Annotated in this window: 109 protein-coding genes (1 of these 109 cut by a window edge); 43 read left to right on the top strand and 66 right to left on the bottom strand. The window is 55.3% G+C overall.

Features of this window, described 5'->3' with window-relative positions; genetic code table 11:
- From pepA to ACFX4U_RS20430, 3 genes are all read left to right on the top strand, one after another.
- Window positions 1–754: the final stretch of a leucyl aminopeptidase gene (gene pepA, locus ACFX4U_RS20440; protein ID WP_017459072.1), read on the top strand. The gene continues 758 nt to the left of window position 1, outside the view; only the last 754 of its 1512 coding nucleotides appear in the window; its start codon lies beyond the left edge, outside the window; the stop codon is at window positions 752–754.
- 164 nt (window positions 755–918) lie between these two features.
- On the top strand, window positions 919–1362 hold the full coding sequence (gene holC, locus ACFX4U_RS20435; protein WP_313508020.1) for a DNA polymerase III subunit chi: 444 nt from the start codon (window positions 919–921) through the stop codon (window positions 1360–1362).
- Window positions 1362–4217 carry a valine--tRNA ligase gene (locus ACFX4U_RS20430; protein WP_305737247.1) on the top strand — a complete coding sequence of 952 codons (2856 nt, stop codon included), beginning with the start codon at window positions 1362–1364 and terminating at the stop codon, window positions 4215–4217. Before holC ends, ACFX4U_RS20430 begins: the two co-directional genes overlap by 1 nt.
- A gap of 221 nt (window positions 4218–4438) precedes the next feature.
- Here ACFX4U_RS20430 and ACFX4U_RS20425 read toward each other — a convergent pair whose 3' ends face one another.
- A complete protein-coding gene (locus ACFX4U_RS20425) occupies window positions 4439–5641 on the bottom strand; it encodes a YjgN family protein (protein WP_380218650.1) in 1203 nt (400 codons plus the stop codon).
- A gap of 198 nt (window positions 5642–5839) precedes the next feature.
- Here ACFX4U_RS20425 and ACFX4U_RS20420 point away from each other — a divergent pair, with 198 nt between their 5' ends.
- Entirely contained in the window at window positions 5840–6343 is a 504-nt protein-coding gene (locus ACFX4U_RS20420) for a GNAT family N-acetyltransferase (RefSeq protein WP_305737249.1), read from the top strand.
- 20 nt (window positions 6344–6363) lie between these two features.
- On the opposite strand, the gene miaE is transcribed toward ACFX4U_RS20420, so the two are convergent.
- Complete coding sequence (miaE, locus tag ACFX4U_RS20415) at window positions 6364–7122, bottom strand: tRNA isopentenyl-2-thiomethyl-A-37 hydroxylase MiaE (protein ID WP_200552176.1); 759 nt, start codon at window positions 7120–7122, stop codon at window positions 6364–6366.
- Between the two features lie 45 nt (window positions 7123–7167).
- On the bottom strand, window positions 7168–7590 hold the full coding sequence (gene rraB, locus ACFX4U_RS20410; protein ID WP_017459078.1) for a ribonuclease E inhibitor RraB: 423 nt from the start codon (window positions 7588–7590) through the stop codon (window positions 7168–7170).
- Between the two features lie 98 nt (window positions 7591–7688).
- Between rraB and ACFX4U_RS20405 the strand changes: the two genes are divergently transcribed.
- Both ACFX4U_RS20405 and argF (ACFX4U_RS20400) read left to right on the top strand, forming a co-directional pair.
- On the top strand, window positions 7689–7784 hold the full coding sequence (locus ACFX4U_RS20405; protein WP_380218651.1) for a hypothetical protein: 96 nt from the start codon (window positions 7689–7691) through the stop codon (window positions 7782–7784).
- The gene (gene argF / locus ACFX4U_RS20400; protein ID WP_313508021.1) at window positions 7754–8758 is read left to right on the top strand and encodes an ornithine carbamoyltransferase; all 1005 of its coding nucleotides are present in this window, start codon (window positions 7754–7756) and stop codon (window positions 8756–8758) included. Before ACFX4U_RS20405 ends, argF (ACFX4U_RS20400) begins: the two co-directional genes overlap by 31 nt.
- A gap of 40 nt (window positions 8759–8798) precedes the next feature.
- On the opposite strand, the gene ACFX4U_RS20395 is transcribed toward argF (ACFX4U_RS20400), so the two are convergent.
- Window positions 8799–9251, bottom strand: coding sequence for a YhcH/YjgK/YiaL family protein (locus tag ACFX4U_RS20395; protein ID WP_313508057.1), 453 nt, complete (start codon window positions 9249–9251; stop codon window positions 8799–8801).
- Between the two features lie 676 nt (window positions 9252–9927).
- Between ACFX4U_RS20395 and arcA the strand changes: the two genes are divergently transcribed.
- The 9 genes from arcA to ridA all read left to right on the top strand — a co-directional run bounded on the left by arcA (window position 9928) and on the right by ridA (window position 17237).
- Window positions 9928–11148 carry an arginine deiminase gene (gene arcA, locus ACFX4U_RS20390; protein WP_313508022.1) on the top strand — a complete coding sequence of 407 codons (1221 nt, stop codon included), beginning with the start codon at window positions 9928–9930 and terminating at the stop codon, window positions 11146–11148.
- 10 nt (window positions 11149–11158) lie between these two features.
- Complete coding sequence (gene arcC, locus ACFX4U_RS20385) at window positions 11159–12070, top strand: carbamate kinase (protein ID WP_305737250.1); 912 nt, start codon at window positions 11159–11161, stop codon at window positions 12068–12070.
- Between the two features lie 18 nt (window positions 12071–12088).
- Window positions 12089–13093 carry an ornithine carbamoyltransferase gene (gene argF / locus ACFX4U_RS20380; RefSeq protein ID WP_200552173.1) on the top strand — a complete coding sequence of 335 codons (1005 nt, stop codon included), beginning with the start codon at window positions 12089–12091 and terminating at the stop codon, window positions 13091–13093.
- A gap of 47 nt (window positions 13094–13140) precedes the next feature.
- Window positions 13141–14544, top strand: coding sequence for a YfcC family protein (locus ACFX4U_RS20375; protein WP_349350635.1), 1404 nt, complete (start codon window positions 13141–13143; stop codon window positions 14542–14544).
- A gap of 104 nt (window positions 14545–14648) precedes the next feature.
- Window positions 14649–15128, top strand: coding sequence for an arginine repressor (locus tag ACFX4U_RS20370; RefSeq protein ID WP_200552171.1), 480 nt, complete (start codon window positions 14649–14651; stop codon window positions 15126–15128).
- Between the two features lie 99 nt (window positions 15129–15227).
- Complete coding sequence (locus ACFX4U_RS20365; protein WP_305737252.1) at window positions 15228–15374, top strand: pyrBI operon leader peptide; 147 nt, start codon at window positions 15228–15230, stop codon at window positions 15372–15374.
- On the top strand, window positions 15367–16302 hold the full coding sequence (gene pyrB / locus ACFX4U_RS20360; protein WP_065369960.1) for an aspartate carbamoyltransferase: 936 nt from the start codon (window positions 15367–15369) through the stop codon (window positions 16300–16302). The genes ACFX4U_RS20365 and pyrB overlap by 8 nt, the downstream gene beginning before the upstream one ends.
- 12 nt (window positions 16303–16314) lie before the next feature.
- Window positions 16315–16776, top strand: coding sequence for an aspartate carbamoyltransferase regulatory subunit (pyrI, locus tag ACFX4U_RS20355; RefSeq protein ID WP_017459088.1), 462 nt, complete (start codon window positions 16315–16317; stop codon window positions 16774–16776).
- 74 nt (window positions 16777–16850) lie between these two features.
- Complete coding sequence (gene ridA, locus ACFX4U_RS20350; protein ID WP_017459089.1) at window positions 16851–17237, top strand: 2-iminobutanoate/2-iminopropanoate deaminase; 387 nt, start codon at window positions 16851–16853, stop codon at window positions 17235–17237.
- Window positions 17238–17424: 187 nt separating this feature from the next.
- On the opposite strand, the gene ACFX4U_RS20345 is transcribed toward ridA, so the two are convergent.
- The 3 genes from ACFX4U_RS20345 to mgtL form a co-directional block, all read right to left on the bottom strand.
- Entirely contained in the window at window positions 17425–19809 is a 2385-nt protein-coding gene (locus tag ACFX4U_RS20345) for a family 20 glycosylhydrolase (protein WP_313508024.1), read from the bottom strand.
- A gap of 157 nt (window positions 19810–19966) precedes the next feature.
- Window positions 19967–22675: a magnesium-translocating P-type ATPase gene (gene mgtA, locus ACFX4U_RS20340; RefSeq protein WP_313508025.1), complete on the bottom strand. Its 2709-nt coding sequence runs from the start codon at window positions 22673–22675 to the stop codon at window positions 19967–19969.
- A gap of 140 nt (window positions 22676–22815) precedes the next feature.
- Window positions 22816–22866 carry a mgtA regulatory leader peptide MgtL gene (gene mgtL, locus ACFX4U_RS20335; RefSeq protein WP_228007843.1) on the bottom strand — a complete coding sequence of 17 codons (51 nt, stop codon included), beginning with the start codon at window positions 22864–22866 and terminating at the stop codon, window positions 22816–22818.
- 195 nt (window positions 22867–23061) lie between these two features.
- Between mgtL and treR the strand changes: the two genes are divergently transcribed.
- From treR to nrdG, 5 genes are all read left to right on the top strand, one after another.
- Entirely contained in the window at window positions 23062–24009 is a 948-nt protein-coding gene (gene treR / locus ACFX4U_RS20330) for a trehalose operon repressor TreR (protein ID WP_305737256.1), read from the top strand.
- A gap of 127 nt (window positions 24010–24136) precedes the next feature.
- On the top strand, window positions 24137–25555 hold the full coding sequence (gene treB / locus ACFX4U_RS20325) for a PTS trehalose transporter subunit IIBC (protein ID WP_065369956.1): 1419 nt from the start codon (window positions 24137–24139) through the stop codon (window positions 25553–25555).
- 45 nt (window positions 25556–25600) lie between these two features.
- Window positions 25601–27256: an alpha,alpha-phosphotrehalase gene (treC, locus tag ACFX4U_RS20320; protein WP_313508026.1), complete on the top strand. Its 1656-nt coding sequence runs from the start codon at window positions 25601–25603 to the stop codon at window positions 27254–27256.
- Between the two features lie 384 nt (window positions 27257–27640).
- Window positions 27641–29776 (top strand): anaerobic ribonucleoside-triphosphate reductase, encoded by a 2136-nt coding sequence (nrdD, locus tag ACFX4U_RS20315; protein WP_313508027.1) that lies wholly within the window; start codon window positions 27641–27643, stop codon window positions 29774–29776.
- A gap of 251 nt (window positions 29777–30027) precedes the next feature.
- Window positions 30028–30492, top strand: coding sequence for an anaerobic ribonucleoside-triphosphate reductase-activating protein (gene nrdG / locus ACFX4U_RS20310; protein ID WP_313508028.1), 465 nt, complete (start codon window positions 30028–30030; stop codon window positions 30490–30492).
- Between the two features lie 5 nt (window positions 30493–30497).
- Here nrdG and ACFX4U_RS20305 read toward each other — a convergent pair whose 3' ends face one another.
- The 3 genes from ACFX4U_RS20305 to ACFX4U_RS20295 all read right to left on the bottom strand — a co-directional run bounded on the left by ACFX4U_RS20305 (window position 30498) and on the right by ACFX4U_RS20295 (window position 32027).
- Window positions 30498–30782, bottom strand: coding sequence for a type II toxin-antitoxin system RelE/ParE family toxin (locus tag ACFX4U_RS20305; RefSeq protein ID WP_313508029.1), 285 nt, complete (start codon window positions 30780–30782; stop codon window positions 30498–30500).
- Window positions 30772–31014 (bottom strand): type II toxin-antitoxin system RelB/DinJ family antitoxin, encoded by a 243-nt coding sequence (locus ACFX4U_RS20300; RefSeq protein ID WP_017459099.1) that lies wholly within the window; start codon window positions 31012–31014, stop codon window positions 30772–30774. Before ACFX4U_RS20300 ends, ACFX4U_RS20305 begins: the two co-directional genes overlap by 11 nt.
- A gap of 92 nt (window positions 31015–31106) precedes the next feature.
- A complete protein-coding gene (locus ACFX4U_RS20295; protein ID WP_313508030.1) occupies window positions 31107–32027 on the bottom strand; it encodes an AraC family transcriptional regulator in 921 nt (306 codons plus the stop codon).
- 104 nt (window positions 32028–32131) lie between these two features.
- Between ACFX4U_RS20295 and ACFX4U_RS20290 the strand changes: the two genes are divergently transcribed.
- On the top strand, window positions 32132–32965 hold the full coding sequence (locus ACFX4U_RS20290; protein WP_313508031.1) for an oxidoreductase: 834 nt from the start codon (window positions 32132–32134) through the stop codon (window positions 32963–32965).
- Window positions 32966–32999: 34 nt separating this feature from the next.
- Here ACFX4U_RS20290 and ACFX4U_RS20285 read toward each other — a convergent pair whose 3' ends face one another.
- The 11 genes from ACFX4U_RS20285 to ACFX4U_RS20235 all read right to left on the bottom strand — a co-directional run bounded on the left by ACFX4U_RS20285 (window position 33000) and on the right by ACFX4U_RS20235 (window position 42776).
- Window positions 33000–34910: a PRD domain-containing protein gene (locus ACFX4U_RS20285; protein ID WP_349350636.1), complete on the bottom strand. Its 1911-nt coding sequence runs from the start codon at window positions 34908–34910 to the stop codon at window positions 33000–33002.
- Between the two features lie 14 nt (window positions 34911–34924).
- Window positions 34925–36073, bottom strand: a complete 1149-nt coding sequence (locus ACFX4U_RS20280) for a lactonase family protein (protein WP_313508033.1) — start codon at window positions 36071–36073, stop codon at window positions 34925–34927.
- Between the two features lie 57 nt (window positions 36074–36130).
- Entirely contained in the window at window positions 36131–36871 is a 741-nt protein-coding gene (locus ACFX4U_RS20275) for a KDGP aldolase family protein (protein ID WP_313508034.1), read from the bottom strand.
- The gene (locus ACFX4U_RS20270; protein WP_313508035.1) at window positions 36868–37986 is read right to left on the bottom strand and encodes a DgaE family pyridoxal phosphate-dependent ammonia lyase; all 1119 of its coding nucleotides are present in this window, start codon (window positions 37984–37986) and stop codon (window positions 36868–36870) included. Before ACFX4U_RS20270 ends, ACFX4U_RS20275 begins: the two co-directional genes overlap by 4 nt.
- A complete protein-coding gene (locus ACFX4U_RS20265) occupies window positions 37970–39103 on the bottom strand; it encodes an amidohydrolase/deacetylase family metallohydrolase (protein ID WP_313508036.1) in 1134 nt (377 codons plus the stop codon). Before ACFX4U_RS20265 ends, ACFX4U_RS20270 begins: the two co-directional genes overlap by 17 nt.
- Before the next feature lie 42 nt (window positions 39104–39145).
- The gene (locus ACFX4U_RS20260; RefSeq protein WP_131407330.1) at window positions 39146–39787 is read right to left on the bottom strand and encodes a DUF4310 family protein; all 642 of its coding nucleotides are present in this window, start codon (window positions 39785–39787) and stop codon (window positions 39146–39148) included.
- 9 nt (window positions 39788–39796) lie between these two features.
- Window positions 39797–40573 (bottom strand): DUF4311 domain-containing protein, encoded by a 777-nt coding sequence (locus ACFX4U_RS20255; protein WP_017459108.1) that lies wholly within the window; start codon window positions 40571–40573, stop codon window positions 39797–39799.
- A gap of 51 nt (window positions 40574–40624) precedes the next feature.
- The gene (locus ACFX4U_RS20250) at window positions 40625–40921 is read right to left on the bottom strand and encodes a DUF4312 family protein (protein ID WP_020456289.1); all 297 of its coding nucleotides are present in this window, start codon (window positions 40919–40921) and stop codon (window positions 40625–40627) included.
- Window positions 40922–40923: 2 nt separating this feature from the next.
- The gene (locus tag ACFX4U_RS20245) at window positions 40924–41286 is read right to left on the bottom strand and encodes an SFCGS family glycine-rich protein (protein ID WP_020456288.1); all 363 of its coding nucleotides are present in this window, start codon (window positions 41284–41286) and stop codon (window positions 40924–40926) included.
- Between the two features lie 10 nt (window positions 41287–41296).
- The gene (locus ACFX4U_RS20240) at window positions 41297–41632 is read right to left on the bottom strand and encodes a glycine dehydrogenase (protein WP_313508037.1); all 336 of its coding nucleotides are present in this window, start codon (window positions 41630–41632) and stop codon (window positions 41297–41299) included.
- Between the two features lie 250 nt (window positions 41633–41882).
- Complete coding sequence (locus tag ACFX4U_RS20235; RefSeq protein WP_313508038.1) at window positions 41883–42776, bottom strand: LysR substrate-binding domain-containing protein; 894 nt, start codon at window positions 42774–42776, stop codon at window positions 41883–41885.
- Window positions 42777–42885: 109 nt separating this feature from the next.
- On the opposite strand from ACFX4U_RS20235, the gene ACFX4U_RS20230 reads away from it, so the two are divergent.
- Window positions 42886–43848 (top strand): quinone oxidoreductase, encoded by a 963-nt coding sequence (locus tag ACFX4U_RS20230; protein ID WP_313508039.1) that lies wholly within the window; start codon window positions 42886–42888, stop codon window positions 43846–43848.
- 129 nt (window positions 43849–43977) lie between these two features.
- Here the strand turns inward: ACFX4U_RS20230 and cybC are convergent, their stop codons facing one another.
- Both cybC and pmbA read right to left on the bottom strand, forming a co-directional pair.
- The gene (gene cybC, locus ACFX4U_RS20225) at window positions 43978–44364 is read right to left on the bottom strand and encodes a cytochrome b562 (RefSeq protein WP_097401747.1); all 387 of its coding nucleotides are present in this window, start codon (window positions 44362–44364) and stop codon (window positions 43978–43980) included.
- A 56-nt stretch (window positions 44365–44420) separates the two neighbouring features.
- The gene (pmbA, locus tag ACFX4U_RS20220; RefSeq protein WP_313508040.1) at window positions 44421–45773 is read right to left on the bottom strand and encodes a metalloprotease PmbA; all 1353 of its coding nucleotides are present in this window, start codon (window positions 45771–45773) and stop codon (window positions 44421–44423) included.
- A gap of 95 nt (window positions 45774–45868) precedes the next feature.
- Here pmbA and yjgA point away from each other — a divergent pair, with 95 nt between their 5' ends.
- Window positions 45869–46423 (top strand): ribosome biogenesis factor YjgA, encoded by a 555-nt coding sequence (gene yjgA / locus ACFX4U_RS20215; RefSeq protein ID WP_017459116.1) that lies wholly within the window; start codon window positions 45869–45871, stop codon window positions 46421–46423.
- Between the two features lie 303 nt (window positions 46424–46726).
- On the top strand, window positions 46727–47935 hold the full coding sequence (locus ACFX4U_RS20210; RefSeq protein ID WP_313508041.1) for an aldose 1-epimerase family protein: 1209 nt from the start codon (window positions 46727–46729) through the stop codon (window positions 47933–47935).
- Window positions 47936–47996: 61 nt separating this feature from the next.
- Here the strand turns inward: ACFX4U_RS20210 and mpl are convergent, their stop codons facing one another.
- Complete coding sequence (mpl, locus tag ACFX4U_RS20205; RefSeq protein WP_313508042.1) at window positions 47997–49379, bottom strand: UDP-N-acetylmuramate:L-alanyl-gamma-D-glutamyl-meso-diaminopimelate ligase; 1383 nt, start codon at window positions 49377–49379, stop codon at window positions 47997–47999.
- 280 nt (window positions 49380–49659) lie between these two features.
- Here mpl and fbp point away from each other — a divergent pair, with 280 nt between their 5' ends.
- Complete coding sequence (gene fbp, locus ACFX4U_RS20200) at window positions 49660–50658, top strand: class 1 fructose-bisphosphatase (protein ID WP_305737271.1); 999 nt, start codon at window positions 49660–49662, stop codon at window positions 50656–50658.
- A gap of 45 nt (window positions 50659–50703) precedes the next feature.
- Here fbp and ACFX4U_RS20195 read toward each other — a convergent pair whose 3' ends face one another.
- The 6 genes from ACFX4U_RS20195 to ytfQ all read right to left on the bottom strand — a co-directional run bounded on the left by ACFX4U_RS20195 (window position 50704) and on the right by ytfQ (window position 57426).
- Window positions 50704–51201 (bottom strand): DUF2569 domain-containing protein, encoded by a 498-nt coding sequence (locus ACFX4U_RS20195; protein WP_305737272.1) that lies wholly within the window; start codon window positions 51199–51201, stop codon window positions 50704–50706.
- A gap of 14 nt (window positions 51202–51215) precedes the next feature.
- Window positions 51216–52781, bottom strand: coding sequence for a methyl-accepting chemotaxis protein (locus ACFX4U_RS20190; RefSeq protein WP_313508043.1), 1566 nt, complete (start codon window positions 52779–52781; stop codon window positions 51216–51218).
- A 110-nt stretch (window positions 52782–52891) separates the two neighbouring features.
- The gene (yjfF, locus tag ACFX4U_RS20185) at window positions 52892–53890 is read right to left on the bottom strand and encodes a galactofuranose ABC transporter, permease protein YjfF (RefSeq protein WP_017459122.1); all 999 of its coding nucleotides are present in this window, start codon (window positions 53888–53890) and stop codon (window positions 52892–52894) included.
- A complete protein-coding gene (ytfT, locus tag ACFX4U_RS20180; RefSeq protein ID WP_175273860.1) occupies window positions 53877–54902 on the bottom strand; it encodes a galactofuranose ABC transporter, ATP-binding protein YtfT in 1026 nt (341 codons plus the stop codon). The genes yjfF and ytfT overlap by 14 nt, the downstream gene beginning before the upstream one ends.
- A 10-nt stretch (window positions 54903–54912) precedes the next feature.
- Window positions 54913–56415: a galactofuranose ABC transporter, ATP-binding protein YtfR gene (gene ytfR / locus ACFX4U_RS20175; RefSeq protein WP_313508044.1), complete on the bottom strand. Its 1503-nt coding sequence runs from the start codon at window positions 56413–56415 to the stop codon at window positions 54913–54915.
- Window positions 56416–56469: 54 nt separating this feature from the next.
- The gene (gene ytfQ / locus ACFX4U_RS20170) at window positions 56470–57426 is read right to left on the bottom strand and encodes a galactofuranose ABC transporter substrate-binding protein YtfQ (RefSeq protein ID WP_313508045.1); all 957 of its coding nucleotides are present in this window, start codon (window positions 57424–57426) and stop codon (window positions 56470–56472) included.
- Between the two features lie 399 nt (window positions 57427–57825).
- Here ytfQ and ppa point away from each other — a divergent pair, with 399 nt between their 5' ends.
- Window positions 57826–58356 carry an inorganic diphosphatase gene (gene ppa / locus ACFX4U_RS20165; protein ID WP_008460444.1) on the top strand — a complete coding sequence of 177 codons (531 nt, stop codon included), beginning with the start codon at window positions 57826–57828 and terminating at the stop codon, window positions 58354–58356.
- A gap of 187 nt (window positions 58357–58543) precedes the next feature.
- Here ppa and ACFX4U_RS20160 read toward each other — a convergent pair whose 3' ends face one another.
- The 3 genes from ACFX4U_RS20160 to tamA are packed head-to-tail and all read right to left on the bottom strand — an operon-like array spanning window position 58544 to window position 64403.
- A complete protein-coding gene (locus tag ACFX4U_RS20160; RefSeq protein ID WP_020456270.1) occupies window positions 58544–58894 on the bottom strand; it encodes a gamma-glutamylcyclotransferase in 351 nt (116 codons plus the stop codon).
- Window positions 58895–58896: 2 nt separating this feature from the next.
- Window positions 58897–62673 carry an autotransporter assembly complex protein TamB gene (gene tamB, locus ACFX4U_RS20155; protein ID WP_313508046.1) on the bottom strand — a complete coding sequence of 1259 codons (3777 nt, stop codon included), beginning with the start codon at window positions 62671–62673 and terminating at the stop codon, window positions 58897–58899.
- Window positions 62670–64403: an autotransporter assembly complex protein TamA gene (gene tamA, locus ACFX4U_RS20150; RefSeq protein WP_313508047.1), complete on the bottom strand. Its 1734-nt coding sequence runs from the start codon at window positions 64401–64403 to the stop codon at window positions 62670–62672. Before tamA ends, tamB begins: the two co-directional genes overlap by 4 nt.
- Window positions 64404–64648: 245 nt before the next feature.
- Here tamA and msrA point away from each other — a divergent pair, with 245 nt between their 5' ends.
- Window positions 64649–65293 carry a peptide-methionine (S)-S-oxide reductase MsrA gene (gene msrA / locus ACFX4U_RS20145; RefSeq protein ID WP_313508048.1) on the top strand — a complete coding sequence of 215 codons (645 nt, stop codon included), beginning with the start codon at window positions 64649–64651 and terminating at the stop codon, window positions 65291–65293.
- A gap of 181 nt (window positions 65294–65474) precedes the next feature.
- Window positions 65475–66809, top strand: a complete 1335-nt coding sequence (locus tag ACFX4U_RS20140; RefSeq protein WP_313508049.1) for a hemolysin family protein — start codon at window positions 65475–65477, stop codon at window positions 66807–66809.
- 74 nt (window positions 66810–66883) lie between these two features.
- Here the strand turns inward: ACFX4U_RS20140 and ACFX4U_RS20135 are convergent, their stop codons facing one another.
- Window positions 66884–67090 carry a DUF1107 domain-containing protein gene (locus tag ACFX4U_RS20135; protein WP_004857160.1) on the bottom strand — a complete coding sequence of 69 codons (207 nt, stop codon included), beginning with the start codon at window positions 67088–67090 and terminating at the stop codon, window positions 66884–66886.
- Window positions 67091–67425: 335 nt separating this feature from the next.
- Here ACFX4U_RS20135 and ACFX4U_RS20130 point away from each other — a divergent pair, with 335 nt between their 5' ends.
- Window positions 67426–67983 (top strand): YtfJ family protein, encoded by a 558-nt coding sequence (locus tag ACFX4U_RS20130; RefSeq protein ID WP_017459133.1) that lies wholly within the window; start codon window positions 67426–67428, stop codon window positions 67981–67983.
- Here the strand turns inward: ACFX4U_RS20130 and cysQ are convergent.
- On the bottom strand, window positions 67977–68717 hold the full coding sequence (gene cysQ / locus ACFX4U_RS20125; RefSeq protein WP_305737277.1) for a 3'(2'),5'-bisphosphate nucleotidase CysQ: 741 nt from the start codon (window positions 68715–68717) through the stop codon (window positions 67977–67979). The two genes, ACFX4U_RS20130 and cysQ, sit on opposite strands and share 7 nt — an antisense overlap.
- Before the next feature lie 189 nt (window positions 68718–68906).
- On the opposite strand from cysQ, the gene ACFX4U_RS20120 reads away from it, so the two are divergent.
- Complete coding sequence (locus ACFX4U_RS20120) at window positions 68907–70850, top strand: bifunctional 2',3'-cyclic-nucleotide 2'-phosphodiesterase/3'-nucleotidase (RefSeq protein ID WP_313508050.1); 1944 nt, start codon at window positions 68907–68909, stop codon at window positions 70848–70850.
- Here ACFX4U_RS20120 and ACFX4U_RS20115 read toward each other — a convergent pair whose 3' ends face one another.
- Window positions 70851–71261 (bottom strand): helix-turn-helix domain-containing protein, encoded by a 411-nt coding sequence (locus ACFX4U_RS20115; RefSeq protein WP_313508051.1) that lies wholly within the window; start codon window positions 71259–71261, stop codon window positions 70851–70853. It abuts the gene before it with no gap.
- Window positions 71262–71346: 85 nt separating this feature from the next.
- Between ACFX4U_RS20115 and ACFX4U_RS20110 the strand changes: the two genes are divergently transcribed.
- The 3 genes from ACFX4U_RS20110 to ACFX4U_RS20100 all read left to right on the top strand — a co-directional run bounded on the left by ACFX4U_RS20110 (window position 71347) and on the right by ACFX4U_RS20100 (window position 74142).
- Complete coding sequence (locus tag ACFX4U_RS20110) at window positions 71347–72195, top strand: SDR family oxidoreductase (protein WP_313508052.1); 849 nt, start codon at window positions 71347–71349, stop codon at window positions 72193–72195.
- Window positions 72196–72276: 81 nt separating this feature from the next.
- Window positions 72277–73101, top strand: coding sequence for an AraC family transcriptional regulator (locus ACFX4U_RS20105; protein ID WP_313508058.1), 825 nt, complete (start codon window positions 72277–72279; stop codon window positions 73099–73101).
- Window positions 73102–73176: 75 nt separating this feature from the next.
- Window positions 73177–74142 (top strand): DMT family transporter, encoded by a 966-nt coding sequence (locus ACFX4U_RS20100; RefSeq protein WP_305737280.1) that lies wholly within the window; start codon window positions 73177–73179, stop codon window positions 74140–74142.
- Between the two features lie 336 nt (window positions 74143–74478).
- Here the strand turns inward: ACFX4U_RS20100 and ACFX4U_RS20095 are convergent, their stop codons facing one another.
- Window positions 74479–76134 carry a methyl-accepting chemotaxis protein gene (locus ACFX4U_RS20095; RefSeq protein ID WP_313508054.1) on the bottom strand — a complete coding sequence of 552 codons (1656 nt, stop codon included), beginning with the start codon at window positions 76132–76134 and terminating at the stop codon, window positions 74479–74481.
- Here ACFX4U_RS20095 and ACFX4U_RS20090 point away from each other — a divergent pair.
- Window positions 76073–76318 carry a hypothetical protein gene (locus ACFX4U_RS20090; RefSeq protein WP_313508059.1) on the top strand — a complete coding sequence of 82 codons (246 nt, stop codon included), beginning with the start codon at window positions 76073–76075 and terminating at the stop codon, window positions 76316–76318. The two genes, ACFX4U_RS20095 and ACFX4U_RS20090, sit on opposite strands and share 62 nt — an antisense overlap.
- A gap of 89 nt (window positions 76319–76407) precedes the next feature.
- Entirely contained in the window at window positions 76408–77070 is a 663-nt protein-coding gene (gene ytfE / locus ACFX4U_RS20085) for an iron-sulfur cluster repair protein YtfE (protein ID WP_305737282.1), read from the top strand.
- A 61-nt stretch (window positions 77071–77131) separates the two neighbouring features.
- Here ytfE and cycA read toward each other — a convergent pair whose 3' ends face one another.
- Both cycA and fklB read right to left on the bottom strand, forming a co-directional pair.
- Complete coding sequence (gene cycA, locus ACFX4U_RS20080) at window positions 77132–78544, bottom strand: D-serine/D-alanine/glycine transporter (protein ID WP_305737283.1); 1413 nt, start codon at window positions 78542–78544, stop codon at window positions 77132–77134.
- Window positions 78545–78844: 300 nt separating this feature from the next.
- Window positions 78845–79465, bottom strand: a complete 621-nt coding sequence (gene fklB / locus ACFX4U_RS20075) for an FKBP-type peptidyl-prolyl cis-trans isomerase (protein WP_200552134.1) — start codon at window positions 79463–79465, stop codon at window positions 78845–78847.
- Between the two features lie 263 nt (window positions 79466–79728).
- On the opposite strand from fklB, the gene ACFX4U_RS20070 reads away from it, so the two are divergent.
- Window positions 79729–80379, top strand: a complete 651-nt coding sequence (locus ACFX4U_RS20070) for a LysM-like peptidoglycan-binding domain-containing protein (protein WP_313508055.1) — start codon at window positions 79729–79731, stop codon at window positions 80377–80379.
- Between the two features lie 20 nt (window positions 80380–80399).
- Here the strand turns inward: ACFX4U_RS20070 and ACFX4U_RS20065 are convergent, their stop codons facing one another.
- The 5 genes from ACFX4U_RS20065 to rpsF all read right to left on the bottom strand — a co-directional run bounded on the left by ACFX4U_RS20065 (window position 80400) and on the right by rpsF (window position 82921).
- On the bottom strand, window positions 80400–81329 hold the full coding sequence (locus ACFX4U_RS20065) for a DMT family transporter (RefSeq protein ID WP_313508056.1): 930 nt from the start codon (window positions 81327–81329) through the stop codon (window positions 80400–80402).
- A 154-nt stretch (window positions 81330–81483) separates the two neighbouring features.
- Complete coding sequence (gene rplI / locus ACFX4U_RS20060; protein WP_017459146.1) at window positions 81484–81933, bottom strand: 50S ribosomal protein L9; 450 nt, start codon at window positions 81931–81933, stop codon at window positions 81484–81486.
- 39 nt (window positions 81934–81972) lie between these two features.
- A complete protein-coding gene (rpsR, locus tag ACFX4U_RS20055) occupies window positions 81973–82200 on the bottom strand; it encodes a 30S ribosomal protein S18 (protein WP_002210155.1) in 228 nt (75 codons plus the stop codon).
- Window positions 82201–82204: 4 nt separating this feature from the next.
- Window positions 82205–82519 carry a primosomal replication protein N gene (priB, locus tag ACFX4U_RS20050; protein ID WP_017459147.1) on the bottom strand — a complete coding sequence of 105 codons (315 nt, stop codon included), beginning with the start codon at window positions 82517–82519 and terminating at the stop codon, window positions 82205–82207.
- Window positions 82520–82525: 6 nt separating this feature from the next.
- Window positions 82526–82921, bottom strand: a complete 396-nt coding sequence (gene rpsF / locus ACFX4U_RS20045; protein ID WP_006686337.1) for a 30S ribosomal protein S6 — start codon at window positions 82919–82921, stop codon at window positions 82526–82528.
- A 345-nt stretch (window positions 82922–83266) separates the two neighbouring features.
- Between rpsF and yjfY the strand changes: the two genes are divergently transcribed.
- Both yjfY and ACFX4U_RS20035 read left to right on the top strand, forming a co-directional pair.
- Complete coding sequence (gene yjfY, locus ACFX4U_RS20040; protein WP_045513716.1) at window positions 83267–83539, top strand: DUF1471 family protein YjfY; 273 nt, start codon at window positions 83267–83269, stop codon at window positions 83537–83539.
- A gap of 144 nt (window positions 83540–83683) precedes the next feature.
- The gene (locus ACFX4U_RS20035) at window positions 83684–84865 is read left to right on the top strand and encodes an MFS transporter (RefSeq protein WP_313510339.1); all 1182 of its coding nucleotides are present in this window, start codon (window positions 83684–83686) and stop codon (window positions 84863–84865) included.
- On the opposite strand, the gene yjfP is transcribed toward ACFX4U_RS20035, so the two are convergent.
- Entirely contained in the window at window positions 84862–85611 is a 750-nt protein-coding gene (yjfP, locus tag ACFX4U_RS20030; protein ID WP_313510342.1) for an esterase, read from the bottom strand. The two genes, ACFX4U_RS20035 and yjfP, sit on opposite strands and share 4 nt — an antisense overlap.
- Before the next feature lie 187 nt (window positions 85612–85798).
- Here yjfP and bsmA point away from each other — a divergent pair, with 187 nt between their 5' ends.
- The 3 genes from bsmA (at window position 85799) to ACFX4U_RS20015 (ending at window position 88643) form a co-directional block, all read left to right on the top strand.
- Window positions 85799–86128, top strand: coding sequence for a biofilm peroxide resistance protein BsmA (gene bsmA, locus ACFX4U_RS20025; RefSeq protein ID WP_200552129.1), 330 nt, complete (start codon window positions 85799–85801; stop codon window positions 86126–86128).
- A gap of 123 nt (window positions 86129–86251) precedes the next feature.
- Window positions 86252–86539 (top strand): DUF1471 family protease activator YjfN, encoded by a 288-nt coding sequence (gene yjfN, locus ACFX4U_RS20020; protein WP_017459153.1) that lies wholly within the window; start codon window positions 86252–86254, stop codon window positions 86537–86539.
- A 169-nt stretch (window positions 86540–86708) separates the two neighbouring features.
- Complete coding sequence (locus tag ACFX4U_RS20015) at window positions 86709–88643, top strand: Cache 3/Cache 2 fusion domain-containing protein (protein WP_313510348.1); 1935 nt, start codon at window positions 86709–86711, stop codon at window positions 88641–88643.
- On the opposite strand, the gene ACFX4U_RS20010 is transcribed toward ACFX4U_RS20015, so the two are convergent.
- Entirely contained in the window at window positions 88640–90259 is a 1620-nt protein-coding gene (locus ACFX4U_RS20010; RefSeq protein ID WP_313510351.1) for an isovaleryl-CoA dehydrogenase, read from the bottom strand. The two genes, ACFX4U_RS20015 and ACFX4U_RS20010, sit on opposite strands and share 4 nt — an antisense overlap.
- Window positions 90260–90452: 193 nt before the next feature.
- Here ACFX4U_RS20010 and ACFX4U_RS20005 point away from each other — a divergent pair, with 193 nt between their 5' ends.
- Window positions 90453–91742, top strand: a complete 1290-nt coding sequence (locus ACFX4U_RS20005) for an MFS transporter (protein WP_313510354.1) — start codon at window positions 90453–90455, stop codon at window positions 91740–91742.
- A gap of 40 nt (window positions 91743–91782) precedes the next feature.
- Here the strand turns inward: ACFX4U_RS20005 and ACFX4U_RS20000 are convergent, their stop codons facing one another.
- From ACFX4U_RS20000 to nnr, 20 genes are all read right to left on the bottom strand, one after another.
- Window positions 91783–92946: a glutathionylspermidine synthase family protein gene (locus ACFX4U_RS20000; RefSeq protein ID WP_313510356.1), complete on the bottom strand. Its 1164-nt coding sequence runs from the start codon at window positions 92944–92946 to the stop codon at window positions 91783–91785.
- A 2-nt stretch (window positions 92947–92948) separates the two neighbouring features.
- Window positions 92949–93575 carry a DUF1190 domain-containing protein gene (locus tag ACFX4U_RS19995; RefSeq protein ID WP_313510359.1) on the bottom strand — a complete coding sequence of 209 codons (627 nt, stop codon included), beginning with the start codon at window positions 93573–93575 and terminating at the stop codon, window positions 92949–92951.
- A gap of 9 nt (window positions 93576–93584) precedes the next feature.
- On the bottom strand, window positions 93585–93983 hold the full coding sequence (locus ACFX4U_RS19990) for a DUF350 domain-containing protein (protein ID WP_017459159.1): 399 nt from the start codon (window positions 93981–93983) through the stop codon (window positions 93585–93587).
- A gap of 14 nt (window positions 93984–93997) precedes the next feature.
- A complete protein-coding gene (locus tag ACFX4U_RS19985) occupies window positions 93998–94657 on the bottom strand; it encodes a DUF2491 family protein (RefSeq protein WP_313510363.1) in 660 nt (219 codons plus the stop codon).
- On the bottom strand, window positions 94657–95355 hold the full coding sequence (locus ACFX4U_RS19980; protein ID WP_313510364.1) for a PspA/IM30 family protein: 699 nt from the start codon (window positions 95353–95355) through the stop codon (window positions 94657–94659). Before ACFX4U_RS19980 ends, ACFX4U_RS19985 begins: the two co-directional genes overlap by 1 nt.
- A 20-nt stretch (window positions 95356–95375) precedes the next feature.
- Window positions 95376–95777: a DUF2170 family protein gene (locus ACFX4U_RS19975; RefSeq protein ID WP_313510378.1), complete on the bottom strand. Its 402-nt coding sequence runs from the start codon at window positions 95775–95777 to the stop codon at window positions 95376–95378.
- Between the two features lie 126 nt (window positions 95778–95903).
- Entirely contained in the window at window positions 95904–96638 is a 735-nt protein-coding gene (rlmB, locus tag ACFX4U_RS19970) for a 23S rRNA (guanosine(2251)-2'-O)-methyltransferase RlmB (RefSeq protein ID WP_313510367.1), read from the bottom strand.
- Between the two features lie 325 nt (window positions 96639–96963).
- Window positions 96964–99399 carry a ribonuclease R gene (rnr, locus tag ACFX4U_RS19965; RefSeq protein ID WP_313510369.1) on the bottom strand — a complete coding sequence of 812 codons (2436 nt, stop codon included), beginning with the start codon at window positions 99397–99399 and terminating at the stop codon, window positions 96964–96966.
- A gap of 38 nt (window positions 99400–99437) precedes the next feature.
- Window positions 99438–99863 carry a nitric oxide-sensing transcriptional repressor NsrR gene (gene nsrR, locus ACFX4U_RS19960; RefSeq protein WP_017459165.1) on the bottom strand — a complete coding sequence of 142 codons (426 nt, stop codon included), beginning with the start codon at window positions 99861–99863 and terminating at the stop codon, window positions 99438–99440.
- A gap of 151 nt (window positions 99864–100014) precedes the next feature.
- Window positions 100015–101313 (bottom strand): adenylosuccinate synthase, encoded by a 1299-nt coding sequence (gene purA / locus ACFX4U_RS19955; RefSeq protein WP_017459166.1) that lies wholly within the window; start codon window positions 101311–101313, stop codon window positions 100015–100017.
- A gap of 102 nt (window positions 101314–101415) precedes the next feature.
- Window positions 101416–101613: a DUF2065 family protein gene (locus ACFX4U_RS19950; RefSeq protein ID WP_017459167.1), complete on the bottom strand. Its 198-nt coding sequence runs from the start codon at window positions 101611–101613 to the stop codon at window positions 101416–101418.
- A 72-nt stretch (window positions 101614–101685) separates the two neighbouring features.
- Complete coding sequence (gene hflC, locus ACFX4U_RS19945) at window positions 101686–102690, bottom strand: protease modulator HflC (RefSeq protein ID WP_313510374.1); 1005 nt, start codon at window positions 102688–102690, stop codon at window positions 101686–101688.
- Window positions 102691–102692: 2 nt separating this feature from the next.
- The gene (gene hflK / locus ACFX4U_RS19940) at window positions 102693–103952 is read right to left on the bottom strand and encodes an FtsH protease activity modulator HflK (protein ID WP_249880555.1); all 1260 of its coding nucleotides are present in this window, start codon (window positions 103950–103952) and stop codon (window positions 102693–102695) included.
- Window positions 103953–104033: 81 nt separating this feature from the next.
- The gene (hflX, locus tag ACFX4U_RS19935; protein ID WP_249880554.1) at window positions 104034–105314 is read right to left on the bottom strand and encodes a ribosome rescue GTPase HflX; all 1281 of its coding nucleotides are present in this window, start codon (window positions 105312–105314) and stop codon (window positions 104034–104036) included.
- A 75-nt stretch (window positions 105315–105389) separates the two neighbouring features.
- Complete coding sequence (gene hfq, locus ACFX4U_RS19930; protein ID WP_017459171.1) at window positions 105390–105695, bottom strand: RNA chaperone Hfq; 306 nt, start codon at window positions 105693–105695, stop codon at window positions 105390–105392.
- Window positions 105696–105791: 96 nt separating this feature from the next.
- A complete protein-coding gene (miaA, locus tag ACFX4U_RS19925) occupies window positions 105792–106742 on the bottom strand; it encodes a tRNA (adenosine(37)-N6)-dimethylallyltransferase MiaA (protein ID WP_017459172.1) in 951 nt (316 codons plus the stop codon).
- Complete coding sequence (mutL, locus tag ACFX4U_RS19920; protein ID WP_349350637.1) at window positions 106735–108591, bottom strand: DNA mismatch repair endonuclease MutL; 1857 nt, start codon at window positions 108589–108591, stop codon at window positions 106735–106737. The genes miaA and mutL overlap by 8 nt, the downstream gene beginning before the upstream one ends.
- Before the next feature lie 11 nt (window positions 108592–108602).
- On the bottom strand, window positions 108603–109931 hold the full coding sequence (amiB, locus tag ACFX4U_RS19915) for an N-acetylmuramoyl-L-alanine amidase AmiB (RefSeq protein WP_313511226.1): 1329 nt from the start codon (window positions 109929–109931) through the stop codon (window positions 108603–108605).
- Between the two features lie 16 nt (window positions 109932–109947).
- The gene (gene tsaE / locus ACFX4U_RS19910; protein ID WP_200552111.1) at window positions 109948–110409 is read right to left on the bottom strand and encodes a tRNA (adenosine(37)-N6)-threonylcarbamoyltransferase complex ATPase subunit type 1 TsaE; all 462 of its coding nucleotides are present in this window, start codon (window positions 110407–110409) and stop codon (window positions 109948–109950) included.
- Complete coding sequence (nnr, locus tag ACFX4U_RS19905; RefSeq protein WP_313511227.1) at window positions 110402–111928, bottom strand: bifunctional ADP-dependent NAD(P)H-hydrate dehydratase/NAD(P)H-hydrate epimerase; 1527 nt, start codon at window positions 111926–111928, stop codon at window positions 110402–110404. The genes tsaE and nnr overlap by 8 nt, the downstream gene beginning before the upstream one ends.
- On the opposite strand from nnr, the gene queG reads away from it, so the two are divergent.
- Window positions 111927–113066, top strand: coding sequence for a tRNA epoxyqueuosine(34) reductase QueG (gene queG, locus ACFX4U_RS19900; RefSeq protein ID WP_313511228.1), 1140 nt, complete (start codon window positions 111927–111929; stop codon window positions 113064–113066). The genes nnr and queG overlap by 2 nt on opposite strands.
- The last annotated feature ends 344 nt before the right edge of the window (window positions 113067–113410 follow it).

Here is a 113410-nt window from a genome sequence, read left to right as displayed (position 1 = left end):
ATACAAAGGCAACCCGGCGGAAGACGCACGTCCAATCGTGCTGGTGGGCAAAGGACTGACCTTCGACTCCGGCGGTATCTCTATCAAGCCTGCCGAAGGCATGGATGAGATGAAGTACGACATGTGCGGCGCCGCAGCGGTGTATGGCGTGATGCGCATGGTCGCCGAGCTGCAACTGCCGATCAACGTCATTGGCGTGCTGGCGGGTTGTGAAAATATGCCAGGCGGGCGCGCTTATCGTCCGGGCGACGTGCTGACCACCATGTCCGGCCAGACGGTAGAAGTACTGAACACCGACGCCGAAGGCCGTCTGGTGCTGTGCGACGTGCTGACTTACGTTGAGCGTTTCGAGCCGGAAGCGGTAATCGATGTCGCGACGCTGACCGGTGCGTGTGTGATTGCACTCGGCCACCACATCACCGGGCTGCTGTCGAACCACAACCCGCTGGCGCACGAGCTGATTGGCGCCTCCGAGCAGGCGGGCGATCGCGCGTGGCGTTTGCCGATGGCTGATGAGTACCAGGAACAGCTGGAGTCCAACTTTGCGGATATGGCGAACATCGGTGGCCGTCCTGGCGGCGCAATCACCGCCGGCTGCTTCCTTTCTCGCTTTGCCCGTAAGTACAACTGGGCGCACCTGGATATCGCCGGTACTGCATGGCGTTCCGGTAAAGCCAAAGGCGCAACCGGTCGTCCGGTGGCGCTGCTGTCACAGTTCCTGCTGAACCGCGCCGGGTTTAACGGCGAAGAGTAAGTCGTCAAGGCCGGATAGCGCTGCACTTATCCGGCCTGCAACCTCGTGCAATATGAACGCTATCGCTGATGGATTGCGCGTTGCATCGCGGCGACAGCCCAACAAAGAGGCAGCGTGAAAGACGACGACTATAGCGTTTAAATCCTCAACCAAAAGCCCCATATATGAAAAATGCAACGTTCTACCTTCTGGACAATGACAACGCCGCTGACGGCTTAAACGCCGTCGAACAACTGGTGTGTGAAATTGCCGCAGAACGTTGGCGTAACGGTAAACGCGTGCTGATTGCCTGTGCCGATGAGCAACAAGCCATTCGACTGGATGAAGCGCTGTGGGCGCGCCCGGCGGAGAGCTTTGTGCCGCACAACCTGGCAGGTGAAGGACCACGCGGCGGTGCGCCGGTGGAGCTGGCCTGGCCCCAAAAACGCAACGGCAGCCCGCGCGATATTTTGATCAGCCTGCGCGCGGAATTTGCAGATTTTGCCACCGCTTTCACAGAAGTGATAGACTTCGTTCCTCACGAAGATTCTCTGAAACAACTGGCGCGCGAACGCTATAAAGCGTACCGCATGGCTGGTTTCAACCTGAACACGGCAACCTGGAAATAATGGAAAAGACATACAACCCCAAAGATATCGAACAGCCGCTGTACGAGCAGTGGGAAAAGCAGGGCTATTTCAAACCGAACGGTGATGAAAGCCAGGAAAGCTTCTGCATCATGATCCCGCCGCCGAACGTCACCGGCAGTTTGCATATGGGCCACGCCTTCCAGCAGACCATCATGGACACCATGATCCGCTACCAGCGCATGCAGGGGAAAAACACCCTGTGGCAGGCGGGGACTGACCACGCGGGTATCGCTACCCAAATGGTGGTTGAGCGTAAAATTGCCGCCGAAGAGGGTAAAACCCGCCACGACTATGGTCGCGACGCCTTTATCGACAAAATCTGGCAGTGGAAAGCGGAATCCGGCGGCACGATCACCCGCCAGATGCGCCGTCTCGGTAACTCCGTAGACTGGGATCGCGAACGCTTCACCATGGACGAAGGCCTTTCCAACGCCGTAAAAGAAGTGTTCGTCCGCCTGTATAAAGAAGACCTGATTTACCGTGGTAAACGCCTGGTGAACTGGGACCCGAAACTGCGCACGGCGATCTCCGATCTGGAAGTGGAAAACCGCGAGTCGAAAGGCTCAATGTGGCATATCCGCTACCCGCTGGCCGACGGCGCGAAAACCGCCGACGGTAAAGATTACCTGGTGGTTGCCACCACGCGCCCGGAAACCCTGCTCGGTGATACCGGCGTGGCGGTGAACCCGGAAGATCCGCGCTACAAAGATCTGATTGGCAAATTCGTGGTACTGCCGCTGGTCAACCGCCGCATTCCGATTGTCGGCGACGAACACGCCGACATGGAAAAAGGCACCGGCTGCGTGAAAATCACCCCGGCGCATGATTTTAATGACTATGAAGTGGGTCGTCGCCACAAACTGCCGATGATCAATATCCTGACCTTTGACGGCGATATCCGTGAAAGCGCACAGGTGTACGACACCAACGGCAACGAATCCGATGTTTACCCAGCGGATATCCCGGCAGAGTTCCAGAAGCTGGAACGTTTTGCCGCGCGTAAAGCAATTGTCGCGGCTGTGGACGCACTTGGCCTGCTGGAAGAGATCAAACCACACGACCTGACCGTTCCGTACGGCGATCGCGGCGGCGTGGTTATCGAACCGATGCTCACCGACCAGTGGTACGTTCGCGCCGATGTGCTGGCGAAACCGGCGGTGGAAGCGGTGGAAAACGGCGACATCCAGTTCGTGCCGAAACAGTACGAAAACATGTATTTCTCCTGGATGCGCGACATTCAGGACTGGTGTATCTCCCGCCAGCTGTGGTGGGGCCACCGCATTCCGGCGTGGTACGACAACGAAGGCAACGTTTATGTTGGCCGTAACGAAGACGAAGTGCGCCAGGAAAACAATCTGGCCGCCGATGTCGCCCTGCGCCAGGACGACGACGTGCTGGATACCTGGTTCTCCTCCGCGCTGTGGACCTTCTCAACCCTCGGCTGGCCGGAAAACACCGACGCGTTGCGCCAGTTCCACCCAACCAGCGTGATGGTTTCCGGCTTCGACATTATCTTCTTCTGGATTGCGCGCATGATCATGATGACCATGCACTTTATCAAAGATGAAGATGGCAAGCCGCAGGTGCCGTTTAAAACCGTCTACATGACCGGTCTTATCCGTGATGACGAAGGCCAGAAGATGTCCAAATCCAAGGGCAACGTGATTGACCCGCTGGATATGGTTGACGGTATTTCGCTGGCGGATCTGCTGGAAAAACGCACCGGCAACATGATGCAGCCGCAGCTGGCAGAGAAAATCCGCAAGCGCACCGAGAAACAGTTCCCGGACGGCATTGAACCGCACGGCACCGACGCCCTGCGCTTCACCCTCGCGGCGCTGGCTTCAACCGGTCGCGACATCAACTGGGATATGAAACGCCTGGAAGGTTACCGTAACTTCTGTAACAAGCTGTGGAACGCCAGCCGCTTTGTACTGATGAACACCGAAGATCAGGATTGCGGCTTCAACGGTGGCGAAATGGTGTTGTCGCTGGCAGACCGTTGGATCCTCGCGGAATTCAACCAGACCATCAAAGCCTACCGTGACGCGCTGGATAATTTCCGCTTCGATATCGCCGCAGGCATTCTGTACGAATTCACCTGGAACCAGTTCTGCGACTGGTATCTGGAACTGACCAAGCCGGTCATGAACGGTGGTTCTGAAGCGGAACTGCGCGGTACCCGCAACACGCTGGTGACCGTGCTGGAAGGTCTTCTGCGCCTTGCGCATCCGATCATTCCGTTTATCACCGAAACCATCTGGCAGCGCGTGAAAGTGCTGAAAGGCATTACCGCCGACACCATCATGTTGCAGCCGTTCCCGCAGTACGACGCGGCACAGGTGGATGAGAAAGCGCTGGCAGACACCGAGTGGCTGAAACAGGCGATCATCGCGGTACGTAACATCCGTGCCGAAATGAACATCGCACCGGGTAAACCGCTGGAGCTGCTGCTGCGTAGCGCGAGCGAGGAAGCGAAGCGTCGTGTGAACGATAACCTGAGCTTCCTGCAAACGCTGGCGCGTCTGGAAAGCATCACGATCCTGCCTGCCGACGATAAAGGCCCGGTTTCAGTAACCAAAATCGTTGATGGCGCAGAGCTGCTGATCCCGATGCTGGGTCTTATCGACAAAGATGCCGAGCTGGCGCGTCTGGCGAAAGAAGTGGCGAAAGTTGAGCAGGAAATTGGACGCATCGAAAGCAAACTGGGCAACGAAGGCTTTGTGGCGCGCGCGCCGGAAGCGGTAATTGCCAAAGAGCGCGAGAAGCTGGATGGCTACGCGGAAGCGAAAGCGAAGCTGATTGAGCAGCAGGCGGTTATCGCCGCGCTGTAATCACTGCGCAGAAGAAAAAGCCGGGCAGCAATGCCCGGCTTTTTTATTGCAAGTGGCCCAACCGTCGTTATGGTCATCAACGGGTTTAGCTCAGCCTTATTGCCTGTGGATTTTAGGCCGTTTTTAAAAGGTGTCTGTATACCCTTCCAGTGCGCAACCTGCCTTCCAGGAAGGCAGGTTGCCAGATAAGGCGTCACCGCCATCTGGCAAATTTTCCCGAATTACAGCACCGCCGGGTAGAACGACAAGCCGCGAGCCAGCAGGTTCGCCGGATCTTTCGCGGGCTGCACACCGTGATCTTCCAGCGTCAGTGCTTCCAGATCGCCATGAACATGGGTATTTTCCAGCAGATAACGGGTCATGCGCACTTTCGCCCACGGCCACGCCAGGAACAGCGTGACGCCACACACCAGCATATTGGTGACGGAAATCCAGAACATACGCCCCATCGCCACCGTTGAGGAGAAACGAATGTTCCCTTCCAGTGCCAGTTGCCCGTAAATGTAGGCGCGCAGTTTCACAAACGCGAAAAGGAAGCAGACAATCGCCCCGGCAATATAGATCAGGTAGCTCAGCGCTAATTTGCCGTAAAGCGGCCCCATCATCAGTGCTAATTGCTCCGGATCGCCGCCCGCAGCATAAGCATATTCTGACATCGTAATGAATGACGGAATAATCATCACCATCACCAGCACAATAAACGGCACAAACAGCAGCATCGACAGCACCACAATGGTGATGCATTTTTTCATTGAAATTTCAGCCGAGAATTTCAGTTTGCCGTACTGCAAATTATTAATCAGCATGCCAAACCATTGCGCAGCATATACGCCCTGCATAATGGCAATACCCAGCAGTAATACCAATGTACCGATACCAATCATCACGGAAATAGCGCCATATGAGCCGCTACTTAATGCCGAAGTCACAAAGAGGGAGAACACCACCACCGAGGCGATAATAATCAACAGCGGGCAGCCCATCATCACCCACCAGGCGCGCAAAGGGCTGGCATAGAAATTAAAACGCACACCGTTAATCTCTGTCATCAACATTTGATAACGCAGGCCCTGAGTAATCAACCACGGGAAGAAAATCAGGAACAGCCCCATCATACAGAGCTGTAAAATCACGTTCTGGTAGGCCACGTTAATAAAGAAAATCACATACAGCACCAGCAGGCAGAGCCAGCCGACAAAAATAGAACGCCCGGTCGCGTGATAAGAAAAACGCGCACCGCTAAGTTCAGTATTCTCATAAAAATAACGACGTGCACGCACTAACGCCCACGGCAAATATAACCCCAGCGTTATTAAGGTCAGTAAAATATTAACCAGCCAAACCACGAAATAGCCTTTCCCGCTGCCCTGAAAGAGAAAACGGCGCACGGGAACCGCCACGGAACCATGAGTTTCGGGAGTCATAACAATCCTTATCGTAAAAAAAAGAAGCCAGGAAAAAGGCAGTCAACCATAACAATATTGCGAAATGGTTATCTCCACTATTAAGTCTAAATAGCTGCCGGTCAAAAAAATAGCGCCCAATATTCCTGGTCTTGCCAGAACGCCCCTGTAGTGGTATTAAGCAGGATCAGCTTATAACCCCAAAAACAGAGTGCAGAGATGAATGTGACCGCGCCGGTAGAGGTAAAAATGCGCCGGATTGCTGCCGCCGACAACGCAGCAATCGCATCTGTGATCCGCCAGGTATCTGCGGAATATGGCCTCACCGCCGATAAAGGCTACACCGTTGCCGACCCCGAACTGGATGAGCTGTATCAGTTATATAGCCGACCGGGTTGCGCCTATTGGGTAGTTGAGCAAAATGGCGAAGTGGTGGGCGGCGGTGGCGTCGCGCCGCTGAAATGTAGCGAACCGGATATCTGCGAACTGCAAAAGATGTATTTCCTGCCCAGTGCGCGTGGGCAGGGGCTGGCAAAGAAACTGGCGCAGATGGCGCTGGAACACGCTCGCACGCAGGGCTTTAGCCGCTGTTATCTGGAAACCACCGCGTTCCTGACTGACGCCATTGGGCTTTATGAACGTCTTGGCTTTGAGCATATCGACGGGCCGCTCGGCTGCACCGGTCACGTAGACTGCGAAGTGCGGATGCTGAAAACACTGTAACCCGAAAGCGTACCGATGCTTTACACCGGTACGCCGCTGTGAAAACGGAACTCCGCATCCGGTGTTGAGATAAGCCCCGCTTCTACTTCGCCGAAATGGCGCACACGCGGGCTGATATCAGTGGTCGAAATCTGCTGCGCCAGCGCCAGGTAATCCTGATAATGGCGCGCTTCAGAACGCAGCAACGACAGGTAAAATTTCTGCAAATCGTCGTCCAGCCACGGCGCCAGTGCAGCAAAACGCTCGCAGGAGCGCGCTTCGATATAGGCGCCACAGATTAACTTATCAACTAATGTCAGCGGTTCATGCGTGCGAACCGCTTTGAGCATCCCTTTTGCATAACGGCTGGCGGTAATTTTCACGTAGGGAATGTTACGGGCGAGCATGGCTTCCCGCACCTGCCAGAAGTGGTGCAGCTCCTCTTTGATCAACAGCACCATGCTATCGATCAGCGCCTGGCCCCACGCGTCGTCAGTTTGCGGCATCACACTTTTGCCAATCTGCTTATGCAGCGCGACAAAATCCGGCTCCGGCCCTTCACGAAAGGTAAATTCTTCATACGGTTTCAGCCACGCCAGGAGCGCGTCCGACCCGCTTTTATCCGCCACATAGCGGCGCACCAGCAGCATAGCGGTTTGCGCCGCTTTCAGTTCGCACACCATATGATCGGTAAGCAGCAGCGGCAGCATTGATGGATCGCGTGCTTTGTCCAGCCAGGATTGCGGTGTCGGGCAGTGCAGGAAGTTTAAAACCGGGGAGAGTATTTGCGGGTAATCCATTGTGGTTCCTTGCATTGCGGCAGCGAGCGCTGCCGCAATATTTACTCAGTGACGAACACCGTCATCTTCTTCGTCGACGTAATCCTCGTCGTCATCGTCACCCTCTTCGCCGTTCGGGTCTTCGTAGTAGGTTCCCCAACCGTCATATTCCACGTCGAATTTCTCAGCCAGGTTAAGCAGTTGCTCAACTTGCGCGTCGATCAAATCGGCGTTCAATGCGCTTTCACTCAGCACGTCGCAACAGATAACCACTTCGCCTTCGTCCAGTTCCAGCTCTTCCGGCTCTGTCACTTCGTAGCCCAGTTTAAAGGCTTCAACAGCGGCTTTTTCCAGCGTTTCGAAATCATCTGCCGACAGGTGATGCTCAATGGTATACAGCGCATCAGGATCGCTGCCGTCTTCGAGCAATTCTTCAATAATCAAACGCGTCTCTTCGCGCTGTTCTTCCAGGTGTTCCGGGTTCGCCATGGCTCGTTCCTCATCAATGTGGCAGATACACTTATTGTCACACACCGCTGGCATTGCCTCCACTCCTCGCCGAAAAGATTTATAGCCCGGGGTTGCAAATGCATATTCATAAATATAAATTGAATTTTAATTCAATAAGTGGCCTTCGCCATGTGAGGGAAATATGTCCGCGTTTTATCAAAAGCATTTTTTGAAACTGCTCGATTTTACACCTGCTGAAATCAATACCCTGCTGCAACTCGCCGCTCAGCTGAAAGCAGATAAGAAAAAAGGTCAGGAAGTCCAGAAGCTTACCGGGAAAAATATCGCGCTCATCTTCGAAAAAGACTCAACCCGCACACGATGCTCTTTCGAAGTTGCCGCATATGATCAGGGTGCTCGCGTAACGTATCTCGCCCCAAGCGGCAGTCAAATCGGGCATAAAGAGTCAATTAAAGACACAGCGCGCGTACTGGGGCGGATGTACGACGGCATTCAGTACCGCGGTTATGGTCAGGAGATTGTCGAAACACTGGCGCAATACGCAGGTGTGCCGGTGTGGAACGGCTTAACCAATGAATTTCACCCGACCCAATTGCTGGCCGATCTGCTGACCATGCGCGAGCACTTGCCGGGCAAAGCCCTTAACCAGATGAAACTGGTTTATGCAGGTGACGCGCGGAACAACATGGGCAACTCGATGCTGGAAGCCGCCGCGCTGGTGGGTTTAGATCTACGCCTTGTCGCGCCAAAAGCGTGCTGGCCGGACGCGAGCCTGGTCGCCGAATGCAAAGCGCTGGCGGTGAAAAACGGCGGCAACATTCTGCTGACAGAAGATATCGCGAGCGGAGTGAAAGACGCCGATTTTATTTATACCGATGTGTGGGTATCAATGGGCGAAGCGAAAGAGAAGTGGGCGGAGCGCATCGCGCTGCTGCGGCCTTACCAGGTCAACAGCAAAATGTTGTCGCTCACCGGCAACCCGCAGGTGAAATTCCTGCACTGTCTGCCCGCGTTTCATGACGATAAAACTACGCTTGGCAAGAAAATGGCAGAAGAGTTTGGCCTGCACGGCGGCATGGAAGTGACTGACGAGGTGTTTGAATCACCGGCGAGTATTGTATTTGATCAGGCTGAAAACCGGATGCACACCATCAAAGCGGTGATGGTCGCCACCCTCAGTAAATAACGCAATAAGCCCGGTTGCGCAGCGCGGCCGGGCATTACGCTTACGCCATTAGCAGTTTCACGACCACTTTACGTACCTGGGCTGGCGCGTTTACCGCACACAGCGGTTTGTGAACTTCGCCCGGGTAGAACACCACAAAATCCCCTTCGCTCAGCACCACGGTTTTTTCCTGTGCGCCTTCCGGCAAAAACGCGATGTCTTTATCCGCCAGCCAGTCGGTGTCCGGCGCGCCCGCAGGCTGGGTGCTAAAAGTTATCCCTTCCTGGCCTTTCAGCACAATCTGGATGTCCAGATAACGGGCGTGATACTCGGCGCGGCGCTCTGCAAACGGCTGCGTCATATCTTCCGAGACGAGGAAAAACAGGCGGTTGCCGTCGATATCATGTTTGCCAACAGGCGTGGCATCGGTAACGTGCTGCTTAACGTGTTCAATGGCCTGGCGCAGCTCTTCCGGCAGCCAGGATTGTAAGTTGTGAATATTGCCAACGATCATGGTGTAGCCCTCAACATAAAACATCGTTTCATTTTCAGCTTTTATACGAAAATTCACACTGCCATACCACCACTTTCTGCCAGAGATTTGTCACAACGCATGTTTATCGGAAAATATGTTATATGCCTGTTAAGGCCAATTACGCTTTTATGCAGCATAGATGCATAAAGCTCACAGCCGCACTCTGACATAAAGTTGTTATCCACTGATTAAAAAGAGTTTATTTAAATAAACCTTTCCCGGTCACACTTCAGCAGCCTGTTTATTTGCGCATTCATTCACTGGTTATTTCCCTTTTTTGCGCCCAGCAGCACCGCTCTATTCATTTTTATGCATATCTATTCCATTCACTGTTGAAAAAACTTAGCAATCAACGGCTTACATATTCACAAAAATAGGTGGATAGCTACAAAACAATAACAACCATGAATAAGTTCAGCCGTTAATGCGTAAGCATTCATCCTGATAATTAGGCTAATTCTCTATTCTCTGATGCGAATCATGCAATTGAACGGCGGCTATTTAATTACCCATTCGACGTGAGCACAATCACACTATTAATTCTTACGGCTTCTACTATGAGCCATGAAATTAATCGTTATTAACGCGCGATGAAATTAATCACATTTCATTGCCGCCCCCTTTTTATTCTGAAAAAACAGTTAAAGGAATAATTATGGAAAAGCACTACGTCGGTTCTGAAATAGGTCAATTGCGTAGCGTTATGCTGCACCGCCCCAATTTAAGCCTGAAACGGTTAACACCGTCGAATTGTCAGGAGCTGTTATTCGATGACGTGTTATCGGTCGAGCGCGCCGGGGAAGAGCATGACGCCTTCGCAAACACACTGCGCGAGCAGGGTGTGGAAGTCCTGCTGTTGACCGACCTTCTGACACAAACGCTTGATATTGCAGAAGCAAAAGCCTGGCTGCTGGAAATGCAGATCTCCGATTATCGCCTTGGCCCCACCTTCGCCGCAGATGTGCGCAGCTGGCTGGCGGATATGCCGCACCGCGAACTGGCGCGGCGGCTTAGCGGTGGATTAACCTACGGCGAGATCCCGGCATTTATTAAAAATATGGTGGTTGATACCCACACAGCGAATGATTTTATTATGAAGCCGCTGCCCAACCATTTATTTACCCGTGACACGTCGTGCTGGATTTATAACGGCGTGTCGATTAATCCGATGGCCAAACCGGCCCGCCAGCGGGAAACGAATAATCTACGTGCTATATATCGCTGGCACCCCGCATTCGCCGATGGCAATTTTATTAAATACTTTGGCGACGAAAATATTAATTACGATCACGCCACGCTTGAGGGCGGCGATGTATTAGTCATCGGTCGCGGTGCGGTATTAATTGGCCTCTCTGAACGCACCACACCGCAGGGCGTGGAATTTCTGGCTAATAGCCTGTTCAAACACCGTCAGGCCGAACGCGTTATCGTCGTTGAACTGCCGAAACACCGCTCCTGTATGCACCTCGACACGGTAATGACCCATATCGATATCGACACCTTCTCCGTTTACCCCGAAGTGGTGCGCAAAGACGCCCAGTGCTGGACGCTCACCCCGGACGGTCGCGGCGGCCTGCAACGCACGCAGGAAAGCGACCTGCTGCACGCCATCGAAAAAGCGCTGGGTATTGACCAGGTACGGCTTATCACTACCGGCGGCGACGCCTTTGAAGCTGAACGCGAACAGTGGAATGACGCCAACAACGTCCTCACGCTGCGTCCCGGCGTGGTCGTTGGCTATGAGCGCAATATCTGGACCAACGAAAAATATGACAAAGCCGGGATCACCGTGCTGCCAATCCCCGGTGATGAGCTGGGACGCGGGCGCGGCGGTGCGCGCTGCATGAGCTGCCCACTGGAACGCGACGGCATTTAAAGGAGCCATCATGGAAAGAAAACCTACGCTGGTTGTCGCGCTGGGCGGCAACGCGCTGCTAAAACGCGGCGAACCGCTGGAAGCCAGTATCCAGCGCCAGAACATTGATCTTGCCGCGCGCACCATCGCCGGGCTGACCGCGCAGTGGCGCGTGGTGCTGGTCCACGGCAACGGGCCGCAGGTCGGTCTGCTGGCGCTGCAAAACAGCGCTTACGACAAAGTTACCCCCTACCCGCTCGATATTCTCGGCGCGGAAAGCCAGGGGATGATTGGCTACATGCTGCAACAGTCGCTGAAAAATAACCTGCCACAACGCGAAGTGAGCGTACTGCTCACCCAGGTGGAAGTGGACGCCAGCGACCCGGCGTTCAGCAACCCGAGCAAATACATCGGCCCGGTCTACAGCGAGGCGCAAGCCCAAACGCTGCAGCAGGAGAAAGGCTGGGTATTTAAGGCCGATGGCCGCTATTTCCGCCGCGTTGTGCCCTCCCCGCAACCCAAACGCATTGTTGAAAGCGACGCCATTAGCGCGCTGATCAACCGCGATCACCTGGTGATTTGCAACGGCGGCGGCGGTGTGCCGGTGGTGGAAAACGCCAACGGTTACCACGGTATCGAAGCGGTGATCGACAAAGATCTCTCAGCGGCGCTGCTGGCGCGGCAAATCGAAGCCGACGCCTTGCTGATCCTTACCGACGCCGACGCGGTGTATCTCGACTGGGGCAAACCTACGCAGCGCCCGCTGGCGCAAGTCACCCCGGACGTGCTGCAAGGCATGCAGTTCGACGCCGGCTCGATGGGGCCGAAGGTCGCTGCCTGCCGCCAGTTTGTCGAGCAGTGTCACGGCATCGCGGGTATCGGCGCGCTGGCGGATGGCCCGGCCATCCTCGCCGGGGACAAAGGCACATTGATTCGTTACTGATTTAAAAAAGGAAATCTCATGAGCATCAACCTGAAAAACCGCAACTTTCTCAAACTGCTCGACTACACGCCGGCGGAGATCCAGTACCTGATCGATCTGGCTATCCAGCTAAAAGCTGACAAAAAAGCAGGACGCGAGAAGAAAACGCTGGTCGGCAAAAACATCGCGCTGATTTTTGAAAAAACCTCCACCCGCACCCGCTGCGCATTTGAAGTCGGCGCGTTCGATCAGGGCGCGCAGGTGACATATCTCGGCCCAAGCGGTTCACAGATTGGCCACAAAGAGTCGATGAAAGATACCGCCCGCGTGCTGGGACGCATGTATGACGGCATCGAATATCGCGGTTACGGCCAGCAGATTGTGGAAGAACTGGGTCAATACGCAGGCGTGCCGGTGTGGAACGGGCTGACCAACGAATTTCACCCGACGCAGATCCTGGCCGATCTGATGACCATGCTGGAGCACGCGCCGGGCAAACGTCTGCCGGATCTGCGCTTTGCTTATCTTGGCGATGCGCGCAACAACATGGGCAACTCGCTGATGGTCGGTGCAGCAAAGATGGGCATGGATATCCGCCTGGTGGCACCAAAATCCTTCTGGCCGGAGGCCGCGTTGGTGGAACAGTGCCGCGCCATCGCGCGTGAAACCGGCGCGCGCATCATGCTCACCGAGGATGTGGAAGAAGGCGTGCAGGGCGTTGATTTCCTCTACACCGATGTGTGGGTGTCGATGGGCGAGCCAAAAGAAGCGTGGTCTGAGCGCGTTAGCCTGATGAAACCCTACCAGGTAAACGGTGCGGTGGTGAAAGCCACCGGTAATCCGCAGGTGAAATTTATGCACTGCCTGCCCGCGTTTCATAACGAACACACCAAAGTGGGCGGCGAGATAGAAATGGCGTATGGCCTGAAAGGGCTGGAAGTCACCGAAGAGGTTTTCGAATCGCCTAACTCTATCGTTTTTGATGAAGCAGAAAACCGGATGCACACCATCAAAGCGGTGATGGTGGCAACCCTCGGCGACTAACCACTCCCCCGGCGCGCCGCGGGTGCGCCGGGGTTAAGGAGCACATCATGGGCAAGTTCAAGTTCCCTTCCGCTTACACCATTCTCTTTTTGTTGATTGCCATTGTTGCCGCGCTCAGTTGGGTGATCCCCGCCGGGCAATACCAGATGGCAATGAACCCAGCCCTCGGTAAAGAAGTACCGATTGCCGGTACTTATGCGCATGTCGCCGCGCATCCTCAAGGGTTAATCGCCGTGATCATGGCGCCAATAAGCGGTCTTTACGATCCCGATACCGGCCAGGCAGGCGCAATTGATGTGGCACTGTTTATTCTGATCATCGGCGGATTTCTGGGCATCGTCACCAAAACGGGCGCGATTGACGCCGGGATCGAGCGCGTCACCACTCGCTTGCGTGGCCGTGAAGAGTGGATGATCCCGATCCTGATGGCGCTGTTCGCCGCAGGCGGCACCATCTACGGTATGGCAGAAGAGTCGCTGCCGTTTTATACGCTGCTGGTTCCCGTGATGCTCGCCGCCCGTTTTGATCCGGTTGTCGCCGCCTCCACCGTGCTGCTCGGCGCAGGGATCGGCACGCTCGGATCGACCATCAACCCGTTCGCCACGGTGATCGCCGCCAACGCCGCCGGGATCCCATTTACCCACGGCATTCTCCTGCGCGTTGCGCTGCTGGTGATTGGCTGGATCATCTGTGTTGCCTGGGTGATGCGCTACGCCCGCAACGTACGCGCCAACCCGGCGCTGTCGATCGTCGCCGACAAACAGGAAGAGGATCGCGCGTTTTTCCTCGGCAACAAATCGCCGGAGATGCTCGAATTCACCCCGGTGCGCAAACTGATCCTGCTTATTTTCGCGCTGGCCTTTGTGGTGATGATCTACGGCGTGGCGGTGCTCGGCTGGTGGATGGCGCAGATCTCGGCAGTGTTTCTGGCAAGCGCCATCATCGTGGGTTTGATCGCCCGCATGAGCGAAGAGGAGTTGACCTCAACATTTATCAACGGCGCGCGAGATCTGCTGGGCGTAGCGCTGATAATCGGCATTGCCCGCGGTATCGTAGTGATCATGGATAAAGGTATGATTACTCATACTATTTTGCACAGTGCCGAAGGCATGGTCAGCGGGTTATCCACCGTCGCGTTTATCAACGTTATGTACTGGCTGGAAGTGGTGCTGTCGTTCCTCGTGCCCTCGTCCTCCGGCCTTGCGGTGCTGACGATGCCGATTATGGCGCCGCTGGCCGATTTCGCTAACGTCAACCGCGATCTGGTCGTTACCGCGTACCAATCGGCGTCCGGCATCGTCAACCTGGTGACGCCTACGTCGGCGGTGGTGATGGGCGGGCTGGCTATCGCCCATGTTCCCTATGTGCGCTACCTGAAATGGGTCGCGCCATTGTTGGCGATACTGACGGTGGTGATCATGGCAGCACTCAGCCTTGGCGCTCTGCTGTAGCGCGCCGGGTGGCGCTTTGCTTACCCGGTCTGTGGATAATATACAGGCCCGGTAAGCATGGCGTTGCCGGGCATTTTGTTTCGGCAACCAATACGGGAAAAGAGATGATGGAATATGGAGATTATTCACCGAAAGAGCAGCTACAACTGGCGGTCTGCCAGCGCCTGATTAGTGAAAAAAGTTATCTTTCACAGGAGGAGATCCGCCGCGATTTGCAGCGCCACGGCTTCGACAGTATCAGTCAGTCCACCGTTTCTCGCCTTTTGACACTGCTCGGTGTAATCAAAATTCGCAACGCCAAAGGACAAAAAATTTATTCGCTGAATCCGCAGTTGCGCCCAGTGCCGGATGCCGCCCGCTCCATCTCCGAAATGGTGGTTAGCGTTGAGCATAATAGCGAATTTATCCTTATCCATACCGTGGCGGGATATGGTCGCGCAGTGGCACGTATTCTGGATTATCACCAGTTGCCGGAGATCCTCGGCGTAGTGGCAGGAAGCAGTATCGTCTGGGTCGCGCCAAGAATCGTGAAGCACACAGCGCTGGTGCATAAGCAAATTAATTATTTACTTAGAACGCATTAATATTCAAAGAGAACCGTTTGCATTGCGTAAAATGTGCATCAATCGCTTGATCCGCGAAAACAGCTGCGTATAATCCGGGACAATTTGCCGGGAGGAAGCATGAATCAGTGTGTACGACAAACTGTCTTACCGCGTCTGAAAAAAGGCGCTGGCCTGCCGTTTTCCTTCCCGATGATCACCGAATTCCACAGCCCCTCTATTGAGGGGCTTTTTTTTGCGCAGTCGTCAGGAGATAACCATGGCTAACCCGCTATATCAGAAACATATCATTTCCATAAACGATCTCAGCCGCGAAGAACTCGAACTGGTGCTACACACCGCCGCACGACTGAAGGCCAACCCGCAGCCGGAGTTGCTCAAGCATAAAGTGATCGCCAGTTGCTTCTTTGAAGCCTCCACCCGCACGCGTTTATCGTTTGAAACCTCTATGCACCGCCTTGGCGCGAGCGTGGTCGGTTTCTCCGACAGCAGCAACACGTCGCTGGGTAAAAAAGGCGAAACGCTGGCCGACACTATTTCGGTGATCAGCACCTATGTGGACGCCATTGTGATGCGCCATCCGCAAGAGGGCGCGGCGCGACTGGCAACCGAGTTTTCCGGCGGCATTCCGGTGCTCAACGCCGGTGACGGAGCTAACCAGCATCCGACGCAAACGCTGCTCGATCTGTTCACGATTCAGGAAACACAAGGCCGCCTTGAGAACCTCAACATCGCGATGGTCGGCGACCTGAAATATGGCCGCACCGTGCATTCGCTGGCGCAGGCGCTGGCGAAATTCAGCGGCAACCGCTTCTACTTTATCGCCCCGGACGCGCTGGCAATGCCGCAGTACATTCTCGATATGCTGGACGAAAAAGGCATGGCCTGGAGCGTACACGCCAGCATCGAAGAGGTGATGGCCGAGGTGGATATTCTCTATATGACGCGCGTGCAGAAAGAGCGTCTGGATCCGTCGGAATACGCCAACGTCAAAGCGCAATTTGTCCTGCGCGCCAGCGACTTAACCAACGCGCGCAGCAATATGAAGGTGCTGCACCCGCTGCCGCGCGTGGATGAAATTACTACCGACGTGGATAAAACGCCGCACGCCTGGTATTTCCAGCAGGCCGGTAACGGTATCTTCGCGCGCCAGGCTCTGCTGGCGCTGGTTCTCAATCGCGATTTGGCGCTGTAAGGAGAAACGACAATGACACACGATAACAAACTGCAGGTCGAAGCCATCAAACGCGGTACCGTGATTGACCACATCCCGGCGCGCGTCGGGTTTAAACTGCTGACGCTGTTTAAGCTGACGGAAACCGATCAGCGCATCACCATCGGCCTGAATCTGCCGTCCGGCGAGATGGGGCGCAAAGATTTGATCAAGATCGAGAACACGTTTCTTACCGACGAGCAGGTGAACCAACTGGCGCTGTACGCACCGCAGGCCACGGTCAACCGTATCGACGAGTATGAAGTGGTGGGCAAATCGCGCCCGAGCCTGCCGGAGCGCATTACTGGCGTGCTGGTGTGCCCGAACAGCAACTGCATCAGCCATGCTGAACCGGTTGCCTCCAGCTTTGCGGTGAAAAAACGCGAAAGCGACATCGCGCTGAAGTGCAAATATTGTGAGAAAGAGTTCTCGCACCATGTGGTGCTGGCCAACTAATTGCGGTTGGTATTGCGTTTTTCCCTCCCTATAATGGGGCGGAACCTCAATACCGCTGTCATTCAGGAGTTATTATGACCAAAGTTATCGCCACGGAAAACGCGCCAGCAGCGATTGGCCCTTATGTTCAAGCTGTTGATCTTGGCAACATGATCCTGACCTCGGGTCAGATCCCGGTTGATCCGAAAACCGGTAGCGTACCGGAAGATGTGGCGGCGCAAGCACGTCAGTCGCTGGACAACGTGAAAGCGATTGTTGAAGCGGCGGGTCTGAAAGTGGGCGACATCGTGAAAACCACCGTTTTCGTGAAAGATCTCAACGATTTCGCTACCGTTAACGCCACGTATGAAGCCTTTTTCAATGAACATAACGCCAGCTTCCCGGCGCGTTCCTGCGTGGAAGTCGCCCGTCTGCCAAAAGACGTGAAAATCGAGATTGAAGCCATCGCCGTTCGCCGTTAATGGCGGCTACGCGACAGATAAAAGGCAGCTTACGCTGCCTTTTTTATTGCCCACTTAAAACGCGACCGGTTTTGGCTCTGCCCGCTTACCTTTAAATTTAAATCTCACAGGCTGCCAGAGGTTTCTTTTGAAGAAGTGGGTACGCCCTTCCAGGGAATCAATTTATGTACGCTTATCACCCAGGCGTTTACCGATTGCGCGTAGCGCGCAGCAGTTTTTCCAGCGGATAGACCGCCGCTATCACCACTTCGTCCTGAATCTGCGCCGCGTTATCCAGCTCCTGTTGAATAGACGCTATTTCGCCATCATCCAGCGTCCCCTGACGCGCCACCAAATCCGTCAGGCGCAGCCCAATGGTAGCGAGCTTATCCACCTGCAAAATCACCGGGCGCATCGCTTTTAGCTGATAGTTGCTGTCGCTGAGCGCCAGCGCGTCGCTGGTGTTACCCTGCCAGCGGCTAAAGAGATGGCGCAGCGCCACGGCGCTGGTGCTGTCTTCCGCATCGCTCACCAGTCTGTCGACCCACTGGTTCATCTGGCGAACGGTGCTGCTCTCCGGTGCCAGCGCATCGGCAAAGCGGTTCAGCGGCTCGAACTGATGATAGTTACCGGCCTGGAATTTCAGATGCTGGCGCGTGTAGTAGTGCGCCGGTTCGACAGCCTGGGCGAGGATCTGCAGCGGCAAGGTATCGGCGCTGTTCGCAAGGCGCGTGAACTGCACCAGCTGCTGGTTGTGCTGTTGCAGGCCGACCGATACTGTCGACCAGCTGTCCATTGCCTGCAAACGGCTGTACATGTTGTCGGTGTCGTTCACATCCTGCGCCGACCATAAACGTTCCGCCACGGCAAACGCACGCGGCCACAGTTTGATATCCAGCACCGGCGCGACCACATTTTCCGCCCACAGCGCGGCTTCGCCCCCCAGTAAACTCGCCTGCTGGCTGGCGTCCGGTACAGCGGGCGCAATCCCTTTCGGCACCTCGTTTAGCCTTGCGCCGGTAACCGGATAACGTGCGTTACCCAACAGGAAGTAACCACCGAGTTTATCGTCGGTGAGAGTGATGACCGGGCGGGTTTCGCCCATCCACGTATCGACGACAAAACTCACCTGGCGATCGCTGCGCCAGTCGATATGCTGCACGGCACGGCGGGATTTGCCTTTGAAATCAATAAATCCGCGCCATCCACTTTCACCTTTCACCAGCGTAAACGTCCCTTCCACCGAGCTGCCTTTCAGGCGCGGCATCGAAAACGACCAGCTTTGCGCACTGTCGTTATCGGCAATCACATCCACACCATTTAAGCCCTGCGGCACAATCTCATTGCGGTAGTGATAGGCGGTGTACTGCGGCTGATCGAGGTAAAAACCGGTAGAAAGAATGCCTTTGTAACCCTGCTTTGCCACCTCGCCTAGCGCGTCCTGTCCCTGCCAGGACTGGATGACAATGCTTTTGGGCAGATCCGGGTGGAAGATCTCATCCCAGCCCACCATCTGGCGCTGATGTTTTTCGAGGATCGCCTCCAGTTTGCGGTTGAAATAAGCCTGCAACGCATGGCTGTCGGCCAGTTTGTTGTCGCGCATAAATTGCTGGATCGCCGGGTTGTTTTTCCACTGCGTATCGTCCACCTCATCGCCGCCAATGTGCAGATAGGCATCCGGGAAGATCGCCGCCAGTTCGCTGACCATCGCTTCCGCAAAGGTATAAGTCGCCGCTTTTGTTGGATCCAACACCGGTTTCAGTACGCCCCAGTGGCGCTCCATCTGATACGGCCCCGGCGCGCTCATCAGTTCCGGATAAGCGACAGCAATCGCCGACGCGTGTCCCGGCATGTCGATTTCCGGCACCACGCGGATGCCACGCGCCGTGGCGTAGCGCACCACATCGCGCATTTGCTCTTCGCTGTAAAAGAGACCATCGCTGGCAAGCTGCGTCAGTTTGGGGTAGCGCTTTGAGCTAAAACGCCAGCCCTGGTCATCGGTTAAATGCCAGTGCAGCACGTTCAGTTTCGCCGCCACCATGCCGTCGATCTGCCGTTTGATGTCATCGACCGGCACAAAATGACGGGCAGAATCAAGCAGCAAACCGCGCCACGGGAAGCGCGGCGAATCGTCAATGGTCACCCACGGCAAGGTGGTATTTTCCGTACCGTTTTGAATCAGCTGGAGCAACGTTTCCATGGCGCGCAGTGCGCCAAAGCGGGTATTTGCGGCGATCTGCACGCCATTCGCATCGATGGTCAGTGTGTAGTGCTCATCGCTATCCAGCTTCGGCAGCGGCGCCACTTTTTTGGCGATAGTTATCGAAATGGTGGGATGTTGCGGTTTTTCGGCCTGCGGTTGTAGCGTCCAGCCGGTTTGCCGGGCGATGCGCTGGCGCAATCGCGTAACGGCGTCGCCCAGATCGTCACCGCTGACACTGACAGAGAGCGTGTCCGTCAGGACCAGCGAGCCCTGCGTTGCCGGACGTTCAACCTTTGCCGGCCACGGCATCAGCGGCAAGTCGCCCGCGGGCGCAGCAAAAGCGGAAGAACCGAGCAGCAACCCGGCAGTTAACAGGCTGTAACGCAACATAAATGTTCCTTCAGACGACGTCAGGCGAGGGAAAACATTTTGTTAACATGCGCCCTCAGGAGCGTCAAGCGCGCCGGGCGACGGGGATCACAGCTTGCGGGAATTGGGAGAAATACCCGGCCTGCGCGCTCAGCACAAGCCGGGTTCAGGAGAATGTTTACTGCCAGCCGTAGCGGCGGCTGTAGAATCCTTTCATCCACTGCGTGAGCGTCATGTAACCGGCGAGGATCGCCACCAGCCAAGGGAAGTACGCCAGCGGCAGCGCCTGCAATTGCAGGTATTGCGCCAGCGGCGAGAACGGCAGCGCGATGCCGACACAAATCACCATCAGCGTCATCGCCACCAGCGGCCAAGCGGCGCGGCTCTGGATAAACGGTACGCGGCGGGTGCGGATCATATGCACAATCAGCGTTTGTGACAGCAAACCAACCACAAACCAGCCGGACTGGAACAGGGTTTGCGCTTCCGGCACGTTGGCTTTAAACACCCACCACATCACGCAAAACGTCACGATGTCGAAGATCGAACTGATCGGACCGAAGAAGATCATAAAACGGCCCAGATCCGCCGGGTTCCAGCGCTGCGGTTTGGCGATCTGCTCGTCGTCGACGTTATCAAACGGGATCGCCACCTGCGAGACGTCATAGACCAGGTTCTGAATCAGCAAGTGCAGCGGCAACATGGGCAAAAACGGCAGAAATGCGCTCGCCACCAGCACGCTGAAGACGTTACCGAAGTTAGAGCTGGCAGTGATTTTGATGTATTTCAGCATGTTGGCAAAAGTACGGCGCCCTTCGATCACCCCCTCTTCCAGCACCATCAGGCTCTTTTCCAGCAAAATAATATCGGCCGCTTCGCGGGCGATATCTACCGCGCCATCGACGGAAATACCGATGTCTGCCGCACGCAGCGCCGGAGCATCGTTAATGCCATCGCCCATAAAACCGACCACGTGCCCTTCGCGTTTCAGCAAACGGACAATGCGTTCTTTATGCATCGGCGTCAGGCGGGCGAACAGCGTGATGTGTTTCGCCATTTGCGCCAGTTCATCATCGCTCATGCGCTCAATTTCGCTGCCGGTCAGCGCATCGCCCACTTCCAGCCCCACTTCGTGGCACACTTTCGCCGCCACCAGCTCGCTGTCGCCAGTGAGAATTTTGACGGTGATACCGCTGGCTTTCAGCGCTTTCAACGCCGGTGCTGTTGTCTCTTTCGGTGGATCGAGGAAGGCGATGTAGCCTTCGAGGATCAGATCCGATTCATCAATACGCTGGTAGTCACCGCTACGCGCTGGCAGATATTTGGTGGCAACCGCAACCACGCGCAGCCCCTGGCGGTTCAGTGTGCTGGTCACGCGCTCAATGCGGCGCAGCATGGTGTCATCCAGCGGGAAAATTTCGCCGTTGAAACGCACCTGCGAGCAGACGCTGAGGATCTCCGTTAACGCGCCTTTGCAAATCAGTTGATGAACATCCGCCTGCTGCGCCACCACTACCGACATGCGACGGCGTTCGAAATCAAAGGGGATCTCATCCACTTTACGCCAGCTCGCCGCCAGCGTTTGCGCCGCTTCCGCGTCCACACCTTCCAGTACCGCGGTATCCAGCAAGTTTTTCAGCCCGGTCTGGTAGTGGCTGTTCAGCCAGGCGCTGTGCAGCACCAGTTCGCTGACTTTGCCGCTGATATCCGTGTGATTTTCCAGCACGATTTTGTCCTGCGTCAGGGTGCCGGTTTTATCGGTACAGAGGATATCCATCGCGCCAAAGTTCTGAATGGCGTCCAGATGTTTAACGATCACTTTCTGTTTCGACAGTTTCACCGCACCGCGCGCCAGCGTGGAGGTGACAATCATCGGCAGCATTTCCGGTGTCAACCCCACGGCAACCGACAGCGCAAACAGCGCCGCTTCCCACCAGTCGCCTTTGGTAAAGCCGTTGATCAGCAGCACAATCGGCGTCATCACCAGCATAAAGCGGATCAACAACATACTGACCCGGCTGATGCCTTTCTGAAACGCGTTCTGCTCGGTTTCTTGCTCACTGACACGCCCGGCCAGTTGGCCAAACCAGGTATTGCCGCCCGTAGCAATGACTATCGCCTGCGCCGTGCCGCTCACCACATTGGTGCCCATAAAGCACAGGGTATCGGCTTCCAGCGGGTTGCGCTGCGCGGCCTTGCGCGTGGTCGCCACTTTCTCTACCGGCAAGGATTCGCCGGTCAGCGAGGCCTGAGCGATAAACAGATCCCGCGCCTGCAACACGCGCAGATCCGCCGGGATCATATCGCCTGCGGCCAGTTTGACGATATCGCCCGGCACCAGTTGGTCGATAGGCAATTCGCACCAGCCATTCTCACCCTTCTCATTCACCACGCGCAGCACCGTCGCGGTGTTGCTGACCATTGCTTTCAGCGCATCGGCCGCTTTCGTTGAGCGCGCCTCTTGCAGGAAGTTGAGCAGTGTAGAAATCGCCACCATCAGCGCAATCACACAGGCGGCGAACAGATCTTCCGAGGCGTAAGAAATAATGCCTAAGCAGGTCAGCAGCAGGTTAAACGGGTTGCGATAGCACACCCACAGATGCACCCACCAGGGGGCGGGTTTCTGCGCCGGGATCAGGTTTTCGCCGTGGGTTTCCCGCGCCAGTTCCACTTCCTGCGGGTTCAGCCCTTCCGGGTGGCTGGCAAAGGTTTGCCAGAGCTTATCGTGTTCCATCGTAGCAATCTGCAGGCAGCGTTCGCCCATCGAGGCGGGGATAGTGCCCTGAGCGACATGTTGTACGCCGGGAAGCGGATCGCGCTGCACCAGACGACGCGGTAAATGGCGGTTGAGGCGAGCGAAAAGCTGCCGGGTAATGTTTTTCAGCATGATAGTGTCCTTGCCCCCGCGTCACGCGGGTGCGATTGACAACTGGCGTAACAAAGCCGCGCCAGCTGGCGTTTTTTAATCGGGCAGGGACGAAAACGACGTCGCTGCCTTACGCATCCGGTAAGGCAGCAACAGCAGGCTTACCGGAAAAAGTATCTCCGTCGCGGGAGAGGGGTGGGATCGGGATCCATCTGGCCTCCGGTAAGGTGTGAAGGGCGAATCATAACGTAGCGGTATCATAGCTCCGCTGAATTAAACCAAACGTATACACGCCATCAATTGATAGCACAAAGTGCATAAACCAGACTTTGCTCATTGCTGGCGCTTGGAAGGGATGCAAAACTCCTTTATCCTGCAACCCGCCCCTATCAGGAAAGGATTGAAGTATGCAAAACCGGCTGACAATCAAAGACATCGCACGCTTAAGCGGCGTGGGCAAATCCACTGTTTCCCGTGTGCTGAATAACGAAAGCGGCGTAAGCCAGCGCACACGCGAACGGGTGGAAGCGGTGGTCAATCAGCACGGTTTCTCCCCTTCCCGCTCCGCGCGCGCCATGCGTGGGCAGAGCGATAAAGTGGTGGCGATTATCGTTTCGCGTCTGGATTCTCTCTCGGAAAACCTTGCCGTACAGACCATGCTTCCGGCGTTTTACGAACAGGGTTATGACCCGATTATGATGGAAAGCCAATTTTCGCCGCAGTTAGTCGAAGAGCATTTGCAGATGCTGAGCCACCGTAATATTGATGGCGTGGTGCTGTTTGGCTTTACCGGGGTCACCGAAAGCCTGCTCACCGCCTGGCAGTCGTCGCTGGTGCTGCTGGCGCGCGACGCCAGTGGTTTCGCCTCGGTCTGTTACGACGATGACGGCGCAATTCAGCTGTTAATGGAAAATCTTTATGCCCGCGGGCATCGGCATATCAGTTTTATTGGCGTACCGCACAGCGATGCCACCACCGGCAAACGCCGCCACGACGCGTATATGGCGTTCTGTCAACAACACCAGCTCGAACCCACGTTCGCCTTACCGGGCCTTGCCATGAAGCAGGGTTATGAACATGTCGCCAACGTTTTAACCCCTGACACCACCGCGCTGCTCTGCGCGACCGATACGCTGGCGCTCGGTGCCAGTAAATATTTGCAGGAACAGCGCATTGATAATCTTCAACTGGCCAGCGTCGGCAACACGCCGCTGATGAAGTTTCTGCACCCGGAAATTGTCACCGTTGATCCGGGTTACGCCGAAGCGGGCCGCCAGGCTGCCGCGCAATTAATAGAACAGGTAAATGGCCGCGCCACGCCTCGCCAAATCGTGATCCCTGCCCGCCTCGTTTAAGCCGCTTTATCGTTTATTGTGATCCTCGCCAAGTTTCGGGAACGTTCCCATTTTTAATTTTTTTGCCTGCGGTTACGCTTTGCCTCGGTCAAGTTACGCATCATTTCTCCCCCCGAGAGGCACCAGGATGAGCAAAGTAAATCCATCAGATATTGAACAACTTATTGCCCTGGTTGGCGGGCGCGAAAACATCGCGACTGTCAGTCACTGTATTACCCGTTTGCGTTTTGTATTAAACAACCCGGCCGCCGCCGACCCAAAAGCGATTGATCAGCTACCGATGGTCAAAGGCTGTTTCACCAACGCCGGGCAGTTCCAGGTGGTGATTGGCACCAACGTCGGCGACTACTATCAGGCACTGCGCGCCGCCACTGGTCTGGCTCATGCGGATAAAGAGCAGGCCAAACAGGCAGCGCGACAAAATATGAAATGGCATGAGCGCTTAATCTCCCATTTCGCGGAAATCTTCTTCCCGCTACTGCCCGCGCTGATTAGCGGCGGTTTGATCCTCGGTTTTCGCAACATTGTTGGCGATGTCCCGATGAGCAACGGCCAGACGCTGGTGCAGATATTTCCGTCATTGAAAACCGTGTATGACTTTCTCTGGCTGATTGGTGAAGCGGTCTTCTTCTATTTGCCGGTCGGCGTTTGCTGGTCTGCGGTGCGCAAAATGGGCGGGACGCCGATCCTCGGCATCATCCTTGGCGTGACGTTGGTTTCGCCACAGTTAATGAATGCGTATTTACTGGGTTCGCAAGTGCCGGAAGTGTGGAACTTTGGTCTGTTCAGCATCGCGAAAGTGGGCTATCAGGCGCAGGTGATCCCGGCGCTGCTGGCGGGGCTGGCGCTCGGCATCATTGAAACGCGGCTCAAGAAGCTGGTACCGGACTCCCTCTATCTGGTGATTGTCCCGGTGTGCTCGCTGATCCTGGCGGTGTTCCTGGCGCATGCATTAATCGGCCCGTTCGGTCGCATGATTGGTGACGGCGTGGCGTGGGCGGTTCGCCATCTGATGACAGGCAGCTTTGCCCCGATTGGCGCGACGCTGTTTGGTTTCCTCTACGCGCCGCTGGTGATTACCGGTGTGCATCAGACCACGCTGGCTATCGACATGCAGATGATTCAGAACATGGGCGGGACGCCGGTGTGGCCGCTGATTGCGCTGTCAAACGTTGCGCAGGCCTCGGCGGTGGTGGGCATCATTATCTCCAGCCGTAAAGAGAATGAGCGTGAAATCTCGGTTCCGGCAGCTATCTCCGCGTTTCTCGGCGTCACCGAACCCGCCATGTACGGCATCAACCTGAAATACCGCTTCCCGATGCTGTGCGCGATGATCGGCTCCGGACTTGCCGGGTTGCTGTGCGGTCTTAACGGTGTGCTGGCGAACGGGATTGGCGTGGCGGGCCTGCCGGGTTTTCTCTCGATTCAACCCGCTTTCTGGCAGGTCTTCGCACTGGCTACAGCGGTGGCGGTTGTCATCCCGCTGGTGCTGACCTCCTTTGTTTATCAGCGTAAGTTCCGTCACGGCACATTGCAGATTGTGTAATTTTTGGGGCGCGTTTGCGCCCCTTCGTTTTCGCAGGAAATCATGATGAATACCCTTCCCCACTGGTGGCAAAACGGCGTTATCTACCAGATTTACCCAAAAAGTTTTCAGGACACGACCGGCACTGGCACCGGTGATTTACGCGGCGTGATTACGCGCCTCGACTACTTACAATCCCTCGGCGTTGACGCCATCTGGCTGACGCCATTTTATATCTCCCCGCAGGTGGATAACGGCTACGACGTGGCGAATTACACCGCCATCGATCCGCTTTACGGCACACTGGCAGACTTTGATGAACTGGTCGCCCAGGCGCACCAGCGCGGTATCCGCCTGGTGCTGGATATGGTGTTCAACCACACCTCGACCCAGCATGCCTGGTTTCAGGCGTCGCAGGATCCGGCAAGCCCATACCGTTCTTTCTATATCTGGCGCGGCAGCGAACCAGAAACGCCGCCGAATAACTGGCGATCGAAATTTGGCGGCAGCGCATGGCGCTGGCACAGCCAGAGCGGTCAGTACTATTTGCATCTGTTCGCGCCGGAGCAGGCCGATCTCAACTGGGAAAACCCGGCGGTACGCGACGAGCTGAAAAAAGTCTGCACCTTCTGGGCCGATCGCGGTGTCGACGGTTTGCGTCTCGATGTAGTGAATTTAATCTCGAAACAGCAGGATTTCCCCGACGATCACAGCGGCGACGGGCGACGCTTTTATACCGACGGCCCGCGCGCCCATGAGTTTTTGCAGGAGATGAGCCGTGAGGTTTTTCGCCCGCGCGAGCTGATGACGGTTGGTGAGATGTCATCCACCACGCTGGAACATTGCCAGCGATACGGCGCACTCGACGGTAGCGAGCTGTCGATGACGTTTAACTTCCACCATCTGAAAGTCGACTACCCTGACGGCGAAAAATGGTCGCTGGCGAAACCGGATTTTGTGGCATTGAAATCGCTGTTCCGCCACTGGCAGCATGGGATGCACGACGTGGCGTGGAACGCGCTGTTCTGGTGTAACCACGATCAACCCCGAATTGTGTCGCGCTTTGGCGATGAGGGTACGTTGCGCGTACCCGCCGCCAAAATGCTGGCGCTGGTGCTGCATGGCATGCAGGGCACGCCGTACATTTATCAGGGCGAAGAGATTGGCATGACTAACCCGCATTTTGCGCGCATTACCGATTACCGCGATGTGGAAAGCCAGAATATGTTTGCCGAACTGCGTGCCGCCGGGCGCGAGCCGGAAGCGCTGCTGGCGATCCTCGCCAGTAAATCGCGCGATAACAGCCGCACGCCGATGCAGTGGACCGCGCGCAAAAATGCCGGTTTCACCACCGCCGATCCGTGGATTGGGCTGTGCGATAACTATCGGGAAATCAATGTCGAAAACGCGGTCAACGATCGCGATTCGGTGTTCTATACCTATCAGTCGTTGATTCGCCTGCGGAAAAACTTGCCGATACTCACCTGGGGCGATTATCAGGATCTGCTCCCCGCTCACCCGCACTTATGGTGTTACCGCCGTCAGTGGCAGGGAGAAACGTTGTTGGTTATCGCTAACCTCAGCAATCAATTCCAGCCGTGGCGACCAGAAACCTTGCCGGGTAACTGGCAGGTTATCATCAGCAACTATGCGGAAGTTTCCCCTGTTCCAGGTGAAATGACCCTGCGACCGTTCGAAGCCGTTTGGTGGCATCAAAAATAAGCGTTTTTCACTTCCCTGGCGCAAAAAAACAGCAGGCATAAACCTGCTGTTTTTGTTGAATTTTTAGTCAAAATGAGAAAGCCTGAATTTACATTTCCTCTGAGTGCCCGTCCTCTGCGCTATCCGGTTTTTACTTTGTCCTGAGTCAATAAAAACGCAAACATGTTTGATGCAAATCACTATATATAGAATTTAGAATGCACCCCGGCCCTATATGTTGTATTAATCGACTACTATTCGAACAAGCTGACCACCGCGAAAGCGATACACGCTGTGGATAACACGGGCCAGTATGGGACGAACTTATTGGTTTTAGTAATGAATAACCAACCAGTCTGCGCGTCCTCCTATTGTGGATAACCTGTTTTCTAAAATGGAGTGATCATGACACCGCATGTGATGAAACGAGATGGCTGTAAAGTGCCTTTCAACTCAGAGCGCATACAAGAAGCAATTTTGCGTGCAGCTAAAGCAGCGGGAGTCGATGACGCAGACTATTGCGCCACCGTCGCAGAGGTAATTAGTCGTCAGATGCAGGGCCGATCGCAGGTCGATATTAGCGAAATCCAGACTGCCGTCGAAAACCAGTTAATGTCCGGGCCGCACAAACAACTGGCGCGCGCCTACATTGAGTATCGCCACGATCGCGATATCGCCCGAGAAAAACGTGGCCGTCTGAACCAGGATATTCGCGGTCTTGTTGAGCAAACCAACTCGGCGTTGCTCAATGAGAACGCCAACAAAGACAGTAAAGTGATCCCGACCCAGCGCGATCTGCTGGCGGGAATTGTCGCCAAACACTACGCTCGCCAGCACTTGCTGCCGCGCGATGTGGTACTGGCGCACGAACGCGGTGAGATCCACTACCACGATCTCGACTACTCCCCGTTCTTCCCGATGTTCAACTGTATGCTGATCGATCTGAAAGGCATGCTGACCCACGGCTTTAAAATGGGCAACGCGGAGATTGAACCGCCAAAATCGATCTCTACCGCCACGGCGGTTACCGCGCAGATCATCGCCCAGGTCGCCAGCCATATTTATGGCGGCACCACCATCAACCGAATCGATGAAGTGCTGGCACCGTTCGTCAGCGCCAGCTTCGAAAAACACCGCAAAGTCGCCACCGAGTGGAACATCCCGGATGCCGACGGCTATGCGCGCAGCCGCACCGAGAAAGAGTGTTACGACGCGTTCCAGTCGCTGGAATATGAAGTTAACACCCTGCACACCGCGAACGGCCAGACACCGTTTGTCACCTTCGGTTTCGGGCTGGGTACCAGCTGGGAATCCCGCTTGATCCAGCAGTCTATCCTGCGTAACCGCATTGCGGGTCTGGGTAAAAACCGTAAAACCGCCGTGTTCCCGAAACTGGTGTTCGCCATCCGCGACGGTCTGAATCACAAGTTCGACGATCCGAACTACGACATCAAACAGCTGGCGCTGGAGTGCGCAAGCAAGCGCATGTACCCGGATATCCTCAATTACGATCAGGTCGTGAAAGTGACCGGCTCGTTTAAAACGCCGATGGGCTGCCGCAGCTTCCTTGGCGTGTATGAAGAGAACGGCGAACAAATACACGACGGGCGCAACAACCTCGGCGTCATCAGCCTTAACCTGCCGCGCATCGCGCTGGAAGCGAAAGGCGATGAAGCGGCGTTCTGGAAACTGCTGGATAGCCGCCTGCAACTGGCGAGAAAAGCGCTGATGACCCGTATCGCACGCCTCGAAGGGGTAAAAGCCCGCGTTGCGCCAATCCTCTATATGGAAGGGGCTTGCGGGGTGCGCCTGAAAGCGGACGACGATATTGCGCCCATCTTTAAAAACGGTCGCGCCTCGATTTCGCTGGGTTATATCGGCATTCACGAAACGATCAACGCGCTGTCTGGCAATAAACATATCTACGACAGCGAAGCACTGCGCGCCAAAGGCGTGGCGATTGTTGAGCGCCTGCGCCAGGCGGTCGATCAGTGGAAAGAAGAGACCGGCTACGGTTTTAGCCTTTACAGCACGCCGAGCGAAAACTTATGCGATCGCTTCTGCCGTATCGATACCGCTGATTTCGGCGTCGTGGAAGGGGTAACCGATAAAGGTTACTACACCAACAGCTTCCACCTTGATGTCGAGAAAAAGGTGAATCCGTACGACAAAATCGATTTCGAAGCGCCGTACCCGCCGTTAGCCAGCGGTGGCTTTATCTGCTACGGCGAGTACCCGAACATTCAGCACAACCTGCGCGCACTGGAAGATGTCTGGGATTACAGCTACCAGCATGTGCCGTATTACGGTACCAACACGCCAATTGATGAGTGTTACGAGTGCGGTTTTACCGGCGAGTTCGAATGCACCAGTAAAGGCTTTACCTGCCCGAAATGCGGTAACCACGACGCCTCCCGTGTCTCTGTTACCCGCCGCGTGTGTGGCTATCTCGGCAGCCCTGACGCACGTCCGTTCAACGCTGGCAAGCAAGAAGAAGTGAAACGCCGCGTGAAACACCTCGGTAATGGGCAAATCGGTTAACACTTCTGTCGCCCGGTGAATGGCGTTTACTCGTGCCGGGCACACGGTCAGTGACCTGATTGCCCGATGGCGCTACGCTTATCGGGCCTACGTTTTCTGCCGCTACAATTTCTGTCTGATACGTTTCCTCTAAGCAGTTGACGTTGTAGCAAGGCGGCAAACGAGTAAATCCCGGGGAGCTTACATAAGTAAGTGACCCGGGTGCGCGAGAGTAGCCAACGCAGCTACAGCGCCAAATGCGACGAGGAAATATGAATTACCATCAATACTACCCAGTCGACATCGTCAACGGCCCCGGCACGCGCTGCACACTGTTCGTCTCCGGCTGCGTACATGAATGCCCTGGATGCTACAACAAAAGCACCTGGCGGCTGAATTCCGGCGCGCCGTTTACCGCAGAAATGGAAGATCGGATCATTGCCGATCTCAACGATACGCGCATCAAGCGCCAGGGGATTTCGCTCTCCGGCGGCGATCCGCTGCACCCGCAAAACATACCGGATATTTTAAAGCTGGTGACCCGCATTCGCTCGGAATGCCCCGGTAAAGACATCTGGGTGTGGACCGGTTACAAAATGGACGAACTGAACGCCGCGCAGCTGGAGGTGGTCGGGTTGATCAACGTGCTGATCGACGGCAAATTTGTTCAGGATCTAAAAGACCCGATGCTTATCTGGCGCGGCAGCAGTAACCAGGTTGTGCATCACTTGCGCTGACCATATTAAAGCCGCTTGCAGGCATCCTGATAAGCGGCTGCTTTTTCGCGTTTACCGATAGACACAACGAATACCGTCACCACATGGTCTCTGACCTGATAGACCAACCGGTAGCCTGATGATCGCAATTTGATCTTGTAGCAATCCGGAAATTGATGCAGTCGGGCTTTTTCAATTCTTGGCTGAACCAGCACATCCGCCAGTTTCTTTTTAAACTGTGTTTTTACCGTGGCACCGAGTTTTTTCCATTCTTTGTATGCGCGGGGATCAAACACCAGCTCATAATTCATCCAGATTGACCTTGATGCCTTTTTGCGGGTTCGCCAGCCGCTCCCGGACAATCTCCAGCAACGCCGATTCGTCCTCGCTCACCGTCACTGTTTTGATCGGCATACGCCCGTTTTCAGCGACATATTGAAACAGTAAGCGAACGGCTTCAGTTGGGGTGATATTGAGTTTTTCCAGCACGCGCCAGGCCTCTTCTTTGAGTTTGTCATCCAGTCGAACATTTAACGTCGCCATTATGCCTCCGGTAAAAAGAGAATGTGTAATGCAATATAGCATTACATTCGCATTACATGCATTTATGGAAAGCCGCTCTCATTCTCGTTCTTTCAGTGCGACGAGATATATTCCGACGCTGAATGCGCCGGAGGAACGGCAAAACTGTTTTGCATACGTCTGACCTCCTCCGCTGGCGGTAAACCGAAGAGCCGTTTGAATTCGCGGTTAAACTGTGACGGGCTTTCGTAACCAACGGCGTAACAGGCCGCTGCGGCAGTGAGTCGCTGGCGAACCATTAACATCCGCGCCTGGTGCAGCCGCACCGATTTCACATACTGCATCGGCGGCGTCCGGGTTATCGCTTTGAAATGACTGTGGAATGTCGGCACGCTCATCCCGGCTTGCTGAGCAAGTTGTGAAAGCGTTAAGGGTTCTGCATACGTCGCGTGAATGTAACGCAGCGTTTTACCGATTTTACCGAACTGCCCCTGCAAGGCTAACGCGGCACGCATCGCATTGCCTTGTGCGCCGGTTAAAACGCGAAAATAGAGTTCTCGTACCCGCGCCGGACCAAGGATCGCCGCCTCAAGCGGGTTACCGAGCGTTTCCAGTAAACGCAGCACCGCTGTTTTCAGCGTCTCGTCCATCGGGCTGGAGATCATGCTTTGCGGCGCAGCGGGCTGTTGCGAAAAGCCGTGCTGTTCAATTTGCAGCATCACATCTGCGGCAACCTGAAAATCCAGATGCATGTAAATCGCCAGCAGCGGGTGGTCTGCCGATGCATCCGTTTCCATCACAAAAGGCACAGGAACCGATACCGCCAGGTAGTGCTGCTCGTCATAAAGATAGATCTGCTGACCGAAATACCCCCGCTTGCTGCCCTGGCAGACAATCACAATCCCTGGATCGTACAGCACAGGCGTGCGGGCCAGCGGGCGATCGGAACGCAAAATGCGCACATTCGCCAGCGCGGTCAGGTTGTACCCCTCCTGCGGGGCAAGTTCTTTTAACCTCGCGATCATGTCAGCCATCGCGCACCTCATAAGATCAGGCAATAAAAAGAGAAAATATGGCCTAAAAAGCCAGCAGGTCAGAGAATACTATGCAGCTTCCATTTTTCATGGGAGTAGACGTCATGTCATCTGTAAAAACACTTTTTATCACCGGCGTCAGCAGCGGCTTTGGTCGCGCGCTGGCGCAGGAAGCACTGGCTGCGGGTCACAAGGTCATTGGTACGGTGCGCAACCGCGAAGCGCAGCAGGCATTTGAAGCCCTGCATCCTGACCGGGCATTTGCCCGCCTGCTTGACGTCACCGATTTCGCGCAAATCACTGACGTAGTCGCAGAGGTTGAATCACGCATCGGGGCCATCGACGTGCTGGTAAACAACGCCGGTTATGGCCATGAAGGGATCATGGAAGAGTCCTCGCTTGCAGAGATGCGCCGCCAATTCGACGTCAATGTGTTTGGTGCCGCGGCCATGATGAAAGCCGTGCTACCCGGCATGCGCCAGCGCCGCAGCGGGCACATTATCAATATCACCTCGATGGGAGGTTATATCTCCATGCCGGGGATCGCCTGGTACTGCGGGAGCAAATTCGCGCTGGAAGGGATCAGCGAAACGTTAGGCAAAGAGGTGAAGTCTTTTGGCATCCACGTGACGGCTGTTGCGCCGGGATCGTTTCGTACCGAGTGGGCCGGGCGCTCAATGATCCGCACCCCGCGCGCCATTGCCGATTACGATGCGCTTTTTGATCCGATTCGCCAGGCGCGCGAGGAAAAAAGCGGGAAACAGCCCGGCGATGCCGTCAAAGCAGCTCGCGCCATGCTGGCGATAATAGACAGCGACACACCGCCCGCGCACCTGCTGCTGGGCAGCGATGCGCTCAGTCTGGTGCGTGAGAAACTGGCAGCACTCACTGCGGAGATTGACGCATGGGAGGCGCTTACCCGCTCTACCGATGGTTAACGGGCACGGGGCGTGAAAGCGCCCCGGCATTGGCTCAAAAGCGGCTCAGCGACTCCATCGCCACGCGTTTAAACGACGCGAAATCCGCACAGGCACAGAGTCGCGCCGTCACGCGCTCGCGCAGGAAGGTGACGAAAATATCGTAGATCGCCATCGCTTCTTCATACTCGCTCTTGCTGATCGCCAGCAAGAAGATGACATGCGCAGTTTCATCGCCCCACGCGATCCCCTGCGGCGCCAGCACGGTGTAAACCACCGTTTTTTTCGCCAGTAGCCCGAGGGCGTGTGGCAACGCGATGCCCTCACCGAGCAGGGTACTGACAATCGCTTCACGCTCGACCACCGAATCGAGAAACTCCGCATCGACAAAGCCTTCATCCTGCAATTGATGGCATAAGGTGTTGAACAGCGTTTGTTGATCCATCGCGCCGTCGATGATGCGGAAATGCGCGGCATCAAAATACTTTTCCAGCATCCACGGGCGCGTTCTGTCTACCAGTACCAGCTTGCCGATCTGCTCCAGTTGATACTCGCTGGGAAACGGCGCGATGGTGACGACCGGCTTATCTTTTTCATTTACCCGCGCGGTGGAGATAACAAAATCCTCCGCGATACCGTCGCACTGCTCGTATTCACGCAGCGTCACGGTGCGCGTCACCACTATCTGCGGATATTTACGCGCCAGCACTGCTTCAATCATCCGCACCATCGCATTTCCGACATCGCACACCAGCAATACGCGCGGCTGGCGCTGATAACCCACGTTGTAATGGCGCTCAAGACCGACGCCGATATGCAGCACCAGAAAACCGATCTCGTTTTCGCTGATCACATACGGCGTGTATTTCCCCCAACTGGAGACCGCCGCCAGCGTCATATCCCACGCCATGGGGTAGTGCTGTTTAATGTTATCCAGCAACGGGTTAGGGATCATTATCTGGTAGCGCACGCGGGTGATCATGGTTTTGATATGGGTGAGCAGATCCGCACGTAGCTGGTCATCGTTTTGCAGGTTGTAGTTATAGTGCGTGTTGATGTAGCCAAGGATGTAGTTGACCAGCGCCTCGTCGTCATCGGCGCTGATGGCGCTGGGTGCGATCTCCTGCACGCGTCGCCCGGCGATATGCACCCGCAGCCAGTGCTCTTCCGCCGCCGCCAGCGGTTTTCCCGCCAGTTGTTGCAGCGCGGCGGAGATATCCCGCGCCGCCTCTTTGACATTTTCGTCCCCATCTTCGGCGCTGAATTCAGAGAGCGGATAGCCCTCGCTGATGCGGCGAACCGCCACCGCGCAGTAGAGGCGGATAAACAGATCGCCCTCATCCGTGAGGCGAATATGGTGGCGGTTAAAACAGTCATGCAGAATGGCAGCCAGCGCCTCTGGCACACCCGGATTGAGCGCTTCTTCGGTGATCAGCGGGTTATCCGCATTTTGCTGCGCCAGTTCCCACAGCAGATCCGTCAGACAGGCGCGCAGCGCCATTTCGCTGCCAAACAGTTTCATGCCGTGGCGCGGGCGCGTTTCCAGCGTCAGACGGTAGCGGGAAAACCACTCCCGCACCTCGGTCATATCATTTTGCAGCGTGGCGCGGCTGACAAACCACTCATCCGCCAGATCTTCCAGCTTGAGCGAGAACGCAGAGGTGAGAAAACGCACCACCAGATAATGCACGCGCTCCGGCCCGCTACGCGGAATGCGCAGCGCGCGCGGGCGCGCCGCCTGCAAGCTCTGGTAACGCGTGGCGTCATCAATTTTCAGTTGATAGCCGCTGCCGCGCGTCAAAATAAACTGCGCACCGTGGTGCAGCAGTAGCGCATTCAGTGCGGTGATATCGGCCCGAACGGTACGCGTCGAGACCGACAAGCGCTGTGCCAGCTCATCCTGCGGTAGCGTCTCGTTTTGCAACATCATAAACAGTTGCGCCAAACGTTGGTTCGGGAATCGCACGTCGCTCTCCGGGCTTAAGGGTGAGATGAAATAACCATCTGAGATGGGCTGCCTACCGGCGTGTAGCCCGGCTCAAACTGCAGTTTCCCGTCGCGTTCCACGCGAAAACGGGTGATGTTATCGCTGCGCTGGTTCATCACGTATAACCAGCGGCCATTGTCCGCCAGCGTTAACGTGCGCGGGTAATCGCCGCGTGTCCAGACATCATCCTGATGAGTTAGCGAACCATCGGCTTTCACCGTAAAGTGCGCGATGCTGTTATGCAACCGGTTGGCGACATACAGCTGTTTACCGTCACCACTTAATACCAGCCCGGCGGCAAAACTGGTGCCTTTATACTCTTTCGGCAGCGCCGAAAAGGTTTTCCCCGGCTGCAACGTGCCGGTGGTTTTGTTCAGTGCGTAGTGCGTGAGCGTCGAGGCTTCTTCATTGATCAGCCACAGGCCATCGCTCTGCGGCGTGAAAACAAAGTGGCGCGGACCGGCACCTTGCGAAGAGGCGCTAATAAAGGGTGGATCATTCGGCGTTAGCGCGCCCGTTTTGCCATCAAACTGATACTGATAAATGCGATCCAGCCCAAGATCGGTGGAAAAGACGAATTTCCCGCTCGGATCGGCGGCGATCATATGCGCATGCGGGCCATTATGATCGCTAATCGCAAAACTGCCTTCCACCGCCGCAGCCGGTTTCGCGGCTCCCGGTTCGCCCTGATCCTGACGCGTATCCACCGCCTCACCGAGGCTACCATCGGCTTTCACCGGCAGCACGGCAATCGATCCGCTGACATAGTTCGCCACCAGCAGAAAACGGCCATCCGGCGTTAGCGACAGATAGACCGGTCCGGCACCGCCGGATGCCACCTGATTTAGCACACTCAGCTCACCGTTATCGCCAATATGCAGCGCCTGCACCGCGCCCTTTTCCACCTCGCTGGCGAGATAAAGGGTTTTACCATCCCGCGCCACCGTTAGCTGCGCCGCATTCGGCAACGGGCTGACCAGCGTTTTATTACCCAGCGCACCGGATTGCGGATCAACGGTAAAGCGATAAAGCCCTTCGCCGTTTGGGTTGTAGGTTCCCACCCAGGCGTACTGCGTTTGTGCCATGGCGTTGGTCGCCAGCAGAGAAAGTGAAACGGTAAGCAGATGACGAGCGGTAAGCATGGTGGCTCCTTACGTGACGAGGGGGAGTTTCCCTCCCTTATCGGGAGGGAAGATCGTTTACTTCACCAGTGTTTTGGTCATGTCCAGCAACTGGCGAACATCCGCCGGGCGCGTGTCGCCACTCGCCTTATCAATAATCGAACTGTAAATATGCGGGATCATCTTACGAACGCCCGCATCCAGCGCGATTTGCAGGATTTCGCTGAAGTTGTCCAGATCGATACCGCCGGTCGGTTCCAGCCAGAAATCATGCTGCGCGCAGGCTTGCGCCACGGCGATAAACTCGTCGCGGCATTTCAGCCCGCCCATAGGGAAGTACTTAATGGAGCTGCCGCCCATATCTTTTAGCAGCGCAATGGCGGTTTCTACCGGCACAATGCCGTCTGGCGCCTGGCTGCTCAGCGGCCCAGTGGAAATTTTTACCCTTCCCGGCGTGCCAGTTGGCGAAACCAGACCGTTAACCACAGTGTCGTTCTGCCCGAGTAGCGCGCGGCTGGTCGCCACGCCGGTGAACACCTGATTAACATGCTGCGGTTGTACTTCACGGGAGATGGCGCTGACCATGGCCGACTGGTTCGGATCGCCCGCGCCAAGGCCAACGGAAAGCGCATTATCGATACGCGCCGCGTAGTCGCGCATATCCGCCACGGCAGTCGCTACATCCGGGTAGTTTTTCGACAGCACGCCGACCAGCACATGGCCTTCCGCGGCCTCGTAAATCGCGCTGGCGTTCTCTTTGCTTCCCGCCAGCACGTTCAGGCATACGCGGTCACGGTAAAAATTTGGCGTCAGTTTCATGCGTTTGATCCCTTGTTCAGTTCTTCGGCGATGCGGCGATACACAATCGCCAGTTGCTCAGCGGTGACGCTGCGCACATCGGCTTCGATAATCCCTTCGTTGGCTTTATAACCACGGAAGTAAATGGCGTATTCGCCCTGTTTGAGGGCGCTGACCAGCTCGCCGGTGGCGATACCGGTGACGGCTTCATCAAATTTGATTTCGCTGCGGGCAATATCGCGCCCGGCGCTATCCCACACCACGCGGGCGCTCACGCCTTTCAGCGTGTTTAGCTGGTCGATAAACGGTGTCATTTTGGCGACCATTTCCGCCCCGCTCTCTTTGCTGGCAGAAAGATAATGCTCAATGGCGCAGGTCAGGCCGAGAATGCCCTCTTTGCCCACTTTCATCGCGCGGCCAATGCCCGCCGTCTGGCGCTTTACCCACTCCACATACTGCGTTTTGCCGATCACCAGCCCGCTGGTTGGCCCTTCAATCGCTTTTGCGCCACTGTAGATAACCAAATCCGCACCGGCGCGGTAGTAGCACTGCAAATCCTCTTCCGCCGCCGCATCAACAATCAGCGGCAGGCTGTGCTTGCGCGCCACCACAGCGGCCTGCTCCACGCTGAGCATACTTTTTTGTACGCAGTGATGAGATTTGATAAAGAGGATTGCTGCCGTGCGCGGCGAGATCGCCGCCGCCAGTTGATCGGCGGAGCATTCATTGGCGTAACCGGCTTCCACCACTTTGCCACCGCCCAGCGCCACCATGGTGCCCACCGGCGCGCCAAAGTTAACGTTGTGCCCGCGCGGCAGCACGATTTCGTTGTTATCGATCGGCGTGCTGTGCAGGTTTTCCAGCAGCCAGTCGCTGTCGCGCACCAGCACGGCGGCGACGGACTGGGCAATGCCTGCCGACGCGCACGACACCACCGTCGCGCCTTCAACTTCCAGCAGTTTCGCAATGTACTCGCCAGTTTTATTCACCAGGTCTTTCATTTCGAAGTAGTGATTCATGCCGCTTAATACGGCGTCGACCACCTCCGGGCGCGGCGTGGAAACGCCGAGTGCCGTCATGCGCCCGGAGGCGTTAATTACCTGTTTTAAACTGTACTTATCATAAATCGAAGGCATGTTCTGCACTCCCTTGTTCGGTCATATAGCCCTTGCCCGCGCGAATGGCGGCAAGCGGCGTGAAGATCTGTTCGGCCTGTAACGTCTCGTTTTCCGCATCGGTGAACAGCACCGGCTGGCGTTTCAGATCGAAAATGGTCAGGTCAGCGTCGAAACCCACGGCAAGACGCCCTTTATGCTTCAGGCGCAGGCCATCGGCGGCGTGGTCGGTCACACAGGCGATCACCTGCGGCAGCGACATGCCAATGGCGAGGAATTTGGACATCACATTCGCCAGCGAGCGCACCGGACCATCAATACGGTTGCGGCAGTAAATATCGGAACTGATGGTCTGCGGCAAAATCCCAAGCGCAATAGCCTGCTGCGCCACCGCAAAGCTGAAGCTGGCGCTGCCGTGCCCGACATCAAGACGCACACCGCGCGCAATGGCGCGAGTCACCGAGGCGCGCAGTTCGCCAGTTGGCGTCAGAATGCGGTTCGGCTTGCCGTTATAGCAGTGGGTAATGATATCGCCGGAGGTCAGCAACTCAGCAATCTCATCGAGGTTTGGCGGGTTGTTGCCAATATGCACCATCAATGGCAAATCGCCGTTTTCTTGCTGGATAACTTTGGCGCGTTGCAGCGGCGTGATGCCGTTGTCGCCGACCACGCTGCTGCTCATGCGCGCTTTCAGGCCGACAATAAAATCCGGGTGGCGTTTTATGGCCTCACGGGCGGCGTCGGCGTCGATATTGTTCAGGTTCGCCAGCTCGTTTTGCGCAATCAGACCAACGCGCGAGATATTCAGCAGCGCATAAACGTCCGTCGACGCCTTACGGGTAATGGCATAGAAATCATCAATGTCATCCGCGCCGGTGCTACCGGCATCAATCACCGTAGTAACGCCGGTCTGAATGCCGACACTATCGGGCTCGTCGTGATAAATGGGTGAGTTCGGGTAACAGTGGACATGGGAGTCGATCCACCCGGCACTGACATAGTGCTCGCCGTGTAAATCCACGCTTTTCGCCGCCGGGCCGTCGATATCGCCAAGCGCCGCGATTTTGCCCGCCGCGATGGCGATATCCGTCACCGTGTCGTCAACCAGACGCGCCCGGCGCAGGAGTAAATCAAACATGCGTATCTCCAGGAGTAACGGGCGCCGCAGCGCCCGTGAGTGTCAGAGGGCTACCGGGAAGATGGAGCCCAGCAGCATCGCACCGAGGATCGCGCCCCCGGTGATCGGCTTCTGCCAGAGGTAAAACAGCAGTGCGCCCACCAGCGAACCAATGCCAATCGGAATGGAAGCGGTCATCGCGCTGAGGATAATCAACGGGCCGAGGAAGCGGCCAGACGCGTTACCCGCACCCATCATCACGTCTGCGCCGTAGGTGGAGTCGCTCTGATTAATAGTGAACTTACGCGCCAGGATAATCAGGTAGCCAATCGCCAGGCCGATGATCAGCCCGGTTGCCAGCGAGGCAACAAAGTTCGCCACCGGGAAGACAAAGCCCGCGCCGAGCAGCAACGCCGGCACGCCAAGGCCAACGCCGGTCTGAATCGCCCCGCCGATATCGAGAATACCGACCAGCGAACCTTCGATAATGCGGGCAAACAGGAAGCTCGCGCCAAACGCCGCCACCGCGCCGTAAACGCCGGTATCCATGCCGGAACGCAGCATCGAGACAAACGCCACTTCGTTAAACGCGCCAATGCCGTACAGGTAGTACATGTGTGTCCCGGCGAACACGCCGGAAGAGAGCAGGCCGACGAAAATCGGGAATGACCAGTCGGCGTACCAAAAGCCTTTATTCTGTTCCATCTCGGTTCCTTATTTGCCGCTGAGCGAGTTGTGGATAAGCGACAGCCAGTCCGGCGCGCTCAGGTGGAAGGACTCGATCATTTTCAGGTCAAAGCCGCGGAAGAATGCACTCAGCACAAACAGGGCGACAATCGCCGTCATCATCACTTTGGTGACGCGGTTCCAGCCGCTCTCTTCCACGCCTTTACCAATCAGAATACCCAGCACCAGGCCCGGTACGGCGTTGCCCATAATCAGCTGCGCCGCGCCGCCAAAGACGGTGGCCCAGAAACCGGATTTCTTGCCCGCATCAATAGCCGCCAGCCAGAAAATCACCGGCATCACGGTGTTGACCAGCAGGTTTGCGGCCGGAACCAACACTTTCACCGCCGTTACCTGCAACGCCGCCGGAACGGAGGAAGCAGTCAGGTTGAGGAAGGTGACGACCACCATGCCGATCAAGCCACAGGCGATAGCCATCTTTTTCGGGTCATGCAGGGTTTCGCCCACGTTGCGATTTTTCACCATCAACGCAGCAGCACCCCAGTTCGGAATAATGCGGTGGTCAACGTCCTGAGTGAACGAGCCCGCCGCAACGGATGACGCCCAGGCGTTAAAGAAGAAGCCCAGGCCAAAGGAGAAGTGCGAAGCCGGATCCCCTTCGCAGGAGTTCAGTTCGCCCAGTGTACGAAATGCGCCCATCCCTTGCGTGGTCGGCGCGTGGAACATGCGTGCAGCCCCTGCGCCCACACCAACGCCCACCAGGCCGCCGATAATGAGCGATTTTATTAGTATGATTAAGAACATCAGTCTGCCCTCTTCTACCCTGTGATACTGGCTCACGGGGTATGCGGTGAGTTATTGCGTGACGAAATCCACTTTATCGAGATTGATGGCGGTCACGTTGACGGTGACGTCCAGCTCCACGCTGTACGTGCGTCTTATACGGCGCAAAAAGAGGAACAAAAATGCCTCTTTGCGCGTCGTTTCCTGCGCCTGAACAACCTGCACGTCCTGTGGCTCAATGCGCAGTAAAATGTGCGGCGACGTTTTCATCACCGCGGCCTGAACATGGTTCAGCGCATCGGCGAAGGCGCGCGCTTTCGCATCGCCCTTGCCCTTTACCCTGACCGTGGTGGTGAACTGTTCTTTCATGGTTATGCGCCGTATTTTTTCTGCCACGCCTGCACCAGACGCTCGCCTAACTCTTCTTTGTCCATAAAGCCAAAGCCCAGCACGTTGCAGCCTTCGTTAATCGCCGTAACGCCCTCTTCCACAGAACGCATGCCATATTTCGCTTTGTAGCCATGCTTGTTCTGCGCGGTGATAGCACCTGCGCCGCCGCTGCCGCAAAACGAGATGCCAAAGGTGGCGTTTTCCGCTTTCATCACATCGCCAAGTTTCATATCCGCCGCCACGCCCGGCACGACCACCGCGCGGCCGCCCGCTTTTTCTACGCCCGCCGCCACTTTCTGGCCTTTACCCAGACGGTCGCCAATCACTACGGTAATCTGTTCCATTTTTCGCTCCTTAAAGGTTGTCTTTCGCCACTTCGAAGTGCACCGACAGCAGCCAGGCTTCTTCTTCCGGAAGGTTGCCAAAGGCCGCCACGACGTCGCGGGCAAGGTTCATGGAATCCGCCGAGATCTCATCAAACAGGCTGGCGTCCACTTCCGGTAGCGGTTCGCCGGTCACCGACCGGTGCGCCATCGCGCGGACATGAGAAGTCAGCATCTGTTGCTGCACCGCGTTCGGCGTAATGTTCTGAGAACTGAGTAAGGCATACACCTGCTTCAGCATGCGTTCAGCGAGGGTTGCCGTTAGCGCAGCCTGCTCCGCGTCGTTTATTACCGCTCCGTTATTCACTCGTCGTACCCCGTTAATGGCTTCGGAATAAAACTAACGTTGCAGGTTAAGAGTTTGTAGCGAGGAGTTTTCCACTTCGAAGTGGAAACGCGGAAGGCTTTAGTGATCTGCGCCGCAAAATGAGGCCGTTCAGGGATTTTTCACTGTATAGCGGTCACAATTTTGACCAAAAGAGGCGGAAAGACGACAGCCGAAAAGCACAAAAAAACGGCGGGCGGGAGGGGAAAAGTGTGAGGTGAATAAGGTTTGCTTATTCCTGCCCGTTGTTCAGCGCCCGCAACAGATAATCCGTGAATGACGACACCAGCGGCAGCAGTGGCCTGCCGGGTAAATGTAATAAGTGCATCGGGCGCGGCGGCGGTAAATAGCCCGGCAGTACAGCGCACAGACGGCCTGCATCAATATCCCGCTGCAACATGATGTCGGCGTGCTGCACAATTCCCAGCCCGGCCAGCGCCGCCTGGCGAATCGCCTCGCCGGAATCCACCATCAGCCGCGGGGTAATCGGCACGTCTTGTTTACCGTCCGGCCCTGCCAGTTGCCAGCTGTGATCGGATCGCCACTGGCTAAAACTGATGCAGTGGTGCTGTTTCAACTCATCCGGGGTTTCGGGCGTGCCGTGGCGTGCTAAATAGTCTGGCGATGCGGCGAGGATCATCTGGTACGGTGCCAGCGGAATGGCAATCATCCCTTCATCGTTGATAGCACCAACGCGCACAGCGAGCTGGAAACGCTCCTCAATCAGCGAGACTTTGCGATCGCTAAGCACCATTTCCGCATTCACGCCGGGATATTGCTGCAAAAAACGCGACAAGATGGGGGTTAAAACATGGTTGCCCCAGGCCACCGGTGCGCTGATACGCAGCAGGCCAGAGACATTTTCATAAAGATGATTGGCTAACGCGTCTGCTTCGCGAACGGTGGCGAGGATTTGCAGGCCATACTGGTAAAAACGCTGACCGGCTTCGGTTAGCCCCTGGCGGCGCGTGGTGCGGTGCAGCAGCTTGCAACCGGTGCGGCGTTCCAGTTCGCGCACATGTTTACCAACCATCGCCGGCGTGATGCCTAACGAGTCGGCGGCGGCGGTAAAACTGCCAAGCTTGATGGTGCTAACAAACGACTCAACGCATTTGAGATAATCCATTTTCCACCCGCATTCTAAACTCACAGTATCAAATGAAGATAACAACGCCCCATTTATCCGCAACAGGACGCGGGAAATAATAGCGCCATTATCGTTTATTGGGTTCTTAATGATGCAATCGCTGGTTTTCAATGAGTTTGGCGCTTCAGACGTGCTCTACCTGCACAATCACCCGACGCCGCAGCCCGGCGCGGGCGAGTTGCTGGTCGACGTGTCTGCCGCCGGGCTGAATTTTGCGGATATTTATCGCCGCCAGGGGCGTTACCCGCTGGCAGGAAACGCCCCCTGGGTTGCCGGGTATGAAGGTGCCGGCCAGGTGATTGCCGTGGGGAGCGGTGTGAGCGGCTGGCAGCCGGGCGATCGTGTGGGTTTTGCCGATGTGCCGCTGGCGCACGCCAGCCATATTGTGGTGCCGCAGGAACACGCCATCCGCCTTCCCGACTGGCTTTCTGAAGCGCAGGCCGCGTCGATTCTGTTGCAAGGCTTAACCGCAGATTATCTGGTACATGACGTGTTACCGGTGGTACCCGGCATGCGTGTCGCCGTGCTGGCCGCCGCTGGCGGCGTGGGCAGCCTGCTGACGCAAATGCTGGTACACCGGGGGGGGCAGGTGTTCGCCGTGGCCTCAAACCAGGCTAAGCAGCACCGCTGTCTGCGTAACGGCGCAGACGCCGCCGCCGATTACGACTCATGGCCTGAACAGGTTCGCGCCTGGCATACGCCGGGTTGCGATATCGTGTTTGATTCGGTTGGCAGCACGCTGCTACAAAGCCTGGACAGCCTGAAAGATGGCGGGCGCGTTGTGCTGTTCGGTATGTCCGGCGGCACGATCCCCACGCCGGATCCGGCGCAGTTTTTATTGCGATCCACCGGCGTTATCGGTGCCGATCTGTGGACTTACCTGACCTCGCAGCAAGAGCGGCAGCGCCGCGCCGATCGCCTGTTTGCACTGCTGAAAGCGGGGCATATTACATTGCCGGAGGTGACATCGTTTCCGCTCTACCGGGGTAAAGAGGCGCATGACTTGCTGGAAAACAGAGGGTTTAGCGGGAAGGTGATTTTGATCCCCTGACATAACGCGTTTTAAAAATGAAACAGCACCAGGGAAGCACATAATAAAAAGCGGACACCGGAAATTCCGGTCAAGAAGCTGAAGTAAAAAGCGGGGCAATTGCCCCGCTTCGTTTAACCTGATACCGAATTAACGATATTTCTTGTGATACGTGTTACGGGTATCGATGAACCCTTTAGCGGCGTCCTGCGCCTCTTTCACTTTGCCTTCGTTAGCCAGTTTCAGCGCGCCGTCGATCTGCCCAACCAGCACATCAAAGCCGTGGCGGAAATCTTTCATCTCCGCGCTGTCTGCCGCTTTACCTTCCAGTTTCGGCGGCGTTGCTTTTTGTGCATCCAGCGCAGCGGTACGCATTTTGGTTAATGCATCTTTCATCTCGCCAGCGTCGCTGGTTTTCTGCACCACTTTCAGATTGTCATTCAGGGTGCCCATATCATCTTCGAGATCGGCGGCGAACACCGACGATCCAACAAACAACGATGACACAGCAAGGATCGCTAACAGGTTTTTACGCATTGCTCACTTCCTTTTTTATTATTCACGCTAAAGGCGCAGCTCTGTGCGCCACGGAGTTATTGTCCGGCGATTTTCATCTCCGGGAGTAACACTGAACCACACTGAATATTGCTACGGTGTTCGATATCGTCACCAACGGTAACGATATTACGCCACATATCTTTCAAATTTCCGGCAATGGTAATTTCGCTCACCGGGTACTGGATTTCACCATTTTCTACCCAAAAACCGGACGCACCGCGCGAATAATCACCGGTAATGCCGCTCACGCCCTGGCCCATAAGCTCGGTGACCACAAGCCCGGTGCCCATCTCTTTTAGCATTTGCTCAAAGCTCAAACCGCGCCCGGCAATGCGCCAGTTATGAATGCCGCCCGCATGTCCGGTGCTTTTCAGCCCCAGCTTACGCGCGGAATAATTGGTCAGCAGCCACTGCATCAGCACGCCATCTTTAACGATATCGCGGCGTTCGGTGCGCACGCCTTCGCTGTCGAACGGTGAAGATGCCAGCCCTTTAAGCAGGTGCGGATGTTCTTCAATCGTCAGCCACTCCGGCAGGATCTGTTTGCCGAGATAGTCCAGCAGGAAGGTCGATTTTCGGTAGACAGAGCCACCGGCAATCGCGCCCACCAGGTGACCAAACAGGCCGGTTGCTACTTCGTGGCCGAAAATGACCGGCGCTTTCATGGTCGGCAGCTTACGCGGCGACAGGCGGGACAACGTGCGACGCGCACACTCTTCGCCCACCCATTCCGGTGTTTGCAGTTCGCTAATGTCGCGGCTGATGGTGTACGCGTAATCGCGCTCCATATCGCCATTCTCTTCGGCAATCACGCAGCTCGACAGAGAGTGGCGCGTAGAGCAGTAGCTTTGCAGCATGCCGTGGCTGTTGCCGAAGACTTTAATGCCGTAGTGGCTGTTGAAGCTGCCGCCTTCGGTATTATTAATGCGTTTATCCGCTTTCAGCGCCGCCTGTTCAGCGCGCGCGGCCCATTCAATGGCTTCATCCGGAGTCACTTCCGCCGGGTGGAACAGGGCGAGATCCGGTGCCTCAAACGCCAGCAGCTCTTTATCTGCCACGCCCGCGTAAGGATCCGGCGAGGTATAACGTGCAATATCCAGTGCCGCCTGTACGGTGCGGGCAATCGCGTCCGGGCTGAGATCGGTTGACGAGGCGCTGCCTTTACGGTTCTGGTGGTAAACGGTTATCCCAAGTGCGCCATCGCTGTTAAATTCAACATTCTCCACTTCGCCGTAGCGTGTGCTGACGCCGATCCCGGTGGTTTTGCTTACAGCCACTTCCGCACCGTCCGCTTTTCCGGCGGCTAATTCCAGCGCTGTGGTAACCGCCTCTTCCAGCGTTTTGCGTTGTTGTGCAACTTGTGTGATTACTTTCATTGCCAATGCCATAATTAAGGGAGAGATTCTTTGAAGTCTAACAGAGAACCGTTTTTCAGTGCGCGCCTTAACTGGTAACATTAGCCTCTTTTTTTAAGGAGCCTGAGATGACAAAGCAGCCCGACGACTGGCTCGACGACGTGCCCGGTGATGATATTGAAGACGAAGATGACGAGATCATCTGGGTCAGTAAGAGTGAAATTAAGCGCGATGCTGAAGAGTTAAAGCAGCTCGGCGCGGAAATGGTCGATCTTGGCAAAAACGCGCTGGATAAACTCCCGCTCGACCAGGATCTGCGCGACGCCATTGAACTGGCGCAGCGCATTAAGAAAGAGGGTCGCCGCCGTCAGTTGCAGTTGATCGGTAAAATGCTGCGTCAGCGCGATGTCGATCCGATTCGCCAGGCGCTGGATAAGCTGAAAAACCGCCACAATCAGCAAGTTGCCTTTTTCCACAAACTGGAGCAGATCCGTGATCGCCTGATTGAAGAGGGTGATGATGCGGTGCCAGAGGTGCTGAACCTGTGGCCGGACGCTGATCGCCAGCAACTGCGTTCGCTCATCCGTAATGCGAAGAAAGAGAAAGAAGGTAATAAACCGCCGAAATCCGCGCGTTTAATCTTCCAGTATCTGCGTGAACTGGCTGAAACCAGCGAGCAATAACCTTTCTGCATTATCCCTCTCCTGCGGGAGAGGGCTTTTCCCGCTACCCTTTTCCTGTTTCATTTATTTCCCCCATGGATGCTGCGCTGCTTTAGCTGAATCGTTAAAGCTAAAAGCATTACACATCACATATTTACCACACAAATAGCTTTCATTTCATAGATAAATGCGATCAATACCAGCTATTTGCCTTCTCATCCTCGCTCATTTTCAGCAAATGAAACGGATCACATTTTCTCCACTGCGCAAAACGTAGATTTCAGCCGTGGTGCAAATAATCGATTCAGCTAAAAGGACGAAATGATGAAAAAAACCGTAATGCTTTCCGCACTTGCTCTGCTTGTATCCGGTCCGGTGATGGCGAAAACCTGGGTGCTGACAAGTGCTGAAGGCGGTGTAGAGCAAGGAAACTGGCGGATCAGCAGCGATCAGCTGAACATCAAAGATCAGCAGTTCAGCATTGAACAGGTGGTGCTGCATGGTGGTAAACAAGAGGGCAGCAAAGTCATCAAACTGAGCAGTAAAAACGGCCTGACTATCGCGCTGAGCCCGACGCGCGGTATGAATTTGCTCTATGCCGACGGTTTTGGCGTGCATATGGGCTGGAGTTCACCGGTAAAAGAGGTCGTTAATCCGGCATTCATGAATCTGGAAAGCCGCAATGGCCTCGGCTGGCTGGAAGGTTTCAACGAAATGGTGGTGCGCTGCGGTTACGAATGGACCGGCCATCCGGTAACGGCAGACGGGCAGATTTACACCCTGCATGGCAAAGTCGGTAACACGCCCGCTTCGCAGGTTTCCGTCGATGTTAGCGAAACTGCGCCATATGAAATTCGCATTCGCGGATCGGTGAAAGAGAGCACTTTCAAAAAAGCGGATCTGCAAACGGAAATGGAACTGCGCTACATTCCTGGCAGCAACAGTTTCAGCCTGCATGACGTGCTGACCAACCATGCTGACTATCCGCACGATTACCAAATCATCTACCACAGCAATTTCAGTAAGCCGATCCTTGAACAGGGCGCGCGCTTTATTACACCGTATGAAAACGTCAGCCCGTTCAATGATTACGCCAAAAAAGGGTTGAAAGAGTGGCAAACCTACGCCGGGCCAACCAAGGGCTTCGACGAGATGGTGTTTAATATCAAGCCGCTGGCTGACGCCAGTAAACAGACCGTCGCGGCATTGCTCAACAAGGCCGGAGATAAAGGCGTGGCGATTAGCTACAACACCGAGCAGTTGCCGGTGCTGACGCTGTGGAAAAATACTGATACGGAAAAACAGGGCTACGTCACCGGTATCGAGCCGGGCACCAGCTATGCCTACCCGGTGACTATTGAACGCGAACAAAAACGCGTGAAACAACTGCAACCGGGCCAGAGCACCCGCTTCGATTTAACCTATACGCTGCTGCACAACAGCGGCCAGGTGGCTGAAGTAGAAAAACGCGTGCAGGAAATTCAGGGCAACAAAACCCCGCAGTCGATTGAAACGCCGATGGCGAAAGAGTAACGCGCAGACACAAAAAAACCGCGCCAGGTTTCGGGCGCGGTTTTTTATTTACTTAGTGCGATCAGGCGCTTTCAGCAGCGAGCTGCGCTTTTTTCGCCAGCCCGTCTAGCAGCTTCTGGTGGATACCACCAAACCCGCCGTTGCTCATCACCAGAATGTGATCGCCCGGCTGGGCGCTTTTGACAATCATCTCCGCCAGCGTATCGATATCCGCACTCCAGTACGCAGGCTGTACGCAGGCATCTGCCACTTCCGCCACCTGCCAGGGAATATGCGGCGGCTGCAGCAGGTACACTTCATCCGCACGTCCCAGCGACGGCGCCAGATCGTCTTTGCAGATGCCCATTTTCATGGTGTTCGAGCGTGGCTCCAGCACGGCGATAATTTTCGCGGTGCCGCCCACTTTCCCGCGCAGCGCCGCGAGGGTTGCCAGGATTGCCGTCGGGTGATGGGCAAAATCGTCATACACGGTCACGCCATTGGCTTCACCACGCAGCTCCAGACGGCGACGCGCGTTGATAAAAGAGTCCAGCGCCTTCGCCGCATCTGTCGGGGCAACACCCACATGACGCGCGGCAGCAATCGCCATCAGGCCGTTGTGCATGTTGTGCTCGCCCACTAAGCCCCAGTTCACCTGGCCGACGCATTCGTTATCCAGCCACACTTCCCAGTTAGAGGCGTCGGTGTTCAGTTTTTTCGCCTGCCAGTGGCCCTGCTCGCCCACCAGCTCCTGCTCGCTCCAGCAGCCCATCGCCATCGTCTGTTTCAGGTTGATGTCGTTTTCCGGCCAGATGATTTTCCCCTGCCCCGGCACGATGCGCACCAGATGGTGGAACTGTTTCTGAATCGCTTTCAGGTCGTCGAAAATATCCGCATGGTCAAACTCAAGGTTATTGAGTACCAGCGTGCGCGGGCAGTAATGGACAAATTTGGAACGTTTGTCGAAGAAGGCGCAGTCATATTCATCGGCTTCAATCACGAAGAACGGGCTCTCACCCAGACGCGCCGAGACATCAAAGTTGCCCGGTACGCCGCCAATGACAAACCCCGGTTTATAACCGCAGGCTTCGAGAATCCACGTCGCCATCCCGGCGGTGGTTGTTTTGCCGTGCGTACCGGCGATCGCGACAACCCAACGGTCGCGCAGCACAAAGTCATGCAGCCATTGCGGGCCCGACATAAACGGAATGTTCTTTTCCAGCACCGCTTCCACACAGGGATTACCGCGCTTCATCACGTTGCCGATGATGACCAAATCCGGCGCCGGATCGAGCTGGCTTGCGTCATAACCTTCAATCAGTTCAATCCCTTGATTCTCAAGCAGCGTGCTCATCGGCGGATAGACACTGTCGTCCGAGCCCGTTACCTGGTGTCCCAGCGAGCGCGCCAGCATTGCCAGCCCGCCCATGAAAGTGCCACAAATCCCCAATATATGAATGCGCATACGTCATTATCCTTTCTTAAACTGGCGCACATTTTACTCATATGTTTACGCACAGAGAAATGCATTTCAGGATAATCCGCATATAGCTGGCGCGATTCACCTGTGCGCGGACTTTTGAATGTTTGTTAGTATTGTTGCAGGACCTTCGCGTTTTCGTTTGCGAAAGCTCTGGCTGTTACGGCGTCAGCTGTTTACTATCCGGAACTTGCTGTGAGCAGCAACCTGAAAACCACAGGCTACAATCGCTTTACTCCATCATGAAAAATGCAGGGAAAGTGTTATGAAAACGTTAGGTGAATTTATTGTCGAAAAGCAGCATGAGTTCTCGCATGCAACGGGTGAACTGACTGCTTTGCTGTCGGCGATAAAACTGGGCGCCAAGATCATTCATCGCGATATCAACAAGGCCGGTCTGGTCGATATCCTGGGTGCAAGCGGTGCTGAAAACGTGCAGGGCGAGCAGCAACAAAAACTCGACCTGTTCGCGAACGAAAAACTGAAAGCCGCACTCCGCGCCCGCGATATCGTGGCTGGGATCGCCTCTGAAGAAGAAGATGAGATCGTCGTTTTCGAAGGCTGCGAACACGCGAAATATGTGGTGCTGATGGATCCTCTGGATGGTTCCTCCAACATCGACGTTAACGTCTCCGTCGGGACAATTTTCTCCATCTATCGCCGTGTCACGCCAGTCGGTACGCCGGTCACCATGGAAGACTTCCTGCAACCGGGCAACAAGCAAGTCGCCGCCGGTTATGTGGTTTACGGTTCGTCCACCATGCTGGTTTACACCACTGGCTGCGGCGTACATGCCTTCACTTACGATCCGTCACTTGGCGTGTTCTGCCTGAGCCAGGAGCGTATGCGTTTCCCGGAGCGTGGCAACACGTACTCCATTAACGAAGGCAACTACATCAAATTCCCGCAGGGCGTGAAGAAATACCTGAAATTCTGCCAGGAAGAAGATAAAGCGACCAACCGCCCTTACACCACGCGCTACATCGGTTCGCTGGTGGCGGATTTCCACCGTAACCTGCTGAAAGGCGGGATTTACCTCTACCCAAGCACCGCCAGCCACCCGGAAGGGAAACTGCGCCTGCTGTACGAATGCAACCCGATGGCTTTCCTCGCTGAACAAGCGGGCGGTAAAGCCAGCGACGGCAAAAACCGCATTCTGGATATCCAGCCGGGAAGTCTGCACCAGCGCCGTCCGTTCTTTGTCGGCAACGAGCACATGGTGGATGACGTAGAACGCTATCTGCGTGAGTTCCCGGACGCCTAATCGGCCGGTTCGAACGAGAAAGCGCCACGATTGTGGCGCTTTTTTTTAGCGCACGAAGGTGCGTTTGACGCGAATGGACACCAGAAAATAGGGGATCCAAATCGCTGCGCTTACCGCGTTACGCAGCAACGGCTTAACGTTATCGTAGACGTAAGGCAGATCCATAAGCTGATGTGCCAGCACTAAATCCATCCCGTAAAACGCAAGCCAAAGCAGCAGAAAACCAATGAAAAAGCGCGGAAGCTGACGCTTTTTGCGAAAGAACAGGCTCGAAACGAACAACGTGTAAGCAAACATCGCCACAAAGAAAACCAGCTCAAAAATAAGCAGCCCTTTCTGCCCTGCGACGAACGCGCCGTCGTGCTCCATCAGTTCCTGAACGGTCGTGTTGATTGACACCACAATCGTCAGCAGAGAAAGCACCAGCGAGATCGCCGGTACAAAAAGCCAGCCGCGAATTTTTTTAAACTCGCGCGCCTCGCACTCCGCGCAGAAATCACTCTCTTTCAGCGCGTCCTTATCGCATTGAATACAGGTTCCCATGTCGTTGCCTTTCGTTATCCCTGCGTCTGTAAACGGAATGAAGCCATTGCCTGCAACAACTCGCGGGACTGCTCTTCCAGCGAACGGGTCGCCGCAGAAGATTGCTGCACCAGCGCCGCGTTTTGCTGCGCGGTTTCATCCATCTGGCTGACGGCGATATTCACCTGCTCAATACCGCGACTCTGCTCCTGCGATGCATTGGCGATTTCGCGCATTAGTTTGGTCATTCGCAACACTTCTTCGGCGATTTCGTCCATCGTTTCACCGGCCTGCATCGCCAGATCGCTGCCTTCAGACACCTGCGCCTGCGAGCTGCTGATGAGCGCCCGGATCTCTTTCGCCGACTCGGCGCTGCGGCTGGCAAGGTTACGCACTTCACCGGCAACCACCGCGAAACCACGCCCCTGCTCACCCGCGCGCGCCGCTTCAACGGCGGCGTTCAGCGCCAGAATATTGGTCTGGAAAGCAATGGCGTCAATCACGCTAAGAATGTCGGCGATACGATCGGAGCTGGTGGAGATATCGCGCATTTTTTCAATAACATAGCAGACCATTTCGCTGCCGCGATCGGCGGTATCGGAAACGGTCTTCGCCAGTTTATGCGCCTGCTCGGCGTTGTCGGCGTTCAGTTTCACCGTGGCGGTGATCTGCTCCATGCTGGCTGCGGTTTGCTCCAGCGATGTGGCGGTAGATTCCGTACGCTGCGACAAATCGACATTGCCCGCCGCCAATTCACGGCTGCCGGTATCAATTTGCGAGCTGGCATCGCGCACGCGGGTGACCGACCCCACCAGCGACTGACGCATCTCCTCAATAGCCGCGTTCAGCCGGTTAAACTCTTTACTGCTGACGTCTGTTTTCAGGTAGGTCAAATCCCCTGCCGCCACCTGTTCCAGCTGCTGAATAGAGGTATCCAGCGGCTTGAGCAGCAAATGGCGCAGCGCCAGCCAGGCCAGCACGATGATCCCGGCCACCAGCAACGCCACCACCAGAATCAGCAGCATAACGCCGTTTTTACTGCTCTGAACGGCGCTCACTTCCGCTTTGCCGCGCACTTCGCCCCATTTCTGGAATGCCTGCATGTCGTTGTCGAACTGGCGGGAGATAGGGATCAGTTTGTTTTCCAGCAGGTCGTAATAGGCATCGGCGCTCTGGTGGTTGAGCGCATCCTGCATCGGTTTAATGCCCTGATTGACATAGTCGCCGTAGCTTTTCGCTAACGCCGCCAGCAGTGCAGAACCTTGTTCGTCATCGACGCCCGCCTTAATCACACCCGTAAGCGATTGCTCACCGTGTTCAATTTCGCCATTGATCATTTTCACCGATTTGGCGGCATCATCCAGCAAACCGACTTCCATCATGCGCACGGCCTGGCCCGCTTCATTACGCGCACGCAGGATCAGCGTGTAACCTTCGCTCAGGCGCGCCATCTTTTCGCCCTGAAGCTGGCTAATTCGCTCCAGCGATGAGGAACTTTTATTGAGTGCATAAACTCCGATGCCGCTAACCAGCAACAGGAGAAACGTCATAACAGCCAGCAAAGAAAGTAAACCAGTACGGATCGAAAGCGTTTTAAGCATGATGTGAATCCCGGTAGCAGCGATACTTTTTGGCGTAAATTAAGCCGATTCGTCAGTTATCGACCGCCACCGGAATTACTTTAGGGAAAAATAGTCATTTCAACATGTTATTACTTTGTTGCTGTTGTGCTAACGCGTGTAACAGGTGAGCTTTGGCGGTTCTCCCACAGCACCGTTAAGCCACGTTGCAACGCGATAAAAATAAACAACAGAATGCCGATGGCAATCTTGGTCCACCAGGAACTAAGCGTGCCGTCGAAGTTAATATAGGTCTGGATAAGCCCCTGAATACCCACGCCAAACAGTGTGCCGAGCACCGTGCCGACACCACCGCTCAGCAGCGTACCGCCAATCACCACCGAGGCAATCGCATCCAGCTCAACCCCCACGCCCGCCAGCGCGTAACCGGCCTGGGTGTAAATGGAAAAGACAATCCCCGCCAGCGTCGCAAGCCCGGTCGAGAGCATATAGATACGAATGGTGGTACTGCGTGTTGAGATACCCATCAGGTTCGCGGAAGTCGCATTACCGCCAATCGCGTAGACTTCGTTGCCAAAACGAGTGCGGTGTGCGAGGAAAATACCGATTACCACCACGAACAGCATCAGCAGCCCCATTGCGCTCAAACGTCCGCCGCCGGGGATCATCCACGCCATGCTGGAGAGCGAATCATAAATCGGGTGATTAATTGGAATTGACTCTTCCGAGAGCAGGTAGCTGACGCCGCGCAGGAAAAACATCCCCGCCAGGGTGATGATAAACGCCGGGATTTTTAACGCGTCGATCAGAAGCCCCATAAACGCGCCAAACGCGGTGCCCATCAGTAAAATTAACGGGAATGCCAGCAGAGGCGAGATGCCCCAGTCACCAATGGCTTTCGCCAGAAAAACGCCGGTGAAAGCGATCACCGAGCCGACGGATAAATCAATGCCGCCAGAGAGGATCACGAAGGTCATACCAACGGCGATAATCCCCAGGAAAGCGTTATCTGTGAGGATGTTGCAAATCACGCGCGTCGACGCGAAACCGGGAAACTGCGTCAGGCAGTAGAGGTAGCCGAGCACAAACACGCCGAGCGTTATCATCAGCGGTAAATTACGTTTTATCATGACCGCGAGCTCCTTTAATCAGCGCGATAAAGCGCGGCGACTGAACAATCAGTACGCACATCACCACCACCGCTTTCACCACCTGGTTGAGTTCCGGCTGGAAACCGGAGAGCAAAATGCCGGTATTCATGCCCTGAATAATCAGCGCACCCACCACCGACAGCACAAGATTAAAGCGCCCGCCCATCAGCGAACCGCCGCCGATAACCACCGCCAGAATCGCGTCTAATTCCAGCCACAGCCCGGCGTTGTTGGCATCCGCCCCGCGAATGTCCGCCGCGACAATCACCCCGGCTATCGCCGCGCACACGCCGCTCAGCACGTAAGTCAGCATCACCACAACACGGGTATTCACACCGGCGTTTTTCGCCGCGCGAATATTGATGCCCACCGCTTCAATGAACATGCCGAGCGCGGTTTTGCGAGTGAACACCCAGAACAGCACCAGCGTGACCAGCGCGATAATCACCGGGGTTGGGAATAGCAGCAGCGAACCGCTACCCAACCAGGCCAGTGACGGAGCGTTAAAGGTGACTATCTGCCCGGAGGTGATCAACTGTGCGACGCCGCGCCCGGCAACCATCAAAATCAGCGTGGCGACGAACGGCTGGATCTTCAAAATCGCCACCAGAATGCCGTTCCACAATCCAGCCAGCACACCAGTGCCAATCGCCGCCAGCAGCACCACCGTCAGGCTGTATCCGGCGACCGTTAACGACGCTGCCGTTGCTCCGGCGATCGCCATCACCGCCCCGACCGACAGATCAATACCGCCGGTGGCAATCACCAGCGTCATACCAATGGCCAGCAGCGCCACCGGCGCAGCGCGGTTAAGAATGTCTATCGGGCTACCGAACAGACGACCATCCTGTAACACCACCTGATAAAAATGCGGCGCGACCAGGCTATCCACCACCAACACCAGCAGCAGCGCTATCAACTGCGGCGTTCCGGTCGGCCAGTTAAAACGACGTTTTGGCGGCGTCGTTTGGCCAAGTGATTGAGGCATCACACTTTACTCCTTACGCCGCAATGGCATTCATGATCGCCGGAACGGACAACTCAGCGAGCGGGATCTCCGCTACCTGTTTACGATCGCGCATGATAATCACCCGATCCGCATAACCGACCAGCTCTTCCAGTTCGGACGAAATAACCAGCAGCGCGAGACCATCGGCACAGAGGGTTTCGATCAGGCGAATGATCTCCGCATGCGCCCCCACATCGATACCGCGCGTCGGCTCATCGAGGATCAGGAATTGCGGGCGCGTCAGTAGCCAGCGCGAAAGCAGCACTTTCTGCTGGTTGCCGCCGGAAAGAAACTCAATCGGCTGCTCGGCGCTCGGTGTGCGAATGCCAAGCTGGCGAATGAAACGCTCGGCAATCGCGTTCTGCTCTTTGCGTGGGATTGGCCGCAGCCAGCCGCGCTGCGCCTGCAACGCCAGTACGATATTTTCCCGCACCGACGCGGCGGCGATAATGCCGTCGGTTTTACGGTCTTCCGGGCAAAAACCGATGCCCAGACACGAAGCCTGGTGTGGCGAACGTAAAGATTGGGACTTGCCTTTGATGGTCGCGCTGCCGCTGTCGGCGGGTTTGATGCCAAAAATCACTTCAGCGGTTTCGGTGCGACCCGAGCCTAACAACCCGGCCAGACCGACAATCTCACCGGGGCGCACTTCCAGATCGAACGGGGCGATCACCCCTTTTTTGCCATAACCATTGAACGCCGCCACCGGTTTTTCACTCAGCAGCGTGCGCCCGGCGCGTTGCAGGGCGTTGCTTTCCAGTTCACGACCCAGCATCATTTTGACCAGCTCTATTTGCGGCAACTCGCTGGTAGGTTTGCAACCGACAAAACCGCCGTTGCGCAGCACGGTGATGCGGTCGCTGACTTCATAGACTTGATCGAGAAAGTGGGTAACGAAGATCAGGCTGACGCCCTGATCGCGCAACTGGCGCATCAGGGTAAACAACATTTCCACTTCCAGGGTATCGAGGCTGGCGGTGGGTTCATCAAGGATCAGCACTTTAGCGGAGAGATCGATGGCGCGGCAAATGGCCACAATCTGCTGCATCGCCACCGAATAACGGTTAAGCGGCTCGCGCACATCCAACGAGAAACCGTAAGACTCCATCAATTCAGTCGCGCGTTTTTCCATCTCTTTACGACGCAATAAACCAAAACGCCGGGGTTCGCGACCAATAAATAAGTTATCCGCCACCGACATGTTTGGCAGCAGGTTGACTTCCTGGTACACCGTCCCGATGCCGAGCTGCTGGGCGTGGGCGGTATTTTTCGGATTGATTTGCTGGCCTTCCAGCCATATAGCGCCTTTATCGGCGTGGTAAACGCCGGTTAACGCTTTAATCAGCGTCGATTTTCCCGCGCCGTTTTCCCCGAGCAGGGCCATGATTTCGCCGCGGCGCAGGCTGAAATCCACGTTATCGAGCGCTTTTACGCCGGGAAAGAATTTACTTAAGCCTTCGGTACGCAGGATTTCCTGGTGTGCTTCCGCGTTCATTGTTGACCCCTTACACATTTACCCTCTCCCCGCCGGGGAGAGGGTTTTTGCGACTCAGTAACCCATGTTTTTCTTTTTCTCTAACTCCTCTTTCGCCGTATCCGGCAGATAGAGCGTCGATTTGGTAATGGTCAACTTCGGTGGCATGGTGCCGTCTTTTTTGAATTTTTCCAGCGCGTCGAACGCCGGGCCAGCCATGTTTGGCGTCAGTTCGACGCTGGCATTGGCTTCGCCGTCGATCATCGCTTTGTAGATATCCGGCACGCCATCAATAGAACCGGTGAGAATGTCTTTACCCGGTTTCAGACCCGCTTCTTTGATGGCCTGGATAGCGCCGATCGCCATGTCATCGTTGTGGGCGTAAACCATGCAGATGTTTTTGCCGTTGTTTTCCGCCTTGATAAAGCTCTCCATCACCTCTTTACCTTTACTGCGGGTAAAGTCACCAGACTGAGAACGGATGATTTTGATGTTAGAAGCTTTCGAAATGGCTTCGGCAAACCCTTTCTTACGATCGATCGCCACGCTCGCACCCACGGTGCCTTGCAGCTCAACAACGTTACACGGTTTGCCATCGACCGTTTTCACCAGCCAGTCACCAATCAGCTTGCCTTCAAGAATGTTGTCGGCGGTCACCGTAGTCATGTAGAGCGATTTGTCTTTGACATCGATGGAGCGGTCGAGCAAGAACACCGGTATTTTGGCGTCTTTAGCTTCTTTCAACACCGGTTCCCAGCCGGTGGCCACCACCGGCGCGATAAAGATGGCGTCAACGCCCTGGGCGATGAACGAACGTACCGCTTTGATTTGGTTTTCCTGCTTCTGCTGGGCGTCAGCAATCTTCAGCGTAATGCCGCGCTTGCTGGCTTCGCTTTTGGCGACGTTGGTTTCAGCGGCTCGCCAGCCGGATTCAGATCCGACCTGCGAAAATCCTACGGTTAACGGGGCGGCCATTGCCATAGACGACATGGCTGCCGAAACTGCTGTGACAAGAAGTAAGCGCTTCCACATAAGAGCATCCTCGAGGGTTATTGTTGGCTACAACTTCACCTGCGGGAAAACTATAGACAATCGAGGATGTAACAGAATGCGTTACATCACAAATCGGAAAAGTGAATGAATTGTTGATGACCAGTTGCGATCTGGCGCGCGAAAAGCGCGGTTTTAATTCACCTCATTTATCCATTGAAATTGCAGAAATTTACTGCGTACGGATTAGAACGAAATTTCGCTGTAATCGGTTACACAAATTTATTGATGATGCTGCTATGGTTATGGATAAAACGGTCAAAAATGGGTGTCAGAAAGCGTCTGAAAAAGTGTGAGGAAGTTAAAACAGCCCAAGACATTCACCGCCAGTTGGCTATAATACCCGGCACTTGTTTGCCACACATTTTAAAGGAAACAAACATGAGCTTACTGAACGTCCCGGCGGGTAAAGATCTGCCAGAAGATATCTACGTTGTTATCGAAATTCCGGCTAACGCTGACCCGATCAAATACGAAGTCGACAAAGAGAGCGGCGCGCTGTTCGTAGACCGTTTCATGTCCACCGCGATGTTCTATCCGTGCAACTACGGTTATATCAACCACACCCTTTCGCTGGATGGTGACCCGGTAGACGTGCTGGTGCCGACGCCGTACCCGCTGGAGCCAGGCTCTGTGATCCGCTGCCGTCCGGTTGGCGTGCTGAAAATGACCGACGAGTCTGGTGAAGATGCCAAACTGGTTGCCGTTCCGCATACCAAACTGAGCAAAGAGTACGATCACATTAAAGATGTGAACGACCTGCCGGAACTGCTGAAAGCACAGATCACCCACTTCTTCGAGCACTACAAAGATCTCGAAAAAGGCAAATGGGTGAAAGTGGACGGCTGGGACAATGCTGAAGCTGCTAAAGCAGAAATCATTGCCTCTTTCGAGCGCGCAGCGAAGAAGTAATCCGCTTTATCTGAAAAAAGCCCTGGTGCGCATGATGCCACCGGGGCTTTTTTTCGCCCTGGTTTTGTGAGCTGTCGGGTTAATGCCGGATGCGGCTTTACCTTAGCCAGGCACGAAAACGGGATAGTGCAGATAAGCGGATCGCGCAAAGAAAAACCGCGCCAGCGGCGCGGTTCTCTAAGCGTGATTACTTCTGGTACTGCTCGCGGTCGAGCCAGTTACCGCTCTCGATCAAGGTTTTTCCCTCAACCGAACGCTGGTAAACATACATCCAGGCGCTGCCATAAGGCGTCTGGATCAACTGACGTTTGTACTCGCCGCCCGCGGTGCGCAGAGCGTCCAGCTCACCGAGCGTTGCTGCGTCGATGCGATAAACTTCGCCCTTGACGCTTCCTTCACCGGCTACTGCGCCGGGATAGTGCCCCAGACTATACAGCTGATGATTTTCGACACAAAAGTCCCCCAGCCACTGAGCATTGGTCATCCAGTGGCTGTTGCCCTGCTTGCGTCGTAAACTGCCGTAGACAAATATTCGCATTGCTAAAACTCAAACTGATAGAGCAAATCTAGTGCCTGATCTACGCCAGACACCGCTTCAAGATACAGCTTAGGCATCAGGCGATAACGTAACGTGAGAGTCGCCAGTGAGTCAAAAATTCCTACACCATATTTTACTTGTAGACCCGGTAGCACATAGCCGCTAACCACCACCTGCGAGGAGTCGCCGACGCCCTGGGTGTCCAGCGCCAGATTGCTGACGCCAAAAGTCTCGCCGATTTTACCCACAACCTGACCACTTTGTGCAACCCCTAAGCCAATCAGCATCGATGTCATCGCCGCACTGTCGCTCTGTTCGCTCTCCAGCCCCTGGCCACGAAGCAGGTACGAGAGCGCTTCTTGTTGCGACATCGCCGGATCGGAGAAGATCTCCGCTTTCGGCTCATCGGCGGTGCCGGTGACGCGAACCCCGGCAATCACATCGTTTTCTGTCGATTCCGGGTTACGAATCGCTTCGATATTCAGCATCGGTTGATCCGGCGGCCCGGAGAACAGCAGTTCGCCTTTGCGCACCAGCAAATCCTGGCCGTAAGCATGGAAACGCCCTTCCGGGATGTTGATCTGCCCGTTCAGGCCCAGCCCCTGCTTATCCTGCGCTACTTTCAGATCGCCCGTCAGCCGCGCTTTCAGGCCGAATGCATCGAGCCGCACGTTGTTGCCGACATGCACCGTCAGGTTGCTGTTGATCGGAATCGACGCGCTTTTGGGTTGCTCAGGCTGCAAGTCGTTATTCAGCATCACTTCATCACTGGAGACGCCGACTGCGCTTTGCGGTAAGTCATGCACCACAATGCGCGCCCACGGCACATCCACGTTGCCATCCAGCGTAAACAGGCTTGGCGTCGCTTCGAATACCACATCCGGCGAGACATCCAGGCGCACCATCGGCGGCACGGTAATGCGTACTTTGCTGCCTTTCGCCGCCACGCGCGCGCGCCAGTTATCAATCTGGCTCCAGTCGGCATCGCCGCTCAGGTTGATCTGCCCCTGCCCGGTACGCACCACGCCCTGCAAGGTCGAACTCATGCCGTTGAAATTCATCGCCAGCTGGCTGGGTTGCATATCAAACGGCATAAAGTTGCCGTCTATGTCCAGCCCGTTCAGCCCCAGTTGCCCGAAGAGCTGCGGGCTTTGCACGTTGCCGCCAAGGCGTAAACTGGCATTCAACGTACCTGCCGCTTTCTCGCCCCGGCTGAAAATAGCATTCGCCATCGCCAGCGAGAAGTTGCGAATATTGACGTTGCCGCCCAGATTGCGCCGCCCTTGCGGATCGGTGACCTGCACCTGACCATCGAACTGGCCGTTATTGGTCAGGCGGATCAGCCAGCCGAGATCGGCCCGGTTATCGCGCAGTTTTGCGTTGAGATTGAGGGTATCAAACGCGAGCGGCAGCGGCGCGTCATTCACTACCTGTGTCACTTTCACGCCGCGCCCGGAGAGCGTCACTTCACCCTGCGGTAGCCCCTCTTTGGTGGTGTCCCAGCTGACATCCGCTTTACCGCTGAACACACCGCTTGCTTGCGTGGTTTCCGGCATAAAGGGTTTCAGCATCGCCAGGTCGAAGCGGTTCAGGTTCACCACCGCGCGACCTTCTGCGCCTGCGTCGATGGTTTGCGGAATGCAAAGTTCAGCGTTCGGGTTCAGCCAGCAGTGCGGGCCGATAGCGATTTTCTGCTCCTGATTGCGGTAATCCAGCGTGACCGGGCGGTTAATCGACCACGGGCCAACCGGCGTGGCAAAGCGCGTATCGCTCAGTGTCCCTTTCCAGCGCTGCTGCTCGCGGTCAAAGCTGCCTGCCAGGTTAAGCTGGCCGGAAACCGGCTCGCCCTGCACGCGCAACTGCAGTTTATGCTGTTGCTCATTGCCGTCCGCCGCCAGCGTCACCAGGCTGAGGTTCACGCCAGGCTGGGCAATGCGCTCTACCCGTACGTTCAGTTTGCCGCCAATCTGGTCACTGGATTTCACATCGCCTTCCACGCGCACGCGAGCCACGGAAAGATCCTGCCAGCGCAGGTTATTGGCGGTGATATCCGCCAGCGCCTGCGGCGCATCCACCGTACCGCGAATTTTCACCAGCCCCTTCGCCGTGCCGCCAAGGCCTGGTAGCGCGTTATTCAGCCCCGGCGCATCAATCGTGGCATCAAGGTTGAGATCTTTAACGCCGAGCTCGCCTTTGATATCGGCGCTGTTTTTCCCCAGTTCCAGGTGCAAGCCGGGAATTGTCCACTGCAAATAGCTGTTACCTTTAAGCTGCCCGTCAACGTTGACCTTGTTCTGCTTCACGTTGCCGCTCAGTTTCAGCTCCGGCACCTCCATTTGCCAGCTACCGCCATACAGGCTGCCGCGCGTTTTAATCAGGCCGTTCAGTTTTGACGGCCATTCCGGGAAGGCTTTTGCGGTATCGATATCTTTCAGCGTTAATTCACCGCGCCAGCTAATCGCCTGCTGCCAGTCGAGCAGCGCTTTCAACTCGGTTTTACCTTCCAGCGCAGCGATAACCAGTTTATCGAGGTTAAGTTGCTGCTCGTTGCCCTTGCCATCAAGCGTAATGGTCGCAGGCGGCACATCCTGGCCTTTCACCGCCGTGCGAAACGCCAGCGTATAGTCGGTCATTTTGCCGGTGAGTTTCAGATTCAGGTCATCGGCCTGGTACTGTTTTTCCCCGGTAAACGGCCAGTAAAGCTGCTTACTGGTTATCTCCAGATCCAGTGGCAAACCGGCTTCGGCCAGTTGCGTTTGCGCGCGCAAATCCATGTCTACCGGACCGGAAAGGTTCACGCCAACGTCGAGTTGCTTACGCATTTCGCCGCCGACTTTCAGTTTCACTTTCTCGCCTTTCAGCGGATCGATATTCAGCGTGGTATTGAGCGTAATATCCACCGGCCAGGAATCACGCAACTGGGCGCTACCGGTAGCGCGCACCTGCCCCTGGTTGGAATCCATATCCAGCGCGTCGAGCTTCATCTGTCCGTCGATACTGCTTACTTTCAGCAACAGGCTGCGCACCAGGATGTCGGTATCGCCGGTAAGACGCAGTTGTTCGCCGCGAAACGCTTCAATATTAAGATTGAGCGGCAGGTGAACATCGGTCATTTCCGGCAGCAGCGGCTTTTCAAACAGCGCTTTCATGGTTTCGCCGAGCGGTTTTTCCTGCGGCTGCGGGTTCTGGATTTTCGGTTCAACGACCTCTTTTTGCGCCACATCGGCCACTTTCGGCAGGGCAATTAGCAACCCTTGCAGCGAGGTCGGTTTCAGCGTCAGGTTTTTCTCCTGCCAGTTCAAACCGGTGGTGAAATCCATTACCGAGACGGTGGTGTCGTCGATTTTGATGTTTACATTGTTGAGCGCCACCCGGCTAAGCGTTATCGGGTATGGCGTGGAGAGGTTCAGCGGCCCGCTCTCTTCCTCTTTTACCGGTGCGGCGGGCGGCATTTTTTTGCTGTCGATAACGACATTGATATCTTTCAACGACAGATCGTTCACGCACAGGCTGCTGTCGCGCAGGCAGCCGAGCTTCACCGCCAGATGCACTTCGCCCGCGTTAACCGCCACGCCCGGCTGGGTAAAACGGATATTTTTTAATGTCAGATCGCGCCAGCCACCGGTCACCTGGCTGATTTCCAGCCCAGGCACCCAGCGGTTGGCCGCTTTAAATAACAGATGCAGCCCGCTGGTAGTGCCCACCAGAAAGACCACGGTGCCCAGCACCAGCAGGATAAACACCAGGACGCCGAGGCTGATTTTCTTCCATAAACTCATAATTCCGGCCCCAACCCGATGTAAAACTGTAATCCGTGTTCTTCTTTATCGCCGACCGGTACGGCGAAATCGAGCTTGATAGGCCCGACCGGTGACTCCCAGCGCATGCCAACACCCGCGCCGGTTTTCACATTACTGCGCCGGATGTCGCTCACCGCTTCGCCGCTATCGACAAACGCCGCGCCCCACCATTTGCCGGTGACGTTGTATTGATACTCCAGTGAACCGGTCGCCAGTTTGGAGGCACCAATCAGCTTGCCGCTGTCATTTTTAGGGGCGATAGATTTGTATTTGTAGCCGCGAATACTGCGATCGCCCCCGGCGAAGAAGCGCAGATCCGGCGGCACGCGATCAAAATCACCGGTTTCGATCCAACCCAGATTGCCGCGCGCCACAAAACGGTGGCGATCGTAAAGAGTACGGATCCAGACGTTTTGCGCCTGCAAAACTAAGAAATCGACATCCGATCCCCAGGCGGTGTTGGAGTAATCCACCGAGTAGCGCTGCGAATCCCCCCAGGTGGGCATCAGACCGCCGCGCGAGCGGGTACGGCTGATCATCACGCCAGGGTAAAGCAGCATGGTGGTGTTGGTCACGTTCGCCTGGGTAAAGTGATCGAGGCTCCAGCGCAGGTTAATGGCGCGCTGCCAGCCGCTGGAGAGATCCCAGTATCGCGACAGCGCGAGCGTGGTGGAATCCGCTTCGGTGTCGTTCAAATCGGTACGCTTAAAGCCGCCCTGCACCAGGTAATATTGTTCAAGCGGGTTTTTCAGCAGCGGCATCTTGTAGCTGAAATCGAGCTGCTGTTCCGGCGCGGAGATACTGGTGCTGGTGGTCAGGCTGTGGCCGTAGGAGTTCATCCACGGCTTTTTCCATGTTGCTTTGACGCGCGGCCCGACATCGGTTGAGTAGCCCACCCCGGTTTCAATGGTGTTTTCCGTGCGAGGTGACACCACGCCTTTAAGCGGCAACACTTTGGTTTTACGTGCTTTATCAAACTCTGGCGCGACAACTACCGAATTAAACCAGCCGGTGGCGGACAGGCGACGGTTTAGCTCTGCCAGATCCTGAGTCTGGTAATAATCCCCTTCGTGGAAGGGCACCAGGTTTTGCAGGTATTCGTCGCGGATTTGCGAGCCTTCAAACGTAACCGTACCAAAGCGGTAACGCTGGCCGCTGTCGTAATCGATATCCCAGAACGCCTGGCGGCGCTCAAGGGCAATGCCAAGCTGGCTTTTAAGGAACTGACTGTCGAAGTAGCCTTTACGCAGCGCCACGCTGGTGAGCGATTTTTTGAAATTGTCGTAATCGTTATGGTGCAGCACCGTGCCGATAGCGGGGCGTTTTTTGAGTAAGTCGAGATAATCACTGTCCGTACGCGCGCCGCCGCGCAGGATCACGCTATTGCCGCCAATACGCACCGGTTCACCAGCCTGCACACGCGCAATCAGCACCTGGCGCCCTTTCGCCGGTGGCGGCCGCAGTTCGAAATCGATGGTGGGTTCGTAATAGCCTAAGGCTTTTAACCCTTCGCGGATGGCGTCATCCACGCGCGCCTGAAAACGGCGGTCCGGGGTCACTTCATCACTTTCAATGGTGGACAACTGGGCGCGCACGTTTTTTTGCAGCTCCCCGGTTAGCCCCTCCAGTTGCAATCGCACGTTGGCGGCGAAAGCCGTTTCGCCCACCAGCAGTAAAGCGGCAAAACATAACAGACGGATCTTTGGCACGTTCTCTCCTGAATATCCTTGTTCCCACCCCTGGAAGGAAACGTAAGCGCAGCTCCGCGCTGAGCCAGGTTTTGCCTTATGACAGAACACAAGCCGATAAAAACCCGTTAACACAGGTTGAAAAACGGACGACTACCCCAAAATTTCTTATGTTTAAATCTAGTCTGATTTATGGCGTTTATTGTGTTAAAACACAGGCCGCAACACAACCCTAACCGCAATTAGCCCCTCCGGGAGGTATCACCGTGAGTCTGTTCGATAAAAAAGAGCTTGTTTCCCAATCAGATACATTGCCCGGACGCAATACACCGATGCCCGTTGCCAGTTTACATGCTGTTAACGAGCATTCAATGAGTCATGTTCCGGAAGGGATGGAGATCGCCCTGTTCGCAATGGGCTGTTTTTGGGGCGTGGAACGCCTGTTCTGGCAGTTAGACGGGGTTTACAGCACGGCAGCTGGCTATACCGGCGGCTACACGCCGAATCCGACCTACCGCGAAGTCTGTTCCGGCCTGACCGGCCATGCGGAAGCGGTGCGTGTGGTATACGACCCGAACGTGGTGAGTTACGAAAAACTGCTGCAGGTTTTCTGGGAAAACCACGATCCGGCGCAGGGCATGCGTCAGGGCAATGATTCGGGCACCCAGTACCGTTCCGGGATTTACCCGCTGACGCCAGAGCAAAGCGACGCCGCACAAGCCAGCCTTGCGCGCTTCCAGCAAGCGATGCGCAGCGCAGGCGACGCGCGCCAGGTGACGACCGAAATCAAAGCCGCGACGCCGTTCTATTACGCGGAAGATGAGCATCAACAATATCTGTATAAAAACCCGCACGGCTACTGCGGTATCGGTGGCATTGGCGTTTGTTTGCCACCGCAGCTTAACCCTTAAAAAGCTGCGGGTTTTATCGCCGAAAAACGGCGCAAATTAAGCCTCTGGCAGCCTGCAACAGGCTTACGCTATACTACCCCTCGAAATTGCCGGTCCACCGCTTCGGGCCGGCTTTCATTAGTGTTTACCACATGGATATTCAAAACCCCTTCCGAGGATCCGGTTAATAGCTGGATAAATTATGTTAAACAGTATCTTAGTCATACTCTGTCTGATCGCGGTAAGTGCGTTTTTCTCGTTGTCCGAGATCTCACTCGCCGCATCGCGAAAAATTAAGCTCAAACTGCTGGCCGATGAAGGCAATATCAACGCGCAACGCATTTTAAAAATGCAGGAAACGCCTGGTATGTTCTTTACGGTGGTGCAAATCGGCCTTAACGCCGTTGCCATTCTTGGCGGTATCGTCGGCGACGCGGCATTTTCCCCCGTTTTTCACGGCCTGCTGATCAATGTCGTTTCACCGGAGCTTGCCGAACAACTTAGCTTTATTATCTCTTTCTCGCTGGTGACCGGGTTATTCATTCTTTTCGCCGACCTGACACCGAAACGCATCGGTATGATTGCGCCTGAAGCCGTGGCTTTGCGTATCATCAACCCGATGCGCTTCTGCTTATTTGTTTTCCGCCCGCTGGTCTGGTTTTTCAACGGCCTGGCCAACGTGATTTTCCGCATCTTCAAACTGCCGATGGCGCGTAAAGATGACATCACTTCTGACGATATTTATGCGGTAGTGGAAGCCGGTGCGTTAGCCGGGGTGCTGCGTAAGCAGGAACACGAACTGATTGAGAACGTGTTTGAACTGGAATCGCGTACCGTGCCGTCGTCAATGACCTCACGCGAAAACGTCATTTGGTTTGATCTGCATGAAGATGAACAGAGCCTGAAAAAGAAAGTGTCGGAACATCCGCACTCGAAGTTTCTGGTCTGTAACGATGATATCGACCACATTGTCGGCTATGTCGACTCCAAAGATCTGCTGAACCGCGTACTGGCAAACCAGAGCATGGCGCTGAATAGCGGCGTGCAGATCCGCAATACATTGATTGTCCCGGATACATTAACGCTCTCTGAAGCGCTGGAAAGTTTCAAAACTGCGGGCGAAGACTTCGCGGTGATCATGAACGAATACGCGCTGGTAGTGGGCGTCATCACGCTTAACGATGTAATGACGACATTGATGGGCGATCTGGTCGGCCAGGTGGAAGAGATGATCGTCGCGCGTGATGAAAACTCGTGGCTGATTGACGGCGGTACACCGATTGATGACGTGATGCGCGTACTGGATATCGATGAATTCCCGCAGTCTGGTAACTACGAAACCATCGGCGGCTTTATGATGTTTATGCTGCGTAAAATCCCGAAACGCACCGATGCGGTGAAGTTTTCCGGCTACAAATTCGAAGTGGTGGACATTGATAACTACCGCATCGATCAGCTGCTGGTAACACGCATTGATACCCGCGCGACGGTGTTAACGCCGAAGCTGCCGGACGCCGAAGGTAAAGGCGCGGCGTAATCTACCGCAGAAATGTCAACGGCCCCTTTGGGGCCGTTTTTTTATAGTACTTAAACTACTGCATAGCACAGCTGTTAAGCCATCTCGGTCTGCAAACGCAGCACCTGACGGTTCACTTCAGACATGACAGACAGATGCTGTTTGTCTTTCACTTTCGGGATAAGGATTTTGCCCTTATCGAACTCGAAAGCGCCAACGTCCTTGATATACAACCGTCCACGAAACAGGATTTTTACGTACTTAGCCACCTGAAGTGGGTTGTAACGTTGGAAAATTTTCATTCTTGTATCTCCTGTGAAACATTACGCTCTTGCGGTTCCACAATCGGACCAACGTAGGTGAGCGCAAATTTTAATGCTCAATGACTATAGTTCAGAACCTAACCTATACATAGTGTGAATAACTTTATTTACCTTTTGATGACAATTATTCAGAATATTCTTTTCAACACCTTACTCTGCGCAGTATAAGCCCACATTTTTTCACGGTTATGTGCGTTCGCCCGCAAACTGGCATCCAGATTGCGGGAAAAAGGCATTGATCGCATTTATGATTAAAACGCGAGCCCAAGTGGTCGGATCACCTGCACAAACACAAGAGATAATAAGGAAACGCCATGACCCTACGTAACATCCTGGCAGCGACATGCCTGTTACTGCCGCTGGTTGCTTCAGCCCACAATTTTGAAAACAACCAACGCGTGCCGCCTGTGGGCATAGCCGACAGAGGGGAGTTGATACTGGATAACGACAAGTTTAGCTATAAAAAATGGAATAGCGCCCAACTTCCAGGCAAAGTGCGAGTGGTGCAGCATATTGCTGGTCGAACGTCAGCAAAAGAGAAGAATGCCGCGCTGATTGAAGCGATCAAATCCGCAAAACTGCCGCACGATAAATACCAAACCACCACCATCGTTAACACCGATGACGCCATTCCCGGCAGCGCGATGTTTGTGCGCAGCAGTATCGAAAGCAATAAGAAGCTCTATCCGTGGTCACAATTTATTGTGGATAGCGAAGGCGTGACGCGCAAAGCCTGGAAACTGGACGAGGAGAGCTCGGCGATTGTGGTACTGGATAAAGACGGGCGCGTACAGTATGCAAAAGATGGTGGGCTGAGCCAGCAAGAAGTGCAGCAAGTCATCGACCTGCTGCACAAGCTGCTTAATCAATAGAGCGAAACCCGAAAGCCGGGATTGAGGAAGGATTCACGCGGGGTGTAATCCAGTGTGCGCCCCTGCCAGTCGTGAACATGCGCCCCGGCGGCGACCGCCACCGCATGGCCCGCCGCCGTGTCCCAGACGCTGGTTGGCCCAAAGCGCGGGTAAAGCTGCGCTTTGCCTTCTGCCACGAGACAAAATTTCAGCGAAGAGCCAATCGCGGTGGTCTGGTGTTCGCCAAGGTGCTGCAAATACTCTTTCAGCTCATCGTCCGCGTGCGAGCGGCTCACCACCACCAGCGGCGGGCGCGCATCACGAACCTGAATCTGCTGATGATGCCCCGCTTCATCTTTCCACGCCTTCCCTTCTGCGGCGGAATACATCACTTTCAGTACCGGGGCGTAAACCACGCCGAGCACCGGTTTTCCGTCCTCAATCAGGGCGATATTGACGGTAAATTCACCGTTGCGCTTGATGAATTCTTTGGTGCCGTCCAGCGGATCCACCAGCCAGTAACGTCCCCATGTCTGGCGAACCTCCCAAGTGGGCGGATCTTCTTCTGACAGCACCGGAATGTCCGGCGTCAACGCCTGTAAACCGCGCACAATCACCCCGTGTGCGGCAATATCGGCGGCGGTTACCGGTGAGTCATCGACTTTGCTGGTGACTTCCATCGGCTTATGCCCATCGTAGACCTGCATAATGGCATCGCCCGCTTCGCGCGCGAGCTGGCAAATTGCATCTAACATTTTCCACCTCTTCTGTTCAGTGGTTTGTAACTCATTGTTTTACTTATATCGTATTGCGGCGGAATCTGCCATCTGTGATAGCGATTGCGTTTTCTTTGCACGCTTTTATGGCAGTATTCACAATTCTGTAAGCAACAAAATGTACATAACACTTTCTTTTGTGGCTTAGATCGAAAAAGGATGCCTCTGATGATTAAGTTTAGTGCAACGCTTCTGGCAACGCTGATTGCGGCCAGCGTGCAGGCTGCAACGGTGGATTTACGTATTCTGGAAACCACTGATTTGCATAGCAACATGATGGATTTTGATTACTACAAAGACACGGCGACGGAAAAATTCGGCCTGGTGCGCGCCGCAAGCCTAATTAACGCCGCGCGAAATGAAGTCAAAAACAGCGTGCTGGTAGATAACGGCGACTTAATCCAGGGCAGCCCATTGGGCGATTATATGGCGGCGAAAGGGCTGAAAGCCGGGGAGGTTCATCCGGTGTATAAAGCGATGAACACCCTGGATTACGCTGTCGGCAACCTGGGCAACCACGAATTCAACTACGGTCTGGATTACCTGCACAAGGCGCTGGCTGGCGCGAAATTCCCGTATGTAAACGCCAATATTATTGATGTTAAAAGCCAAAAGCCGCTCTTCACACCTTACTTAATCAAAGAGACGCCGGTCACCGACAGCGAAGGCAAAACGCACACGCTGCGCATCGGTTATATCGGCTTTGTGCCGCCGCAGATCATGGTCTGGGATAAAGCCAACCTGAGCGGCAAAGTGACGGTGAATGACATCACCAAAACCGCACGTAAATATGTGCCGGAAATGCGCGCCAAAGGCGCGGATCTGGTGGTCGTGGTCGCACACTCCGGGCTGTCGGCGGAGCCGTACCAGGCGATGGCGGAAAACTCCGTTTATTACCTCAGCGAAGTGCCGGGCGTTGATGCAATCCTGTTTGGCCACGCCCATGCTGTGTTCCCGGGTAAAGATTTTGCGGCGATAAAAGGCGCGGATATCAAGAAAGGAACGTTGAACGGCATTCCTTCCGTGATGCCGGGCATGTGGGGCGATCATCTTGGCGTGGTCGATCTGGTGCTGAACAATGATTCTGGCAAATGGCAGGTGCGCGAATCCAAAGCCGAAGCGCGCCCGATTTATGACGCGGCGGCGAAAAAAGCCCTCGTTGGCGAAGACAGCAAGCTGGTGCAGATCCTCAAACACGATCACGACGCCACCCGCGAGTTTGTCGGCAAACCGATCGGCAAATCCGCCGACAACATGTACAGCTACCTGGCGCTGGTGCAGGACGATCCGACCGTGCAGGTGGTGAACAACGCGCAAAAAGCCTACGTTGAACACTTTATTCAGGGCGATCCGGATCTGGCAAAACTGCCGGTGCTTTCCGCTGCCGCGCCGTTTAAAGTGGGTGGCCGCAAGAATGATCCCGCCAGTTATGTCGAAGTGGAAAAAGGCCAGTTAACCTTCCGCAATGCCGCCGATTTATACCTCTACCCGAACACGCTGGTGGTGGTGAAAGCGACCGGCAAAGAGGTGAAAGAGTGGCTGGAGTGCTCCGCCGGTCAGTTTAACCAGATCGATCCGCACAGTGATAAGCCGCAAAGCCTGATCAACTGGGACGGTTTCCGCACCTATAACTTCGATGTCATTGATGGTGTGAACTACCAGATTGATGTGACGCAACCGGCGCGCTACGACGGCGAATGCCAGAGCGTTAACCCGCAGGCGGAACGTATTAAAAATCTGACCTTTAACGGCAAGCCGATTGATCCGAACGCGGTGTTCCTCGTCGCGACCAATAACTACCGCGCCTACGGCGGCAAGTTTGCCGGTACCGGCGACAGCCATATTGCCTTTGCCTCGCCGGATGAAAACCGCGCGGTGCTGGCGAAGTGGATAAGCGATGAAACCCAACGCGCAGGCGAAATTCACCCGGCTGCCGACAACAACTGGCAACTGGCGCCCATTCACAGCGACACCAAGCTGGATATTCGTTTTGAAACCGCGCCCACGGACAAAGCCGCCGCGTTTATCAAAGAGAAAGCTCGCTACCCGATGGCGAAAGTCGCCAACGACGAGATTGGCTTTGCTATCTATAACGTTCAGTTAAACAAGTAGTTATTCAACCAACGCCTGCTGGCCTTCCCGTTCATCGCGGAAGGCCAGTACCTGCGGAACATTCAGTTCTATCCAGTCAGCAAGCGCAGCGACCTTCTCGCTTACCTGTTCACCCAGCGGGGTCAGGCTATACTCGACATGCGGCGGCACCACCGGGTAAGCCACGCGGTTGATAAAGCCATCCTGCTCCAGCCATTGCAGGCTCTGCGCCAGCATCTTTTCACTGACGCCGCCCATTTTGCGGCGCAAGTCGCTAAAGCGGTGAGTGCCATCGCGTAGCGCCACCAGAATCAGCACACCCCAGCGGCTGGTGACATGTTTCAGAATATCCCGCGAGGGACACTGCTCGGCGAACAGATTGCCGTCACGCATTTGTTCACTCAATGTTTGCGGTCGGGATTGCGTTTTCATACTTACCTTTTTGTACGTACTTACTAAAAGTTAGTTAAGGTGTTAGCGTACCACAACACTCACCGAACACCGAAGGAGAATACTCATGATCGCACTCACCGGCGCGACCGGCCAACTGGGCCAGTTTGTGGTAGAAGAACTGCTGAAAACCGTGGCGGCAAAAGAGATTGTCGCTATCGTTCGTAACCCGGCGAAAGCCGAAGCGCTCAGCAAACAAGGTGTTCTGGTTCGCCAGGCCGATTATGGCGACCAGGCCGCGTTCACCCAGGCGCTGGCAGGCGTGAACAAGCTGCTGCTGATCTCCAGCAGCGAAGTGGGTCAGCGCGCTGTGCAACACCGCAATGTGATTAACGCCGCCAAAGCCGCCGGGGTGAAATTCATTGCTTACACCAGCCTGCTGCACGCCGATAAATCCCCGCTTGGCCTGCATGTTGAACACGTTGAAACCGAGAACATGCTCGCCGATTCCGGCATTCCTTATGCCCTGCTGCGTAACGGCTGGTACAGCGAAAACTACCTGGCAAGCGCGCCAGCGGCACTGGCACACGGGGTCTTTATTGGCGCAGCAGGTGACGGCAAAATCGCCTCTGCTACTCGCGCCGATTACGCTGCTGCCGCCGCGCGCGCGATAAGCGAAGAAGGGCATGCGGGCAAAGTCTATGAACTGGCCGGTGATAACGGCTGGACGCTCACTGAACTGGCCGCACTGCTCAGCAAAGCCAGCGGTAAAAACGTGGTCTATCAGAACCTGAGCGAAGCCGACTTCGCCGCCGCGCTGAAAGGCGCTGGCCTGCCGGACTGGCTCGCCACCATGCTGGCAGATTCCGATGCGGGAGCTGCCAAAGGTGGCCTGTTTGATGACAGTAAAACGCTCAGCACATTGATTGGCCGCCCGACCACGTCGATTGAAAAGAGCGTCAGCGACCTTCTGTAAAGGTTACAAAGTGGTTAATTTTTGTAGCCTCCCGCCGGGCCATCCCTAATAATGAAGGGATGACCCGTGTGGAGAGAGACCGTGGAAGGTGTACCTGAGCAGTTTACTGACGAGCGAGATTGCGCGCGCTTTCGCCACCTGGCGTTACTGCCAGGGGTGGAGCTGTACCACGCGCATATTTCGCGTTACGCCTTTGAGCCGCATACCCATGAAGCGTTTGGCATTGGCGCGATCGAAGCCGGAGCCGAACGCTTTCGTTATCGCGGTACACAGTATGTCGCGCCGGTGCATTCTGTAGTCACCATGAACCCTGACGAGCTGCACACCGGCGAAGCGGAAACCGCCGACGGCTGGCGCTATCGCATGGTTTATCTTGAGCCCGATCTGCTGGAAGAGGTCACCGGGATCCGCCACTGGTGGTTTAGCGATGTGATGCGCCACGATCCGCTGCGCACCCGGCTGATCTGCACCCAGATCCACGGCTTGTGGCACACCGACGATCCGCTGGCGCAACAGGGGATTTTGCTGGATCTCATCGATACCTTCCGCCCGCTGGCGCACCATGCGCCGCAGCACCCGGAAGGCGCGCACCGGTTTGAGCGCGTGCGCGATTACCTGCATGACAACTATATGCACAGCCTGACGCTCGATGAACTGGCGAAAGTCGCAGCGCTCAGCCCGTACCATTTTCAACGTCAGTTCAAGGCGCATTTTCATGTCACCCCGCACCAGATGCTGATGGCGATCCGCCTGTGGCGCGCCAAAGCGTTTCTGACCCAGGGCATGCCCGCCGCCGATGTCGCCGCCGTTACTGGCCTCACCGATCAATCACACCTCACCCGCGCATTTACGCACCGCTACGGCATCACGCCGGTGCGTTACCAAAAGCAAGTCACGCGCCGTTAATGCGCAATCTCATACAATATTTCCGCCCGTTGCCCTCCTACACTGTTCGCTGTCGATGTAAATGTAGGTGGAAAGATGATTAGTGGTGTGTTGTATGCCCTGCTTGCCGGGCTGTTATGGGGGCTTATTTTTGTCGGCCCGCTGATCGTGCCGGATTACCCGGCGGCGCTGCAATCTACCGGGCGCTATCTGGCGCTGGGGATTATCGCCCTGCCGCTGGCATGGCTGGGTCGCGCGCGCTTGCGCCAGCTTACGCGCAGCGACTGGTTCACCGCCTTATGGCTGACAGTCATGGGCAACCTTATCTATTACATCTGCCTGGCAAGCGCCATTCAGCGCACGGGCGCGCCGGTGTCGACGATGATCATCGCCACGCTGCCGGTGGTGATCCCGGTGTGCGCTAACCTGCTCTACAGCCAGCGTGACGGCAAACTTTCGTGGCGGCGGCTTGCTCCCGCACTGCTCTGCATTGCGCTGGGGTTAGGCTGCGTGAATATCGCCGAACTGCGCCACGGGCTGCCCAATTTCAGCGGCTGGCGCTACGGTTCCGGTATTGTGCTGGCTTTCACTTCGGTCGCCTGCTGGGCCTGGTATGCGCTGCGCAATGCCCGCTGGCTGCGGGAAAACCCGGACAAAAACCCGATGATGTGGGCCACAGCGCAAGCGCTGGTGACGCTGCCGGTGTCACTGGTGGGCTATATTGCGGCATGCCTGTGGCTTGGTGTTCAGCAACCTGATTTCACCCTACCCTTCGGGCCGCGTCCGCTGGTGTTTATCACGCTGATGTTCGCCATTGCGGTGCTCTGCTCGTGGGTGGGTGCATTATGCTGGAACATTGCCTGCCAGCGGCTACCGACGGTGATTGTTGGCCCATTGATCGTCTTTGAAACGCTGGCCGGGCTGCTCTATACCTTTATGCTGCGCCACAGCCTGCCGCCGCTGCTCACCGTCTGCGGTATTGTCTTGCTGGTCGGCGGCGTGCTGATGGCCGTACTGTCGAAGCCGCGAAAAACCAGCGTCACCACACTGAGTGCCGAATAAAAAAACCGTCTTCGCATTGGTTTCGCGCCGATAAACGGCGCGAAAATCAGGGCTCAGTCCGTTCGATGAGAGTGGATGCCACACAATCTGGCATAACCACTCTGTGTCGATGCGTACCTCACCGCCTGGGATTTTCAAAGGGGCATAAAAAAACCCGGCATATGCCTGACACCGTTCACTTAAGAGATTTGGAGAGACAAAAAGCATCTCCTCCAGGAGATGACCCCCCCTATTTCGGGGTTTCATCGGTTATCTCTTGATGTGTTTCGTTTACCAACTGCTTAAACGAATGGTGTTAGACCTATGCCGGGTTTCGGGAGCGCGACGCAACCGTTATCAGAACGTTTCCCAGTTGGCTTCGCTGAAGCTTTTGCTCGCTTTGGCCTGCGGTTTGCTGGCTGGCGTGACTAACGCCGGACGGCGTGCGCTACGCGTACGGTTGACCTTGAATACCGCCACGGTTTCAGTCAGGCGTGCCGCCTGCTCTTCCAGTGCCGCAGCCGCAGCGGCGGACTCTTCTACCAGCGAGGCGTTCTGCTGGGTAACGCGGTCCATCTCGGCAACGGCCTGACCCACCTGATCGATACCACGGCTCTGCTCGTCAGACGCAGACGAGATTTCGCCCATAATATCGGTCACGCGCGTGACGGCGCTGACGATTTCAGCCATGGTTTCCCCGGCTTCATGCACCAGTGCGGCACCCGCATTGACACGATTACCAGAGTCTTCAATCAGCCCTTTAATCTCTTTCGCTGCCTGCGCGCTACGCTGCGCCAGGGTACGCACTTCGCCCGCAACCACGGCAAAGCCACGGCCTTGTTCGCCCGCGCGCGCCGCTTCAACGGCGGCGTTCAGCGCTAGGATGTTGGTCTGGAAGGCGATACCGTCAATCACGTTGGTGATCTGCGCGATTTTGCTGGAACTGGTGGCAATCTCATCCATGGTGCGCACTACGCCATCAACCACGTCACCGCCTTTCTTCGCGGTACCGGACGCATTCAGCGCCAGTTGTGTCGCCTGGCGGGCGTTGTCGGCGTTCTGTTTCACCGTGGCGGTGAGCTGCTCCATGCTGGCAGCGGTCTCTTCCAGCGACGCGGCTTGCTGCTCAGTGCGTGAAGAGAGATCGTTACTGCCGGCAGAAATTTCACCCGCGCCAGTGTAAATGGTGTCTGCGCCATCGCGAACGACGCTCACTGTTTTCACCAGCGACTGCTGCATTTCCTGCACATTCTGCGCCAGCAGCGCCATTTCGTTTTTGCCTTCGGCGTCGATGTCATGCGTCAAATCGCCGCTTGCGATGTGGCGGATATGGCTCATCACCCCATGCAACGGCTTCAACAGGACGCGCTGCATCGCAACCCAGCTCATGACGATCACCGCCAACACCACCAGCATCACGGTGCCAAGGATCCACAGGATACGCTGGTAATCGCGTTCATTCTGGACGATCCCTTCACTCGCCAGTACGGTTTGCGCATCGCGCCACGCGCGATAGCTCTTCTGCATGACAACTTGTTTCGCTTCGGCGTTCTGGCGGAACATATCTTCCAGATTCCCGGCGAGCAGCAGACGGTTCATCTCTGTCAGCGTCGCATGGTAGATGCCGTATTGCGTTTCCAGATCTTTCGACAGCGCTTTATCCAGCCCTGGTGTGTCCGGAATGGTTTTGTACTTCTCGAAATGCTGTTGCGCCTGGTTCAGCAAGTTGGTGGCCGTTTGCGCCAGTTCATTAAGCTGGCCGCCATTAATCTGGCTGGCAGTGCTGCTTTGCAGACGCAGCATGCCGCGGTTCAGCGTCACACGCGCCTGGTTGAGGCTGATCCAGGCATCGGTAAATTCGGAAACGTTCTGGCTGGAAACCTGAGAAACGTTGAAGTTGTTTTTATCGTTATTGAGCGCACTGATGAACACGCCAGCGGAGATCAGCTGCATGGCACCGAGTACAAGTAAAACCATGATTAATAAAGTAATAACTTTTATTCTTTTAAACATTGTAAGCCTTTATAGCGTGCAGGATATTGTCTGGAGTTTTGGTATCGGCAGCGGCGCGGAGTTATTTAATTGTGATGCAGTTCGCAATCCAGTAATTTCCAATAAAAACACCGGTATTCAACATGTTAAATTCGTAAGATTTTTTGTGATGAATATCACATTTTTTCGTGTAAGAAAGGAATAAGGCGATTTCCGCCACCCCAAAAGGGGTATATCATCGGCTTAAAGATGCATTTAAAATACAACTTATAAATTACACATGAGGTAACTGCTATGGCTTTCCGCGATCAACCCCTGGGTGAGCTGGCGCTCTCTATCCCCCGCGCCTCCGCACTGTTCCGTAAATATGATATGGATTACTGCTGCGGCGGTAAGCAGACGCTGGGACGTTCTGCGGCCCGCAAAGAGCTGGATATTGACGTCATCGAAGCCGAGCTGGCGACGCTTGCCGGGCAGCCGATTGAGAAAGACTGGCGCATGGCGGGGCTGGCGGAAATCATCGACCACATTATCGTGCGTTACCATGACCGTCACCGCGAACAACTGCCGGAACTGATCCTGCAGGCCACCAAAGTTGAGCGCGTCCACGCCGATAAACCGAACGTGCCGCGCGGCTTAACCAAATATCTGACGATGCTGCATGAAGAGCTTTCCAGCCACATGATGAAAGAGGAGCAGATCCTGTTCCCGATGATCAAACAGGGCATGGGCTCGCAGGCGATGGGTCCGATAAGCGTAATGGAAAGCGAGCATGATGAAGCGGGCGAACTGCTGGAAGTGATCAAACACATCACCAATAACGTTACGCCGCCGCCGGAAGCCTGTACCACCTGGAAGGCGATGTATAACGGCATCAACACGTTGATTGACGATCTGATGGAACACATCAGCCTGGAAAACAACAATCTGTTCCCGCGTGCCCTCGCTGGCGAATAAATAAAGGCGCCCGAGAGCGCCCTGATTCATGGAAGTTTAGAGCCGCCGCGCGGCTCTTTTTTTATGACTGGCGGTTAGCCAGACGCTTTTTGCCCGCGTACAGCCAGCCCGCGCCCAGCACCACAAACCACAGTGGGGTGACGATCAGCGCCTGGCGGGTATCCGCTTCCAGCGTCAGCAGCACCAGCACAAAGGCGAAGAACGCCATGCACACCCAGCACATCATTTTGCCCAGCGGCATTTTATAGTTCGACTTTTCATGCAACTGCGGGCGCTGCTTACGGTACACCAGGTACGAGCAGAGGATGATCGTCCAGACGAACATAAACAGGATCGCTGATACGGTAGTGATCATGGTGAACGCAGCAATCGCGCTCGGATTCACGTACAACATCACTACGCCGCCCAGCAGGCAGATGCAGGAGAAGGTCAGCCCTTTTGCCGGTACCGCGCGTTTAGAGAGCTTAGCGAACGCTTTCGGCGCTACGCCATCCTGCGCCAGGCCGAACAGCATCCGGCTGGTGGAGAAGACGCCGCTGTTGGCGGAAGACGCCGCAGACGTCAGCACCACGAAGTTGATAATGCTCGCCGCCGCCGGAATCCCCACCAGCACGAACAGCTCAACAAACGGGCTTTTATCCGCCACTACGGAGCCCCACGGCGTCACCGACATGATCACAATCAGCGCGAAAACGTAGAACATAATGATGCGCACCGGGATCGAGTTGATGGCGCGCGGCAGGGATTTCTCCGGATCTTTGGTTTCCGCTGCGGTCGTACCGACCAGTTCAATCCCGACAAAGGCAAACACCGCAATCTGGAAACCTGCAAAGAACCCGCTGATGCCTTTCGGGAACCAGCCGCCATCATTCCACAGATGCGAGAAGGAAGCTTCAACGCCGGTCGGGGATTTAAAGTGCATCAGCACCATCACTACCCCCACGATAATCAGCGCGACAATGGCGACGATTTTGATCATCGCAAACCAGAACTCCATCTCGCCGAACATTTTCACCGTCGCGAGATTGAGGCTCAGCAGCACGACGACAACGGCCAGCGCCGCTACCCAATCGGCAAGTCCAGGGAACCAGAACTGCGCGTAAGCCGTGATGGCGACGACATCGGCCATACCGGTTACCACCCAGCAAAACCAGTATGTCCAGCCGGTAAAATACCCCGCCCACGGCCCTAACAGGTCAGCGGCGAAGTCGCTAAAGGATTTATATTCAAGATTCGACAGCAGTAACTCACCCATGGCGCGCATGACGAAAAACAGCATAAAGCCGATGATCATATAGACAAAAATGATCGACGGACCGGCGAGGCTGATGGTTTTCCCGGAGCCCATAAACAGCCCGGTTCCGATGGCACCGCCAATGGCGATGAGCTGAATATGCCGGTTTGTGAGATTTCGCCGTAGCGACTGTTCAGTCGAAGCCTGTTCGTCGGCCACGACTTTAACTTGATCTACCATGTTGTATTCCTGTCTGTGTTGTTGGGGCTCTACTGGCCTTTTTTAGTTGCGTGTTCCGCCCTTGTATGGACGCAAAGATATTAGGTAAGAATCGGCGGGATGAATACTCGGAATTAAAAACAATGTTAAATATTTGTTTAAAGTGAGTGTCATATCACTCAGGTAACGCGAAATAGCTCACAAAAATACACCTGATTGCGCCATTTGCAAGATAATCTGTTGGCATTGGTTTTATTAACAAACGATCAGCGCAGTAGGTGTAGCCCCTTCCCTGACGGGAAGAGGCATTCATGCGAGGAATTACAGAATTTCCAGCAGTTCCACTTCAAATACCAGCGTGCTGAATGGCGGAATAGACGCGCCAGCGCCGCGCTCGCCGTACGCGAGGTTGTGCGGAATAGTCAGTTCCCATTTGGAACCTACCGGCATCAGCGTCAGGGCTTCGATCCAGCCAGCAATCACGCCGTTAACCGGGAATTCAGCCGGTTCGCCGCGTGCAACGGAGCTGTCAAACACGCTGCCGTCAATCAGTTTACCGGTGTAGTGCACACGCACACGGTCGGTACGCGCCGGGATAGCGCCTTCGCCCTGGGTGAGCACGCGGAATTGCAGACCGGATTCGGTGCTGTTCACGCCTTCACGCTCGCGGTTTTCTTCCAGATATTTCACGCCTTCCGCTGCCATCTCTTCGAAACGAGAACGACGCACAGCGTCGGCACGCTCGTGGATTTCACGCAGCGCGCGGTGGACAACATCTACCGGAACAGCGGGTTGTTTGCCTTCCAGGGCATCTGCGATACCTGCGACCAGCGCTTCCGGTAACAGCCCCTCTAACCCGGATTCGCTCAGCTGCTGTCCTACCTGCAAACCGATGCCGTAGCTGGCTTGCGCTTCGATCGTGTCAAAAGTTGGGGTTGTCATGGGTTTTCCTTTCATCGCTTTTTAAGGTAGCGCGCAGCATAACAGCCGCGCTGCACCGGGTAAAACTTTGTCGCAGGAAAGATGACAAATCGCAGGGAAAGGGAAAGAATACAGCAAGTAAGATTTATCCCGAATTGCGCTCACAAAATGCAGCTTTTTGTCGACTTTCAGGCAGTTAAAAACGGCGCACGCCGCGGTTGCGGGATAAAGTGTATATACTCAACGAGACAGGACACTAAATGACGCGGAGCAGGAGGAAAGCCATGCCCGGGCGATTTGAACTGAAACCTACCCTGGTGAAAATCTGGCATGCCCCGGACCATTTTCGCCTGATGGATCCGCTCCCGCCATTGCACCGTCGCGGCCTGATCCTCGCGGCTTTGCTGGTGGTTGTCGGTTTTTTGTTACCGTCAACTGACGACAGCAACCGCGCCACTGCACCATCCGGCGCTCGCGAAGCGCAGCTCAATCTTCCCACCGCTTCACAGCCGCAACCTTCTACAGCGGAACCCACACCGCCGCAGGTGGTGAGCGAGCCGCAGCAGACCGCGCCGAGTGCGGAAGAGTCCATGCAACAGCAGGAACCCGTCGAGCAACAGCAACCGCGCCAGCATGTAGCGCAGAATACACTGCCCTCTTCCAGCGGCATCGAGCAGCAGTGGCGCGCTTACCGCGTTGAAGAGGGGAAAACGCTGGCGCAACTGTTTCGCGATCACAATTTGCCGCCAACCGATGTCTATGCGATGGCCAAAGTGGAAGGTGACGGTAAACCGCTGAGCAGCCTGCAAAGCGGCCAGATGGTGAAAATCCGCCAGAACGCCAACGGCGTAGTCACCGGGCTGACCATCGAAACCGGCGGCCAGCCGGTGCTGTTTACCCGCCAGCCGGACGGCAGCTTTATCCGCGCGCGTTAAGCCACTATGCCGGGTACCTGTTACCCGGCTCGTTTATTGACCCACCAGATCCCTGAGCAGACCAGCACCAGTGCGACCGCGTATTTGATATCGAGCATATTTTCACCGAGGAAAATGGCGGAGAGCACCGTACCGGCAACCGGTATCACGAAATTGAACGGTGCGATCATACTGACGCGGTTCACTTTCAGCAGCATGCTCCACAGCGCAAAAGCCACCGCAGACAGCAGCGTAAGATAACCGAGGATCGCGACCGCGCTTAGGCTATGCACTTCCAGCGTTCCCCCCGACAGATAGCCGCCAATCAGCAGCGCGACACCACCAATTGCCAGTTGCCAGCCGGTCATCACCGTGGGATCGACCGTCTGGGAAATACGTTTGCCATACAGCGTGGCGGCAGAGAGGATGAACGCCGCCAGCACAATGAAACCGTCGCCGTTCCAGACAAAAACAAAATCACGCATACCGCTGTGGAAGTTCACCAGCATGACGCCGGCAAAACCCAAAATACAGCCGAGGCCTTTGTTGTAGCTGAGCTTGTCGTTTTGATAGATAAAGTGCGCCAGCAGCACGCTGAAGAAGGTGCCGGTCGCATTCATGATCGACCCGTTTACGCCGGTAGTATAAGCAAGCCCAATATAGAAGAAGGTGTATTGCAGGGTCGTTTGCGTTAACCCGAGCACCGTCAGTTGCCCAAACTGCATAGCAGATAATCGGCCGATCGGTTTGCGCTGCGCCAGCGCAAACAGCAGCAGCAACACACCTGCAAACAAGAAACGATAACCGGCAAATACCACTTTTGACGGGATGTCGTCGGTGGCGATGTGAAAGAGTTCGTAGCCGTTTTTAATGGCCGGGTAGGAGCTACCCCACAGCAGACAACAGAGCGTGGCGCAGACGTAAGCCACATTTCGGCGGGCAAATACGGACGCGGGCAGAGCGGTTTCCATGACAAATCTCAAAGATAAAATTGCGTTTCAATTATTATCCGAGGATGCGTCAGAATGCGCGATTAAACAAGCCATAATGGCTTGTTCTGCGAGGTCTGAAAAGCAAAACGCCGGCACAAGGCCGGCGTTTTGCACATTGTTTTAGAGTAACGAATTACTCAGCAACAACGTTTACAGTCAGTTTAGCGAATACTTCGCTGTGAACCTGGAAGTCCACTTCGTGCTCACCAACAGTACGCAGAACGCCGTTCGGCAGGCGAACTTCGCTCTTCGCAACTTTCACGCCAGCTGCAGTTACAGCGTCAGCGATGTCGCGAGTACCGATGGAACCGAACAGTTTACCTTCGTCGCCAGATTTAGACGCGATGGTAACAGAGCCCAGTGCATTGATGCTTTCAGCGCGAGCGTTAGCAGCCGCCAGAACGTCAGCCAGTTTGGCTTCCAGTTCAGCGCGACGTGCTTCGAAATACTCAACGTTTTTCTTGGTAGCCGGAACAGCTTTACCCTGCGGTACCAGGAAGTTACGAGCGTAGCCCGCTTTAACGTTAACCTGATCACCCAGGCTACCCAGGTTTGCTACTTTATCAAGCAGAATAACTTGCATTACCTTATCCTCTTAAAGTCGTTAATAGACAGCGGCCAATTACTGATGACGATCAGTGTATGGCAGCAGGGACAGGTAGCGAGCGCGCTTGATGCAGCGAGCCAGCTGACGCTGGTATTTCGCACGAGTACCGGTAATACGGCTCGGGACGATTTTACCGCTTTCGGTAATGTAGTTTTTCAACGTTGCGATATCTTTGTAATCAATCTCAACAACGCCTTCCGCTGTGAAACGGCAGAACTTGCGACGACGGAAATAACGTGCCATTTGGCTAGTCTCCAGAATCTATCAATTCAATCTGCTCGGCATGCAGAACCATTTTGCTCAAGCCGTTCTTTGCCTTGTGGCAACTGATGAACCCCTGAACAGTTACTGCGCTGCCGACCGTTATACTGTGAGTAATGGCCTGGTTCTCCTGCCCGCTGATTATTACCGGCATTTGGCACCACGCCTGCCGGTGGAAACCGGCTTCCTCCTGCACAGAACGGTGCTCAAGCACGAACTGGCAGTGAGGAATTCCTGACGGGCTGACCTTACGAAGCGGCGCCCTGCACACTGTGCCGGACAACACCAGGCGGTTGGCCATCAGTAATTACTCTTCAGAATCCCCAGCATCTGCATCATCTGCGGTTTCATTTGCGAAATCATCGCGACGCTCACGGCGCTCGTCTTTCGCTTTAACCATCGGAGATGCTTCGGTAACAGCGTGTTTAGTACGCATAACCATGCTGCGGATAACGGCATCGTTGAAGCGGAAGTTTGTTTCCAGCTCATCGATCACTTCCTGCGGAGCTTCAACGTTCAGCAGAACGTAGTGTGCTTTGTGCAGTTTGTTGATCGGGTAAGCCAGCTGACGGCGGCCCCAGTCTTCCAGACGGTGGATCGTACCTTCTGCTGCAGTGATTGCACCAGTGTAACGTTCGATCATGCCCGGAACCTGTTCGCTCTGGTCAGGATGGACCATAAAAACGATTTCGTAATGACGCATCGAATTGCTCCTTACGGATTATTCAGCCTCCTGTCTGGGTCAGCCGAATCCCGGGGAGGCAAGGAACGTGATTAAAGGTCGGCTGAAAAATTGACGCGTCATAATACTTATGTCCCCAGCCAAACTCAAGGCAATTGCACAAATAATTCGCACTAAGCGCAAAGAGAAGCGCGCCTGCCGAATTAAAATTAAGCACAACGCATTACGGCATTTTTTTGAATGACAGTATCAGAAATGGTCGCGATACCTTTTTAGGCTAACGCGTAAACTTTAAACAGGCCTCGAACATAAGGAGGAGAGATGGTGAAAAACTAAAAAAACGGCGTTTTATCGGAGCATAACATCATGAAATACATCGCAATATTACTTACAACCTTGCTGCTTAGCGCCAATGCCGCAGCGGCAATTAAACTCAACAACCAGCAAGCCCGCAACATGGACGATGTGCACAGCTTAGGCGTTATCTATATCAATCATAACTTCGCCACTGAGCATGAAGCGGACGAGGCGCTCAATGACGAGGCCGACGCGCACAGCGCCAAATATTACCGTGCAGAGCTCACTCATGAGCCGGGGAGCAACGGCAACCTGCACGCCAGCGCGTTTATCTACCGCTAATCACACGTTTTACAGGCCAGTCCCTCTTGCATTTGCGGCCCCGCATTGGGGCCGCACACCGACGTGAGAATTCTTTTTTTATTCCCCTTATCAAACCCCTTTCCGGCAGGTTTAATAGCGCTCTGGCTGCGGGCGAGGAAAGCAATGTTCAAGCGGTTTTCAACGTTAGGTCGCATACCTGCGGGGGTCTGGGTATTAGGCGGCGTCAGTATGTTGATGGATATTTCATCGGAAATGATCCACAGCTTACTGCCGCTGTTTATGGCCACGACGCTCGGCACAAGCGTCGTGATTATTGGCCTGATTGAAGGGCTGGCGGAAGCTACCGCGCTGATGGTGAAAGTCTTTTCTGGCATGTTTAGCGACTACATCGGCAAACGTAAAGGGCTGGCGCTGCTGGGTTATGGCATGGGCGCGTTAAGCAAGCCGCTGTTTGCGCTGGCCTCGACATCCGGCCTGGTGTTTGGCGCACGCATGATGGACCGGCTTGGCAAAGGCATTCGCGGCGCACCGCGCGATGCGCTGGTTGCCGATGTCACCCCGGCGGAAATCCGCGGCGCAGCGTTTGGGTTGCGCCAGTCGCTGGATACCGTTGGCGCGTTCCTCGGGCCATTGCTGGCGGTCGCATTGATGTTGCTGTGGAATGACAACTTCCAGGCCGTGTTCTGGATCGCGGTGATCCCCGGTGTACTAGCGGTCGCGCTGCTGTTCTTTGGCCTGCATGAACCGAAAACGCCCATCCCCCATAAGCGCACCAATCCCATTCGCCGTGAAAATCTCAAACGGTTAAGCCGTGCATATTGGTGGGTGGTGGCGCTCGGTTTTATCTTCACCCTCGCCCGCTTTAGCGAAGCATTTTTGGTGCTGCGCGCCCAGCAGATGGAGATCCCGCTGGCGACGATCCCGCTGGTGATGGTCGCCATGAACCTGGTCTATTCGGTCACCGCCTATCCGTTTGGCAAACTGTCAGACCGCATCAGCCACAGCCGGTTACTACAGTTGGGTCTGGTGGTGCTGATCCTCGCGGATATGGCGCTGGCGCTCAGCCAGCACTGGAGCACGCTGCTGCTCGGTGTCGCGCTGTGGGGCGTACATATGGGCATGACGCAAGGCTTGCTCGCGACCATGGTTGCCGATACCGCGCCAGCGGAACTGCGCGGCACGGCGTTCGGCATGTTCAATTTACTCAGCGGCGTTGCGCTGCTGCTGGCAAGCCTCGGTGCCGGGGTTTTGTGGGAAACCCACGGCGCAGCGTCAACCTTCTGGGTGGGTGCCATCATCTGCGTGCTCGCGCTGGTGGTGATGCGCCTTCGCCGAACAGCTTAAAGATAACGGCTAAAGAAGTCCGTTGTCGCACTCAGCGCTTGCGGGGTAATGCGGTGCGTTACCCCGGCTTCCCACTGATAAGTGAGATTGGTGTCCAGCCCCTGTTCCTGCAATGCTTGCTGTAAACGGAAAGATTCCGCCGCTGGCACCACATCATCCTGCTCACCGTGCCACAGCAGCAGCGGGCGATCGGCAATGTGCGCCAGTTGTGTACTGACATCCCACTGTGAGAGCGGAGCAATAATCGCGTCGAATTTACGCTGCTGTTCCGGCGTGGCCACAGCCAGCGGCGGGAAAAGCGTACGGGCAAGCGTGGTGAAATAGCCGGAACCCATCAGGCTTGCGACGCAGCGCACTTCCGGGTGATGCGTCATGATGCCCAGCGCAGTCATCCCTCCCATCGACGCGCCGCCGACCGCCAGTCGCCGATTATCAATCAATTCAAAGCGCTCCAGCGCGTCGCGCAGCGCGGTGAACTCTTCAATATTGTCCTGTAAGATTTGCCAGAACTGATGCAAGCGCCGCTCAACATCGCCGCTAAAGCGTGCGCCATGATCCGGTGCGTCTGGCATCACCACGCGAAAACCGGCTTGCGCCAGCGCCACGGCAAAGTAGCTGTAGACCAGCTTTGATGAGGTGAAACCGTGATAAAACACGACACAAGGCAGCGGTTCGGCGCGTTTTCCCGCCGGGAAGGCATGCAGTGTTTCGACACCCGCAAATTGTTCAACCTGAAGTTCAATCATTACTCCCTCCTTGATCTATAGTGCTGGTATGCCACTGGCGACAGGGTGGTGCAAGTCAGATTTCGCATGAGCATCTGACGACGTTGAGAGATAGATTACGCTTTCAAAATACTTTCATTCGAAATTAGTGCTCGGGATAACATTTCGGGAACATTCCCCCAAACGGAAATTCACCAGGAACTACACTATGGCAATCAGGAGAGATGAGAAAACCATGCGTGCTTTACCATGCTTACTGTTCGCCTTGTTATTAAGCGGCTGCGCAGTGCTGGAAGGTAAGCCGCAATCTGCACCGCCGGTTAGCGACCATCCGCAGGAAATCCGTCGTAATCAAACGCAGGATCTTCGCGAGATTGGCGCCGTTAGCGTAACGGTACTGGGTTCTCCCATGGACGTGGAAGACGCAATCAAAGCCAAAGCCGTGGCCGCCCGCGCCAATTATTACGTCATCATCATGATGGATGACACCATAATTCCCGGTCGTTGGTTCGGACGCGCCCTGCTGTACAAACAGTAGCGAGGCGTTGATTTTCAGGACATTTACATTGCTTTGCGTCCATTGATGTTCTCCTGTGCACAATAGGATTTTTCGAATCCGTTGCGCGAAAGGAAGCCCTGCAAACAATCGGGGTAACGTAAAATGGAGCTGACTATGAAACGATCTCTTGCCTTAAACTCACTGTTGCTTTCTACCGGTTTGCTAAATACAACAGCGCAGCCTGCAGAGTTCGCCAGCGCTGACTGCGTGACGGGATTAAACGAAATCGGTCTTATCTCCGTCAATAATGTCTCAGGGAGCCTACAGGACGTTGAGCGGGTTATCGCGTTAAAAGCAGATGAACAGGGAGCCTCCTGGTATCGCATTGTGCGAATGCAGGAAGATCAACACGTTGACAACTGGCGAGTGCAGGCCATTTTGTACGCCTGAGCCGCTGGAAAAAGCCACCTGAATCTGGTGGCTTTTTTATGCCCCTACAATCATTAAGATTATGTTATTGTAAGGATACATCGATGTAACACTTTGTTACATTGACAAACTAAATGTTATCGCAATTGTGCCGTTGAAGGAGCCTCATACACAGAACAACGGACAAATTATGAGCGCCTTTTTTCGTCGCACCGGCCTGGGTGCAAAATTGTCACTTCTGACTGGCGCAAGCGTTGCAACGCTTTTCCTCTTATTCACTTTTCTGATGAGCAATAAAGCCAGCCAACAGCTGGAAACGCTGGCCATGGAAGACCTGCACAGCCAGTCCACCGGGGTGGTGGATATGGTGGAAATGTTCAACAGTAGTCTCAGTGATGAGGTGGAGAGCTACACACGCTTGTTCAGCAGTTTTCTACCGCAGCCGCTCGCGGTTGATCCACAACAACGCCGCGAGATTAACGGTATCGATGTGCCGCTCTTCAAAGGCGGCGATACTGAACTGCATAACAACAATGCTATCCCGGACGATTTCCTCAACCGAACCAGCGCTATCGCGACGCTATTCGTGCGCAGCGGTGACGACTTTGTGCGTGTCGCAACATCGCTGCGCAAAGAGAATGGCGATCGCGCCATCGGTACTAAGCTGGATAAAGCCAGCCCGGCTTTTGCGCTGGTAATGAAAGGTGAAGTCTATCGCGGGTTGGCACAGCTGTTTGGCAAACGCTACATCACCCAATACCAACCGGTAAAAGATGCCAGCGGCAACACCATTGCCATTCTGTTTGTTGGCGTCGATATCTCCCGTTCGTGGGAGGTGATGCGCAATAAGATCCTCGGTCGTAAGCTGGGTGAAAGCGGTCATTTCTTCGTGCTTGATCGCAACCAGGGCAAGAATTACGGCAACTATCTGTTCCACGATACCGACGAAGGCAAACGCCCGCAGTGGGATGAAAAAGATCTGCAAACCTTGCTGACAAACGCCAGCGGTACGCTGGCGCGCCAGAGCGCAGACGGCCGCGAACTGCTGATGTCTTACACCGCACTGCCCGGCTGGAACTGGACAGTAGTGGGCGAAGTCGACAAAGCCGTACTGCTGCGCGATGTCACCACCATGCGTAACCAGTTCCTGCTGGCTGGCGTGGTGGTTTCCCTGCTGTTCGCCGCGCTGTTTGTCGTCATCATTCGCCGCTGGCTCAGCCGCCCATTGCGTAACGTTATCGAACTCGCGCAGCAGTACTCGGCAGGCGATCTGCGCGCCACTCTGGTGGTGGATCGTCATGATGAAGTCGGTCAGTTGATCGAAGCCATTAATGGCATTGGCGACGGGCTGCACAAGATTGTGTTGCAGGTGCGCGAATCCGCCGCCGAAATTAACCTCGGTACCAACGCGCTGGCCGCCGACAGCGGTGAGATCAGCGAGCAGATTAACAAGCAGGCCAGCAGCGTGGAGGAAACCTCCGCCAGCATGGAGCAGCTTGCCGCCACCGTGCAGCAAAATGCCGCCAACATGGAACAAACGCAAAGCCTGGTGAATGAAACCACCGACGCGGTGCAAAAAGGCGGGAAAACCGTCGATCACTCCGTGGCGACAATGGAAGACATTCGCGCTTCATCACAGCGCATTGCCGACATTACCCACGTGATTGAATCCATCGCTTTCCAGACTAATATCCTGGCGCTGAACGCCGCGGTAGAAGCCGCGCGCGCGGGCGAACACGGGAAAGGGTTTGCCGTGGTTGCCCAGGAAGTTCGCGCCCTGGCGGCGCGCAGCGCCAACGCGGTGAAAGAGATTGAAGCGCTGATTGGCGACACGCTGAAGAAAGTGGGTGAAGGACATTCCCAGTCAGAGGCCACGCGCGTTGCCATGCAATCGATCATCAACCACATGGATCAGATCAACCAACTGGTGCATGAAATTAATCATGCCTCCCACGAGCAATCAGCGGGCATCAACCAGGTTAACCTGGCGATGACGCACATTGGCGATGCCACGCACGTCAACGCCGGGCGCGTTTCGCAAAGTGAGGAAACTGCCCGTACGCTGCGGGAAAAAGGGGCTCACCTGAGCGAGCTGGTAAGCCTGTTCCGCCTGAAGATGGATTAATTTGCTGCCCCCGTGGCGCGTAGCAGCAGGTCATTTTGCACCTGCTCGTCAATTGGCGACGTGCCACGGGTATCCAGCATCATCTGGCACCACGCCTGTGCGATCGGCGGCGATGCGTGGCGCAGCATTTGCGCTCCTGTCCCCAGCCGCCAAAGCAGTTGCGTTATCTCCCTTCCCTGCGCTTCATCCGGTCTGCGTAGCCGCTGTTGTAGCTGTCGCCATGCGCGATCAAAATGGCGATCTTGCCCTTTCACCGCCGCAAAATCGTCACTGAGCAAATCAACTATCCCCGGCTGTTTACCCAGCACGCGCAGCACGTCCAGGCACATGACGTTGCCGGAACCTTCCCAGATGCTATTGACCGGCATTTCGCGGTACAAGCGCGGTAATTCGCTCTCCTCGCAATAACCGATACCGCCAAGCACTTCCATCGCTTCACCGACAAACGGGATCCCGCCCTTACAGACCGCAAATTTCGCCACCGGGGTAAACAGGCGCGCAAAGAGCGCGTCTTGCTCATTGCGGCGGCTGTCCCATGCGCGGGCAAGGCGAAACAGCATGGCGGTTTGCCCCTCCAGTTCCAGCGCCATCCGGCTCAGAACGTGGCGCATCAGCGGCTGATCGACCAGGTTTTTGCCAAATGCCTGCCGCCGGTGTGCGTGATAGAGCGCCACCGAAAAGGCGCGGCGCATCAGCCCATGGCTTCCCAGCGCGCAATCAAAGCGCGTCAGCCCGCCCATTTTGAGGATCTGCCGCACGCCGTCGCCCTCTTCGCCAAGCAGCCAGCCGCTGGCATCGCAAAACTCCGCTTCGCTACTGGCATTGGAACGGTTGCCGAGTTTCTCTTTCAGACGCTCAAGCCGCACGCCGTTACGCTGGCCGTCAGGCAAAAAGCGCGGCACAAAAAAGCAGGAGAGCCCGCCTTTAGCCTGCGCCAGCACCAGATGCGCATCGCTTTGCGGCACGGAAAAGAACCATTTGTGTCCCACCAGCCGGTATTCATCGCCGCTTTTTTCCGCTCGGGTGGTGTTGCTCAGTACATCCGTTCCACCCTGTTTTTCGGTCATTCCCATACCAATCAGCAGACCGCGTTTCTGGTTGCCTGGCGCTAAATGAGGATCGTAACGGTCGCTCAACAGCGGTTTTAACCAGTCGTGAAAAGACATCGGCAATGCCTGTTGCAACAGTGGCGTTGCGGCGAAGGTCATGGTGATGGGGCATAACGTGCCGGATTCAACCTGCGCGTGCAGCACAAACCGCGCCGCACGCGCAACAAAAGAACCGACGCGCGCCTCCTCTTCCCAGGCCAGGTTATGCACCCGATTGGCGCACAGCCCCTGCATCAACAGATGCCACGCCGGGTGAAAACGCACATCATCCAGCCGCTCGCCGGTGGTGTCATAACGCAGCAGCTCCGGGGGATTGGCGTTGGCTAATCTTCCCAGCTCCAGTGATTCCGCCGCGCCCAATTGTTGGCCGATGCTGGCGAGCAGCTCGGCGTCCCACGCCGCGCCTTCGCGTATCACCGCCTCACACAACGGGCGATCGGAAAGAAAAAGGTTGCTGTTTTTTAACGGAATGGGTTGGTTAAAAACGGTATGTGTCTGCCAGTGCATCGTGTCTCCCTCCTTCAATGGCAATGAAGGTAAGTATGGACAGCCCGCGCTAACGCTGCATGGGAGTAGGCTCACAAGGCCGCGATTTGGCAGTAATCATTCGTGAAACGGCTCACACAATATAAGAATAATATATTTCATGAATGCGATTAATGATGAATAATTTATTCTCACCTTGCCAAAGAGAATCCTGATGCCAGCTTTCCAACACGCACCGAATGCGCACAAGCGCGCGTTAATTGCCGGCTCGATCGGTAACTTTATCGAGTGGTACGAATTCGCGGTTTACGGCTTTCTCGCCACCGTGATTGCGAAAAATTTCTTTCAGCTCGCGGGCGAAACCGGGCTCACCAGCCTGATCCTGACTTACGCCTCCTTTGCCGTCGCCTTTTTCTTTCGCCCCCTGGGCGCAATGGTGTTCGGGCGTATCGGTGACCGGATTGGCCGCAAGCCGACGCTGATTATCGTGCTGGTGATGATGACGCTCGCGACCGCCGCAATTGGTCTGGTACCGGTGTATGCCAGCATTGGCGTCGCCGCGCCGCTCATCATTACCGGCTTGCGCATTTTGCAGGGGCTGTTTGCCGGGGGCGAATACGGTGGCGCAGTATCGCTAATGACGGAGTTCGCGCCGCGCGGCAAGCGCGGGCTGTATGGCGCATGGCAATCTTTTACCGTGGCGCTGGGGCTGCTGGCGGGAGCCGGTATTGTGGCGCTGCTTTCCGTGTTACTGACGCCAGAAGCGTTGCATGACTGGGGCTGGCGCATCCCCTTCTTCCTTGCGCTGCCGATGGGCTTTGTCGCGCTGTGGTTGCGGGTGAGCATGGAGGAGACGCCAAGTTTTGTGCAACAGCAGGCGCAACCGGCTACCGAACGCGCCCGGCTGAGCGACACGTTCAAAGCCATTATCATGGGGATTGGCCGGGTGATGGTGTGGTCTGCCGCCGGTTATACCTACCTTGTGATCATGCCAGCGTATTTACAGTCGGCGCTGCATACCGGCTTTAATCAGGCGCTACTGATTGCGGTGATATCCAATATTGGCTTTGCGTTGACGATCATTCCCTCCGGTATCCTGAGCGATCGCATCGGGCGTCGTACGGTGATGGTGATTGCCACCGCGCTGCTGCTGATTCTGGCATTGCCGCTGCTGAAAATCCTGCAGGCGGAATCGAGCACGCTGGCGATAAAAGCCGTGGTGGTGCTGGTGGCAGGCGGTCTGGTCGGTATGCTGGCAGGACCTGGCCCGGCGATGCTTGCAGAGATGTTTCCAACCCGCGTGCGGTATACCGGGCTGGGGCTGGCGTATTCGCTGTCGAACGCGCTGTTTTCCGGCTGCGCGGGATTAATCATCACCGGTCTTATCAAAGAGACAGGCAATGTCGACATCCCGGCCTATTATGTGATGGCAACGGCACTGGTCAGCATTGTGGCGCTGATGACGCTCAAAAAAGATGACCATTTGCGCTCGCTTGAGGAGTGACGTTCTTTGCCAGGCCGCGTTGCGCTTGCCGGGCGGTGAATTACCCGGCGATATAATGCGGCACAAACCGCGAGGTATCTTTGGTAATCAGCGTGCAATCTTCGCGGATGCCCATGCCAACGGCTTCATCGTCTACTACCCAACTGCCAATCAGCGTGTAGCTGTCGCCAAAGCGCGGCAGCGGCTGAAAAGCCTGGTAGATCATCGGTTCTTCACCGTAGTCGCCCTCTTCATGGTCAATCACGTTATGCGCCCCGTCGAAAAGGGTGACATTGCCGCCTTCGCGGGAAAACAGCGGCTTGCGCACGTAGCTGGCGCCCGCCGCGATTTGCGGTTTTTCTCCGTCAAACCAGGCAGGCAGCAGGTTCGGATGATTGGGGAAGAAACGCCACAGCAGCGGCAGTAGCCCCTTATTGCTGAGCACGCTTTTCCACAACGGTTCCAGCCACTGCTCGCGGCATTTACACAACAACGGGCCGTTTTCGTCGCGCATCATCCATTCAAGTGGATAGAGCTTAAATGCCTGGCGAATAACGTTATCATCCAGATCCGTCAACACGCCGCCCAACCCCAGCCCAACATCTTCAATATAAATAAACCGCGTATCGAGTCCGGCCTGGCGGGCGCAATCCTCAAGATAGAGCACCGTGCCGCGATCTTCCTCGGTTCCTTTGCAGCAGCAAAAGTAGAGCGGGTGGCGGCTCTGGATCTCGGCGAAACGGGCAATCAACTTGTCCTGAATGGCGTTGTACTGATCGGCGTCGCGCGGGAGCGTACCGTTACGCCGCGCATCCTCCATCCACAACCACTGGAAATAGGCCGATTCGTACAGCGAGGTCGGCGTATCGGCGTTGTATTCGAGCAACTTCACCGGATCTTTGCCGCACCAGACGAAATCCATCCGCCCGTAGAGCGATGGATCGCGGTTGCGCCAGCTTTCGGCAATCGCGTCCCAGTACAACGGCGGGATCGCCAGCTGGCGAAGGATCGCCTCGTCCGCGACGGCGCGATCCACTACCTCAAGGCACATTTGATGCAGTTCAGCAGTCGGCTTTTCAATCTGCTCTTCAATCTGGCGCAGCGTAAAGCGGTAAGCGCGACTCTCATCCCAGTAAACTTCGTTATCAATGATATGGAAGTCAAAACCGTGGTCGCGGGCGATCCGCTCAAGGTCCGGGCGCACAGCAACATCATGACGCAGCATCGTTAGCCTCCCCAGCTTCCGCGCGCGCTCGACGAGCGCCCAAAACCGCCACGTGATGAGGTGGTCGCCTTTTTGGTGGTGTAACCGTAATGGCTGCTCGCGCTGCTACTTCCGCCGGAGCGCCAGCTGTAATCTCCGTCGCGGTTGCGCCACACCGGGCGGGAAGCGTAAGAACTGCCGCCGCTGCTGTAGCTGTATTGCTCATCCCGGTCTTTACGCAAGGCTTTGCTGAGCAGAAAACCGCTGAGCACCGGCATCCAGCGCTGGCCAATATTGTCGTAGTAGCAATTATCGTATTGCTGCACGCAATACGGCTGCGACATATTGCGCGGGATCTCTTGCTCAAAGTTCATGCGCGCATTGTTCCACGCATCGTTACATACCTGCGCGGTGTTGCCGTCGTCAACGCAATCCTGCTGCGAGGTGTAATAAACTCCGTCACCGTCGTTATCGTCTTTATGATCGTTACAGCCTTTTAAAGCAAAAAAGGCCGCACCGCCCATAATCGCCAGCGTCAGGTATTGCCCGCTTTTACGCTCTTTCGGCTGGGTGAAAATGGGCCGCCGGGCGCGGTTCTGCGCAGGCGAAAGGATAGGATTTTTTTGCCGATTTGATCGCTTTCTGGCCATGATGTTCCATTACCACGTCATGCAGGCGGCATTAAAAATCCCGCCAGCCAGTGCCGCTGCCCCCATAAATAGCCCGGCGGCAGTATTGCTGTTAATTATTTTGTCACTCAGTTTCGGCATATACAGACGCACACCGCCGTAAACAAGTAACTGCACCACCAGCGCAATAACGCCCCAGATTAAATAATCCGGAATACTCACTGAATTAATGGCCGCGCTGGAGAGAGGAATAATATAGCCCAGCAGCGAACCACTAAATGCTAACGATGCGGCGAGGTTATTCTCTTTAATTAATCGCCATTCATCGTGCGGGGTAATGCGCGTATAAACGAAAAGAAAACAGAGCACCATTGCAATGCCAATAAAAAAATAAGAGCAAAACGCCAGTAGCGATCCGAGAATATGCATGTCTACTCCCATAATTAACCAATGACCTTTAATGATGTCAGCGCAATATCTACTCCCAGCGCGCGCGAGTAGATCCACTCCGGCTGGTTTTGCGCATTAAAGGTCTCTTCGCCGTTTAATAGCAAATATTCGAACACGTCAGCGGTGACTTCGCGCTGGTACGCCATCATAAAGTTGTGTACTTCCCAGCTTGCGCCAGCGTGGTTGTTGACGGTTTCCAGCGTATAGACCGGTTCAATATCGCCCCGCTCTTCAGCGTTAAACACGCGCTGCCACTGACAATCTCGCCAGCGTAACGCCGGTTTACCCATCGCGTTTGCACTTAGCATATCGCGCCAGGCTTTTTCGCCGGAAACCCCCGCGCTCTCTTCATACACAAACAGTTTGATGTCATCGATGTTGTGCGTTTCCAGACCGCCCGAGGTGCTGATTTGCAGGAACTCATCGCCCGTTGTGTAGTAGCGATGAATCATGCATCCGGCGCCGAGATCGAACGACCCGCACGCGCCAATGGTGTACTCTTCGCCAGGAAGCTGAACCAGCAAATCGTCTTCGCACAGGCGAAACAGCAACGTATCAAGGGTGAAACCCGCGTGCAGATGCAACCCAAGCGGCCCTCTTACCGGGGCCGCCGCATCAGGCCGCCCCAGCAGGTTTTTCAGAAAAGAGAGCATCACGGTTTCTGTTGCTGTTGCAGACGCGCCAGCACATCCTGCGCCGAGGTTTTATCGCTGCCGCCAATACCGGCTTGCGCCAGTTTTTCGTCGAGATCGCGCCCGTCCGCCACTTTCTCAAGCTGTGTTGCCGCGTCCAGTCGGGCCTGGCGTTCAGCCTGACGCGCCTGCAGACGTTTCAGTGACTCCGCCGCCGTTGCCACATTGTTGGACGCACCCACGGTAGACGTGGTGACAGCCTGTTGCGCGCGCTGCATCGCATCGGTGGCTTTAATCACTTCCAGTCGCTGCTCAAACTGCTCAATACGTTGCGCCGTGGCGGTCACCGCTTTTTCAACGGCATCGCGCGACGTTTCAAGGTTCGCCAGCACTTGCTCTTCCGCCGCAATGGTATTTTCCAGACGGGCAATTTCACTGGCAACTTCATTCAGCAAACCAGCGTCCACATTTTTCGCCATCGCTTCCAGCGCGCGGGCTTCGAGGCTGGCTTTGCGCTCGCGCAAATCGTTGAGTTTGTCGTTGCTCAACTTAACGCGTGCCAGCAGGTCGACGCGGGATTTTCCCGCTTTATCCAGCTCAGCGCGCGCGTCGCGGATATGCTGCTCCAGCATGCGCACACCCTGCGTCTCTTCAATCGACTCTTCCGCCTGAGCAATAAAGGATTTACCCAGCGTAAACAGGCTTTTTAAAATTCCCATACAACCACTCCCTGACAATATTATTGGGTAAAATCATCGGTTAGTTCAGCAAGATCCAGCGCGTTTTGCGCAAGCGTGGAGATTTCGAGCAGGATATCGTCGAGCGAGGAGTTAAGCGACAGCGCGCCGAAGGCGACATAATACTCTTCGCCGCCGACAGGCGAGATGCCAACAGACGATAAAGGTAAAAGTTTTTGATTGCGCAGCAGGAAGGCGTTAAAAGCGTCCTGTTGTTTAATTTCACTTAAAGGACAAATATAGGTTTCAATAATTATCTGCCGGGAAGTCAGCAACAAATTTAATTGCAAATCGCCGTAGTCATCCAGCTTAATAATTAACGCATCAGCTTCGGATTGGATATTTAACGTAAGCGTCGATGATTGCAATAATGCCGCGCTAAGTGTCTCTACAGTCCATGCCATCATTTATACCCTGATTATTCCATCGCAATAAAAGTAAAAAGAGAAAATATCTGCCGGCAAATTCTACCAGTCTTCAGAGCAAAAAAAACCACCCGAATAAGGGTGGTTTTACTGAACGTTGCAAGCTTAAAGCGCGCGCTGGCGCACCGCTTCAAACAGGCAGATGCCGGTGGCAACCGAGACGTTAAGCGACGACACGCTGCCCGCCATCGGGATGCTGATCAGCTCATCACAATGCTCACGCGTCAGGCGGCGCATACCTTCACCTTCCGCGCCCATGACCAGCGCCATGCGCCCGGTCATTTTGCTCTGGAACAGGGTGTGATCCGCTTCGCCCGCCGTCCCGACAATCCAGATGTTTTCTTCCTGTAACACGCGCATGGTGCGCGCCAGGTTGGTCACGCGGATCAACGGTACGTTCTCTGCCGCGCCGCAGGCGACTTTTTTCGCCGTGGCATTCAGCTGTGCGGATTTATCCTTCGGCACGATCACCGCATGCACGCCCGCCGCGTCTGCGCTACGCAAACACGCACCCAGGTTGTGCGGATCGGTAACGCCATCCAGGATCAAGAAGAAGGGTTGCTCAAGGCTGGCTATCAGATCCGGCAGATCGTTTTCCTGGTACTGACGCCCCGGTTTCACGCGTGCAATGATCCCCTGGTGCACCGCGCCTTCGCTTTTTTCATCCAGATACTGGCGGTTCGCCACCTGGATCACCACGCCTTGTGCTTCCAGCTCGTGGATCAGCGGCAGCAGACGTTTGTCCTCGCGGCCTTTCAGAATAAATACTTCCTGAAAACGCTCCGGGGCGCGCTCCAGCAGGGCCTGCACCGCATGGATGCCGTAAATCATTTCACTCATTGATGGTACTCATTTGGGGCGGTTTCGCCGCGTTATGTGGGCCGTGACACTCATCACTTGCGCTCATTATAACCGACACGCGCCGCAGAAAGTACCTCCGCAGGCCTGGGGCTGCTTTGCGTACTGATGAAGGGGGAAGCTCACGTTGCTCCCTCATTATGCCTGACAAAAACCTGGCCATTACCGAAGCGCCCAGTCGTCGAATTACATTGTGTGGATTAAGAAGGAGAATTTACTTACAGGTCGCGAGGAATAACGATCAAGATGGTCAAACTGATATAACGTAGACAGAAAAAAGCCCTTCACAAGGAAGGGCTTCGTAATATTACTGGTCGGTTTTCTTTTTCGCCGCGCGTTTCGCTTTGGTCGCGGCGGCGATTTTCTGCGTTTTCGCCGACGGTTTTTTGGTTTTTTTCGCTTTGCCTTTTCCACCTTCACCACGGAAGGCGCTGTCTGGCTCGAAATTCACTTTTTTGCCCATCTGGCGACGCGGCGGTTTTTTCGCAGTGCCGTTTTTGCCAGCCGAACCTTTCTTCGCTTTTTCACGCTCGGTTTTACCCACGTTACGCGGGCTGCGCTCACTGGAGATCAGCGAGAAGTCGATTTTGCGCTCATCCATGTTGACCGCTTCAACTTTTACCTGCACCCGATCGCCGAGGCGATACGTTTGCCCGCCGGATTCGCCAATCAGGCGCTGACCGATCTGATCGAATCGGTAATAGTCGTTATCAAGCGAAGAGACATGCACCAGACCATCAATAAACAGATCATCGAGCCGCACGAAGAAACCAAAGCCGGTCACGCTGGCGATAACGCCAGGGAAGGTGTTGCCGACCTGATCCTGCATAAAGTCGCATTTCAGCCAGTCCGAAACATCACGGGTAGCTTCATCAGCGCGGCGTTCGGTCATCGAACAGTGCTGGCCCAGTTGCAGCACCTCTTCCATGCTGTAGTGCCAGCCGCCGGTTTCAGTGCTGTTGCCCTTCAGCCCCTGCTCTTTCGCCAGTAAATATTTAATGGCACGGTGCAGTGATAAGTCCGGATAGCGGCGAATCGGTGAAGTGAAGTGCGCATAAGATTGCAGCGCAAGGCCGAAGTGGCCGCGGTTTTCCGGATCGTAAATCGCCTGTTTCATCGAGCGCAGCAGCATGGTTTGCAGCATTTCGTGATCCGGGCGATCGGCAATCGATTCCAGCAGCGCGGCGTAATCGCGCGGCTCCGGTTTATTGCCACCCGGCAGCTCCAGACCCAGCTCGGCAAGCACGGAGCGGAACGCGGTGATCGCATCGTTGGTCGGCTTATCGTGAATACGGAACAGCGCCGGCTCGTCGGCTTTCTCCACAAAACGCGCTGCGGAGATGTTGGCGAGGATCATGCACTCTTCAATCAGCTTGTGCGCATCGTTACGCTGAGTCTGCTCAATACGCTCAATGCGGCGCTCAGCGTTGAAGATAAACTTCGCTTCTTCGCTCTCAAACGAGATGCCGCCGCGCTCAGCGCGCGCCTGATCGAGCACTTTATACAGGTTATGCAGCTCTTCGATGTGTTTCACCAGCGGCGCGTACTGCTCGCGCAGTTCCTGATCGCCTTGCAGCATATGCCACACTTTGGTGTAGGTCAGACGTGCGTGGGAGCTCATCACCGCTTCGTAGAATTTAAAGCCAGTTAAGCGCCCTTTTGAAGAGATGGTTATTTCACAGACCATGCACAGGCGATCCACTTGCGGGTTCAGCGAGCACAGACCGTTCGACAATACTTCCGGCAGCATCGGCACTACTTGCGATGGGAAGTAAACTGACGTACCACGGTTGCGGGCTTCGTTATCAAGCGCAGTGCCATGACGCACGTAGTAGCTCACATCAGCAATCGCCACCCACAAGCGCCAGCCACCGCCACGTTTTTTCTCGCAGAAAACGGCATCGTCGAAGTCGCGCGCGTCTTCGCCATCAATGGTCACCAGCGGCAGGTCGCGCAGATCCACGCGTCCAACTTTGGCCTCTTCCGGCACTTGCTCTTTTAGCCCGGCGACCTGTTTTTCCACTTCCGGCGGCCACTGGTAAGGAATTTCATGGGTGCGCAGCGCCATGTCGACCGCCATGCCGGTACCCATATTGTCGCCAAGCACTTCGACGATTTTACCAATCGCTTTTGTGCGGCGAGTTGGACGCTGCGTCAGCTCAACGACCACCACAAAGCCCATGCGCGCGCCCATAACCTCTTCAGGCGGGATCAGGATATCGAAACTCATGCGGCTATCATCCGGCACGACAAAACCGACGCCTGCATCGGTGAAGTAGCGGCCAACGATCTGCCCGGTCTTCGGCACCAGCACGCGTACGATGCGCGCTTCGCGGCGGCCTTTGCGATCGGCGCCCAGCGGTTGCGCCAGCACCTGATCGCCGTGAATACACATTTTCATCTGCTCGCTGGAGAGATAAAGATCGTCTTTGCGGCCTTCAACGCGCAGAAAACCATAGCCGTCGCGGTGACCAATCACCACGCCTTTGAGCAGATCGAGACGTTCCGGTAAGGCGTAGCACTGACGGCGGGTAAAGACTAATTGCCCGTCGCGCTCCATAGCGCGCAGACGGCGGCGCAGCGCTTCTTGTTGCTCTTCACCTTCGATATTAAGTTCGATAGCCAGTTCGTCCCGGTTGGCTGGTTTTTCGCGTTTGGCTAAGTGATCGAGGATGAATTCGCGGCTGGGAATGGGGTTGGTATATTTTTCAGATTCGCGTTCGAGGAAAGGATCTTGTGACATTGCGGTTCCTCCGTTGTCAGCTCTGGTGGAAATTTTCGTCATTCCACCAGCAATAATTTGTAAAGCGGTTGATTCTCTTCAACCAAATCGGCCAGCGTGTAGTTATCCAGCTCCTTAAGAAAACTTTGCACAGCTTTGGCAAGCGCCTTTTTCAGGCGACAGGCACTGGTAATATGGCAAAACTCGCTGCTGCAATTGACCAGCGCCAGCGGCTCAAGCGAGCGGACAACATCACCAATACGAATATCCTGCGCGGGTTTCCCCAGCCGGATCCCACCGTTTTTCCCACGGACGGCCGCGACGTAGCCTTCACGGCTCAGCTGATTGATAATCTTGACCATATGATTACGGGACACGCCATACGTTTCTGTAACTTCAGTAATGTTGGTCATTTGTCCTGCCGGTAGCGACGCCATGTAAATCAGGGCGCGCAAACCGTAATCGGTAAAGCTTGTTAACTGCACATCAACCTCATAAAAGGGAAAAAGATGAGATACCCGCAGGTATTGACACTACTGATGATAAACCAGCCACCTGTCAGGTCGCTAATTTATTTGAACGGAAGGGTGAAAAAAGCGAAGAAAAAGGGCGCGATTTACGCGCCCTTAAACCATATTATGCGTCGAACGGATCGCGCAGGATCATGGTTTCAGTACGATCCGGACCGGTGGAGATGATGTCGATCGGCACGCCGGTAAGTTCTTCAATGCGTTTGATGTAATTCAGCGCCGCCTGCGGTAGACCACTGCGATCTTTTACACCAAAGGTCGATTCAGACCAGCCCGGCATGGTTTCGTAAATCGGCTCGATACCTTCCCAGTTGTCAGCCGCCAGCGGTGTGGTGGTGACTTCGCGGCCATCAGGCATGCGGTAAGCGACGCAGATTTTCACTTCTTTCAGACCGTCCAGCACGTCCAGCTTGGTCAGGCAGAAGCCAGACAGGGAGTTGATCTGTACTGCGCGGCGTACAGCAACCGCGTCCAGCCAGCCGGTACGACGACGACGACCCGTAGTGGCACCATATTCGTTACCCTGCTTGCAGAGGAACTCGCCGATATCGTCGAACAGCTCGGTCGGGAACGGACCCGCGCCAACGCGAGTTGAATAAGCTTTGATGATACCGAGCACGTAATCCACGTAACGCGGACCAAGGCCGGAACCCGTTGCTACACCGCCAGCGGTGGTATTGGAGGAAGTCACGTACGGATAAGTACCGTGATCGATATCCAGCAGCGTACCCTGCGCGCCTTCGAACATCACGAAATCGCCGCGTTTACGCGCTTGATCCAGCAGATCGGAAACGTCTACCACCATTGCCGTCAGGATGTCGGCAATCGCCATAACATCATCCAGCACCTTCTGGTAGTCCACTGCTTCCACTTTGTAGAAGTTCACCAGCTGGAAGTTGTGATATTCCATCACTTCTTTCAGTTTGTCGGCGAAAGTCGCTTTATCGAACAGATCGCCAACGCGCAGACCACGACGAGCAACTTTATCTTCGTACGCCGGGCCGATACCGCGACCGGTAGTACCGATAGCTTTCGCGCCGCGCGCTTTTTCACGCGCCACATCCAGCGCCACATGATAATCAAGGATTAACGGACATGCTTCAGAGAGCAGCAGACGTTCGCGAACCGGGATACCACGGTCTTCCAGTTCTTTCATCTCTTTCATCAGCGCAGCGGGAGACAGCACAACGCCGTTACCGATGATGCTGGTGACGTTCTCGCGAAGAATGCCTGATGGAATAAGATGGAGGACGGTTTTTTCACCGTTGATTACGAGAGTATGGCCTGCGTTGTGACCGCCCTGGTAGCGTACAACATATTTAGCCCGTTCAGTCAGAAGATCAACAATCTTCCCTTTACCTTCGTCACCCCATTGGGTGCCCAGTACGACGACGTTGTTACCCATTTTTCAAAATCACCGTTTGCTTAAAAATGGATTCTACCACCGCTTTTTTTCAGATTCAGCACTTTTTCTGTGCAAAAACGCCCAAAGAACGCCTGATTTCCCTCAGCCAATCGTTTTCCTCAACATGTAGTAGATAACCACACCCGCGACCACAAGCCCACCGCCAAATCGACGCAAAAGATGATCCGGCAACAGGCTCAGAGAGGCGATCATACGCCGCCAGGCGCGCGGATAAAGCATCGGTCCAAGCCCTTCCAGTACCAAAACCAACGCCAGAGCGAGCCAGATTGTCGAATTCATTGCTGATCCTTATAAACGCAAAACCACCGCCGGAAAAGGCGGTGGTTTTTACGATGAAAACCGCAGGTTATTTTAACGAGTCGCGGAAGTCGGCGTCTTCATATAACGGAAGAAATCGCTATCCGGGCTAAGCACCATCACATCCTGGTTGCTCTGGAAGCTGCTTTCATAGGCACGCAGGCTACGGATAAAGGCATAGAAGTCCGGATCCTGACTGAATGCATCAGCAAACAGTTTTGCCGCTTCAGCATCACCCTCACCGCGCAGAATACGACCCTGACGCTCAGATTCCGCCAGCGTTTTGGTCACTTCGTAATCCGCTGCGGCACGCAGTTTTTCGGCTTCTTCCTGACCCTGTGAACGGTGGCGACGGGCAACCGCTTCACGCTCGGCGCGCATACGGTTGTAAATCGCATCCGACACTTCAGTCGGCAGGTTGATCTGCTTAATACGCACATCAACCACTTCAATACCTAACGCCGCCATACTGTTCGGGTTGATAACCGGCACTTTACCGTTGGTTTCAGCCTGAACGCGCTCAGCCGCTTTCGCGATGGCGTCATCGGCAGCAGGCGTCGCCACTTCGTCTTCTGTACCCGCAGAACCCGAATTCAGCGCATCGCGCACTTCGAGCGTCAAACGACCGCGAGAATCGGTAACGATGTCTTTTACGTCCAGACGACCGATTTCAGAACGCAGACGGTCAGAGAACTTACGTTTCAGCAGCACTTCCGCCTGGGAGACGTCACCGCCGCCGGTCGCCAGATAGTAACGGCTGAAATCGCTGATACGCCACTTGATATAAGAGTCGACGATCAGGTCTTTTTTCTCTTTGGTCACAAAGCGATCCGCCTGGTTATCCATGGTCTGGATACGTGCATCAAGCAACTTAACCGACTCAATAAACGGCAGTTTGAAATGCAGGCCCGGCGCATAAACCAACGGCTTGTTTTCATCATCACGCAGCACTTTACCAAAGCGCAGCGAGATACCGCGCTCGCCTTCTTTCACTACAAAGATAGAGGTGTAGAGCACTACCAGCGCGATGATGATGATTGCGATAACTGACTTACGCATCGTTATTCCCCCTGACGCTGGTAATCGTTACGCTGCGCGTTAACGCGGCGTTGGTCCATGATATCTCCCGCAGACGTTGCGGGGGCGCTGTTGGCGCTGCTGCTGGAGCTTGACGCTGGCGGCAGACGCAGCAAGTTATTCGCGCCACTGTTGTCACTCTTTGCCGCAGGAGCGGTGTTACCGCCTTTCAGCATCTGATCCAGCGGCAGAACCATCAGGTTGCCGCCTTTATCGTTAACCAGCACTTTGCGGGTATGGCTCAGCACTTTTTCCATGGTTTCGATATACAGACGCTCACGGGTAATTTCCGGCGCGGCTTTATATTCCGGCAGGATCTTAGCGAAGCGCGCCACTTCACCTTGTGCTTCCAAGATGGTTTGCGTTTTGTACGCACGCGCCTCTTCGAGGATACGCTGCGCCTGACCGTTCGCACGCGGCTGAACTTCGTTGGTGTAGGCTTCGGCTTCACGAATGTACTGCTGCTCGTTTTCACGGGCGGCAATCGCATCATCAAACGCGGCTTTCACCTCTTCCGGCGGACGAGCAGCCTGGAAGTTAACGTCTAACAGGGTAATCCCCATGTTATACGGGCGAATAGTCTCTTCCAGCTCGCGCTGGGTATCGCTACGAATAACGGTACGGCCTTCGGTCAGAATACGATCCATGGTGTATTTACCGATAACGCCGCGCAGCGCGCTGTCCGTCGCCTGACGCAGGCTGTCGTCGGCGCTGGTAACGCTAAACAGATAGCGCTCAGGATCAGTAACGCGATACTGCACGTTCATTTCAACACGCACGACGTTTTCATCAGACGTCAACATCACACCAGATGCCGCCAGTTCACGAACGGATTCTACGTTTACTGCAGTCACGTTATCGATAAAGGTCGGTTTCCAGTTGAGGCCCGGTTCGACCAAATGGCTGAACTTGCCAAAACGGGTCACAACGCCACGTTCCGCTTCTTTAATGGTGTAGAACCCAGTTGCAGCCCAGATAATAACGACCGCTGCGGCAACAATGCCCACAATGCGCCCGCTCGCCTGGCCACGTGGTCCTGAGGAACCCGGATTACCGCCGCCGGTGCTTTTACCACCGCCCAGGCCACCGAGTTTTTTACTCAGTTTACGGAAAATATCATCCAGATCAGGTGGCCCCTGATCGCGACCGCCTTTGTTCCCATTTCCCTCAGAGTTGCCGCCTGGTTTGCTGCTTCCCCACGGGTCGCGGTCTTGTCCGTTGTTACCGGGCTGATTCCACGCCATGTATGTGCTCCATATTTATTTGCGGTGTATACCCGGCCTTTGGCGGGCACCCCCAAAGGGGAAAAATCTTCAGGCTGCCGGTCAAACGACGTACTCTTCGAGTGCCGGTTCTTGTTTACAGAGTCGACGCCAGTCGACGATCGGCATACGCACCTGCATACCTACGCTGCCATCGTCTTCCATCCACTCTTTTTCTATTGCCTGAAGCTGGTAAAACCGACTTCTCAGACGCCCTTCCTGCGGCGGTAATCGCAGCGTGTGCTGCGCCACTTCACCCGCAAGACGCTCAGTCAAAGCCTGGAATAACAGTGGTACGCCAACCCCTGTCTGCGCCGAGAGCCAGACACGGATCGGTTTGTTCTCTTCATCCCGATCAATACGCGGTTCGAAATCGTCCAGCATATCGATTTTGTTCATCACCAGCAGCGTTGAGATTTCGTGCGCCTCAATCTCTTCCAGCACGGTGTTCACTGCATCAATGTTTTCCTGCACTCGCACATCGGCGGCGTCAATCACATGCAACAACAATGTCGCCTGGCGCGTCTCCTGCAAGGTTGCTTTAAACGCAGCAACCAAATCGTGCGGCAAGTGGCGAATAAACCCTACCGTATCTGCCAGCACCGTTTCACCGACATCCGCGACATCGATACGACGCAGGGTCGGATCGAGGGTGGCGAATAACTGATCGGCCGCATAGACCTGCGCTTCCGTTATCTGATTGAACAGCGTGGATTTACCGGCGTTGGTGTACCCGACCAGTGAGACCGTTGGAATATCGGCTTTCGTGCGGGAACGACGCCCCTGTTCACGCTGCTTTTCAACCTTTTCGAGGCGCGAGAGAATCTGAGTAATGCGGTTACGCAACAAACGACGGTCGGTTTCGAGCTGGGTTTCACCCGGACCGCGCAAACCAATGCCGCCCTTTTGTCGTTCAAGGTGGGTCCAGCCACGCACAAGGCGTGTCGCCAGATGGCGCAACTGCGCCAGCTCAACTTGCAATTTCCCCTCATGCGTACGCGCACGCTGGGCAAAAATATCTAATATCAGACCAGTGCGATCGATAACTCGACATTCGCACAGTCTCTCCAGGTTACGTTCCTGGGCTGGGGTTAGCGCATGATCAAAGAGCACAACAGAAGCGCCCGCAGACTTTACGGCATCCGCAATTTCAACTGCTTTACCTTCACCAACAAAATATTTTGGATGCGGTGCTTTACGGCTACCGGTAATCACCTGCATTGCTTCGACACCGGCGGAAGAGACCAGAGATTCAAACTCCTGGAGGTCTTCCATATCTTTGTCTTGCGAAAAATAGATGTGTACCAGTACCGCCTGCTCACCGGCGTCATAACGGTCAAACAAGCGTAAACCCTCATAAAATACCAGCGGGGAACACAGCTTTACTGGCTCCCCGATCTGGAAAATCAGCCGTCAACCTTATTCGGTCTCTTCGCCTTCCTGCTGTGCAGAGCCCTGCGCGTTGCTACCGTGATGGTAGTTACTGCTGGTACCGCCGCCGGCATTGTTGCTGTGATGAGAAACCGGACGAGATGGAACAACAGTTGAAATCGCGTGCTTATAGACCATCTGACTGACCGTGTTTTTCAACAGGATCACGAACTGATCGAAAGACTCAATTTGCCCTTGCAGCTTAATACCATTCACCAAATAAATTGAAACTGGAACACGTTCCCGACGCAGTGCGTTCAGGAACGGATCTTGTAAAGATTGCCCCTTAGCCATTCTATCTTTTCCTTATATGCTTGTTTTGTACTTAGAACCCGTAAGTTCTGAAAACTGCGTAAAAATTTGCGCGCCATACGACTTAATTGTACACATTCACCCTGCGATAGCACTAACAACCTGTAGCACGTCACGGTAAGACTTTTCTGGCTTTTCACTCTCTAACCAGTGAACGCCATCCCAGCCCCGCAACCAGGTTATCTGCCGCTTGGCTAACTGCCTCGTCGCGCAAATACCTCGATAAACCATTTCATCGTATGAAATTTCGCCTTCAATGTATGACCACATCTGGCGGTATCCCACACAACGAACGGAAGGCATATCCGTATGCAAATCACCGCGAGCAAAAAGCGCCCGCACTTCTGCTTCAAAACCTGAAGCCAACATCTGATGAAAACGCTGCTCGATTCGTTGATGGAGCAGTTCACGGCTCGCCGGGGCGATGGCGAACTGATGCACCTGGTAAGGCAGAGCGTCTCCTGACGTTTGCGTCAGATCCGTTAAAGTTTTACCCGAAATGAAAAAAACTTCCAGTGCCCGGGAAAGCCTTTGCGGATCATTTGGATGAATCCGCGCTGCCGCAACGGGATCGATCTCCCGTAACTGCTGATGCAACGCTTCCCATCCACGCTCTGCCGCCTGTTTTTCAATGTCTGCTCGCACTTGCGCGTCTGCTGACGGAAGAGGCGATAACCCTTCCAGCAGCGCCTTAAAGTAAAGCATCGTACCGCCCACCAGCAGAGGAATGCGCCCTGCATCGGTTATCTCTTTCATTTCCGCCAGCGCATCGCGGCGAAAATCAGCGGCGGAATAAGCTAACGCCGGATCGAGAATATCCAACAACCGGTGCGGCGCAGCCTGTAATTCTTCCGCGCTCGGCTTGGCGGTACCAATATCCATTCCCCGATAAATAAGGGCAGAATCTACGCTTATCAACTCTACTGGCAAAACTTTACGAAGCTCAATGGCTAATGCGGTTTTGCCGGAGGCCGTTGGCCCCATCAAAAAAATTGCCTTCGGCAGGCCAGCCTTACTTACTTCACTCATTTTTCAGGGCGTTCATCGCCTTTTGTAAATCAACAGGTTGTAATAAACCATCCGGCGGGGTCTTCACCAGATGCGGACAAAGCCGTTCAACGTCGGCAAGCAGGGTTATCGCCTGCGCCACACTCCATTGCGGATGTTCACTCGCCAGTTGGCGCGCCAGCCAGTGAGCAATATTCACCGCATCAATGCTTGTCTGCTGCGCCAGGTAGCCTATCAGAGCGGGAATCAAGATTTGTAAATTTTGTTGGCGCAAGGGTAAAGGCACTGCGCGAATGGTCACGTGCTGCCCATCGGGAACAAATTCGATGCCCATTTCCGCCAGCACTGCCTGGGCACGCTTCAAGACGGCACTCTCTTGCGCAGAGATTTTTAAACGCACCGGAATTAACAGCGGTTGACCACAAGCAGGCGCGTGGTCCGGCGACAGTTGCGCATGGCGCAGCCAACGTTCAGCCACCGGCAACGCCAGTAACGCCAGTTTTCCATCACGCTCAAGAAGCGCGAAATGCGGCGCAATAAGCGTCAATACGCGACCAAAACTCTGGCTGTGTCCATCCAGTGCCGGAGCGGCAGGCTCCGCTTTTTCATTGTTACGTTCGACAACCGGGGTTTCCAGCAATTGCCGGTACAGCGCCCCCTGCTGTTTCTGATAACCCGGCTGAGCGTTCGGCCACGGCTGAGCACCTGCGGTATTGCTACGCGCTCCACCGGAAGAGGGTGTGAAAACACGCGGTGCTGGCGGCTCGCGAGCGATCAGCGGTTCGGCAAACTGATTACGCCCTGCCGCCACGCGGTTTTCCGGCAGCGCTCTTGGCACGGGTTCGTCAGAAAGTGGTAACGGTGTTCCCATCTGCTGTTGCAGCACACTCAACACGCCCTGGTAGATAAAATCATGTACCAGTCGCGACTGATGAAAGCGCACCTCATGTTTTGCCGGATGGACATTCACATCCACTTGATGCGGATCGATTTCCAGATAAAGCACAAACGCTGGCTGCTGATCCGCACCCAGCTTGTCTTCACACGCCTGGCGAATGGCATGGTTTATCAGCCGGTCGCGCATCATGCGGCCATTCACATAGCAATACTGGATTTCAGCGAAAGCACTGGACGTCGTTTTGGGATCGGCCACCCAGCCACGCAATGCTAAGTCACCGTGTTGCCATTCAATGGCCAGCGCTTGCTCTAAGAATGCCGTGCCGCAAATCGCGCCAAGGCGGCGCTCTTTCTGCCCTCCTTCCGCAACGGCACGGTACTGACGCACCAATTTGCCGTTGTGATTGAGGTTGATAGTGACATCAAAACGCGCCAGCGCGATGCGGCGGATCACTTCATCGATATGGCCGAACTCGGTTTTTTCCGTACGCATAAATTTGCGCCGCGCCGGCGTGTTGTAAAACAGATCCAGCACTTCAAGCGTTGTGCCCACCGGGTGCGCAGCAGGTTTCACCGTCACCGCCATCTCGCGCCCTTCGGCGTAAGCCTGCCAGGCTTCTTGCTGTTCGGCAGTACGGGAAGTCAATGTTAAGCGGGAAACCGAGCTGATACTCGCCAGCGCTTCACCACGAAAACCGAGACTAATGATCGCTTCCAGGTCATCCAGAGAGGCGATTTTGCTGGTGGCGTGACGTGCCAGCGCCAGCGCCAGTTCCTCTTTTTTGATACCGACACCGTTATCACGGATGCGAATCAACTTCGCGCCGCCGCGTTCGATATCAATATCAATGCGCGTAGCGCCAGCATCAAGGCTGTTTTCCACTAACTCTTTCACCACCGACGCAGGGCGTTCAACCACTTCGCCCGCGGCGATCTGGTTCGCAAGCTGTGGCGGTAGAACCTGTATCGGCATGAAAAAAATCCTTAGTTGAGCAGCCCGTTAGCAGATGAGCCCGCACTGGCGGTTTGCCCGCCGCTCTGCGGTGAGGATTGCAACGGATGTGCGAGGAAATAGTTACGCAGCCCGCCGTAAATAGCTTCGGCAATTTGCTGCTGGTAGGCATCGCTTCCCAGCAGCCGCTCTTCGCTGCCGTTACTGATAAAACCGGTTTCGACCAGCACCGACGGAATATCCGGCGAGCGCAGAACACCAAGGCTGGCGTGCTCAGGGCGGCGTTTATGTAGTGCACCGATACGCTGAAGCTGGCTGAGCATGCTGGTGGCGACATCATAGCCTACACGCTGGGAATGGCCGAACTGTAAATCCAGCACCGCCTGGCTCAGATACGGGTCAGACTGGCTATTTGCCAGCACATCGCCCGCGCCGCCAAGCAGCTCGGACTGCTTCTCATGCTGCTCCAGCCAGCCCGCCATTTCACTGTTTGCACGGCGGTTAGACAGCACCCATACCGAAGCGCCGGTTGCATCGCGGTTAGGCGCAGCATCCGCATGAATCGAAACCAGAAAGTTTGCGTTCTGCTTACGCGCCACGTCGGAGCGGCCCATCACCGAAATAAAGTAATCGCCATCGCGGGTCATCACCGGTTTGAACATGGGGTCACCATTCAGTAACGCCCGCAGTTTCCGCGCGATGGAGATAGTGACATTTTTCTCCTGCGTTCCCCCTGCGCCAATCGCGCCGGGGTCCTGACCGCCGTGCCCGGCGTCGATGGCAATCACCACTTTATCGCCAGAAGCTGCGCGCGACTGCATCGCAGGCCGCGTGATGGTATTACTACTGGTGACACTGGTGATGCGATCGTTTTCACCTTTAAACGGATTACGCCCCGGTGCCGTTTGTTGCGGCATAACCGCCGGGGGTTCTGCGCGTTTCACCACCGCTTTTGGCGGCGGTGGCGGCGGCGGAACATCAGCATCAATGGTAAAGACGACGGTGTAACCCGCTCCGCTTTGCTGTTTCACCGCGCGGGTTTTGCCGTTCTGCGTCAGATCCACCACCAGCCGAATCGACTGGTTGTCCTGCGCGGTACCGGCACGAATGCTTCTCACCAGATTATTGCCACTGAACTGCAGCGGCAGCCCCTGAATCACGCCGGTCTGCTTGATGTCCAGCGCAACGCTGCGCTTGCCCTGCTGCGAAAACGAATAGTCAGGATCGCCCATAAAACTGAAAGTAATACGCGCCTGGCTATCGCCATTCGACACCTGAATATCCGCTAAACTCGCCGCACTCACCTGCGTACACAGCAGTAACAACGCGAGCGCCAACCAACTTTTCACGCGACAGATCATTCCGTCATCCTTCCTGTTAACCGGCCATACGTGCCAGTAACGAATCGCCAGATGAGGATACAGCGCTAACGCGCGCCTCACGCCCCTGCGCCTGGTAATCTAAATGGATTTCGACATCCGGGTCAGGCAGTACACCCGCACCTTGTTGCGGCCACTCGACCAGGCAAATCGCATCGTTGGCAAAATAATCACGGATCCCCATAAATTCCAGCTCCTCCGGGTCCGCAAGGCGGTACAAATCAAAGTGATACACCATTAATTTATCGAGAGTGTAAGGTTCAACCAGTGTGTAAGTCGGACTTTTGACATTGCCGTTATGGCCTAAAGCCTGCAGAAATCCCCGGCTAAAGGTGGTTTTACCTGCACCAAGATCGCCATATAAATAAATCACTGTCGCGCCGTCGCAGGCCTGCGCCACACGCTTGCCGAGATCCAGTGTTGATTGCTCGTCAGGTAAAGGAATAACTCGATTAATCATCTTCTGTTTCAATTACATCCGGGTTAACAACACGCACCAGCGTGCTAAAAAGATCGGTTGCCAGCATACCTCGCTGGCCGTGCTGAACCGCCAGGCGATCCGCCGCCGCGCCGTGCGCGACACACCCTGCGCAGGCCGCGTCATACAGGCTCAATTTTTGCCCCAGTAGCGAACCGATAATGCCCGACAGCACATCGCCCATTCCGCCACTTGCCATCCCGGCGTTACCGGCATCAATAATGCCCGTTTCGCCTTCGTCGCTCGCGATAACCGTACCCGCGCCTTTCAGCACGACAACACCTGCGTAACGTTTTACCAGACGCCGGGCTGAAAGTAAGCGGTCGCTTTCAATTTCTGCCACGCTACAGTTAAGCAGGCGAGCGGCTTCGCCGGGGTGCGGCGTCAGAACGCGATTGTGACGTTTATCGGGATTGATTGCCAGAAGGTTCAGCGCATCCGCATCCCATAACATCGGTTTGCGAAAATTTTCCACTTTCTGTAGCGCCTTTTTACCCCACTCCTGTTGCCCAAGACCGGGGCCGATAACCACCACATCCGCCCATTCAAGGCTCTCATCCAGCGACTCGGCGGTGAGTTCGTGCACCATCAATTCCGGGCGCGCGGTAATAATGGGCGGGATATTCTCGCTACGCGTCAGTACCCGCACCAGGCCTGCTCCTGTGCGCAACGCGGCCTCTCCCGCCATGCGCACCGCGCCTGCCGTTCCGTGATCGCCACCGATAATCACCAGCCGCCCGAAATCGCCTTTATGCGAAGTGGGCCGCCGTGGCGTAAACCACTGGCTAAGCAGGGTTGCATCAAAACGGGAAAGAGATGTCTGCTGGCCTAAAAGCCAGGCGTCAAGCCCCAGCGCATGGTGATGTAATTGACCAACCACATCACGCGCTTTGCCCGTTAGTAAGCCGGGTTTAAGGGCGATAAACGTTACCGTATGACGTGCCTGCATCACCGCACCAGCAGCCGCGCCGGTTTGCGCATTCAGGCCAGAAGGAATATCCAGCGCCAGCACAGGAGCCGGATGCGCATTGGCATGATCAATCAGCGCCGCCACATCATCGCGCGGCGCGCTGGTAAGGCCGGTGCCAAGCAGCCCATCAATAATGAGATCAACCTGTTCCGGCCATAGAACGTCAGCCGCATGGATCTCGCCGCCCGCGTTGAGCCACGCCTCGCGCGCCTGCGCGGCCTCTTCCGGCAGCGGTTTGTTGCCTTCCAGCGCCAGCAGCGTCACGGAAAGCCCCGCCGCTGCGGCTAAGCGCGCCACCACATAGCCGTCGCCACCGTTATTGCCGTGACCGCATAGCACGAGCCAGCAGCGCGCATCAGGAAACTGTTCCCGCGCAATGTTGAATGCCGCTTCTCCTGCGCGTTGCATCAGTTCATAAAGCGTAATGCCAAGGCTATCCGCCGCCTCTTTTTCAGCGCGCCTGAGGTCCTCAGCAGGCCAGACAGAGTGTGGTATACTTGCTGCGATTTTCTTCATTGTATGGTCCGTCATGTCAGAACCCCTCGATCTCAATCATTTAGCGCAACAAATCAAACAGTGGGGCACTGAACTGGGTTTTCAGCAGGTCGGTATTACCGATACCGATCTCAGCGCCAGCGAACCTGCGCTACAGGCATGGCTGGATAAACAATATCACGGCGAGATGGAGTGGATGGCGCGTCACGGCATGATGCGCGCCCGCCCCCATGAGCTTCTCCCCGGCACGCTGCGCGTTATCAGCGTGCGAATGAACTACCTTCCCGCACAAGCGGCCTTCGCCAGCACGTTGAAAAACCCGGCACTCGGGTATGTCAGCCGCTATGCGCTGGGTCGCGATTACCATAAGCTGCTGCGCAACCGGTTAAAAAAGCTCGGCGAGCTGATCCAGCAGCAATGTGCTTCGCAGAATTTTAGACCTTTTGTCGATTCTGCGCCCATTCTTGAGCGCCCGCTGGCGGAAAAAGCCGGGCTTGGCTGGACAGGCAAGCACTCACTTATCTTAAGCCGCGACGCAGGCTCGTTCTTTTTCCTTGGCGAGTTATTGATCGATTTACCGCTGCCCGTCGACCAACCGGTAGAAGAAGGCTGCGGTCGCTGCGTGGCCTGCATGACCATCTGCCCGACCGGCGCGATTGTCGAACCTTACACGGTCGATGCCCGACGCTGCATTTCTTACCTCACCATTGAGCTGGAAGGCGCTATCCCTGAAGAGTTTCGTCCGCTGATAGGTAACCGGATTTACGGCTGCGACGATTGTCAGTTGATCTGCCCGTGGAACCGTTTCTCTCAACTGACCGACGAAGAGGATTTCAGCCCACGTAAAGCGCTTCATGCCCCAGCGTTGATTGAACTGTTCGGCTGGACCGAGGCGTATTTTTTGAAAATCACAGAGGGTTCGGCCATACGCCGTATTGGTCATCTGCGCTGGCTGCGAAATATTGCCGTCGCGCTGGGAAATGCACCGTGGGACGCTGCCAATATTCAGGCACTGGAACAACGTCTGGGTGAGCACCCACTTCTCGACGAACACATACAGTGGGCGATTGCGCAGCAAATTGAGAAGCGTAACGCCTGCGTGGTGGAAGTCCAGGCGTCGAAAAAACAACGGCTGGTTCGGGTGGTTGAAAAAGGGTTACCACGCGATGCCTGAGCCATCCACAGCTTGTGAATAAAATTAAAAACACATTACGATTCAACGTTCACAAAATCGTCAAGCGATCGCGTTAACAGTTTGAAATGTTATTTTCTTATTTATTTTCAAACAATTAAAAGAAAATCGTTTGCTTATCGAAGTAATCGTTGTGTTGCGAATGAAAGGCTCGCCTGTGGATAAGTCTGTTCACAAACGTTTAGCGAAGACAATAAAAAACGTCCCCAACGAGGAAACCCGCTGTGGATAATTTATTGGATTTGAAAATTTGGAGCGGGAAACGAGACTCGAACTCGCGACCCCGACCTTGGCAAGGTCGTGCTCTACCAACTGAGCTATTCCCG

Origin of the sequence: Kosakonia sp. YIM B13588 (genome assembly GCF_042788165.1) — a bacterium.
GTDB lineage: Bacteria > Pseudomonadota > Gammaproteobacteria > Enterobacterales > Enterobacteriaceae > Kosakonia > Kosakonia sacchari.
Note: the sequence above shows the minus strand (reverse complement) of the source record. Positions and strands in the feature narration are given on the sequence as shown.

What these genes read in the sequence shown, in the direction of transcription:
- ACFX4U_RS20195 (WP_305737272.1), bottom strand. Translation starts at nt 51,201, where the DNA reads ATGGGAACCTGTATTCAATGCGATAAGGACGCGCTGAAAGAGAGTGAT.
- pyrB (WP_065369960.1), top strand. Translation starts at nt 15,367, where the DNA reads ATGGCTAACCCGCTATATCAGAAACATATCATTTCCATAAACGATCTC.
- rplI (WP_017459146.1), bottom strand. Translation starts at nt 81,933, where the DNA reads ATGCAAGTTATTCTGCTTGATAAAGTAGCAAACCTGGGTAGCCTGGGT.
- miaA (WP_017459172.1), bottom strand. Translation starts at nt 106,742, where the DNA reads ATGAGTGAAGTAAGTAAGGCTGGCCTGCCGAAGGCAATTTTTTTGATG.
- ACFX4U_RS20275 (WP_313508034.1), bottom strand. Translation starts at nt 36,871, where the DNA reads ATGAAACTGACGCCAAATTTTTACCGTGACCGCGTATGCCTGAACGTG.
- yjgA (WP_017459116.1), top strand. Translation starts at nt 45,869, where the DNA reads ATGACAAAGCAGCCCGACGACTGGCTCGACGACGTGCCCGGTGATGAT.
- ACFX4U_RS19995 (WP_313510359.1), bottom strand. Translation starts at nt 93,575, where the DNA reads ATGGCCAGAAAGCGATCAAATCGGCAAAAAAATCCTATCCTTTCGCCT.
- argF (WP_200552173.1), top strand. Translation starts at nt 12,089, where the DNA reads ATGAGCATCAACCTGAAAAACCGCAACTTTCTCAAACTGCTCGACTAC.
- rraB (WP_017459078.1), bottom strand. Translation starts at nt 7,590, where the DNA reads ATGGCGAACCCGGAACACCTGGAAGAACAGCGCGAAGAGACGCGTTTG.
- ACFX4U_RS20345 (WP_313508024.1), bottom strand. Translation starts at nt 19,809, where the DNA reads ATGTTGCGTTACAGCCTGTTAACTGCCGGGTTGCTGCTCGGTTCTTCC.
- cycA (WP_305737283.1), bottom strand. Translation starts at nt 78,544, where the DNA reads ATGGTAGATCAAGTTAAAGTCGTGGCCGACGAACAGGCTTCGACTGAA.
- miaE (WP_200552176.1), bottom strand. Translation starts at nt 7,122, where the DNA reads ATGGATTACCCGCAAATACTCTCCCCGGTTTTAAACTTCCTGCACTGC.
- ACFX4U_RS20365 (WP_305737252.1), top strand. Translation starts at nt 15,228, where the DNA reads ATGAATCAGTGTGTACGACAAACTGTCTTACCGCGTCTGAAAAAAGGC.
- ridA (WP_017459089.1), top strand. Translation starts at nt 16,851, where the DNA reads ATGACCAAAGTTATCGCCACGGAAAACGCGCCAGCAGCGATTGGCCCT.
- nrdD (WP_313508027.1), top strand. Translation starts at nt 27,641, where the DNA reads ATGACACCGCATGTGATGAAACGAGATGGCTGTAAAGTGCCTTTCAAC.
- fklB (WP_200552134.1), bottom strand. Translation starts at nt 79,465, where the DNA reads ATGACAACCCCAACTTTTGACACGATCGAAGCGCAAGCCAGCTACGGC.
- ytfQ (WP_313508045.1), bottom strand. Translation starts at nt 57,426, where the DNA reads ATGTGGAAGCGCTTACTTCTTGTCACAGCAGTTTCGGCAGCCATGTCG.
- rlmB (WP_313510367.1), bottom strand. Translation starts at nt 96,638, where the DNA reads ATGAGTGAAATGATTTACGGCATCCATGCGGTGCAGGCCCTGCTGGAG.
- ACFX4U_RS20035 (WP_313510339.1), top strand. Translation starts at nt 83,684, where the DNA reads ATGTTCAAGCGGTTTTCAACGTTAGGTCGCATACCTGCGGGGGTCTGG.
- arcC (WP_305737250.1), top strand. Translation starts at nt 11,159, where the DNA reads ATGGAAAGAAAACCTACGCTGGTTGTCGCGCTGGGCGGCAACGCGCTG.
- ACFX4U_RS20110 (WP_313508052.1), top strand. Translation starts at nt 71,347, where the DNA reads ATGATCGCACTCACCGGCGCGACCGGCCAACTGGGCCAGTTTGTGGTA.
- hflC (WP_313510374.1), bottom strand. Translation starts at nt 102,690, where the DNA reads ATGCGTAAGTCAGTTATCGCAATCATCATCATCGCGCTGGTAGTGCTC.
- ACFX4U_RS20295 (WP_313508030.1), bottom strand. Translation starts at nt 32,027, where the DNA reads ATGGCTGACATGATCGCGAGGTTAAAAGAACTTGCCCCGCAGGAGGGG.
- rnr (WP_313510369.1), bottom strand. Translation starts at nt 99,399, where the DNA reads ATGTCACAAGATCCTTTCCTCGAACGCGAATCTGAAAAATATACCAAC.
- ACFX4U_RS20115 (WP_313508051.1), bottom strand. Translation starts at nt 71,261, where the DNA reads ATGAAAACGCAATCCCGACCGCAAACATTGAGTGAACAAATGCGTGAC.
- ACFX4U_RS20250 (WP_020456289.1), bottom strand. Translation starts at nt 40,921, where the DNA reads ATGAAAGAACAGTTCACCACCACGGTCAGGGTAAAGGGCAAGGGCGAT.
- mutL (WP_349350637.1), bottom strand. Translation starts at nt 108,591, where the DNA reads ATGCCGATACAGGTTCTACCGCCACAGCTTGCGAACCAGATCGCCGCG.
- rpsF (WP_006686337.1), bottom strand. Translation starts at nt 82,921, where the DNA reads ATGCGTCATTACGAAATCGTTTTTATGGTCCATCCTGACCAGAGCGAA.
- ACFX4U_RS20280 (WP_313508033.1), bottom strand. Translation starts at nt 36,073, where the DNA reads ATGCTTACCGCTCGTCATCTGCTTACCGTTTCACTTTCTCTGCTGGCG.
- queG (WP_313511228.1), top strand. Translation starts at nt 111,927, where the DNA reads ATGTCAGAACCCCTCGATCTCAATCATTTAGCGCAACAAATCAAACAG.
- ACFX4U_RS20375 (WP_349350635.1), top strand. Translation starts at nt 13,141, where the DNA reads ATGGGCAAGTTCAAGTTCCCTTCCGCTTACACCATTCTCTTTTTGTTG.
- ACFX4U_RS19985 (WP_313510363.1), bottom strand. Translation starts at nt 94,657, where the DNA reads ATGCTCTCTTTTCTGAAAAACCTGCTGGGGCGGCCTGATGCGGCGGCC.
- ACFX4U_RS20300 (WP_017459099.1), bottom strand. Translation starts at nt 31,014, where the DNA reads ATGGCGACGTTAAATGTTCGACTGGATGACAAACTCAAAGAAGAGGCC.
- ACFX4U_RS20135 (WP_004857160.1), bottom strand. Translation starts at nt 67,090, where the DNA reads ATGAAAATTTTCCAACGTTACAACCCACTTCAGGTGGCTAAGTACGTA.
- arcA (WP_313508022.1), top strand. Translation starts at nt 9,928, where the DNA reads ATGGAAAAGCACTACGTCGGTTCTGAAATAGGTCAATTGCGTAGCGTT.
- treB (WP_065369956.1), top strand. Translation starts at nt 24,137, where the DNA reads ATGAGCAAAGTAAATCCATCAGATATTGAACAACTTATTGCCCTGGTT.
- purA (WP_017459166.1), bottom strand. Translation starts at nt 101,313, where the DNA reads ATGGGTAACAACGTCGTCGTACTGGGCACCCAATGGGGTGACGAAGGT.
- ACFX4U_RS20015 (WP_313510348.1), top strand. Translation starts at nt 86,709, where the DNA reads ATGAGCGCCTTTTTTCGTCGCACCGGCCTGGGTGCAAAATTGTCACTT.
- ACFX4U_RS19990 (WP_017459159.1), bottom strand. Translation starts at nt 93,983, where the DNA reads ATGCATATTCTCGGATCGCTACTGGCGTTTTGCTCTTATTTTTTTATT.
- ACFX4U_RS20090 (WP_313508059.1), top strand. Translation starts at nt 76,073, where the DNA reads ATGGCACCGAGTACAAGTAAAACCATGATTAATAAAGTAATAACTTTT.
- ACFX4U_RS20260 (WP_131407330.1), bottom strand. Translation starts at nt 39,787, where the DNA reads ATGGAACAGAATAAAGGCTTTTGGTACGCCGACTGGTCATTCCCGATT.
- ACFX4U_RS20395 (WP_313508057.1), bottom strand. Translation starts at nt 9,251, where the DNA reads ATGATCGTTGGCAATATTCACAACTTACAATCCTGGCTGCCGGAAGAG.
- cysQ (WP_305737277.1), bottom strand. Translation starts at nt 68,717, where the DNA reads ATGTTAGATGCAATTTGCCAGCTCGCGCGCGAAGCGGGCGATGCCATT.
- ACFX4U_RS19980 (WP_313510364.1), bottom strand. Translation starts at nt 95,355, where the DNA reads ATGGGAATTTTAAAAAGCCTGTTTACGCTGGGTAAATCCTTTATTGCT.
- nrdG (WP_313508028.1), top strand. Translation starts at nt 30,028, where the DNA reads ATGAATTACCATCAATACTACCCAGTCGACATCGTCAACGGCCCCGGC.
- pyrI (WP_017459088.1), top strand. Translation starts at nt 16,315, where the DNA reads ATGACACACGATAACAAACTGCAGGTCGAAGCCATCAAACGCGGTACC.
- ACFX4U_RS20235 (WP_313508038.1), bottom strand. Translation starts at nt 42,776, where the DNA reads ATGGATTATCTCAAATGCGTTGAGTCGTTTGTTAGCACCATCAAGCTT.
- ACFX4U_RS20065 (WP_313508056.1), bottom strand. Translation starts at nt 81,329, where the DNA reads ATGGAAACCGCTCTGCCCGCGTCCGTATTTGCCCGCCGAAATGTGGCT.
- ytfR (WP_313508044.1), bottom strand. Translation starts at nt 56,415, where the DNA reads ATGAACGCGGAAGCACACCAGGAAATCCTGCGTACCGAAGGCTTAAGT.
- priB (WP_017459147.1), bottom strand. Translation starts at nt 82,519, where the DNA reads ATGGCCAACCGCCTGGTGTTGTCCGGCACAGTGTGCAGGGCGCCGCTT.
- ACFX4U_RS19975 (WP_313510378.1), bottom strand. Translation starts at nt 95,777, where the DNA reads ATGGCATGGACTGTAGAGACACTTAGCGCGGCATTATTGCAATCATCG.
- ACFX4U_RS20430 (WP_305737247.1), top strand. Translation starts at nt 1,362, where the DNA reads ATGGAAAAGACATACAACCCCAAAGATATCGAACAGCCGCTGTACGAG.
- treC (WP_313508026.1), top strand. Translation starts at nt 25,601, where the DNA reads ATGAATACCCTTCCCCACTGGTGGCAAAACGGCGTTATCTACCAGATT.
- tamB (WP_313508046.1), bottom strand. Translation starts at nt 62,673, where the DNA reads ATGAGTTTATGGAAGAAAATCAGCCTCGGCGTCCTGGTGTTTATCCTG.
- ACFX4U_RS20010 (WP_313510351.1), bottom strand. Translation starts at nt 90,259, where the DNA reads ATGCACTGGCAGACACATACCGTTTTTAACCAACCCATTCCGTTAAAA.
- ACFX4U_RS20230 (WP_313508039.1), top strand. Translation starts at nt 42,886, where the DNA reads ATGATGCAATCGCTGGTTTTCAATGAGTTTGGCGCTTCAGACGTGCTC.
- hflK (WP_249880555.1), bottom strand. Translation starts at nt 103,952, where the DNA reads ATGGCGTGGAATCAGCCCGGTAACAACGGACAAGACCGCGACCCGTGG.
- treR (WP_305737256.1), top strand. Translation starts at nt 23,062, where the DNA reads ATGCAAAACCGGCTGACAATCAAAGACATCGCACGCTTAAGCGGCGTG.
- ACFX4U_RS20100 (WP_305737280.1), top strand. Translation starts at nt 73,177, where the DNA reads ATGATTAGTGGTGTGTTGTATGCCCTGCTTGCCGGGCTGTTATGGGGG.
- ACFX4U_RS20420 (WP_305737249.1), top strand. Translation starts at nt 5,840, where the DNA reads ATGAATGTGACCGCGCCGGTAGAGGTAAAAATGCGCCGGATTGCTGCC.
- rpsR (WP_002210155.1), bottom strand. Translation starts at nt 82,200, where the DNA reads ATGGCACGTTATTTCCGTCGTCGCAAGTTCTGCCGTTTCACAGCGGAA.
- yjfY (WP_045513716.1), top strand. Translation starts at nt 83,267, where the DNA reads ATGAAATACATCGCAATATTACTTACAACCTTGCTGCTTAGCGCCAAT.
- pmbA (WP_313508040.1), bottom strand. Translation starts at nt 45,773, where the DNA reads ATGGCATTGGCAATGAAAGTAATCACACAAGTTGCACAACAACGCAAA.
- ACFX4U_RS20210 (WP_313508041.1), top strand. Translation starts at nt 46,727, where the DNA reads ATGAAAAAAACCGTAATGCTTTCCGCACTTGCTCTGCTTGTATCCGGT.
- ACFX4U_RS20245 (WP_020456288.1), bottom strand. Translation starts at nt 41,286, where the DNA reads ATGGAACAGATTACCGTAGTGATTGGCGACCGTCTGGGTAAAGGCCAG.
- ACFX4U_RS20265 (WP_313508036.1), bottom strand. Translation starts at nt 39,103, where the DNA reads ATGTTTGATTTACTCCTGCGCCGGGCGCGTCTGGTTGACGACACGGTG.
- ytfE (WP_305737282.1), top strand. Translation starts at nt 76,408, where the DNA reads ATGGCTTTCCGCGATCAACCCCTGGGTGAGCTGGCGCTCTCTATCCCC.
- tsaE (WP_200552111.1), bottom strand. Translation starts at nt 110,409, where the DNA reads ATGATTAATCGAGTTATTCCTTTACCTGACGAGCAATCAACACTGGAT.
- holC (WP_313508020.1), top strand. Translation starts at nt 919, where the DNA reads ATGAAAAATGCAACGTTCTACCTTCTGGACAATGACAACGCCGCTGAC.
- ACFX4U_RS20070 (WP_313508055.1), top strand. Translation starts at nt 79,729, where the DNA reads ATGCCCGGGCGATTTGAACTGAAACCTACCCTGGTGAAAATCTGGCAT.
- fbp (WP_305737271.1), top strand. Translation starts at nt 49,660, where the DNA reads ATGAAAACGTTAGGTGAATTTATTGTCGAAAAGCAGCATGAGTTCTCG.
- yjfF (WP_017459122.1), bottom strand. Translation starts at nt 53,890, where the DNA reads ATGATAAAACGTAATTTACCGCTGATGATAACGCTCGGCGTGTTTGTG.
- nnr (WP_313511227.1), bottom strand. Translation starts at nt 111,928, where the DNA reads ATGACGGACCATACAATGAAGAAAATCGCAGCAAGTATACCACACTCT.
- ACFX4U_RS20270 (WP_313508035.1), bottom strand. Translation starts at nt 37,986, where the DNA reads ATGCCTTCGATTTATGATAAGTACAGTTTAAAACAGGTAATTAACGCC.
- ACFX4U_RS20130 (WP_017459133.1), top strand. Translation starts at nt 67,426, where the DNA reads ATGACCCTACGTAACATCCTGGCAGCGACATGCCTGTTACTGCCGCTG.
- ACFX4U_RS20005 (WP_313510354.1), top strand. Translation starts at nt 90,453, where the DNA reads ATGCCAGCTTTCCAACACGCACCGAATGCGCACAAGCGCGCGTTAATT.
- ACFX4U_RS20000 (WP_313510356.1), bottom strand. Translation starts at nt 92,946, where the DNA reads ATGCTGCGTCATGATGTTGCTGTGCGCCCGGACCTTGAGCGGATCGCC.
- argF (WP_313508021.1), top strand. Translation starts at nt 7,754, where the DNA reads ATGTCCGCGTTTTATCAAAAGCATTTTTTGAAACTGCTCGATTTTACA.
- mgtA (WP_313508025.1), bottom strand. Translation starts at nt 22,675, where the DNA reads ATGCTGAAAAACATTACCCGGCAGCTTTTCGCTCGCCTCAACCGCCAT.
- ACFX4U_RS20095 (WP_313508054.1), bottom strand. Translation starts at nt 76,134, where the DNA reads ATGTTTAAAAGAATAAAAGTTATTACTTTATTAATCATGGTTTTACTT.
- ACFX4U_RS20370 (WP_200552171.1), top strand. Translation starts at nt 14,649, where the DNA reads ATGATGGAATATGGAGATTATTCACCGAAAGAGCAGCTACAACTGGCG.
- ACFX4U_RS20255 (WP_017459108.1), bottom strand. Translation starts at nt 40,573, where the DNA reads ATGTTCTTAATCATACTAATAAAATCGCTCATTATCGGCGGCCTGGTG.
- hfq (WP_017459171.1), bottom strand. Translation starts at nt 105,695, where the DNA reads ATGGCTAAGGGGCAATCTTTACAAGATCCGTTCCTGAACGCACTGCGT.
- ppa (WP_008460444.1), top strand. Translation starts at nt 57,826, where the DNA reads ATGAGCTTACTGAACGTCCCGGCGGGTAAAGATCTGCCAGAAGATATC.
- ACFX4U_RS20140 (WP_313508049.1), top strand. Translation starts at nt 65,475, where the DNA reads ATGTTAAACAGTATCTTAGTCATACTCTGTCTGATCGCGGTAAGTGCG.
- ACFX4U_RS20305 (WP_313508029.1), bottom strand. Translation starts at nt 30,782, where the DNA reads ATGAATTATGAGCTGGTGTTTGATCCCCGCGCATACAAAGAATGGAAA.
- ACFX4U_RS20405 (WP_380218651.1), top strand. Translation starts at nt 7,689, where the DNA reads ATGCATATTCATAAATATAAATTGAATTTTAATTCAATAAGTGGCCTT.
- ACFX4U_RS19950 (WP_017459167.1), bottom strand. Translation starts at nt 101,613, where the DNA reads ATGAATTCGACAATCTGGCTCGCTCTGGCGTTGGTTTTGGTACTGGAA.
- ACFX4U_RS20290 (WP_313508031.1), top strand. Translation starts at nt 32,132, where the DNA reads ATGTCATCTGTAAAAACACTTTTTATCACCGGCGTCAGCAGCGGCTTT.
- ACFX4U_RS20120 (WP_313508050.1), top strand. Translation starts at nt 68,907, where the DNA reads ATGATTAAGTTTAGTGCAACGCTTCTGGCAACGCTGATTGCGGCCAGC.
- yjfN (WP_017459153.1), top strand. Translation starts at nt 86,252, where the DNA reads ATGGAGCTGACTATGAAACGATCTCTTGCCTTAAACTCACTGTTGCTT.
- amiB (WP_313511226.1), bottom strand. Translation starts at nt 109,931, where the DNA reads ATGATCTGTCGCGTGAAAAGTTGGTTGGCGCTCGCGTTGTTACTGCTG.
- mpl (WP_313508042.1), bottom strand. Translation starts at nt 49,379, where the DNA reads ATGCGCATTCATATATTGGGGATTTGTGGCACTTTCATGGGCGGGCTG.
- ACFX4U_RS20160 (WP_020456270.1), bottom strand. Translation starts at nt 58,894, where the DNA reads ATGCGAATATTTGTCTACGGCAGTTTACGACGCAAGCAGGGCAACAGC.
- ACFX4U_RS20425 (WP_380218650.1), bottom strand. Translation starts at nt 5,641, where the DNA reads ATGACTCCCGAAACTCATGGTTCCGTGGCGGTTCCCGTGCGCCGTTTT.
- bsmA (WP_200552129.1), top strand. Translation starts at nt 85,799, where the DNA reads ATGGCAATCAGGAGAGATGAGAAAACCATGCGTGCTTTACCATGCTTA.
- ACFX4U_RS20190 (WP_313508043.1), bottom strand. Translation starts at nt 52,781, where the DNA reads ATGCTTAAAACGCTTTCGATCCGTACTGGTTTACTTTCTTTGCTGGCT.
- yjfP (WP_313510342.1), bottom strand. Translation starts at nt 85,611, where the DNA reads ATGATTGAACTTCAGGTTGAACAATTTGCGGGTGTCGAAACACTGCAT.
- cybC (WP_097401747.1), bottom strand. Translation starts at nt 44,364, where the DNA reads ATGCGTAAAAACCTGTTAGCGATCCTTGCTGTGTCATCGTTGTTTGTT.